Source organism: Gordonia sp. NPDC127522 (assembly GCF_042672305.1).
Classification (GTDB): Bacteria; Actinomycetota; Actinomycetes; order Mycobacteriales; family Mycobacteriaceae; genus Gordonia; species Gordonia hongkongensis.
On record NZ_JBHXVK010000005.1, the window covers coordinates 112,935 to 226,543 of the forward strand.

General features: G+C 68.9%; 107 protein-coding genes, 1 tRNA gene and 1 riboswitch (2 of these 109 cut by a window edge). Of the genes, 52 read left to right on the plus strand and 56 right to left on the minus strand.

Features of this window, described 5'->3' with window-relative positions; translation table 11 throughout:
- Both ACFVHY_RS12145 and ACFVHY_RS12150 read left to right on the plus strand, forming a co-directional pair.
- Positions 1-3,515, plus strand: the 3' portion of a protein-coding gene (locus tag ACFVHY_RS12145) for an ATP-dependent helicase (RefSeq protein ID WP_390272035.1). The gene continues 1,096 nt to the left of window position 1, outside the view; the window shows 3,515 of its 4,611 coding nt (coding positions 1,097-4,611); its start codon lies beyond the left edge, outside the window; its stop codon occupies positions 3,513-3,515.
- Between the two features lie 8 nt (positions 3,516-3,523).
- Positions 3,524-4,315, plus strand: coding sequence for a DNA-formamidopyrimidine glycosylase family protein (locus tag ACFVHY_RS12150; protein WP_390272037.1), 792 nt, complete (start codon positions 3,524-3,526; stop codon positions 4,313-4,315).
- A gap of 15 nt (positions 4,316-4,330) precedes the next feature.
- Here ACFVHY_RS12150 and ACFVHY_RS12155 read toward each other — a convergent pair whose 3' ends face one another.
- Complete coding sequence (locus ACFVHY_RS12155; protein WP_065630753.1) at positions 4,331-4,753, minus strand: pyridoxamine 5'-phosphate oxidase family protein; 423 nt, start codon at positions 4,751-4,753, stop codon at positions 4,331-4,333.
- 91 nt (positions 4,754-4,844) lie between these two features.
- Positions 4,845-6,587, minus strand: coding sequence for a glycerol-3-phosphate dehydrogenase (gene glpD / locus ACFVHY_RS12160; RefSeq protein WP_137809901.1), 1,743 nt, complete (start codon positions 6,585-6,587; stop codon positions 4,845-4,847).
- Between the two features lie 76 nt (positions 6,588-6,663).
- Here glpD and glpK point away from each other — a divergent pair, with 76 nt between their 5' ends.
- Positions 6,664-8,151 carry a glycerol kinase GlpK gene (gene glpK / locus ACFVHY_RS12165; RefSeq protein ID WP_390272238.1) on the plus strand — a complete coding sequence of 496 codons (1,488 nt, stop codon included), beginning with the start codon at positions 6,664-6,666 and terminating at the stop codon, positions 8,149-8,151.
- A gap of 22 nt (positions 8,152-8,173) precedes the next feature.
- Here glpK and ACFVHY_RS12170 read toward each other — a convergent pair whose 3' ends face one another.
- The 3 genes from ACFVHY_RS12170 to ACFVHY_RS12180 form a co-directional block, all read right to left on the minus strand.
- The gene (locus ACFVHY_RS12170) at positions 8,174-8,623 is read right to left on the minus strand and encodes a hypothetical protein (protein WP_223258846.1); all 450 of its coding nucleotides are present in this window, start codon (positions 8,621-8,623) and stop codon (positions 8,174-8,176) included.
- Positions 8,620-10,014 (minus strand): hypothetical protein, encoded by a 1,395-nt coding sequence (locus ACFVHY_RS12175; protein WP_390272040.1) that lies wholly within the window; start codon positions 10,012-10,014, stop codon positions 8,620-8,622. The genes ACFVHY_RS12170 and ACFVHY_RS12175 overlap by 4 nt, the downstream gene beginning before the upstream one ends.
- Before the next feature lie 109 nt (positions 10,015-10,123).
- The gene (locus ACFVHY_RS12180; protein WP_058250647.1) at positions 10,124-11,527 is read right to left on the minus strand and encodes an NAD(P)H-quinone dehydrogenase; all 1,404 of its coding nucleotides are present in this window, start codon (positions 11,525-11,527) and stop codon (positions 10,124-10,126) included.
- A gap of 243 nt (positions 11,528-11,770) precedes the next feature.
- On the opposite strand from ACFVHY_RS12180, the gene ACFVHY_RS12185 reads away from it, so the two are divergent.
- Positions 11,771-12,250: a gamma-glutamylcyclotransferase gene (locus tag ACFVHY_RS12185; RefSeq protein WP_390272042.1), complete on the plus strand. Its 480-nt coding sequence runs from the start codon at positions 11,771-11,773 to the stop codon at positions 12,248-12,250.
- Positions 12,251-12,261: 11 nt separating this feature from the next.
- On the opposite strand, the gene ACFVHY_RS12190 is transcribed toward ACFVHY_RS12185, so the two are convergent.
- The gene (locus ACFVHY_RS12190) at positions 12,262-13,461 is read right to left on the minus strand and encodes an amidohydrolase (RefSeq protein WP_068971766.1); all 1,200 of its coding nucleotides are present in this window, start codon (positions 13,459-13,461) and stop codon (positions 12,262-12,264) included.
- Positions 13,461-14,159 carry an enoyl-CoA hydratase/isomerase family protein gene (locus tag ACFVHY_RS12195; RefSeq protein ID WP_390272044.1) on the minus strand — a complete coding sequence of 233 codons (699 nt, stop codon included), beginning with the start codon at positions 14,157-14,159 and terminating at the stop codon, positions 13,461-13,463. The genes ACFVHY_RS12190 and ACFVHY_RS12195 overlap by 1 nt, the downstream gene beginning before the upstream one ends.
- 101 nt (positions 14,160-14,260) lie before the next feature.
- Here ACFVHY_RS12195 and ACFVHY_RS12200 point away from each other — a divergent pair, with 101 nt between their 5' ends.
- Positions 14,261-15,064 carry a purine-nucleoside phosphorylase gene (locus ACFVHY_RS12200; RefSeq protein WP_390272046.1) on the plus strand — a complete coding sequence of 268 codons (804 nt, stop codon included), beginning with the start codon at positions 14,261-14,263 and terminating at the stop codon, positions 15,062-15,064.
- A gap of 40 nt (positions 15,065-15,104) precedes the next feature.
- Positions 15,105-15,770: a hypothetical protein gene (locus tag ACFVHY_RS12205; RefSeq protein ID WP_390272048.1), complete on the plus strand. Its 666-nt coding sequence runs from the start codon at positions 15,105-15,107 to the stop codon at positions 15,768-15,770.
- Positions 15,771-16,123: 353 nt separating this feature from the next.
- On the opposite strand, the gene ACFVHY_RS12210 is transcribed toward ACFVHY_RS12205, so the two are convergent.
- Both ACFVHY_RS12210 and upp read right to left on the minus strand, forming a co-directional pair.
- The gene (locus ACFVHY_RS12210; RefSeq protein ID WP_390272050.1) at positions 16,124-17,383 is read right to left on the minus strand and encodes a DUF222 domain-containing protein; all 1,260 of its coding nucleotides are present in this window, start codon (positions 17,381-17,383) and stop codon (positions 16,124-16,126) included.
- 860 nt (positions 17,384-18,243) lie between these two features.
- Positions 18,244-18,873, minus strand: a complete 630-nt coding sequence (upp, locus tag ACFVHY_RS12215) for a uracil phosphoribosyltransferase (protein WP_058250653.1) — start codon at positions 18,871-18,873, stop codon at positions 18,244-18,246.
- 119 nt (positions 18,874-18,992) lie between these two features.
- Here upp and ACFVHY_RS12220 point away from each other — a divergent pair, with 119 nt between their 5' ends.
- The 3 genes from ACFVHY_RS12220 (at position 18,993) to ACFVHY_RS12230 (ending at position 21,737) form a co-directional block, all read left to right on the plus strand.
- Positions 18,993-19,367: a type VII secretion target gene (locus tag ACFVHY_RS12220; RefSeq protein ID WP_390272052.1), complete on the plus strand. Its 375-nt coding sequence runs from the start codon at positions 18,993-18,995 to the stop codon at positions 19,365-19,367.
- The gene (locus ACFVHY_RS12225; protein ID WP_390272054.1) at positions 19,364-20,323 is read left to right on the plus strand and encodes a C40 family peptidase; all 960 of its coding nucleotides are present in this window, start codon (positions 19,364-19,366) and stop codon (positions 20,321-20,323) included. Before ACFVHY_RS12220 ends, ACFVHY_RS12225 begins: the two co-directional genes overlap by 4 nt.
- Before the next feature lie 124 nt (positions 20,324-20,447).
- On the plus strand, positions 20,448-21,737 hold the full coding sequence (locus ACFVHY_RS12230) for a primosomal protein (protein WP_390272056.1): 1,290 nt from the start codon (positions 20,448-20,450) through the stop codon (positions 21,735-21,737).
- A gap of 44 nt (positions 21,738-21,781) precedes the next feature.
- Here the strand turns inward: ACFVHY_RS12230 and ACFVHY_RS12235 are convergent, their stop codons facing one another.
- The 3 genes from ACFVHY_RS12235 to ACFVHY_RS12245 are packed head-to-tail and all read right to left on the minus strand — an operon-like array spanning position 21,782 to position 24,647.
- Positions 21,782-22,912: an adenosine deaminase gene (locus ACFVHY_RS12235; RefSeq protein ID WP_068971758.1), complete on the minus strand. Its 1,131-nt coding sequence runs from the start codon at positions 22,910-22,912 to the stop codon at positions 21,782-21,784.
- The gene (locus ACFVHY_RS12240; RefSeq protein WP_390272058.1) at positions 22,909-24,246 is read right to left on the minus strand and encodes a thymidine phosphorylase; all 1,338 of its coding nucleotides are present in this window, start codon (positions 24,244-24,246) and stop codon (positions 22,909-22,911) included. Before ACFVHY_RS12240 ends, ACFVHY_RS12235 begins: the two co-directional genes overlap by 4 nt.
- Positions 24,243-24,647, minus strand: coding sequence for a cytidine deaminase (locus ACFVHY_RS12245; protein ID WP_390272060.1), 405 nt, complete (start codon positions 24,645-24,647; stop codon positions 24,243-24,245). Before ACFVHY_RS12245 ends, ACFVHY_RS12240 begins: the two co-directional genes overlap by 4 nt.
- A gap of 224 nt (positions 24,648-24,871) precedes the next feature.
- Here ACFVHY_RS12245 and sdhC point away from each other — a divergent pair, with 224 nt between their 5' ends.
- The 4 genes from sdhC to ACFVHY_RS12265 are packed head-to-tail and all read left to right on the plus strand — an operon-like array spanning position 24,872 to position 28,301.
- Positions 24,872-25,276 (plus strand): succinate dehydrogenase, cytochrome b556 subunit, encoded by a 405-nt coding sequence (gene sdhC / locus ACFVHY_RS12250; protein WP_058250873.1) that lies wholly within the window; start codon positions 24,872-24,874, stop codon positions 25,274-25,276.
- Positions 25,277-25,288: 12 nt separating this feature from the next.
- Complete coding sequence (locus tag ACFVHY_RS12255) at positions 25,289-25,744, plus strand: succinate dehydrogenase hydrophobic membrane anchor subunit (protein WP_058250659.1); 456 nt, start codon at positions 25,289-25,291, stop codon at positions 25,742-25,744.
- Positions 25,745-25,758: 14 nt separating this feature from the next.
- Complete coding sequence (sdhA, locus tag ACFVHY_RS12260; RefSeq protein ID WP_390272063.1) at positions 25,759-27,513, plus strand: succinate dehydrogenase flavoprotein subunit; 1,755 nt, start codon at positions 25,759-25,761, stop codon at positions 27,511-27,513.
- On the plus strand, positions 27,513-28,301 hold the full coding sequence (locus ACFVHY_RS12265) for a succinate dehydrogenase iron-sulfur subunit (protein WP_058250661.1): 789 nt from the start codon (positions 27,513-27,515) through the stop codon (positions 28,299-28,301). The genes sdhA and ACFVHY_RS12265 overlap by 1 nt, the downstream gene beginning before the upstream one ends.
- 42 nt (positions 28,302-28,343) lie before the next feature.
- Here the strand turns inward: ACFVHY_RS12265 and ACFVHY_RS12270 are convergent, their stop codons facing one another.
- Positions 28,344-28,922 (minus strand): TetR/AcrR family transcriptional regulator, encoded by a 579-nt coding sequence (locus tag ACFVHY_RS12270; protein WP_390272065.1) that lies wholly within the window; start codon positions 28,920-28,922, stop codon positions 28,344-28,346.
- Positions 28,923-29,086: 164 nt separating this feature from the next.
- On the opposite strand from ACFVHY_RS12270, the gene ACFVHY_RS12275 reads away from it, so the two are divergent.
- From ACFVHY_RS12275 to ACFVHY_RS12290, 4 genes are all read left to right on the plus strand, one after another.
- Positions 29,087-30,364 carry a cytochrome P450 gene (locus ACFVHY_RS12275; protein ID WP_390272067.1) on the plus strand — a complete coding sequence of 426 codons (1,278 nt, stop codon included), beginning with the start codon at positions 29,087-29,089 and terminating at the stop codon, positions 30,362-30,364.
- A gap of 47 nt (positions 30,365-30,411) precedes the next feature.
- The gene (locus ACFVHY_RS12280) at positions 30,412-30,891 is read left to right on the plus strand and encodes a hypothetical protein (protein ID WP_223258988.1); all 480 of its coding nucleotides are present in this window, start codon (positions 30,412-30,414) and stop codon (positions 30,889-30,891) included.
- Between the two features lie 73 nt (positions 30,892-30,964).
- Positions 30,965-31,744 (plus strand): type 1 glutamine amidotransferase, encoded by a 780-nt coding sequence (locus tag ACFVHY_RS12285; RefSeq protein ID WP_390272069.1) that lies wholly within the window; start codon positions 30,965-30,967, stop codon positions 31,742-31,744.
- A 10-nt stretch (positions 31,745-31,754) separates the two neighbouring features.
- Positions 31,755-33,044 (plus strand): D-alanyl-D-alanine carboxypeptidase family protein, encoded by a 1,290-nt coding sequence (locus ACFVHY_RS12290; protein ID WP_390272071.1) that lies wholly within the window; start codon positions 31,755-31,757, stop codon positions 33,042-33,044.
- A gap of 21 nt (positions 33,045-33,065) precedes the next feature.
- On the opposite strand, the gene ACFVHY_RS12295 is transcribed toward ACFVHY_RS12290, so the two are convergent.
- Genes ACFVHY_RS12295 through ACFVHY_RS12305 form a run of 3 tightly spaced genes read right to left on the minus strand, consistent with a single transcriptional unit; the run spans position 33,066 to position 36,131 of the window.
- The gene (locus tag ACFVHY_RS12295) at positions 33,066-34,166 is read right to left on the minus strand and encodes a YhjD/YihY/BrkB family envelope integrity protein (RefSeq protein ID WP_390272073.1); all 1,101 of its coding nucleotides are present in this window, start codon (positions 34,164-34,166) and stop codon (positions 33,066-33,068) included.
- A gap of 49 nt (positions 34,167-34,215) precedes the next feature.
- Positions 34,216-35,271, minus strand: coding sequence for a tryptophan--tRNA ligase (trpS, locus tag ACFVHY_RS12300; protein WP_390272075.1), 1,056 nt, complete (start codon positions 35,269-35,271; stop codon positions 34,216-34,218).
- Between the two features lie 23 nt (positions 35,272-35,294).
- Positions 35,295-36,131: an exodeoxyribonuclease III gene (locus tag ACFVHY_RS12305; protein ID WP_390272077.1), complete on the minus strand. Its 837-nt coding sequence runs from the start codon at positions 36,129-36,131 to the stop codon at positions 35,295-35,297.
- Between the two features lie 149 nt (positions 36,132-36,280).
- Here ACFVHY_RS12305 and ACFVHY_RS12310 point away from each other — a divergent pair, with 149 nt between their 5' ends.
- Together ACFVHY_RS12310 and bfr are read left to right on the plus strand one after the other, a co-directional pair.
- A complete protein-coding gene (locus ACFVHY_RS12310; protein ID WP_390272079.1) occupies positions 36,281-36,463 on the plus strand; it encodes a bacterioferritin-associated ferredoxin in 183 nt (60 codons plus the stop codon).
- Positions 36,464-36,563: 100 nt separating this feature from the next.
- Positions 36,564-37,049, plus strand: coding sequence for a bacterioferritin (bfr, locus tag ACFVHY_RS12315; protein WP_390272240.1), 486 nt, complete (start codon positions 36,564-36,566; stop codon positions 37,047-37,049).
- Between the two features lie 78 nt (positions 37,050-37,127).
- Here the strand turns inward: bfr and ACFVHY_RS12320 are convergent, their stop codons facing one another.
- Both ACFVHY_RS12320 and ACFVHY_RS12325 read right to left on the minus strand, forming a co-directional pair.
- Positions 37,128-38,417, minus strand: a complete 1,290-nt coding sequence (locus ACFVHY_RS12320) for an MFS transporter (RefSeq protein ID WP_390272081.1) — start codon at positions 38,415-38,417, stop codon at positions 37,128-37,130.
- Positions 38,418-38,506: 89 nt separating this feature from the next.
- Complete coding sequence (locus ACFVHY_RS12325; RefSeq protein WP_390272083.1) at positions 38,507-40,300, minus strand: PE-PPE domain-containing protein; 1,794 nt, start codon at positions 40,298-40,300, stop codon at positions 38,507-38,509.
- Positions 40,301-40,568: 268 nt separating this feature from the next.
- Positions 40,569-40,689: riboswitch (SAM riboswitch) on the plus strand.
- A gap of 62 nt (positions 40,690-40,751) precedes the next feature.
- Between ACFVHY_RS12325 and ACFVHY_RS12330 the strand changes: the two genes are divergently transcribed.
- Together ACFVHY_RS12330 and ACFVHY_RS12335 are read left to right on the plus strand one after the other, a co-directional pair.
- Positions 40,752-42,086, plus strand: a complete 1,335-nt coding sequence (locus ACFVHY_RS12330) for a bifunctional o-acetylhomoserine/o-acetylserine sulfhydrylase (RefSeq protein WP_390272085.1) — start codon at positions 40,752-40,754, stop codon at positions 42,084-42,086.
- Positions 42,087-42,102: 16 nt separating this feature from the next.
- Positions 42,103-43,257 (plus strand): homoserine O-acetyltransferase, encoded by a 1,155-nt coding sequence (locus tag ACFVHY_RS12335; RefSeq protein ID WP_058250670.1) that lies wholly within the window; start codon positions 42,103-42,105, stop codon positions 43,255-43,257.
- A gap of 33 nt (positions 43,258-43,290) precedes the next feature.
- Here the strand turns inward: ACFVHY_RS12335 and ACFVHY_RS12340 are convergent, their stop codons facing one another.
- From ACFVHY_RS12340 to ACFVHY_RS12350, 3 genes are all read right to left on the minus strand, one after another.
- Positions 43,291-44,856, minus strand: a complete 1,566-nt coding sequence (locus ACFVHY_RS12340) for an Hsp70 family protein (RefSeq protein ID WP_390272087.1) — start codon at positions 44,854-44,856, stop codon at positions 43,291-43,293.
- A gap of 168 nt (positions 44,857-45,024) precedes the next feature.
- Complete coding sequence (locus tag ACFVHY_RS12345) at positions 45,025-45,297, minus strand: DUF3017 domain-containing protein (protein ID WP_068971771.1); 273 nt, start codon at positions 45,295-45,297, stop codon at positions 45,025-45,027.
- A gap of 101 nt (positions 45,298-45,398) precedes the next feature.
- The gene (locus tag ACFVHY_RS12350) at positions 45,399-46,274 is read right to left on the minus strand and encodes a bifunctional methylenetetrahydrofolate dehydrogenase/methenyltetrahydrofolate cyclohydrolase (protein ID WP_390272089.1); all 876 of its coding nucleotides are present in this window, start codon (positions 46,272-46,274) and stop codon (positions 45,399-45,401) included.
- Positions 46,275-46,314: 40 nt separating this feature from the next.
- Between ACFVHY_RS12350 and ACFVHY_RS12355 the strand changes: the two genes are divergently transcribed.
- A complete protein-coding gene (locus tag ACFVHY_RS12355) occupies positions 46,315-47,247 on the plus strand; it encodes a serine/threonine dehydratase (protein ID WP_390272242.1) in 933 nt (310 codons plus the stop codon).
- A 195-nt stretch (positions 47,248-47,442) separates the two neighbouring features.
- The gene (locus tag ACFVHY_RS12360; protein WP_390272091.1) at positions 47,443-48,216 is read left to right on the plus strand and encodes a hypothetical protein; all 774 of its coding nucleotides are present in this window, start codon (positions 47,443-47,445) and stop codon (positions 48,214-48,216) included.
- 14 nt (positions 48,217-48,230) lie between these two features.
- On the opposite strand, the gene ACFVHY_RS12365 is transcribed toward ACFVHY_RS12360, so the two are convergent.
- The gene (locus ACFVHY_RS12365; RefSeq protein WP_390272093.1) at positions 48,231-48,842 is read right to left on the minus strand and encodes a hypothetical protein; all 612 of its coding nucleotides are present in this window, start codon (positions 48,840-48,842) and stop codon (positions 48,231-48,233) included.
- A 113-nt stretch (positions 48,843-48,955) separates the two neighbouring features.
- Here ACFVHY_RS12365 and ACFVHY_RS12370 point away from each other — a divergent pair.
- Both ACFVHY_RS12370 and ACFVHY_RS12375 read left to right on the plus strand, forming a co-directional pair.
- Positions 48,956-49,042, plus strand: a tRNA-Ile gene (locus ACFVHY_RS12370).
- Between the two features lie 379 nt (positions 49,043-49,421).
- A complete protein-coding gene (locus tag ACFVHY_RS12375) occupies positions 49,422-49,886 on the plus strand; it encodes a tRNA (cytidine(34)-2'-O)-methyltransferase (protein WP_058250672.1) in 465 nt (154 codons plus the stop codon).
- Here the strand turns inward: ACFVHY_RS12375 and ACFVHY_RS12380 are convergent, their stop codons facing one another.
- From ACFVHY_RS12380 to ACFVHY_RS12395, 4 genes are all read right to left on the minus strand, one after another.
- Positions 49,887-50,114: a DUF167 domain-containing protein gene (locus ACFVHY_RS12380; protein WP_390272095.1), complete on the minus strand. Its 228-nt coding sequence runs from the start codon at positions 50,112-50,114 to the stop codon at positions 49,887-49,889.
- Positions 50,115-50,178: 64 nt separating this feature from the next.
- The gene (locus ACFVHY_RS12385; RefSeq protein WP_390272097.1) at positions 50,179-53,466 is read right to left on the minus strand and encodes an error-prone DNA polymerase; all 3,288 of its coding nucleotides are present in this window, start codon (positions 53,464-53,466) and stop codon (positions 50,179-50,181) included.
- 46 nt (positions 53,467-53,512) lie between these two features.
- Positions 53,513-54,313 carry an enoyl-CoA hydratase gene (locus tag ACFVHY_RS12390; RefSeq protein ID WP_390272099.1) on the minus strand — a complete coding sequence of 267 codons (801 nt, stop codon included), beginning with the start codon at positions 54,311-54,313 and terminating at the stop codon, positions 53,513-53,515.
- 24 nt (positions 54,314-54,337) lie between these two features.
- Positions 54,338-54,700 carry a metalloregulator ArsR/SmtB family transcription factor gene (locus tag ACFVHY_RS12395; RefSeq protein WP_078112077.1) on the minus strand — a complete coding sequence of 121 codons (363 nt, stop codon included), beginning with the start codon at positions 54,698-54,700 and terminating at the stop codon, positions 54,338-54,340.
- A gap of 158 nt (positions 54,701-54,858) precedes the next feature.
- On the opposite strand from ACFVHY_RS12395, the gene ACFVHY_RS12400 reads away from it, so the two are divergent.
- The 3 genes from ACFVHY_RS12400 to ACFVHY_RS12410 all read left to right on the plus strand — a co-directional run bounded on the left by ACFVHY_RS12400 (position 54,859) and on the right by ACFVHY_RS12410 (position 59,990).
- Positions 54,859-56,811: a heavy metal translocating P-type ATPase gene (locus ACFVHY_RS12400; RefSeq protein ID WP_390272102.1), complete on the plus strand. Its 1,953-nt coding sequence runs from the start codon at positions 54,859-54,861 to the stop codon at positions 56,809-56,811.
- A 156-nt stretch (positions 56,812-56,967) separates the two neighbouring features.
- Positions 56,968-58,911, plus strand: a complete 1,944-nt coding sequence (locus tag ACFVHY_RS12405; protein WP_390272104.1) for an SDR family oxidoreductase — start codon at positions 56,968-56,970, stop codon at positions 58,909-58,911.
- On the plus strand, positions 58,908-59,990 hold the full coding sequence (locus ACFVHY_RS12410; RefSeq protein ID WP_390272105.1) for an alanine racemase: 1,083 nt from the start codon (positions 58,908-58,910) through the stop codon (positions 59,988-59,990). Before ACFVHY_RS12405 ends, ACFVHY_RS12410 begins: the two co-directional genes overlap by 4 nt.
- A gap of 1 nt (position 59,991) precedes the next feature.
- Here the strand turns inward: ACFVHY_RS12410 and ACFVHY_RS12415 are convergent, their stop codons facing one another.
- From ACFVHY_RS12415 to ACFVHY_RS12430, 4 genes are all read right to left on the minus strand, one after another.
- Positions 59,992-61,221 carry a UPF0158 family protein gene (locus ACFVHY_RS12415; protein WP_390272107.1) on the minus strand — a complete coding sequence of 410 codons (1,230 nt, stop codon included), beginning with the start codon at positions 61,219-61,221 and terminating at the stop codon, positions 59,992-59,994.
- 83 nt (positions 61,222-61,304) lie between these two features.
- On the minus strand, positions 61,305-62,978 hold the full coding sequence (locus ACFVHY_RS12420) for a DNA polymerase Y family protein (RefSeq protein ID WP_390272109.1): 1,674 nt from the start codon (positions 62,976-62,978) through the stop codon (positions 61,305-61,307).
- Positions 62,978-63,814: a hypothetical protein gene (locus ACFVHY_RS12425; RefSeq protein WP_390272111.1), complete on the minus strand. Its 837-nt coding sequence runs from the start codon at positions 63,812-63,814 to the stop codon at positions 62,978-62,980. Before ACFVHY_RS12425 ends, ACFVHY_RS12420 begins: the two co-directional genes overlap by 1 nt.
- Before the next feature lie 258 nt (positions 63,815-64,072).
- Positions 64,073-65,098 (minus strand): Rv2578c family radical SAM protein, encoded by a 1,026-nt coding sequence (locus ACFVHY_RS12430; protein ID WP_058250682.1) that lies wholly within the window; start codon positions 65,096-65,098, stop codon positions 64,073-64,075.
- A 78-nt stretch (positions 65,099-65,176) separates the two neighbouring features.
- Between ACFVHY_RS12430 and ACFVHY_RS12435 the strand changes: the two genes are divergently transcribed.
- A complete protein-coding gene (locus ACFVHY_RS12435) occupies positions 65,177-66,436 on the plus strand; it encodes a serine/threonine-protein kinase (protein ID WP_390272113.1) in 1,260 nt (419 codons plus the stop codon).
- Between the two features lie 16 nt (positions 66,437-66,452).
- On the opposite strand, the gene ACFVHY_RS12440 is transcribed toward ACFVHY_RS12435, so the two are convergent.
- Both ACFVHY_RS12440 and ACFVHY_RS12445 read right to left on the minus strand, forming a co-directional pair.
- A complete protein-coding gene (locus ACFVHY_RS12440; protein WP_390272115.1) occupies positions 66,453-67,193 on the minus strand; it encodes a LuxR C-terminal-related transcriptional regulator in 741 nt (246 codons plus the stop codon).
- Entirely contained in the window at positions 67,190-68,458 is a 1,269-nt protein-coding gene (locus ACFVHY_RS12445; protein ID WP_390272244.1) for a PspC domain-containing protein, read from the minus strand. Before ACFVHY_RS12445 ends, ACFVHY_RS12440 begins: the two co-directional genes overlap by 4 nt.
- Before the next feature lie 171 nt (positions 68,459-68,629).
- Between ACFVHY_RS12445 and ACFVHY_RS12450 the strand changes: the two genes are divergently transcribed.
- Together ACFVHY_RS12450 and ACFVHY_RS12455 are read left to right on the plus strand one after the other, a co-directional pair.
- Entirely contained in the window at positions 68,630-70,282 is a 1,653-nt protein-coding gene (locus tag ACFVHY_RS12450; RefSeq protein ID WP_390272117.1) for a PspC domain-containing protein, read from the plus strand.
- Positions 70,279-70,509, plus strand: coding sequence for a hypothetical protein (locus ACFVHY_RS12455; protein WP_390272119.1), 231 nt, complete (start codon positions 70,279-70,281; stop codon positions 70,507-70,509). The genes ACFVHY_RS12450 and ACFVHY_RS12455 overlap by 4 nt, the downstream gene beginning before the upstream one ends.
- A gap of 61 nt (positions 70,510-70,570) precedes the next feature.
- On the opposite strand, the gene guaA is transcribed toward ACFVHY_RS12455, so the two are convergent.
- The gene (guaA, locus tag ACFVHY_RS12460; protein WP_390272246.1) at positions 70,571-72,118 is read right to left on the minus strand and encodes a glutamine-hydrolyzing GMP synthase; all 1,548 of its coding nucleotides are present in this window, start codon (positions 72,116-72,118) and stop codon (positions 70,571-70,573) included.
- 160 nt (positions 72,119-72,278) lie between these two features.
- Between guaA and ACFVHY_RS12465 the strand changes: the two genes are divergently transcribed.
- Genes ACFVHY_RS12465 through ACFVHY_RS12475 form a run of 3 tightly spaced genes read left to right on the plus strand, consistent with a single transcriptional unit; the run spans position 72,279 to position 74,201 of the window.
- Positions 72,279-72,905 (plus strand): biotin transporter BioY, encoded by a 627-nt coding sequence (locus ACFVHY_RS12465; protein WP_390272121.1) that lies wholly within the window; start codon positions 72,279-72,281, stop codon positions 72,903-72,905.
- Positions 72,906-72,927: 22 nt separating this feature from the next.
- The gene (locus ACFVHY_RS12470) at positions 72,928-73,602 is read left to right on the plus strand and encodes an energy-coupling factor ABC transporter ATP-binding protein (RefSeq protein WP_390272123.1); all 675 of its coding nucleotides are present in this window, start codon (positions 72,928-72,930) and stop codon (positions 73,600-73,602) included.
- Positions 73,599-74,201 (plus strand): energy-coupling factor transporter transmembrane component T family protein, encoded by a 603-nt coding sequence (locus ACFVHY_RS12475; RefSeq protein WP_390272125.1) that lies wholly within the window; start codon positions 73,599-73,601, stop codon positions 74,199-74,201. Before ACFVHY_RS12470 ends, ACFVHY_RS12475 begins: the two co-directional genes overlap by 4 nt.
- Positions 74,202-74,247: 46 nt before the next feature.
- Here ACFVHY_RS12475 and ACFVHY_RS12480 read toward each other — a convergent pair whose 3' ends face one another.
- A complete protein-coding gene (locus tag ACFVHY_RS12480) occupies positions 74,248-74,850 on the minus strand; it encodes a TetR/AcrR family transcriptional regulator (RefSeq protein WP_390272126.1) in 603 nt (200 codons plus the stop codon).
- 73 nt (positions 74,851-74,923) lie between these two features.
- Here ACFVHY_RS12480 and ACFVHY_RS12485 point away from each other — a divergent pair, with 73 nt between their 5' ends.
- Together ACFVHY_RS12485 and ACFVHY_RS12490 are read left to right on the plus strand one after the other, a co-directional pair.
- A complete protein-coding gene (locus ACFVHY_RS12485; RefSeq protein WP_390272128.1) occupies positions 74,924-76,141 on the plus strand; it encodes a cytochrome P450 in 1,218 nt (405 codons plus the stop codon).
- On the plus strand, positions 76,138-77,592 hold the full coding sequence (locus ACFVHY_RS12490; RefSeq protein ID WP_390272130.1) for an ABC1 kinase family protein: 1,455 nt from the start codon (positions 76,138-76,140) through the stop codon (positions 77,590-77,592). The genes ACFVHY_RS12485 and ACFVHY_RS12490 overlap by 4 nt, the downstream gene beginning before the upstream one ends.
- On the opposite strand, the gene ACFVHY_RS12495 is transcribed toward ACFVHY_RS12490, so the two are convergent.
- From ACFVHY_RS12495 to guaB, 4 genes are all read right to left on the minus strand, one after another.
- Entirely contained in the window at positions 77,589-78,530 is a 942-nt protein-coding gene (locus ACFVHY_RS12495; RefSeq protein ID WP_390272133.1) for an epimerase, read from the minus strand. The two genes, ACFVHY_RS12490 and ACFVHY_RS12495, sit on opposite strands and share 4 nt — an antisense overlap.
- A gap of 100 nt (positions 78,531-78,630) precedes the next feature.
- Positions 78,631-80,418 (minus strand): FAD-dependent oxidoreductase, encoded by a 1,788-nt coding sequence (locus ACFVHY_RS12500; RefSeq protein ID WP_390272135.1) that lies wholly within the window; start codon positions 80,416-80,418, stop codon positions 78,631-78,633.
- Between the two features lie 189 nt (positions 80,419-80,607).
- Positions 80,608-81,765 carry a GuaB3 family IMP dehydrogenase-related protein gene (locus ACFVHY_RS12505; RefSeq protein ID WP_390272137.1) on the minus strand — a complete coding sequence of 386 codons (1,158 nt, stop codon included), beginning with the start codon at positions 81,763-81,765 and terminating at the stop codon, positions 80,608-80,610.
- Positions 81,766-81,852: 87 nt separating this feature from the next.
- Positions 81,853-83,364, minus strand: a complete 1,512-nt coding sequence (gene guaB, locus ACFVHY_RS12510; RefSeq protein ID WP_058250693.1) for an IMP dehydrogenase — start codon at positions 83,362-83,364, stop codon at positions 81,853-81,855.
- A 146-nt stretch (positions 83,365-83,510) separates the two neighbouring features.
- Between guaB and ACFVHY_RS12515 the strand changes: the two genes are divergently transcribed.
- On the plus strand, positions 83,511-83,900 hold the full coding sequence (locus tag ACFVHY_RS12515) for a DUF5319 domain-containing protein (protein WP_058250883.1): 390 nt from the start codon (positions 83,511-83,513) through the stop codon (positions 83,898-83,900).
- A 133-nt stretch (positions 83,901-84,033) separates the two neighbouring features.
- Here the strand turns inward: ACFVHY_RS12515 and ACFVHY_RS12520 are convergent, their stop codons facing one another.
- From ACFVHY_RS12520 to ACFVHY_RS12530, 3 genes are all read right to left on the minus strand, one after another.
- Complete coding sequence (locus ACFVHY_RS12520; protein ID WP_390272140.1) at positions 84,034-85,098, minus strand: anti-sigma-D factor RsdA; 1,065 nt, start codon at positions 85,096-85,098, stop codon at positions 84,034-84,036.
- Entirely contained in the window at positions 85,082-85,669 is a 588-nt protein-coding gene (locus ACFVHY_RS12525) for a sigma-70 family RNA polymerase sigma factor (protein ID WP_010841867.1), read from the minus strand. Before ACFVHY_RS12525 ends, ACFVHY_RS12520 begins: the two co-directional genes overlap by 17 nt.
- A 175-nt stretch (positions 85,670-85,844) precedes the next feature.
- Entirely contained in the window at positions 85,845-86,804 is a 960-nt protein-coding gene (locus tag ACFVHY_RS12530) for a hypothetical protein (protein WP_390272142.1), read from the minus strand.
- A 416-nt stretch (positions 86,805-87,220) separates the two neighbouring features.
- On the opposite strand from ACFVHY_RS12530, the gene ACFVHY_RS12535 reads away from it, so the two are divergent.
- Positions 87,221-87,517 (plus strand): WhiB family transcriptional regulator, encoded by a 297-nt coding sequence (locus tag ACFVHY_RS12535; protein ID WP_010841865.1) that lies wholly within the window; start codon positions 87,221-87,223, stop codon positions 87,515-87,517.
- Positions 87,518-87,614: 97 nt separating this feature from the next.
- On the opposite strand, the gene groL is transcribed toward ACFVHY_RS12535, so the two are convergent.
- The 8 genes from groL to alr all read right to left on the minus strand — a co-directional run bounded on the left by groL (position 87,615) and on the right by alr (position 94,898).
- Entirely contained in the window at positions 87,615-89,231 is a 1,617-nt protein-coding gene (groL, locus tag ACFVHY_RS12540; RefSeq protein ID WP_058250696.1) for a chaperonin GroEL, read from the minus strand.
- Positions 89,232-89,363: 132 nt separating this feature from the next.
- On the minus strand, positions 89,364-89,663 hold the full coding sequence (gene groES, locus ACFVHY_RS12545) for a co-chaperone GroES (protein ID WP_004019185.1): 300 nt from the start codon (positions 89,661-89,663) through the stop codon (positions 89,364-89,366).
- Positions 89,664-89,857: 194 nt separating this feature from the next.
- Entirely contained in the window at positions 89,858-90,904 is a 1,047-nt protein-coding gene (tsaD, locus tag ACFVHY_RS12550; RefSeq protein ID WP_390272145.1) for a tRNA (adenosine(37)-N6)-threonylcarbamoyltransferase complex transferase subunit TsaD, read from the minus strand.
- Positions 90,901-91,410: a ribosomal protein S18-alanine N-acetyltransferase gene (gene rimI, locus ACFVHY_RS12555; protein WP_390272147.1), complete on the minus strand. Its 510-nt coding sequence runs from the start codon at positions 91,408-91,410 to the stop codon at positions 90,901-90,903. The genes tsaD and rimI overlap by 4 nt, the downstream gene beginning before the upstream one ends.
- On the minus strand, positions 91,407-92,111 hold the full coding sequence (gene tsaB / locus ACFVHY_RS12560; protein ID WP_390272149.1) for a tRNA (adenosine(37)-N6)-threonylcarbamoyltransferase complex dimerization subunit type 1 TsaB: 705 nt from the start codon (positions 92,109-92,111) through the stop codon (positions 91,407-91,409). Before tsaB ends, rimI begins: the two co-directional genes overlap by 4 nt.
- Positions 92,108-92,584: a tRNA (adenosine(37)-N6)-threonylcarbamoyltransferase complex ATPase subunit type 1 TsaE gene (gene tsaE / locus ACFVHY_RS12565; protein WP_390272151.1), complete on the minus strand. Its 477-nt coding sequence runs from the start codon at positions 92,582-92,584 to the stop codon at positions 92,108-92,110. The genes tsaB and tsaE overlap by 4 nt, the downstream gene beginning before the upstream one ends.
- The gene (locus ACFVHY_RS12570; protein WP_390272153.1) at positions 92,581-93,717 is read right to left on the minus strand and encodes an alpha/beta fold hydrolase; all 1,137 of its coding nucleotides are present in this window, start codon (positions 93,715-93,717) and stop codon (positions 92,581-92,583) included. The genes tsaE and ACFVHY_RS12570 overlap by 4 nt, the downstream gene beginning before the upstream one ends.
- Positions 93,714-94,898, minus strand: a complete 1,185-nt coding sequence (gene alr, locus ACFVHY_RS12575) for an alanine racemase (protein WP_390272155.1) — start codon at positions 94,896-94,898, stop codon at positions 93,714-93,716. Before alr ends, ACFVHY_RS12570 begins: the two co-directional genes overlap by 4 nt.
- A 220-nt stretch (positions 94,899-95,118) precedes the next feature.
- Here alr and ACFVHY_RS12580 point away from each other — a divergent pair, with 220 nt between their 5' ends.
- The 14 genes from ACFVHY_RS12580 (at position 95,119) to ACFVHY_RS12645 (ending at position 106,992) form a co-directional block, all read left to right on the plus strand.
- Entirely contained in the window at positions 95,119-95,991 is an 873-nt protein-coding gene (locus ACFVHY_RS12580; protein WP_390272157.1) for a PaaX family transcriptional regulator C-terminal domain-containing protein, read from the plus strand.
- A complete protein-coding gene (locus ACFVHY_RS12585; protein WP_390272159.1) occupies positions 95,988-96,926 on the plus strand; it encodes an alpha/beta hydrolase in 939 nt (312 codons plus the stop codon). The genes ACFVHY_RS12580 and ACFVHY_RS12585 overlap by 4 nt, the downstream gene beginning before the upstream one ends.
- A 183-nt stretch (positions 96,927-97,109) precedes the next feature.
- Complete coding sequence (locus tag ACFVHY_RS12590) at positions 97,110-98,036, plus strand: transporter substrate-binding domain-containing protein (RefSeq protein WP_390272161.1); 927 nt, start codon at positions 97,110-97,112, stop codon at positions 98,034-98,036.
- A 53-nt stretch (positions 98,037-98,089) separates the two neighbouring features.
- Positions 98,090-98,938 (plus strand): amino acid ABC transporter permease, encoded by an 849-nt coding sequence (locus ACFVHY_RS12595; RefSeq protein WP_390272163.1) that lies wholly within the window; start codon positions 98,090-98,092, stop codon positions 98,936-98,938.
- A 53-nt stretch (positions 98,939-98,991) separates the two neighbouring features.
- Positions 98,992-99,750: an amino acid ABC transporter ATP-binding protein gene (locus ACFVHY_RS12600; RefSeq protein ID WP_390272249.1), complete on the plus strand. Its 759-nt coding sequence runs from the start codon at positions 98,992-98,994 to the stop codon at positions 99,748-99,750.
- Complete coding sequence (locus tag ACFVHY_RS12605; protein ID WP_390272165.1) at positions 99,747-100,463, plus strand: SDR family NAD(P)-dependent oxidoreductase; 717 nt, start codon at positions 99,747-99,749, stop codon at positions 100,461-100,463. Before ACFVHY_RS12600 ends, ACFVHY_RS12605 begins: the two co-directional genes overlap by 4 nt.
- A 35-nt stretch (positions 100,464-100,498) precedes the next feature.
- The gene (locus ACFVHY_RS12610; RefSeq protein ID WP_390272167.1) at positions 100,499-101,749 is read left to right on the plus strand and encodes a hypothetical protein; all 1,251 of its coding nucleotides are present in this window, start codon (positions 100,499-100,501) and stop codon (positions 101,747-101,749) included.
- Positions 101,746-102,066, plus strand: coding sequence for a hypothetical protein (locus ACFVHY_RS12615; RefSeq protein WP_390272169.1), 321 nt, complete (start codon positions 101,746-101,748; stop codon positions 102,064-102,066). The genes ACFVHY_RS12610 and ACFVHY_RS12615 overlap by 4 nt, the downstream gene beginning before the upstream one ends.
- The gene (locus ACFVHY_RS12620) at positions 102,063-102,365 is read left to right on the plus strand and encodes a TIGR04076 family protein (protein ID WP_390272171.1); all 303 of its coding nucleotides are present in this window, start codon (positions 102,063-102,065) and stop codon (positions 102,363-102,365) included. The genes ACFVHY_RS12615 and ACFVHY_RS12620 overlap by 4 nt, the downstream gene beginning before the upstream one ends.
- Entirely contained in the window at positions 102,362-103,375 is a 1,014-nt protein-coding gene (locus tag ACFVHY_RS12625; RefSeq protein ID WP_390272173.1) for an LLM class flavin-dependent oxidoreductase, read from the plus strand. Before ACFVHY_RS12620 ends, ACFVHY_RS12625 begins: the two co-directional genes overlap by 4 nt.
- A gap of 51 nt (positions 103,376-103,426) precedes the next feature.
- Positions 103,427-104,611 (plus strand): histidinol-phosphate transaminase, encoded by a 1,185-nt coding sequence (gene hisC / locus ACFVHY_RS12630; RefSeq protein WP_390272175.1) that lies wholly within the window; start codon positions 103,427-103,429, stop codon positions 104,609-104,611.
- Between the two features lie 2 nt (positions 104,612-104,613).
- A complete protein-coding gene (locus ACFVHY_RS12635; protein WP_390272177.1) occupies positions 104,614-105,432 on the plus strand; it encodes a class II aldolase/adducin family protein in 819 nt (272 codons plus the stop codon).
- Positions 105,432-106,391: an NAD(P)-dependent oxidoreductase gene (locus ACFVHY_RS12640; protein WP_390272179.1), complete on the plus strand. Its 960-nt coding sequence runs from the start codon at positions 105,432-105,434 to the stop codon at positions 106,389-106,391. The genes ACFVHY_RS12635 and ACFVHY_RS12640 overlap by 1 nt, the downstream gene beginning before the upstream one ends.
- Positions 106,392-106,449: 58 nt before the next feature.
- The gene (locus ACFVHY_RS12645) at positions 106,450-106,992 is read left to right on the plus strand and encodes a hypothetical protein (RefSeq protein WP_390272181.1); all 543 of its coding nucleotides are present in this window, start codon (positions 106,450-106,452) and stop codon (positions 106,990-106,992) included.
- Here the strand turns inward: ACFVHY_RS12645 and ACFVHY_RS12650 are convergent.
- The 7 genes from ACFVHY_RS12650 to ACFVHY_RS12680 all read right to left on the minus strand — a co-directional run.
- Positions 106,940-108,394: an NAD(P)H-hydrate dehydratase gene (locus ACFVHY_RS12650; RefSeq protein ID WP_390272183.1), complete on the minus strand. Its 1,455-nt coding sequence runs from the start codon at positions 108,392-108,394 to the stop codon at positions 106,940-106,942. The two genes, ACFVHY_RS12645 and ACFVHY_RS12650, sit on opposite strands and share 53 nt — an antisense overlap.
- A gap of 9 nt (positions 108,395-108,403) precedes the next feature.
- On the minus strand, positions 108,404-110,266 hold the full coding sequence (glmS, locus tag ACFVHY_RS12655; protein WP_390272185.1) for a glutamine--fructose-6-phosphate transaminase (isomerizing): 1,863 nt from the start codon (positions 110,264-110,266) through the stop codon (positions 108,404-108,406).
- 100 nt (positions 110,267-110,366) lie between these two features.
- Positions 110,367-111,356, minus strand: coding sequence for an alpha/beta hydrolase (locus ACFVHY_RS12660; RefSeq protein ID WP_390272187.1), 990 nt, complete (start codon positions 111,354-111,356; stop codon positions 110,367-110,369).
- A 10-nt stretch (positions 111,357-111,366) separates the two neighbouring features.
- On the minus strand, positions 111,367-111,627 hold the full coding sequence (locus tag ACFVHY_RS12665; RefSeq protein WP_137809238.1) for a hypothetical protein: 261 nt from the start codon (positions 111,625-111,627) through the stop codon (positions 111,367-111,369).
- Positions 111,624-112,781 (minus strand): hypothetical protein, encoded by a 1,158-nt coding sequence (locus ACFVHY_RS12670; protein ID WP_390272188.1) that lies wholly within the window; start codon positions 112,779-112,781, stop codon positions 111,624-111,626. The genes ACFVHY_RS12665 and ACFVHY_RS12670 overlap by 4 nt, the downstream gene beginning before the upstream one ends.
- Positions 112,778-113,158: a hypothetical protein gene (locus tag ACFVHY_RS12675; protein ID WP_390272189.1), complete on the minus strand. Its 381-nt coding sequence runs from the start codon at positions 113,156-113,158 to the stop codon at positions 112,778-112,780. Before ACFVHY_RS12675 ends, ACFVHY_RS12670 begins: the two co-directional genes overlap by 4 nt.
- 165 nt (positions 113,159-113,323) lie before the next feature.
- Positions 113,324-113,609, minus strand: the final stretch of a protein-coding gene (locus ACFVHY_RS12680) for an HAD family hydrolase (protein ID WP_390272191.1). The gene runs 419 nt beyond the window's last position; only the last 286 of its 705 coding nucleotides appear in the window; its start codon lies beyond the right edge, outside the window — the gene reads right to left on this strand; its stop codon occupies positions 113,324-113,326.

The window sequence follows — 113,609 nt, forward strand, 5'->3', positions numbered from 1 at the left end:
TGAAGGCAGGCCGGCTCTCGTGTGTGGTGGCCACCAGCTCACTCGAACTCGGCATCGACATGGGTGCGGTCGATCTCGTCATCCAGGTGGAGTCCCCGCCGTCGGTGGCGAGTGGACTGCAGCGGATCGGCCGCGCCGGGCACCAGGTCGGCGAGATCAGCCAGGGCATCCTCTACCCCAAGCACCGCACTGATCTGCTGCACTGCACGGTGACGGTGGGCCGGATGCTCGACGGCGCGATCGAAGAGATCAAGGTCCCGCAGAATCCGCTCGACATCCTCGCCCAGCAGACCATCGCGGCGGCCGCGGTCGACGACCTCGAGGTCGATCACTGGTACGAGGTCGTCCGGCGCGCGGCGCCCTACCGCGAACTGGGCCGGGGCGTCTTCGACGCGACCCTCGACCTGATCGCGGGCCGCTTCCCGTCCGACGAGTTCGCCGAACTGCGCCCCCGGGTGAACTGGGACCGCGACGCCGGAGTCATCACCGGCCGGCGCGGCGCCCAGCGGCTCGCCGTCACCTCGGGCGGTTCCATACCCGACCGCGGACTCTTCGGCGTGTTCATGGTCGGCGAGAAGGCCACCCGGGTAGGCGAACTCGACGAGGAGATGGTCTACGAGTCCCGAGTCGGCGACGTGTTCGCGCTGGGTGCCACCAGTTGGCGGATCGAGGACATCACCCACGACCGTGTACTCGTCTCCCCCGCGTTCGGTCAACCGGGCCGGTTGCCGTTCTGGATCGGTGACGCGATCGGACGCCCCGCCGAACTGGGCGCCGCGATCGGCGCCTTCACCCAGTCGATCGCCGATCCCGGGAAGCTCGACGACCAGGCAGACCGGCTCGGGCTCACCGACAACGCCCGCAGCAACCTCGCGACACTCATCGCCGAGCAGCGCGAGGCGACCGGACACCTGCCCACCGACCGCACGCTGGTCGTCGAGAGGTTCCGCGACGAACTCGGCGACTGGCGGGTGATCCTGCACTCCCCCTACGGCTTACGTGTACACGCCCCCTGGGCCAGTGCCATCTCGCAGCGCCTGCTGGAGACCCTCGGCATCGAGGGCGCCACCACCGCCTCCGACGACGGCATCATCCTGCGGATGCCCGACACCGACGACGCCCCTCCCGGAGCCGATGTGTTCCTCCTCGACCCCGACGAGGTCGAGCAACTCGTGACCGACGGTCTGGCCGACTCGTCGATGTTCGCGTCCCGTTTCCGCGAATGCGCCGCCCGCGCCCTGCTGTTGCCGCGCCGGGATCCGGGCCGGCGCGCCCCGCTGTGGCAACAGCGCCAGCGCAGCGCCCAACTGCTCTCCGTCGCATCCAAATTCCCCGACTTCCCGATTGTGCTCGAAGCCGTCCGCGAATGCCTGCAGGACGTCTACGACCTCCCCGCCCTGCTCGATCTGCTGAACCGCATCCGCACGCGCCGGATCCGGGTGGTGGAGACCGAGACCCAGAGCCCGTCTCCCTTCGCCGCGTCGCTGCTGTTCGGGTACGTGGGTGCGTTCATGTACGCCGACGACGCGCCGCTCGCCGAGCGCCGCGCGGCCGCCCTCTCCCTCGACACCAGCCTGCTGGCCCAGTTGCTCGGGCGCGTCGACCTGCGCGAGCTCCTCGATCCGGCGGTCATCGCCGACGTGATCGCCCGACTCCAACGCCTGTCCCCCGAGCGTCAGGCGCGCGACGCCGAGGACATCGTCGACCTCCTGCGATGGCTGGGCCCGCTCACCACCGAGGAGGTCGCGGCCCGGTATCGCGGCGACGAACCGGCCGCCGACCTGCTCACCGAGCTGCACCGGGTCGGGCAGATCATCTCGGTCAACCACAACGCACGTGCGCTGTGGGCGGCCATCGACGACACCGCCCGCCTCCGTGACGCTCTCGGGGTGCCCGCACCTCTCGGCATCCCGGCGGCCTATCTCGAGGAGGTGCCCGACCCCGTCGGAGACCTCATCGGCCGGTACGCCCGCACCCATGGCCCGTTCACCGTGCCCGAGGCCTCCGCTGCTCTGGGTATCGCGACCGGGGTCGTGCGCGACACCCTCAACCGTCTCGCATCGGAGCGACGCGTCGTCGAGGGTGACTTCCTGCCCGATGCCGGTACCGGCCCCCGGGACGGGCAATGGTGTCACGCCGACGTGCTGGGTCAGATCCGACGCGGTTCCCTGGCGGCGAGCCGCGCCGAGGTGGCTCCCGTCGGTACCGACGTCCTCACCCGGTTCCTCCTCGACTGGCAGCACGCGTCGTCGGGCACCCAGCTCCGGGGTGTCGACGGAGTGGCGACGGTCATCGACCAGCTGGCCGGGTTCCCGTTGCCGGCGTCCGCGTGGGAGTCTCTCGTACTGCCGGCCCGGGTGTCCGATTACGCAGCGCCGATGCTCGACGAACTGCTCAGCGCCGGTGAGGTCATCTGGTCCGGACACGGCCGCATCGGGAACTCCGACGGCTGGGTGGCGCTGCATCCCGCGGACGTCGCCGTCCTGACGCTGCCCGACGCCGACGAGATCGACACCACCCCGGTCCACGACGGGGTCACCGCCGCACTCGAACCCGGTGGTGCCCTGCGGTTTCCACAGATCGCCGCCGACATCAGCACCGGCACCACCACGCCGGCCGCCGACATCGAGACCGCCCTGTGGGACCTCGTGTGGGCGGGCCGGGTCAGCAACGACAGCTTCGCGCCCGTCCGGGCCCTGCTGCAACCGCGGCGCAGCCCGTCCGCGCCGCGGTCGGCGCCCGCGCATCGGGCACGCGGACGCGCACCCCGGCTTCGCGCCGGCCGCCTGTCGGCCCGGTACCTCACCGAACACTCCGTCGCTCCCCCGGTGTCGCCGACGGCGAGTGGCCGCTGGTTCGCCCTCGACCACCCGTCCACCGAGCCGACCATCGCCACGCAGGGCCTCTGCGATCAGTTGCTCACCCGATACGGCGTGATCACGCGCGGCAGCGTCGTCTCGGAGGAGGTGACCGGCGGCTTCGCGCGGGTCTACAAGGCGCTCACCGTCTTCGAGGACAACGGTCATGTTCGTCGCGGTTACTACGTCGACGGCCTCGGCGGGGCGCAGTTCGCCTCGCCGGCCACGGTCGACGAATTGCGCCGGCATGCGCTGCCCGATCGCAAAGCGCCCCGCGAGGCAACCGTGCTGGCCGCGACGGACCCGGCCAATCCCTACGGGGCGGCGCTCGAGTGGCCGGCGTCTCGCGACACCGAGGCCGGTCACCGCCCGGGCCGCAAACCGGGGGCGCTCGTGGTCATCGTCGACGGTGACGTGGTGTGTTTCGTCGAACGGGGCGGCAAGACGCTGCTGACGTTCAGCGACTCGATCCCGCGGCTGGAGTCGGCCGCGGGCGCGCTGGTCGCACTGGTCCGGCGGGGCCGGATCGCGCGTCTGACGATCGACCACATCGACTCGGAACCCGTGCGCGCCACCGACTTCGGCAAGGTGCTCGTCGAAGCGGGATTCTCGACGACCCCGCGCGGCATCCGGCTGCGTTTCGGTGATCATGCCTGAGGTGGACCATGCCTGAGGGCGACACCGTCTACGCGGCCGCCGCACGACTGCGGGCGGGGCTCGCGGGACGGGTGCTCGAGTCGTCGGACTTCCGCATCCCGTCGCTGGCCACCGCGGACCTCTCCGGACGCGAGATCCTCGCGGTGCGATCGGTGGGCAAGCACCTGCTGATCGACGTCGCTGAGAGCGGTCCGGGTGTCGGCGACACCCTGAGCATCCACTCGCATCTGAAGATGGAGGGCGCCTGGCACGTGCACCCGCGGGGGCAACGGTGGCGCCGCCCGGCCTACCAGGCCCGCGTCGTCTTGCGCACCGCCGACCATGAGGCGGTCGGTTTCGACCTCGGCGTACTGGAACTGCTCGCCGACCCCGACGCCGCGCTCGCCTACCTCGGCCCCGACCTGCTCGCCGACGACTTCGATCGCGAGGAGGCGATCCGACGCCTCGGATCCGACCCGGACGCGACGATCGGTGCGGCATTGCTCGACCAGCGGCTGATCGCGGGAATCGGCAACGTCTTCCGCAGCGAGATCTGTTTCCTGCGGCGGGTCCTGCCGACCCGGCCGGTCGGCGAGGTCGACCTAGGGCCGGTCGTGGACCTCAGCCGACGCCTGCTGTGGGCGAACCGGATGCGGTCGGCCCGCACCACCACGGGTAACACGTCGCCGAACGCGCGGATGTGGGTGTACGGACGCCACGGGCGGCTGTGCCGGCGGTGCGCCACCCCGGTGAGGCGGGGCGAACTCGAATCCCCCGGCGGCGAACGATCCGTCTACTGGTGTCCCCGGTGCCAGGTGTGATCCGGCCGAGGCCCCTCACACGGGGTAGCGCTCGGGCTCGGGCCCGAACTCGAAGCGGCGGGCGGTGATCGAGTCGACCGTGATCTCCACGTAGTTGTATTTCATCGTCGCGATCCACGGGCGCAGCGGCAGCTGGTCGGCCGCCTCGATCTCCCGGAGCGACACCAGTATGCGTGCCGTCCCCTTGGCGACCACACTCCACCCGTCGGCGTCGGTGTGTCCGTCGGCCTCGAACGCCACTCGCGAATTCACCGCCAGCTCCGACAGTTTCGTGCCCTCGCCGGACCGCAGCATGATGCGGCCGTCGGTCGCATGGAAGTTCACCGGAAAGATGTCGGGCTGGCCGTCGACGCTCAGTGCGATCCGACCGAGCTCGGCTACTCCCAACAGATCCCAGGCCTGGTCGGGGGTGAGCACCCGAACCGATTCGTCGACCATGATCTCGTCTCCTTCTTCCCCCACCCCGATCGTGCCGGGGCATCAGGGGGCAGAGACAGAGGCCAACGTCCCGACTCGACCGGAGCCACCGTCATTTCGGAACGGGCACCGGCTCCAGGATCTCGGCCCGGGCCTCGGGGGCCGCGGCGCGCAGGGCGTCGGCGGAGTCGTCGTCGGGTTGCTGCTGCGAGGCCACCTCGGCCTCCACGCGCGCGACGTAGGTCGCCACCTCGAAGTCGCGTTGCTCGGTGGTCCAGCCGAGCAGGGGCGCCAGCAGGTCGGCGACCTCGTCGGCGCAGTCGACGCCACGATGGGAGTATTCGATGGCGATGCGGGTCCGCCGGGCGAGGACGTCCTCCAGGTGCAGCGCCGCCTCGTCGACCGCGGCGTACACCACCTCCACGCGCAGATACTGCGGCGCCGCGGCCAGCGGTTGCAGCAGGCTCTTGTCGCCGTCGGCGTAGTACAGCACGTCGTCGATCAGCGAGCCGTAGCGGTTCAGCAACCGGCGAATCCGGTACGGGTGCAACCCGAATCGGCGTCCGAGGTGCTCGCACTGGTTGATGAGCGCGAAGTAACCGTCCGCCCCGAGCAGCGGGACGCGTTCGGTGATCGACGGCGCCACCCGGGTGGGGATGAAGTCGTCGCACGCGTCGACGGCGTCGGCGGCCATCACCCGGTAGGTGGTGTACTTGCCGCCGGCGATCGACACGAGCCCGGGCGCGACGGTCGCGACCGCGTGTTCCCGGGACAGCTTCGAGGTCTCGTCGTCCTCCCCGGCCAACAGCGGCCGGAGGCCGGCGTAGACGCCTTCGATGTCGTCGTGGTTGAGCTTGGTGACCAGGACCTCGTTGACGCGTTCGAGGATGTAGTCGATGTCGGCGCGGGTGGCGGCCGGATGCGCGAGGTCGAGGTTCCAGTCGGTGTCGGTGGTGCCGATGATCCAGTGCGTCTCCCACGGGATGACGAACAGCACCGAGTTGGCGGTGCGCAGGATGATCGCCGTCTCGCTGACGATGCGGTCGCGCGGCACCACGATGTGCACGCCCTTGGAGGCCCGGACCTTGAAGTGCCCGCGCTGCTTGGACAGTGCCTGCACCTCGTCGGTCCACACCCCCGCGGCGTTGATCACGCAATGGGCACGGATCTCGGTCACGTCGCCGTTCTCGGTGTCGCGCACCCGGACTCCGAGCACCCGGTCGGATTCGCGCAGGAATCCGGTGACCTGGGTCGAGGTCCGGATGACCGCACCGTAATTGGCCGCTGTGCGGGCGACCGTGAGACTGTGCCGCGCGTCGTCGACGACGGTGTCGTAGTACCGGATCCCGCCGATGAGCGAGCTGCGCTTGAGTGCCGGCGCCACGCGCAGGGCACCCGATCGGGTGACATGACGCTGTCCGGGAACGGACTTGGCGCCGCCCATCCGGTCGTAGAGGAAGATGCCGGCTCCGACATACGGCCGCTCCCACACCCGTTGCGTGAGTGGATACAAGAACGGCAACGGCTTGACCAGATGTGGCGCGAGGAACCGGAGCGACAACTCGCGTTCGCGCAGAGCCTCGCGCACGAGGCCGAATTCGAGCTGCTCGAGATAGCGGAGGCCGCCGTGGAACATCTTCGACGACCGGCTCGATGTGCCCGAGGCGATGTCGCGTGCCTCGACGAGCGCCACGCGCAGACCGCGTGTCGCGGCGTCGAGTGCGGCACCGACACCCACCACGCCGCCACCGATGACCACCACGTCGAACTGTTCCTCCCCGAACCTCCGCCACGCCTCGGCGCGGTAGAGGGGCCCCATGTCGGCGGGCCGGTCCGGGTTGAACTCGGTGTTCATGGTTGCCGAGCCTAATTGATCTCGGTGGGTCGGACAGCGTGCGACACTGTCCGGCGTGGGTAGGTCAGGCAAATACGTGGCGGCGATCGACCAGGGCACCACCTCGACCCGGGCGATGATCTTCGATCACGAGGGCCGCGTCGTCGGCGTCGAACAGCTCGAACACGAACAGATCTTTCCGCGCGCGGGCTGGGTGGAACACGACGCCGCCGAGATCTGGCGCAACACGCGCCGCGTCGGCGCCGCGGCCCTCGCCTCGGCCGAGCTGACCGCCAAGGACATCGTCGCGTGCGGACTCACCAACCAGCGCGAGACGACCGTGATCTGGGATCGCGTGACCGGCAAGCCGGTGCACAACGCCATCGTCTGGCAGGACACGCGCACCGGCGACCTGTGCACCGAGCTCGCCGGCGACGTGGGCATGGACCGCTACCGCGACCGCACCGGGTTGCCGCTGTCCACCTATTTCGCCGGCCCGAAGGCCCGCTGGCTCCTCGACTCGGTGGACGGCCTCCGCGAACGCGCCGAGAACGGTGAATTGTGCTTCGGCACCATGGATTCCTGGATGGCATGGAACATGACCGGCGGCGTCGACGGCGGTCAGCACGTCACCGACGTCACGAACGCCTCGCGGACGATGCTCATGGACCTCCGGACTCAGCAGTGGGATCCCGACATCTGCGCCGAGATGGGCATCCCGATGGCCATGCTGCCCGAGATCCGCAGCTCCTCGGGCGATTTCGGCGCCCTTCGCGGCAACGGCCCGCTACCGGGCGTGCCGCTGGCGGGCATCCTCGGGGACCAGCAAGCAGCGACGTTCGGCCAGGCCTGCCTGGACCCCGGCGAGGCCAAGAACACCTACGGCACCGGGAACTTCCTGCTTCTCAACACCGGTACCGAGCCGGTCTTCAGTGAGCACGGACTGCTCACCACAGTCTGCTACCGCATCGGCGACGAGCCGGCCCGCTATGCGCTCGAGGGTTCGATCGCGGTGACCGGTTCGCTCATCCAGTGGCTGCGTGACAATCTCGGCCTGATCCCGCAGGCATCTGACGTCGAGAAACTGGCGGCCGGGGCCGACGACAACGGCGGTGTCTACTTCGTGCCGGCGTTCTCCGGACTCTTCGCGCCGCGCTGGCGCCCCGATGCCCGCGGCGTCATCGTGGGTCTCACCCGGTTCGCCGACAGGTGCCACATCGCCCGAGCCGCACTGGAGGCCAGCGCCTTTCAGACGCGGGAGGTCATCGAGGCGATGCAGGCCGACTCCGGGGTCGAACTGTCGACGCTCAAGGTCGACGGCGGGATGGTCGTGAACGAACTGCTCATGCAGTTCCAGGCCGACATCCTCGACGTACCCGTCGTGCGGCCGGTCGTGAACGAGACGACCGCTCTGGGCGCGGCCTATGCGGCCGGCCTGGCCGTCGGTTTCTGGGAGAGCGAGGACGACATCCGCGCCAACTGGGCCGAAGACCGCCGGTGGGAGCCCGGGATGGCCGCCGACGACCGCGACCGCCTCTACGCGGGATGGAACCGAGCCGTCGAGCACAGCTTCGGCCTGACCTGACCGGCGCGACGGCGCCGCTGCCTCACATCACGTGGTCGGCGAGGATGGCGACCACACCGGCGGTGCCGCCGAGCGCCGCGGCGGCCTCGTAGGCCGATTCGCGGAGCGCATCGCGCAGCGACTCACCAGCGGCGGGCGTCGACATCGCGGCCACCAGGCAGTCGACGGCGCGGGCGCGGCGGAAGCTGTCGCGCTGGGCGTCCACGTCGCCACGACGCTGATGCGCGAAGGCGTCGAAGTCGTGCTGTGCCGCGACGAGCCGCAGACGTGCGATGCCGGCCGTCGACGCACCGCCCTGCCGCCGCCACTGGCTGATCGCCTCCCGGATCTCGGGCGTCGAGACCGCCGTGACGTCCAGGACGGTCGCGACGATCAGGTGCAGACACGCCGTGAGGTCCTCGTCGGGCACCGAGTCGACGAGGCGGGCGACGCCGCCCGGTAACCGGTCGACACGCTTCAGCCCGGCGTTCACACGGTCTCCGGTCTCGACGTGGCCGAACCGCCCGACGGTGCATCGGTGTCGTCCGAGACCTCCTGCGCCGCACCGTCGACGGGGGTCCGGGAGACGGCGTCGCCGGGTGCCGCGGGCCGCAGGGACAAGGCCTGATCCGGCCCGGCCGGCGCGGCGTCGTCGACCGCCGGGGATGCCTGCCGGATCCAGTCGCCGATGACGGGCGGACCGACGAGCGGCATGTCGCCGACGAGCTGCGCGCCGTGTTCCCGAGTGTGCAGGTACGGCGCTGCCCGGTGGCTGTCGTCGTCGGCGCCGGGCCGCCGTCCGCCGCCCGGGGCCCCGGCGAGCGGCATCCCCGTCGGGCGCTGGGCAACCGGCCCGGCGGTGGCGGGGGTCGCCGGCGTCGGTGAGCCGCCGGCGACCGGGGTCGGCGTCGGCGCCGACGCGGGTGGGAGCAAGCCGGGAGCGGGCATCGCGACCGGGACCCCGGCGCCTCCACTCGCCGGCGCACCGCCACCGGAACCGGATCCGCTGTTCTCGCCGATCCCGTCGGCGCCTCCCGACCGGTGCGTTTCGGGAGCCGCGGCGCCGCGGGTCGTCGACTCGGGCGTCGCCCGACCACCACGCACCAACCCGTCGGGGCCGTCTGTGTTGCCACGACCGGATGGTCCGCCGCCCGGACCCGCCGGCCCTGGCGGCGTCGACGACGCACCGGGTCCGCCGCCACCGGGTGGTGGACCGCCCGCAGCGACCGGCACCGGCCCGGCAGTCGGAGTGGCACGCCCGAAGTCGCCGGCGTCGACGGTGTTGGCGGCCTGACCGCGGGGAGCGTCCGGCCCGGAGCCCGCGGCGCCGGCGGTCGGCCCGAAGCCGAGTCCTGCGGTCACCCCGTTCGCCCCGGTCGGGTCGTTCGGCAGGGAGCGCTGCAGCCCGATCATCGGCGAGGAGTAGGCGCCCGTCATCGCCCGGTCGACCTCATGCCGGACAGCCGGCGCGTCCTCGGGATTGTCACGGATGTGCTGCTGCAGCTCACGCAACCGCCCCTCCTGACCGCGAGCCGATCCGAGGATGCCCGTCGCGCCGGCCAGCGCATCCCCGATCTGGCCGGCGGTCTCCGAGGTCGTCGCCAGATCGGCCGACAGCGACCGGCCCGCCTCCAGCGCTGCGTCGGAAGCCTGACCGAGCATGCCGTCGCCGAACATCGCGTGCATCCGTTCGGCCGCGCGGCGGACGGACTCGATCGCCTGCAGGATCGTGTTGACGTCACCGCCGGCACGACCGGGTTCCATCGTGCTCAGGACGTCGAGGATCTCGTCGATGCTCATGCCCGCCCACTGCGTGCGACCGCGAGCGAACGCGCGGTCGTTGCGACTGCCGTAGGTGTTGTAGGACTGCTGCGGCGAGCTCACGACACCCCCCTGGTCGCCGGCCGGGACGAACGAATTCGTCCGACCCTACCGTGACGACGCACCCGGCGGCGCACACCGGCACCGGCTGTGCACAGTGGGCGGGCGGCGCTCAGTCCAGGTCGTCGTGCCGAACCAGCTGCCGCGCCGCCTCGGTGATGGACCCGGTCAGCGACGGGTACACCGAGAACGTCTGGGCCAGGTCGCCGACGGTGAGCTTGTTCTGCACCGCGAGGGCGATGGGCAGGATCAGTTCGGAGGCGTTCGGTGCGACCACGACGCCGCCGATGACCACACCGGTGGCCGGCCGGCAGAAGATCTTCACGAAGCCCCGGCGCAGACCGCTCATCTTGGCGCGCGGGTTGGTGGCCAACGGCAGCATCACGGTGCGCGCCGGGTACTCACCGGTGTCGATGGCGTTCTGCGACACCCCCACCGTGGCGATCTCCGGACGCGTGAAGATGGCGGACGCAACGGTTTTCAGCTTGATCGGGCTCACGCCCTCGCCGAGTGCGTGGTACATCGCGATGCGGCCCTGCATGGCGGCCACCGATGCCAGCGGGAACAGCCCGGTGCAGTCGCCGGCCGCATAGATCCCCGCGACCGACGTGCGGGACACCCGGTCGACCTCGATGTAACCGCCCTTGCCGACCGCGACCCCGGCACGATCGAGTCCGAGATCGGTGGTGTTGGGGACCGAACCGACGGTCATCAGCACGTGGCTGCCGGTCACGGTCGAGCCGTCGGCCAGATGCGCGGTGACCGAATCGCCGTGCCGCTCGACCTTGTCGGCGCGGGCGTGCTTGACCAGTTCGACGCCGCGTTCGGCGAGTGCGTCCTCGAGCACCAGCGCGGCGTCCTCGTCCTCGTGCGGGAGGACCCGGTCGCGGCTCGACACGAGCGTCACCTTGACGCCCAGTTCGGTGTAGGCGTGGACGAACTCGGCGCCGGTGACGCCGGAACCGATGACGACGAGGTGTTCGGGCAGCTCCTCGAGGTCGTAGAGCTGACGCCAGGTGAGGATGCGCTCGCCGTCGGGTTGGGCGTCGGGCAGCACGCGGGGCGAGGCGCCGGTCGCCAGCAGGACCACATCGCCGTCGTAACGTTCGGTGGTTCCGTCGGCGAGGGTCGCGACGACGGTGTGCGTCGAGACGCCGACCTGCCGCTCGTCGAGAACCGCGGTACCGGAGACGAGTGTCACGCCTTCGCTGATGAGTCGTGAGCGGATGTCCGCGGACTGGGCGAACGCGAGGTCGCGGACCCGCTGGTGGATCTGCGGCAATGTGACGGAGGTGTCGTCGGTCTTGATGTTGATGCCCAGATCGACGGCGCGACGGACCTCGGTGCGGATGCCGGTGGACGCGATGAACGTCTTGGACGGGACGCAGTCCCACAACACGCAGGCACCGCCGATCCCGTCCGAATCGATCACCGTGATGTCGGCCCCGTAGGCGGCCGCCGCGAGCGCCGCCTCGTAACCCGCGGGTCCGCCGCCGATGATGACGATCCTGGTCACTGTGACTCCTGTTCTCCACGCCGGCTCGCCGCGTCCTTCGTGGGGAAGCTGCGCCCGGCTGTGTGTCGTGGCTCGACGGGAACGCGGGGTGACACGCTCCTCGGGTCGCGCGAGACGGTCGACCCCGTTCGCGCCGCCTACCAAACTAGTCGGGCGGGTCCGTCGTTGTGAACGTGGTCGCACACCGGGGCCGGGCCACGGTGTCGCCTTCCGGACTCGGCGGAGACCATCTAGGCTCCATCCGTGCCCATCTACGCCGCCTATGGATCCAACATGCATCCCGAGCAGATGGCCGAGCGCGCGCCGCACTCCCCGATGTCGGGCACCGGATGGCTCCGCGGCTGGCGTCTGACGTTCGGCGGCGGCGACATCGGGTGGGAGGGGTCCCTGGCCACGGTCACCGAGGACCGCGACGACCCCGACGCCCGGGTGTTCGTGGTTCTCTACGACGTCACCACCGAGGACGAGGATCTGCTCGACCGGTGGGAGGGCTCCGAGCTCGGCATCCACCGCAAGATCCGCGCCCGCGTCGACACCGACGACGGCCCGGTACTGGCCTGGTTGTACGTCCTCGACGCCTTCGAGGGCGGGTTGCCCTCGGCGCGCTACCTCGGCGTCATGGCCGAGGCCGCGGAGATCGCCGGCGCACCCGCGGAGTATGTGCAGGACCTCCGGTTGCGCGAGTCGCGCAATGTCGGACCCGGGCCGGGGCCCGCGGAATAGACCGAGGTGTCCTAGCCGGCGGCGCTGGTCGCGTTCAGCACGATCCCGGCGAGCGCGCGCACACCGATTGCGAGGGCACGTTCGTCGAGATCGAAGTTGGGCGCGTGCAGATCGACCTGCGGTCCGAATCCGTCCCACACGCCGAGGCGGGCCATCGCTCCCGGGACGTGTTCGAGATACCAGGAGAAGTCCTCGCCGCCGGGTGACTGCGGGGTGTCCGCGATCGCCTTGGACCCGATCGCGGCGACGGACCGTTCGAACATCCCGACCGCGACCTCGTCGTTGACGACCGGCGGCACCCCGCGGAAGTACGAGAGGTCGTACCGGACGCCGAGCGGTGCCAGCAGCTCGCCGACGACGCTGCGGACCAGCGGTTCGAGCTGGGCCCAGGTGGCGTGATCGCCGGTGCGGACCGTGCCGCGCATGCGACCTTCCTGCGGGATGGCGTTGGCGGCGCTGCCGGCGTTCGCCGCGCCCCACACCATCACCGTGCCCGAACGCGGGTCGATCCGTCGCGACAGCACCCCGGGCAGGCCGGTGATCACCGTGCCCATCGCGTAGATGAGATCCCCGGTGAGGTGCGGCCGCGACGTGTGCCCGCCGGCCGAGTGCAGCTGCAGATCGATGTGGTCGGCCGCGGACGTCAACGGGCCCGACCGCAGGCCGACCGTGCCGACCGGCAGGCGCGGGTCGCAGTGCAGGGCGAAGATGCGGCCGAGACCGGTGGTGACGCCCGCCTCGATGGCGTCGAGGGCTCCGCCGGGCATGACCTCCTCGGCGGCCTGGAAGATCAGACGCACGCCGACCGGAAGTGGTTCGGCAGCGGCGAGGAGCTTCGCGACGCCGATCAGGATGGCCGTGTGCGCGTCGTGACCGCACGAGTGCGACGCGCCCTCCACCGCCGAGGTGAACGGCAGGCCGGTGTGTTCGGTCACCGGCAGGGCATCCATGTCCGCGCGCAGCGCGATGCGGGGCTCACCGGCAGGACCGAGGTCGCACACCACTCCGGTGCCCAGCGGCAGCCGGCGCGGGGTGAGTCCGGCGGCGGTGAGCTCGCTCATCACCAGCTCGGTGGTGCGGACCTCCTGCCGGGACAGTTCCGGATGCGCATGGATCTGCCGGCGCCACGCGATGAGATCGCCGCCGTGCTCGGCGAGCCAGGCGTCGATGGGATCGTCCGCCGCGGCGAAATCCGCTCCCGCGGCCGACATCAGAAGACTCCGGGCGGGGTCTGACGTGCGAGGTCGTCGAGCAGGGGGCCACGGAGTCCGCGCTTGATCAGCGCCAGGTTGGGTCCGGCGGTCGCGGAACGGGCGGCCGCGATCTCGGTGGCCCGCTTCACGAGGAGCTCGGCGTCCACGGCCTCGTCGACGATTCCCGCACGCACCGCGTCGTCGGCGCCGTACCGCCGGCTGGTGTACATCGCCTCGGTGGCGGTGCGATCGGTCAGTCGGGTGCGCAGCAACGTCGCCATCCCACGGGTGAACGGCATGGTGAGAGCGGCCTCGGGCAGCGACCAGAAACCGCGTTCGGTGCGCATCAGGACGTGGTCGGTGCACAACGCGAGCATCGCTCCGGCGCCGAAGGCGTGTCCGTTGACGGCGCTGACCGTCGGAACGGGCAGGGTGAGCACCTTCGCGTACAGGGCGTGCACGCGGTCGAGGTAACCGGGCAGCTGGTCGGGAGCGGCGAAGATGTGGTCGGTGTCCAGGCCGTTGGAGAAGAACTTCCCGGTGGCCGTGATCACCAGCGGTCGTGTCGGGTCGGCGACCACCTGGTCCAGCAGTGCATCGACCTCGTCCAACCAGTCGACCCGGAAGCGGTTCTCCGGATTGGACTCGCTGATCTCCTCACCGCGCGCTCCGAGATGGAGCTCGACGACCTCCCCGTCACCGTTCAGAAATGGCATGTCCCGACCTTATCGCTCCCGGTCTCCTCGCCACCGACCCGATCGGTCGGCGCGCTGCGACGCGCGGCCGTGTGGGCCTGGGAACGGTTTAGGGTTGGCGCATGGAGCCCACCGCCGACCCCGACGCCGCGGCCATCGTCGCCGCGGCCACGATCGCTGCCGAGACCGACGCCGCTACACACGATGTGGCCGTCATCCTCGGCTCGGGATGGTCACCCGCCGCCGACGCCTTCGGGCGGCCCATCCGCTCGTTGCCGATGGCGTCGATCCCGGGATTCGTCCCGCCCAAGGCCGCCGGCCACGGCGGCGTGGTCCACTCCGTCCGGATCGGTGATCGACCAGTCCTGTTGATGCTGGGGCGTATTCACGCCTACGAGGGCCATGACCTCGCTCGCGTGGTCCACCCGGTCCGCACCGCAGCCGCGGCCGGTGTCCACACCGTCGTGCTCACCAACGCGGCGGGCGGTCTGCGCGAGGACATGTCGGTCGGGCAACCCGTGCTCATCTCGGATCATCTGAATCTCACGGCCCGCTCCCCGTTGGTCGGCGCCCAGTTCGTCGACCTGGTCGATGCCTATTCACCGCGGCTGCGACAGATCGCGCGCGGTATCGACCCGGGCCTCGCCGAGGGGGTCTACGCCGGGCTCCCCGGCCCGCACTACGAGACCCCCGCCGAGATCCGGATGTTGCGGACGATGGGTGCGGACCTGGTCGGGATGTCGACCGTGCACGAGACCATCGCGGCGCGCGCCGCCGGACTCGACGTGCTCGGCATCTCCCTGGTCACCAACCTCGCGGCCGGCATGACCGGCGAACACCTGAGCCACGCAGAGGTCCTGGAGGTCGGCCGCGCGTCGGCAACCCGGATGGGCGAGCTGTTGGCCCGGATCATCGGCGAACTGTAGGACCGAACGGAACCGCGGCCGGCCGAACCGAAGGAGCGAGATGACCTATCCACCGAGCGGTCCAGGTGGCTATCCCCAGGGTGGCTATCCGTCGGGCGGTTACCCGCAGGGCCCGGTGCCACCCGGCCCGCCGCGGTCCCCGTGGTCGTCGCCGGCGGTGCTGGTGGCGATCGGCGCGGGCGTGCTGCTGGTGGTGGTGGGCGTCCTCGCGGCGCTGCTCCTGATCCCCGCGGACGACGAGTCCGCGGACCGCGACAGCTCGGACGGCGGACAACCGTCGGCGTCGACCTTCACGAGTACCGTCACCCGCCCCGCGGAGACGACGACGACCCCCACCACCGCGACCACCACCACGACGCCGCCCCCGGTCGGGCCGACCCCCACCGTCGCCGGCGCGGACTGGCAGGGATTCACCAGCGGTCCCCGCTGCAACGCCGCCGACGACCCCGCCGTGGCCGTGGGACAGACCGCCCGGTCGCGCGTGGTGATCTGTCAGGTCGGTACCCAGACGGGCCGCTTGTACTACAAGGGCGCCGCACCCGAGGGCGGGATCGAGCTCCAGTTCCCGACCCGCATCGGTGACACCTTCGAGGCGCGCAACGGCTCGGTCCGTTATCTCGTCTCGCCGACGAGTCTCACCATCGTCGACGGCGGCGCCGTGCTCACCGAGGAGCCGATGCTCGCGTACTGGTCGCTGCCCGGCTGAGACCCGCCGAAACTCGCTGACCGCGGTTCGGCGTACCCGGTCACCGTAATTCGAAGCGTGCGTGACGGGATGACCGTTGCGCCCGACGTCAGCACCCTGCCGCTCGGTTCTTCGCCAATTCGCTTGCGACACAGACGACACCGGTATCGAGACCACCGGTGGGAGGCGCTGACACAGAGCCGGACGCTCGCTCGGCGCTCAACAGTTCCCATCCACCGCGTTGAGACGATCCGGTCCCGTACGGGGGCGGTTGCCTCTGGGGTGTCACTGTGGAGTTGTCAAGGAACGGATGCGGTCCCGGGTATGGCCCGGGTGCGGAAAGTGCTACGTGAAAGTGGTTGTCGGACGGCCGGTCAGGCGGCCTCGTCGAGGCGCATAGTGCGCCGGTTGTAGGCGGGTAGCGGTCGGCGTTGCGGGTCGATACTGGCGGGTGGGACGAGCCAGGGATGACGGTCGAAACCCATCACGATGTCCCAGCCGTGGTGGTGGACCTGGGTGTGGCAGCGTTGGCAGAGCAGGCAGCCGTTGTCGAGGTCGGTGGGTCCGCCGTCGGCCCAATGGGTGACGTGGTGAACCTGGGTATGTGACGGTGGTGCACCGCATTTGATGCAGCAGGCGTCACGCACGATGATCGCCTTGCGGAGGTGTGCCGGATACAACCGATGAGTGTGACCCATCTGCAGCGGTACGCCCTCACCGTTGAGAATGATCTCCGTCAGCGAGCCGTCGCACGACACCTGTTTCGCCGTCGCTTGGCTGACCGGCCCGGTCCACGGCAGCGACGCCGGGTCCCCGGTGGCGGGGATGGTCAGCATGAGTTGCGTGCGGGGCGAACCGACGGTGTCGAGGGTTGCGCCTAGTGCGGCTTGGTCGAGGATCAACTCGAAAGCGTCGGCTCGGCGTTGCTCGGCGGTGCGTCGATCCTCGGCGCCGTCGGGTTCGGGCCGTGGACAGGACCGTTCGTCGATCATGGCCAGGAACTTCTCGCCGACCAACTGGGTGAGATCGGCACGGACCTCGACGCGGCCGTCGTCGGTGGTGTGTGCGTTGACCGAGTTCAGCGATGGGTCGTCGGCCGCCGGTACACCGGTGTCAGAGTCGTCGCAGAGTGTGTTGCCGATGGCTCGAGCGTGCTTGAGTACTTCAGTCGGTGTCGCGCCCGACAGCGCCTGGGCGACGAGCTCGCTCTCATACCGGGAGCGATCGTCGTCGGAAAGCGCCTCACCGCAACGCTTGTCGATCTGGTGCATGCCTCGGACGATGGCGTCGACGATCTCGCCAGCCAGTCTCCCGTCGGCCGCGTGACGCGCCACCACGGGCAGCGTCGGTAGGGCGTTGACACTTCGCACGGTGCGAAGAGCAGCGGCAGGTGCGTGGCCGCTTTCGATCAGCAACTTCTTGGTGGTACTGCCGGCTTTTTGCGCGACGCCGAGTTCGTCGAGTTGCGCTGCGTGGGTGACGATCTGATGATCAGCAAGGTTGCGGATCAGGCGCCATGTGTCGAGGGCGTCGAATGTTGCTCTGCCCCTTGGGTCGTCGGCGGGTGGGGTGGTTCCGATGAGTTGATCGAGGAGAGTGGCTAGCTCTGACATGACTCCAAGGTACAGGAACACCCATTCGATTACGAGAAAACTCCACAAGCCCAGAAATTACGAAACCATCGACTGTGCAGCGTTTTTCGTCGACTGTGCATTGCAGTGCGTGGATCGATGACAGTGGTGAACTTCAGTCACACCCGTTTCGGAATTCGTTCTTCCAACGGTGTTCTTGCCGCGGACTGCGGGTCTCTGGTGCGCGATCTCGGGGCCGAGGGCACGCGCGGAAAGCCCTGGGCGGCAACTGCCGCCGTAGTCGGTCAACAAACTCTTGTCCGTGATGCCGTGCGCGTGGAAGAAGGGCGTGCCCGGCCCCAGAATTGCGTATCGGTCTCTGTGCGTTCGTCGGTGAGGATCTCGGAGTACGCAACCGAGTGTGGTCGCCGACGATATGGAGGCCTCCGGGAGCGCCGTGATCTAAGCGGCGCGGCGGGGTTCGGCGTACCGGCAGCGCGGTGGCCTGGGCGAGGTGTCGCAACAGTGGCATCCCATATCGGCGCAGCACCGCCTCGACGGTCGATCTCGCAGCAGTAGATGCGTGGCAATAGGAGCTACGTCCCGGCGGGGAGATAGGCGTAGCTTGATGATTCGACGTTCACGTCGCACCGGGGTTCGTTGTGTGACAGGTGGGGCGGCTGGAGTGATCTGTCATGCCGGCTTCGCCGTGAACGCGGTAGCCGTCGGCCCGTTCTCGGCCGTCGCTCGAGCATTCAAACCGTCCGGCGGCCCACCGCAGCGGCCATCCATGATCGGTGATCGACGAAGCATCCTGCCAGTACCAGACGGCAGCGTTCGGCGAAAAGAACATAAGGGCGGGTCATGAGGCCCTTGAATGACGACGTGTGGCTTGTCTCAGCGACGTGCCGCGCGAGGCATCCTCATGAATACCTCGGACCGAACTGCCGGTCGCCCGCGTCACCGAGACCGGGCACGATGTAGTTGACCTCATTGAGCCCGTCGTCCACGGCAGCCACGACGAGCCGGCACGGGTGTCCCGAATTCTCGAGCGCTGCAACCCCTTCAGGCGCGGCGACGACACACACGGCGGTGATGTCGGTGGCATTGCGGGCGACCAGCAACTCGATGGTGTGGAGCATGGAGCCGCCGGTGGCGAGCATGGGGTCGAGAACGAACACCGGCCGCCCCGACAGGTCCTCCGGCAACGACTCCAGGTACGGCACGGGTTGTGCGGTCTCCTCGTCGCGGGCGAGGCCCACGAAACCGACATGCGCCTCGGGCACCATCGCGTGCGCCTGCTCGACCATGCCGAGGCCGGCCCGCAGGACCGGGACCAGGAGCGGCGGGGACGCCAGCCTCGATCCCGTATGCGCGGTCATCGGCGTGTTGATCGCGACGTCGGCGCGCGGCGCACCGGCGAGCGCCTCGTAGATCAGCATCTGGGTGAGGTCGGACAGCGCAGCCCGGAATCCGGCGTTGTCGGTGGTCTCGTCGCGCATCGTGGTCAGACGCGCGGCTGCGAGGGGATGGTCGACGATCAGGGACTCCATGCCGACACCCTATTTCCTCCCCGGCGCTCGCGTGCCGCTTGGGCGAGCTCCACCACGCCGGTCTGGGTCGCCGCGAGAATCCGATGGAACCCAACGGGGCCGCGCCGCGTCGAAAACCCATGAGCCCGTCCTCCCCCCATCCCTATCCCGCACCCACCCGGCCAGGCCCGGACACCGGTGGCCGACTGGTCGCCGATTCGTCTGCGCTGCACGAGTTCTCCGGCGCACACCGCACGAACGCCCAGATGCTCGAGGGCGGGACCGGCAGCGACGACGCCGCCGTGGTCGAACTCGCCATCACCTTCGGTCTCATCGGCATCGAGTTCCTCACCGCCGTCGTCGAGTTCCTCGACCTGCACCGTCGCACCATCGAGGCCGCGACGGCGCGCGAGGAACGCGTCGGACTCACGACGAGCTCGGCCGCAACGTCCTACGCCGACTGCGACTGCGCCGCCGCCGACCGGATCGCGACGGCCGGTGAGCTGACGCTGTGATCCCCGTCGAACTCCTCATCGAGCCACTGCGGCAACTGATCGCCGCGCTGGGGACCGGCATCCTGGCACCGGGCAACCCCGCCGAACGGGTCCGGACCGTAGCGGGCACCGTCGAGTCGGTGCGCCAGCGGTCGACGTCGGCCGCCGAGTCCGTCCTCACGCGGTGGGACGGAGCCGGGGCCGCCGGAGCCGCAGCCGCGACCGCGGCGAACCAGCGCCGACTCACCGAACTCACCGAATGCGCCGCCGAGTTCGGCCGGCTCGTCGAGAGCGCCGGCCGTACCGTCCACATGGCGTCGACCGCGCTGAACGGCCTCGTGGACTCCCTGGAACGGCATGTCCGCGGCCTCAACGGCGGATTGGCCACTCCGGCAGTCCTTCTCGCGGTCCTGCCGATCGCCGTCGAGCATCTGAGCCGCGGCGTGGAGATCATCGGTCGTGCTCGCGCCGAGCTCGGCTCCGACACCGAGGCGATGGCCGCCCTGGCCCGCCGCACGGCGCCGGCCGAGATGGTCGGAGTCGCAGGCGGCGACGTCGCCAGACTGTCGCCCGTCCCCACGCCCGGCGGCGTCCCCATCACGCTGCCCGACGGCTCGGTCGCCCACGCTCCGAACGAACGCGCGGCGACCGCGGTGCGGGCCGCGCTGAGTCAACGCGGGGTGCCCTATGTCTGGGGCGGGACGACGCCCGACGGATTCGACTGCAGTGGCTTCACACAGTGGGCCTACCGGCAGGCCGGGCTCGAACTCCCCCGCCTCGCCCAGGAGCAGGACACCGCCGGGTATCGGGTGTCCCAGGCGCAGCTGCAGCCCGGAGACCTCGCGGTGTGGTCCGGCCACGTGGCGATGTACATCGGCAACAATCAGATGATCGAAGCCGGTGACCCCGTGGGCGTCTCGCCGGTGCGCACCTCGAACCTCGACCAGGCATTCGAAGGATTCTTCCGTCCACGATGAGAGCCGCGCCGATGGTCGCACCCGCGGGCGAGTCAGGAGTTCATCGAAATGTCGTCGGCACACCACCGACCGTCTGTGGGGGCACTACTGGATCCGCCGCCGACAATCGCTAGGCTGTGTCCCCATGGCCGGAGACATCGTCCCGATTGAGCTCGGACTCACCGACGGAAACAGCTTCACCCTGTGGGCACCCCGCTGGCGTGAGGGCGATGACGAATGGGAGGCCTTCCTCGGACTGGACGAGGACCTGTATGTCCTTCCCTCTGTCGCCGAGCTCGCCGCGTTCATCCGCACCAACGAGGACAACGATCTCGTCGAGCACCCGGCGTGGTCGACCGTGGTCGGCCTGCAGGCCGATGAACTGGTCCCCGACGAGCGCCACAGCTACGACCTCGTCGGCGTACCCGAGCTCGCCGCGGAGGACCCCACCGCCGAGGTCATCGCCGAACTCGAGGACGCACTCGAGATCGTGCGCATCCTCGGTGAGGTCTGCGAACTGACACCGGTCACCAAGTTCTTCAACGGCAACCCGATCCTGGGCGCCGTCACCACCGGCACACGCAACTTCGACGGCCGCGAGGGCACCGACCTCTGGGTGCGCATCGGTCGGCTCATCGCCAAGCACTGGGATGACGTGCTCGATGCCATCGACGGTGTCATCAGCACACCGAAGGTGGACGCCAAGGCCGTCGAGACCGCCGAGGCCGAACTCGAGGCCGCCGCGTCCGCCGAGGACGAGGACGAGCCGACCGACGATGACATCGAGATCGTCGGTGCCCCCGACTCCGAGTCCTCGGGCGCCGCGGACGACGATGACCTCGAAGAGGACACGGACGACGAGGACGAGGACGACTACGACGACGACGATTTCTGGGCGTCGGTCGGCATCGACCCGATCAAGATCGTCACCAGCGCGAACGAGTACCTGACACTGCGGTGCTATCTCGGAGACGACCCGGTGTTCCTCGGCACGAAGGGCAAGATCTTCGTGTTCACCTCGGCGCGTTCGCTCTCGCGGTTCCTCGCCGACGACAACACGCATGACCTCGCCGACCTGTCCACGTTCGACGAGGTCCGCACCGAGGCGACCAACGGATCCCTCGAGTTCGACGTCATCGACGACAACGTCTACGTCCTGCCGGGTCTCGCCGACGACATCGCCGACGGCCCCCGCCGAATGGATCGCGACCAGCTCGACCTCGCCGTCGAACTCTTCACCGACGCAGCCGACTACGCCGGTGACAGCACGGTCACCGAGGCCCTCGGCACCACCACCCCGCTGGGATGGTTCGTCGACTACACCGTCAACCCCGACCCCAAGCGCATGGCGCCCAGCGGTCCGTTCGACAACGAGGCCGAGGCGTGGCGCGCGCTCGAGCACGACTTCGAGGCCCGGCTCACCAAGAAGGGCTGACGGGCGCAGTCCTCTCCGCCCATAACCGGCCGCGACGGTGCTGCTCAGCCGAGCAGCACCGCGTAGCCGGGCTTTATCACGTCGTCGATGAACGCCAGCCGCTCGTCGAAGTGGATGAACGCCGACTTCATCGCGTTCACCGTGAACCGTTCGAAATCCGCCCAGCCGTAGCCGAACCGATCGGCGAGCAGGCCGAATTCCTTGCTCATGGTGGTGTCGGACATCAATCGGTTGTCGGTGTTCACCGTCACCCGGAACCGTAGGCGCGCCAACACGTTGAACGGATGCTCGGCGAGTGAACCGACCGCCCCGGTCTGCACATTCGAACTCGGGCACAGCTCCAGCGGAATCCGCTTGTCCCGCACGATGTTCGCCACCTGACCCAGCCGCGCACCCGCGAACGAGTGCGCCGCGAGATCGACCCCCTCCGGGAGTTCGATGTCGTCGAAGACGCGGACGCCGTGACCCAGCCGGTCCGTCCCGCAGAAGCCGATGGCCTCGTGGATCGACGGCAGCCCGAATGCCTCGCCGGCGTGGATGGTGAAGGGCGCACAGTTGGCCCGCATGTACTCGAAGGCGTCGAGGTGGCGGGTCGGCGGATGCCCAGCCTCGGCGCCGGCGATGTCGAAACCGACGACACCCCGGTCCCGGTAGCGGACCGCGAGTTCGGCGATCTCGCGTGACCGGGCGGCGTGGCGCATCGCGGTGACCAGGCACCGCACGGTGATCGTCCGGCCCCGCTCGGCCGCGACCGCCTCGCCCTCGGCGAAGCCCCGCAGCACCGCCTCGACGACCTCGTCGAGGGTCAGCCCACCTTCGAGATGCTGTTCGGGCGCATAACGCACCTCGGCGTACACGACCCCGTCGGCGGCGAGGTCCTCCACGCACTCGCGCGCGACGCGTTCCAACCCGCCGACGGTCTGCATCACCGCGACCGTATGCGAGAAGGTCTCGAGGTAGCGCTCGAGCGAGCCGCTGTCGGCCGCACGTCGGAACCACTGCCCCAGAGTCTCGGCGTCATCGATCTGCCTGCCGTTCTCATCCGCCGGGAGGCCGTCGTATCCCACCTCGTGGGCCAACTCGAGGACCGTCGCGGGCCGGAGTCCGCCGTCGAGGTGGTCGTGGAGGAGCACCTTCGGGGCGAGGGAGATGTTCGCCGGGGTCAGCGTCGTCATGATGGAAACCTAACGCGGTCGATGATCAGTGGACTGGTGCGCGCGCCGCCCGCGTGTTCGGCGGAGTCGGGCCCCACGGTCGTCGCCCCGGCCAGGCAGGAGCGGGCGCCGGGGATCCGGTCCTCATCCTGCGTGTGGAGGGTGAACAACGGTTGACCGGCTCGGACACGATCACCGGGCTTCGCATGGATGGTCACTCCCGCCTCTGCCGCGACCGCCTCCCCCGGTTTCGATCGGCCGCCGCCGAGTCGCCACGCGGCGTCGCCGACCGCGCGGGCGTCCATCTCGGTGACGATGCCGTCGCCCGACGCGGTCACGGTGTCGTGGTGGCGCGCCGTCGGCAGGGGCGCATCGGGGTCACCACCTTGCGCCGCGATCATCGCCCGCCACGTGTCCATCGCCCGGCCGTCGGCGAGATGGGTTGCGGGGTCGGCGTCGACGAGCCCGGCGGCGTCGAGCATCTCCCGGGCGAGGGCCAGGGTCAGTTCGACGATGTCGGCGGGTCCGCCGCCGGCGAGTACCTCCACCGACTCGGCCACCTCCACGGCGTTGCCGATCGCGAGTCCGAGCGGTGTGCCCATGTCGGTGATGACCGCACGGGTGTCGACACCGGCGTCGTGACCGAGTTCGACCATGGTCGACGCCAGTTCGCGCGCATCGTCCTCGTCGGGCAGGAAGGCACCCGAACCGGTCTTGACGTCGAGGACCAGCGCACCGGTGCCCTCGGCGATCTTCTTGCTCATGATCGACGACGCCAGCAGCGGAATGGACTCGACCGTGCCCGTGACATCGCGCAGGGCGTAGAGCTTGCGATCGGCCGGTGCCAGGTCGGCGCCCGCGGCACAGATGACCGCGCCGACCCGCTCGAGCTGGTCGAGCATGTCGGACGTGCTCACCTCCGCCCGCCACCCCGGGATGGACTCCAGCTTGTCGAGCGTCCCACCGGTGTGACCGAGCCCCCGACCGGACAGCTGCGGCACCGCGACACCGAACGACGCGACGAGCGGCGTGAGCGGGAGGGTGATCTTGTCCCCGACGCCGCCGGTGGAGTGCTTGTCCACGGTGGCCAGCGGCCGCCCGTCCCGCTGCAGACCGGACAGGTCCATCCGGCGCCCGCTGTCGATCATCGCGTGCGTCCAGGACGCGATCTCCCGGCGGCTCATCCCGCGCAGATATATGGCCATCAGCAATGCGGACATCTGTTCCGGCGCCACCTCGCCGCGGGTGTAGCCGTCGACCATCCACGCGATCTGCGCGTCAGCGAGTTCGTGCCCGCCGCGCTTGGTGGCGATCACCGACACCGCGTGGATGATCTCCCGGGCGTCGACCGTCATGAACGGACCGCCTCGAGATCGTCGGGTCCGAAGGCATCGGGAAGCAGCTCCGCCAGCATCCGGGGACCACCGGGATGGTCGACGAGGAGCTCGCGCCCGCCGTGTTCGAGAAGGACCTGTCGGCACCGTCCGCACGGCATCAGAACCGCCCCGCGGGCGTCGCAGACGCTGACCGCCCGCAGCGCCCGCCCGCCCCCGTTCACCAGGGCCGCGACCAGCGCGACCTCGGCGCAGATACCCAGGCCATATGAGACATTTTCCACATTGCAACCGGCGACGACACCGCCCTCGGCTGTGATCCCGGCGGCGCCCACCGGATACCGGGAGTAGGGTGCGTAGGCACGACCGATCATCGATCTGGCCTTGTCCCGCAACACATCCCAATCGATTTCTGTTACCACGTGGATCTCCTGTCGCCCGGCGTCATCGGCCGTTCATCCGGATTTCATCACCGCAAAGCTTGGGTAAGGCAAACCTAAGTCGTAATGTCTTGTCGCCCAGATCGGTTCGGGCAATTTACCACCGGAATGTGCATGGGTTTAGAGTCTCTTCGTATGGGTCCATGGTCGAGTCGGAGCATGCCGATTCGACGCGTCCATCGACGATGTTGGAGGCCACTTTCCCGATGAGCACCTCGACCGAAGTCGCACCCGACCCGGTGCGCAGACGATCTCTTTATCGCGGCGATCCCGGCATGTGGTCGTGGGTCCTGCACCGCATCACCGGCGTCACGATCTTCTTCTTCCTCTTCGTACACGTGCTCGACACCGCGGTCATCCGAGTCGACCCCAATCAGTACGACGAGATCATCGAGACCTACAAGACGCCGATCATCGGTCTCATGGAGATCGCCCTGGTCGCGTGCGTCCTGTTCCACGCCTTCAACGGTGTGCGCCTGATCCTCGTGGACTTCTGGTCCAAGGGACCCAAGTACCAGCGACAGATGCTGTGGGTGGCCATGACCCTGTTCGTCATCGTCTTCGGTGCCGGCACGGTCCGCCTGCTGCAGATCATGTTCAGCCACCTGTAGGAGACACCAGAGATGACCACCTCGGAAGCCACCGGTGTCGCCAAGACCCTCGGTACTCAGCACGACCGTCCCGCGAGCCTGGACAACCCGCGCTCGCCCCGCAAGCCCAAGGGCGGCAACTTCGAGAAGAACGCATGGCTGTTCATGCGGTTCTCCGGGCTGCTGCTCGTCGTCCTGACGATCGGACACATGTTCATCATGCTGGCCTGGGACGGCGGCGTGCACCGCATCGACTCCTCGTTCGTCGCCGCGCGCTGGAGCTCACCCTTCTGGCAGATCTGGGACCTCACCATGCTGTGGCTGGCCCAGCTGCACGGCGGCAACGGTGTGCGCACCGTCATCGCCGACTACTCCCGCAAGGACTCGACCCGTTTCTGGCTGAACGTGCTGCTCGCCGTGTCGATGATCCTCGTCCTCACGATGGGCACCTACGCCCTCCTGACCTTCGACGTCAACAGCGTCGGCTAGAGGAGACCCACAACATGCAGGAACATCGCTACGACGTCGTCATCGTGGGCGCCGGCGGCGCAGGCATGCGCGCGGCGATCGAAGCCGCCCCTCGTGCCCGCACCGCGGTGCTGACCAAGCTGTACCCGACCCGCAGCCACACCGGCGCGGCCCAGGGCGGCATGTGTGCGGCACTCGCCAACGTCGAGGAAGACAACTGGGAGTGGCACACCTTCGACACCGTCAAGGGTGGTGACTACCTCGCCGATCAGGACGCCGTCGAGATCATGGCAAAGGAGGCCATCGACGCGGTGCTCGATCTCGAGAAGATGGGCCTGCCCTTCAACCGGACGCCCGAGGGCAAGATCGATCAGCGACGCTTCGGCGGCCACACCCGCGATCACGGCAAGTCCCCGGTCCGGCGGGCCTGCTACGCCGCCGACCGCACCGGCCACATGATCCTGCAGACGCTCTACCAGAACTGCGTCAAGCACGACGTCGAGTTCTTCAACGAGTTCTACGCCCTCGACATCTGCCTCACGGAGAACGAGAAGGGCGAGCAGGTCGCGACCGGTGTCGTCGCCTACGAGCTCGCGACCGGCGAGATCCACGTCTTCCACGCCAAGTCGATCGTGTTCGCCACCGGCGGCTCGGGCCGTATGTACAAGACGACCTCGAACGCGCACACGCTGACCGGCGACGGCATGGGCATCATCTTCCGCAAGGGCCTGCCGCTCGAGGACATGGAGTTCCACCAGTTCCATCCGACGGGTCTCGCGGGGCTCGGCATCCTCATCTCGGAGGCGGTCCGCGGTGAGGGCGGCATCCTGCGCAACGCCGACGGCGAGCGTTTCATGGAGCGCTACGCCCCCACCATCAAGGACCTCGCGCCGCGCGACATCGTGGCCCGGTCGATGGTGCTCGAGGTGCTCGAAGGTCGCGGTGCCGGCCCGAACAAGGACTACGTCTACATCGACGTGACCCATCTCGGCGAGGACGTCCTCAACGAGAAGCTCCCCGACATCACCGAGTTCGCCCGTACCTACCTCGGCGTCGACCCGGTCACCGAGTACGTGCCGGTGTTCCCCACCTGTCACTACGTCATGGGCGGCATCCCGACCAACATCAACGGTCAGGTGCTGCGCAACAACGACGAGGTCGTCCACGGCCTGTACGCCGCCGGCGAGTGTGCGTGCGTGTCCGTCCACGGAGCCAACCGGCTGGGCACCAACTCGCTGCTCGACATCAACGTCTTCGGACGACGCGCGGGGATCGCGGCCGCGGAATACGCGAACTCGGCCGAGTTCGCCGAGCTCCCCGAGACGCCCACCGCGATGGTCGACTCGTGGCTCGAACTGCTGCTCAGCGACCACGGACACGAGCGCGTCGCCGACATCCGTACCGAGCTGCAGGCCTCGATGGACGCGAACGCCTCGGTGTTCCGCACCGAGGAGACCCTCAAGCAGGCCCTGACCGACATCCACCGGTTCAAGGAGCGCTACGCCCACATCCGAGTCCATGACAAGGGCAAGCGCTTCAACAGCGATCTCCTCGAGGCCATCGAACTCGGCTTCCTGCTGGAGATGGCGGAGGTGACGGTGGCCGGAGCCCTGAACCGCAAGGAGTCGCGCGGCGGTCACGCACGCGAGGACTACCCGGATCGTGACGACGTCAACTACAAGCGGCACACCATGGCCTACAAAAAGGGCACGGACCTCCTTTCAGACATCGAGTTGGAGTACAAGCCGGTCGTGGAAACCCGCTACGAGCCGATGGAGCGTAAGTACTGATGACATCTGTTCTGGACAAGCCCGCACCGTCTTCCGACGATCCGCCGTTGCCTCCGGTGCCCGACGAGGCCACCATGGTGACGCTCAAGATCTTCCGCTTCAACCCGGAGAATCCCGACGCCCAGGGCTTCGAGAGCTTCCGCGTCCCGGCGCTGCCGACCGACCGCCTGCTCAACCTGCTCCTGTACGTGAAGGGCTACCTGGACGGGACGCTCACGTTCCGTCGTAGTTGCGCCCACGGCGTGTGCGGGTCGGACGCGATGCGGATCAACGGCGTCAACCGTCTCGCCTGCAAGCTGCTGATGAAGGACATGCTCCCGAAGGACAAGTCCAAGGAGATCACGATCACCATCGAGCCGATCCGCGGTTTGCCGGTGGAGAAGGATCTCGTGGTCGACATGGAACCGTTCTTCGACGCGTTCCGCGCGATCAAGCCGTTCCTGATCACCTCGGGCAACGAGCCGACCCGCGAACGCATCCAGAGCCAGGCCGACCGCGCCCGGTTCGACGACACCACCAAGTGCATCCTGTGCGCCTGCTGTACGACGAGCTGCCCGGTCTTCTGGACCGAGGGTTCGTACTTCGGTCCCGCCGCGATCGTCAACGCGCACCGGTTCATCTTCGACAGCCGCGACGAGGGGGCCGTCGAGCGACTCGACATCCTCAACGACGTCGACGGTGTGTGGCGTTGCCGCACCACGTTCAACTGCACCGACGCGTGCCCGCGTGGCATTCAGGTCACCCAGGCGATCTCGGAGGTCAAGCGCGCACTCATGTTCTCGCGCTAGCCGATTCGAACTTTCTCTGCAGCCCGGCAACGGCCCGCACCCTCAGGGGTGCGGGCCGTCGTCGTCGGTCCCGGGGTCCCGACGGAAGATGCCGGCGACGATCGATTCCGCGCTCCGCGCCTCCTCGTCGGGTTCGGCGGGCCAGAGCAGCAGGGCGAGAACGGAACGGATGAGGAACCGTGCATCCGCGGGATCATCGGGATCGACGCCGACCAGATCGGCGGCCACCGCGTGCACCGCGGGAGACGACAGGACGGTGGGCGTCGCGTCGATGAGGTTGTCGGGCCGGAGGAACTGCCGGATGACCCGGTCGCCACGTAGTGCGCGCAGGGTCTCGATGATCGCCGTCCGGGCTCGATCGGGCCCGGTGAGATCCGCGACGGTCGCACGGATGGCGGCGAGCACCGGTGCCGACGTGGTGGCCAGCACGGACTCGATCAGCGCGGCCCGACCGCCGGCATGGCGGTAGATCGTCGCCCTCGAACAGTGCGCCCGACGACCGAGCTCGTCGAGGTCGAACCCGTCGAGGCCACGGCGTGCGATGAGGGCCGCCGCGTGCGCGATCAGACGCTCGCGTGCAGCATCGTGCCGATCTGCGTCGACCAGCCAGTCCCGGGCCATCGCTCCCCCGTTCTCATGGTGAGACGAACCATCCTGACGATGAAGGACGTTCCAGCTGTTCACGAGGCTAGCCTGAGACACCGGATGGTGCCGTGACTTCTCACCGATCTCGACTTCGGGGATATGCGTGCGTCGACGGCCCGGGGTCGCCCACGCTGGACTCCATGGACACCACCGCCGATCCCACGACCTTCTACTCGCGTCTGCACACCGGTTCGCCCGTGCAGCGAATCGGGGATTCATCGTTCTTCGCCGTCGGCTCCTGGGACCTGATCGCCGACGCGGTCCGACGCCCGGAGGACTTCTCGTCGAACCTGACCGCCACGATGGTGTGGCACGGCGACGGCACGGTCTCGGAGTTCCCGGTCGCCGGCCTGGGCGACGCTATGCACGTCCTCGCCACCGCCGACGGGGCCAGGCACCGCGATCATCGGAAGCTCGCCATGCGGTCGGTGTCTCCGGCACGTATCCGCGAGCTCGAACCGACCATTCGTCGATACATCACGGAGGCATGGGCCGACGATCTCCGTGGTGGCCGGATCGATTGGGTGAGCGCTGTCGCGCAACGGATTCCGATGGAGGTCGCCACGGCGGTGATCGGATTGCCGGTCGCCGACCGTGCCACGCTGACCCGGTGGGCGATCGCGACGAACGTCCTGATCGACGGCGTCATCACGCCGGACCAGCTGACGACGGCAACCGCGGCGGTCGGTGAGCTGTCGGCTTATCTGTCGGCGGCGATGAGCAACGCAGACACCGGCACCGGCGCCGGGAGCGGAGCGAGCGGGCCGACCGGCACCGGCGCCGGGAGCGGAGCGAGCGGGCCGAATGACACCGGCGCCGGGAGCGGAGCGAGCGGGCCGACCGCGCTGGTCGAGGTGGCACGCCGCGTCGCCGAGGGCGGTCTCGACCACGAGACCGCGGTGATGATCCTGTTCCAACTGGTCGCCGCCGGGGCCGAGTCGACCACGAGCCTGCTCAACAGTGCCGTCTGGCTGTTGGACCGCCATCCCGACGTCGTCGAACGGCTTCGCAGCGACCCCGGGCTCATCCCGGTGTTCGTGGAGGAGGCCCTTCGGCTCGAGACCCCGTTTCGTGGGCATTTCCGGCACGTGGTCGCCGACACGACGCTGGGCGACACCGCATTGCCGGCGGGGTCACATGTGTTCCTGATGTGGGGTGCCGCCAATCGGGATCCCGCGCATTTCGACGATCCCGGCGCGATCGATCTCGATCCGGCGGCGCGGCGGTCGCACCTGGCGTTCGGCAAGGGCCTGCACCTGTGTGTCGGGGCGACATCGGCACGCTTGCAGGCGCGCCTCGCGGTCGAGCATCTGCTGCGCTCCACGACCGCTTTCCGGGTCGATCTGACGCAGACGGCTTGGGAGCCCGGGGTTCTCGTCCGTCGTTTCACCACGCTGCCGCTGACGATCACCCGCTGACAGCAGAATCCTGACTTCCGCTCGCTCAGCAGCCCGATGGAACCGATATGCCGTCCGATGCGTCGAAGGAAGACCGAGGAACCCGGCCCGTCGCCGGACCGGTGATCGCCCATCGAACGGAGTACTTCATGGCCCGCGCCCTTCTGTTCCGGCTGCTGCTGACACTCGCGGTGAGTGCGCTCGCGTGCCTCCTGGTGTTCGCACCGGCCGCGGCAGCACCCACCACCGACACGCAACGCATCACGATCACGCTGATCTCCGACCACGAGCACAACGGCGCCGCAGCGTGGACGGACGCGGACGGAAGACTCCGCACACAGTCCGAAGTGCCGCTGTCGCAACGAGATCCAGACGGCAAGTTCAAGGCGTCGTTGGTGTACACGCGGGCCGCGGCCGAGGCGCCGGTCGACGCGCTGTTCCAGTCCGGCGGGCGGTTCGCCCGGTGTGAGATCACGGTCGACGGTGAACGGGTCGCCGACCACACCGCGCACGGGTCCCGTCCGACGAGTTCATGTCATTCCGGTTGACGCAACCCGGCGTGGGTTCCGCCCCCGCGTCGGTGAGAGGAATCGCCACCGAGACCGTACTCTTGCACTCGTCATGAGCACCAGAACACAGCCTGTCGAGCGCCCGCGGGAGCGGTTGCGGGTCTTGGAGATCCGGCACGCGGAGTCCGAACCACCCGGCGCCTACGGACCCGCCCTGCACGCGATCACCGAGACGACCACCCTGCGGATCTGGCGCGAACCCGCGACCGTCGATCCCGCGGATTTCGACGCCATCCTCGTTCTCGGCGGAGCGATGGGAGTCGGTGACGCGGACCGCATCCCGTGGATCGCCGACGAGATCGACCTGCTCCGCCGAGCCCGTGAACGGGATGTGCCCATCTGGGGCGTCTGTCTGGGCGCGCAGATGCTGGCAGCGGCTCTCGGTGGCGAGGTGCACACGAGCGACACACCAGAACTCGGTGTACACCGGGTGAGTCTCAACGACGCAGGGATGGCCGACCCGGTGTGGGGCGGGGCGGTCACCGCAGCCGCACCACGCGACATCGACACCGTCCACTGGCATTTCGACACGTTCACCCTGCCACCCGGGGCCACCCTGCTCGCGTCCTCCGACGCCTGCGTCAATCAGTTGTTCCGCGTGGACAACTGCTACGGAGTGCAGTTCCACCTCGAAGCCGGCGGCGATCTGGTCAGGGGGTGGCTGTCACACCCGGAATCACGGTCCGCGGTGGCCGAGGTCCTGGGCGAGTCGGCCACCCGCCGTTTCCCGATCGACGCCGCGGCCGCCGAGAGTGTGACCGTGCCGACGGCGGAAGCGGTGATGCGGCGCTGGTTGCACGATGTCGTCGGCAGCGCACGGCCCCGCTGGTAACGTGCGGCCGATGACCCCGACGTGGACTCGTCGTACCGCGTGCGCGCTCGTCGCCGTACTGACCGTCGGAGTGCTCGGCCTCGTCCTCCGCGTCGGCCCGGCCGTGGCCGTCCCGCTGCCGACCGTGCCGCCGCCGGCGATCACCACGCCGGTCACCGATCACTGCCCGCACAAGATCTCCACGCCTCCGGCCGTCGACGAATCCGAGGTCGTCGCACCGGGTTCGACGACACCCACTCCCCTTCCGGTTCCCATTCCGGCCGTCGGCGGCGACCAACTCGCCGGTTGCGGGGTCATCGCCGATCCGTCGGCCGGTCCCGTTCCGCCGCGACTGACCTCCGCGGGTTGGTTGATCGCCGATCTCGAGTCCGGGCAGGTCATCTCCGCCAAGGATCCCCACGGCCGTTACCGGCCCGCGTCGACGATCAAGGTGCTGCTCGCACTGGTCGTCCTCGACGAACTCGACCTCGGCGCGCCGGTCGTGCCCACTGTCGAGGACTGGAGCACCGAAGGCGATTCCTGCGGCATGGGGCCCGGTGGTGTCTACACCGTTCGCGACGTGCTCACCGGCCTGTTGTTGGTGTCCGGCAACGACTGCGCGAATGCGCTCGCGCGGGAACTCGGCGGCGTCGATGCGACGCTCGAGAAGATGAACGACCGGGCCGCGCAGTTGGGCGCGACGGACACGCGTGCTGCCAGCCCGTCCGGACTCGACGCTGCCGGGATGTCTTCCTCGCCCTACGATCTGGCGCTGGTGTTCCGGGCCGCGATGACCGAGCCGACCTTTCGTGAGATCATCGCGATGCCCACTTTCCGGTTCCCGGGATACCCGCGCCGTCCAGATGTGCCGGGCGACAAGGATCATCCGCCCTACGACATGTACAGCACCAACCGCCTCCTCGTCGATGGATACCCCGGAATGCTCGGCGGCAAGACCGGTTACACCGACGACGCACGCAAGACGTTCGTGGGTGCCGCCGAACGCGACGGCCGGACGGTGATCATCGTGCAGATGTTCGGCCTGTCCGTCGACGGGGACCTGTACTGGGACCAGGCAAAGGCGATGTTCGACTACGGATTCCGAGCCGACCCCGCCATCTCGGTGGGCCGCCTCGTCGAGCGGACGGCCGCGTCCGTACCGTCTTCGACACCAGCGCCGACGCAGACCGAGAACCGCGCCGTGGCAACAGGTTCCGACCAGGCGTCGTCGACCTCCGTCCAGATCCTCATCGGGCTCGTGGCCGCACTCGCGGCGGTCATCCTCCTGCTCATCGGGTTGAAGCTCGCCGGACGCCGCTGATCAGACGACCCGCGCCGCAGGTCAACGCCGCCGAAGGGCTCCGATCAGCGCGGCCGCGACCGCGCCCAGTCCGACGGCGGCCGCGAGGGCGCCGGGCCGGGGCGCCGGGCTCACCTCGACGGTCGGCGAGATCTGGACCGGCCGGCGCAGTTCCGCGTCCGGTTCTTCCACCACCTGGTACTTGCTGTTGATGGGGTCGGTCGCGCACCACGCGGTGGCATACAGCACGATCCGCGACGCGAGGTATGCGAAGACGAACACACCGAAGATCGGACCGAACGCCACCCCGGCCGGCGAGCCCAGGACCGATTGGAGATACAGCCCGCCAAGGGATTTCATCAGCTCGAATGCGATCGCGATGACCAGTCCGGCCTTCATCGCGTGCGTCATGGGCAGCGGCACCAGTGGTAGCCGCGCCAGCACGAAGGTGAAGAGCAGCCAGCTGGCGAACACCGACACGACGATGGCGACGGCCCGCACCACGACCGGGGCCCATGACGCGTCGTCGAGGCCCACCCAGGAGAGCATCGTGGTGGTGAGTCCACTGTTGCCCAGCGTCGTCAGCGCCATCGTCACGGCGAAGGCCATGCCCAGCAATGCGAACGTGAGGAGATCCCACACCTTCGACAGCACGGGGTTGCGGTCGACGCGGCCCCCGTACATCTCGGTGAAGGCAACTCGGACGCCGGAGATCCACCCGATCCCGGTGAAGGCGGCACCGATCAGACCGACGATCCCGACCGCGGCGCGGGAGGAGATCGCCGAATCGATGACCTCACTGAGCTGCTCGCCCATCTTGCCGGGCGCGGCGTCGACAACCGCCTGTTGCAGGTCCTCGAGCAGCTGTGGCTGATTCGCCAAAACGAACGCGGCGACCGAGAACACCACCATGATGATCGGGACGAGCGCAAGGATGCCGTTGAAGCTGATGGCCGCCGCATACACGTTTCCGCGCCGGTCGTTGTAGCGTTCGACGGTCTGCACCAGGTGCTCGACGGCGGGCCACTTCTCCCGCGCCGCAGCGAAGGCCGACTTGCCCTTGTCGACGGTCGACATCCCTTTGTCCACAGCCGATTTCGCCGTGTCCACCGGTGATCTCGTCGAGTCGCGCGCGGAGGTCATCGAAGGCCTTCCTGGTCGGGTCGCGGGACGGCGTCCTGCGGGTTCGGTCTCACCGGCCAGGCGCCAGCAAGCCCACCTTGTCATAGACCGACGCCAGCGTCTCGGAGGCGACGGCCCGCGCGCGAGCCGCACCCCTGGCCAGGATGGCGTCGAGTTCGGCAGGGTCGGACAGGTACTCCTCGACCCGCCCGCGCAGCGGGGTGACGAACTCGGCGAGCACTTCTGCGGTGTCGACCTTCAGGTCGCCGTATCCCTTTCCCTCGTACTTGGCGACCAGATCGTCGATGCCGACACCGGACAGGGCCGACTGGATGGTCAGCAGGTTCGAGACGCCGGGCTTCTCGACGACATCGAACCGGATCTCCGATCCGGTGTCGGTGACAGCCGAACGAAGCTTCTTCGCCGAACGCTTGGGGTCGTCGAGCAGATTGATCAGACCCTTGTCGGTCTCGGCGGACTTGCTCATCTTGGCGGTTGGGTTCTGGAGGTCGTAGATCTTGGCGAACTCGGTGACGATGTGCGCCTGGGGCACCTTCAGCACCTTGCCGAACCGGGAGTTGAATCGCTGGGCGAGGTCGCGGGTGAGCTCGAGGTGTTGACGCTGGTCCTCTCCGACCGGTACCCGGTCGACCTGAAAGGCGAGGATGTCCGCGGCCATCAGGATGGGGTAGGTGAACAGGCCGACGCCCGCCGCGTCGACGCCCTGCTTCGCCGACTTGTCCTTGAACTGGGTCATCCGGCTGGCCTCGCCGAAGCCGGTGATACACGACAGGACCCACGTCAGCTGGGCGATCTCGGGGATGTGGGACTGCACATAGATCGTCGACCGCTCGGGGTCCACACCGACGGCGAGCAATTGCGCGACGCTCAGGCGGGTGCGATCGGCGAGGACCTTCGGGTCGAACGGCACTGTGAGTGCGTGCATGTCCGGGATGAAGTAGAAGGCCTCGAAGTCGTCCTGCAACGCCACCCACTGCCGGACCGCACCGAGGTAGTTCCCGAGGTGGAAGGAGTCACTCGTCGGCTGGATACCGGACAGCACACGCGGACGGGTCGGCATCGACTCGGCCGCAGGGTCTCCGTTGCGCTCTACGTCGCTGGTCATGACGCCCAGTTTGTCAGACCCGGTCACTCGTACCGCACGGTGACCGGGGCGTGGTCGGACCAGCGGAGGTCGTAGGCCGCAGCACGCTCCACCTCGGCCTTGGCCGCCCGGCCGGCCAGCATCTTGTTGGTGAGCTGATAGTCGATCCGCCATCCCGAATCGTTGTCGAAGGCCTTACCGCGCCACGACCACCACGAGTAGGGCCCGGCGTCGTCGGGGAAGAGTTCGCGCATGATGTCGCGCCACCCGGCGGCCAGCAGGTCGGCCACCCAGGCCCGTTCGTGCGGCAGGAAGCCGGGGCTCCTGAGATTGCCCTTCCAGTTCTTGATGTCGGCTTCGGCGGGCGCGATGTTCCAGTCGCCACCCACGACGACGTGGCGGCGTCGACGGACCAACCGGTCCAGGTACGCGCCGAACTCGCGCATGAAACGGACTTTCTCGTCGTGCTTGGCGATGTCCTTCTCGGCGTCGGAGAGCGCGGCGCCCTTCGGCAGGTACAGGCTTCCCGCGGTCAGCGGCCCCAGGTCCGTGTCGACGTCGACTTCGAGATAACGGCCGAGGTCGTCGAACTCCGCGCTCCCGAATCCGACGCGCACCGCCGATGGCGCGCTGCGCGTCAGTACACCGACGCCCGCGTGGCCCTTCACCGCGGACTCGCTCATCGTCAGATGCCATCCGGTGTCGAGCACCGGGGCCAGCGCCTCGCGGGCGAGTTCCTCGCTCGCGCGGACCTCCTGCAGCAGGACCACGTCCGGTCCCGAAGCATCGAGCCAGGGCAACAGGCCGCGGTTGGCCTCCGACCGATGTTTGACCGCTGCGCGGATTCCGTTGACGTTCACCGTGGAGATCGTGAGTGGCACGGAGCCACATCCTACGGGTGTCGTCCGACAGCCCATCGGCAGTGATCGCGCCACCCGATCGGCGGCTACAAAAGGTAAGGCAACCCTTGTGCGGACACCCTAAGATATGTAAGCATTGCCTAATCCAGGCACGAAGGTGAGTTTCCGAGATGTTCGTTTGCATATGCCGCGCCGTCACCGAGGACGAGGTCCATGCGCACTGCGATGCGGGCGCGTACACGGTCGACGCGATCAGCGACCGCTGCGGCGCGGGCGAAGGCTGCGGGACCTGCCTGGACAAACTGCACACCATCCTGAGCGAAAGGGCGTCAACCGCGACGACCGCTGCATGACCTGACCTCCGACCCGACGAACCTCGCGCGAGACGACGCGCGGGGGGTTTTGTCGTGTTACGGTTCGACCGGACACACACGGGACATGGGAGGCGGACAGATGCGTGGCGACCCCGAGGTCATCGACCTGCTCAACGAACAGCTCACGAGTGAGCTCACGGCGATCAACCAGTACTTCCTGCACGCGAAGATGCAGCAGAGCTGGGGTCTGACCGAGATCGCGGCGAAGACACGGGCCGAGTCGATCGAGGAGATGACGCACGCCGAGGTCCTGACCGATCGCATCCTGTTCCTCGACGCCCTGCCCAACTATCAGCGCCTGCTGCCGCTCCGCATCGGGCAGTCGATTCGGGAGCAGTTCGAGTCGGACATGGCGATCGAGGTCGAGGTGGTGGAACGACTCCGCCCCGGAATCGCGATGTGCCGGTCCAAGGGCGATATCACCAGCGCCAACCTCTTGGAGCAGATCCTCGCCGACGAGGAGGAGCACATCGACTATCTCGAGACGCAACTCGAGCTGATCAACAAGCTCGGCGAGCAGCTCTACCTGTCGAAGACGATCGCCACACCGCCCACGAACGGCTGATTGCACCGACCCGACGACACGAGGGCCGACCGGACTCATCCGGTCGGCCCTCGTCGTAGGTAGGACGGCCGCCTCGGCTCAGGACCCGATGGGCTGATGCCGCGCCTGGCGCCGCGCGGTCGCGAGGGCCACGACGGTGACTGCGATACCCGCCACCGCGAGCAACACCCCGACCACCGACGGCGCCAGGTATCCGTAGCCGGCACTGACCACCACGCCACCGAGCAGCGCTCCGGCCGCGTTGGCGACGTTGAGCGCGGAATGGTTCAGGGCCGCGGCCAGGGTCTGCGCATCGGCCGCCACATCCATCAGCCTGGTCTGCAGCGCGGGTAGCATCATCGATCCCGTGAGCGCCACGAGGTAGGTGAGGATCAACGCTGCCCAAGCATTCTCGGCCAGCATCGCAAAAGCGCCGAGGGAGAGCGCGGTTGCGGTGAGTCCGCCGATGATCGCCACCGCCACGCTGCGGTCGGCGACATAACCGCCGACGAAGTTGCCGGTCACCATTCCCAGTCCGTACAACATCAGGGCGAACGGCACGACCGATACCGACAGCCCGGTGTCGGTGGTCAGCGCGGAGTTGAGATACGTGTAGAACGCGAACATCCCGCCGAACCCGACGGTTCCGATGACCAGCGTGAACCAGACCTGGGACCGCTTGAGTGCACCGAGCTCGGTGAGCGGGTCGGTGGTCTTCATCCCGGTGAGCGCGGGAAGCACCCGGATCAGCGCGACGACGGTGGCGATTCCGATCACGACCACGATCGCGAACGCGGACCGCCAGCCGAACGTCTCGCCGAGCCAGGCGGCCGCCGGCACGCCGAGGACGTTCGCGACGGACAGACCGAGCATCACCTGTCCCACGGCCTTGCCACGGTTGCGCGGGCCGGCCAGATGCGCGGCGACCAGAGCCGCGACACCGAAGTAGGCGCCGTGCGGGAGGCCGGCGACGAATCTCGCCACCAGCAGCAAACCGTAATCCGGCGCGAGGACGGTCGCGAGGTTGCCGACCGTGAACGCCACCATCAAGCCGATCAGAAGCGTCCGACGGGACATCCGCGCGGTGAGCGCCGCGATCAGCGGCGCACCCACCACCACACCCATCGCGTAGGCCGAGATGACATGTCCGGCAGTCGGTTCCGAGACACCCAGAGATCCGGCGATGTTGGGCAGGAGGCCCATGGCGACGAACTCGGTCGTCCCGATCCCGAATCCACCCAGCGCAAGGGCGAGGATCGTCCACCGACGCACCCGGCGGGACACCTCGGCCGATTCGGCCCACCCGGGGCTGCGGAGTTCCCCGGCGGTGGACGGACCCGTCAGTGAGGGGTCGGCCGGGGCTTCGGTCGTCGAGAGAGCATCAGGCACGGTTGATGCCAACCTGCGCCCGTCAGCGCTGATTCCTCAGCCGGTGGTGAGTTCATTCACACGCGCAGCGTCCACAGCGTCGCGCGGCGTCAGTCGCCGGCTGCAGAGCCCCCATCGTTGTCGGGGTCGGACGGGTCCGGGGAAGGCCCGTCCGGGTCCGAAGCCGTGTCGGGCGAACCGGCCCCCTCGCCGTCCCCTCCCCCGTGACCGTCGATTCCAGACGTCTCGACATCACCTCCCGAGGGATCGGTGACGGTCGGCAAGTCGTCGTCCCGAGGCGGAGCAGGCGCGGGGTCCGCGTCCGGCGTATCGGTCTCGGCATCGGTGCCCGTGTCGGCACCCGACGACGTGTCGGTCGTGTCGCCCACCGGGGCCTGCTCGGCCGGTGACGGATCGGTGACATCCGGTTCGACAGCCCGGGCTGCCGACGGCTCGGGCGAGGCGCCGGCCCCGCCCTCCTCTTCGGCGCGGACCGGCCCCACGGACTCGTCGGTCACGGTCGCCAGTCGCGCGAACGTGGACGATCGCAGATTCGACGTATCCGCCGCGAGAATCGTGACGGTGCCGCCCTCCGACGCCACCGGACCGATGATCGCGCCCGCCCAGTACCGGACGAAGTTGACCGGCAGCAGGACGATGCTGCGGAGACTCGCGGCCAAGGCTCGCGCGCCGCCGACGAACTGCGCCGGCGACAGCGTCAGGATGCCCTCCAGGATGTCCTCGAAGACGAACAGGTCCGGCAGATACGCGCCGTATCCGAGTTTCGGCAACGGTGGCAACAGATCCTGCACGAGCCGGACCACCGGCTGCAGGTTCGCGAGTTCGATTCCGTACGGCAGGTCGATCGTCGGACGCCCCGACAGAAAGTCGCCGATCGTACCCCGGTATCCGAGGTCGCGAGCCCAGCCCTGGATCAGTTCAGCGAAGGCGGAGTCCGCGGCGACAGTGCAGACCGTCCCCGCCTCGCCCGTGCAGGACACCGGGCGGGTACTCCATTGTTCCGAGGGATCGCGCCACATCGCGTATGGGTACAGGTTGTGCTTGGTGAAGTACCCGAGAAGTCCATCGATCGCGCCTATCGGGTCGTGGATGGGGTCCGGGAGGTCGCAGATCGGGTCGCCGTCGATGCAGACGGACACCACATCGCCCTCCAGATCTCCAAAGCCTCGGTCTGTCCCCGACGACCCGCGGGGCCCCGACATGGTCAGTCCGGGAATGATCCCGATCAACGACAGTTCGATACCGCGACCGGACTCGTCCCCGGCCTGTCGAGGGTCCGAGTACAACTCGCCGGACAACTTCTCGGTGTTGACGAGGATGTCGTCGCGCGTATCACCGGGGGTGTTGTTGACGTCGATCAAGCGGTACGTTCCGTCGGAACTCGGCTTGCCGTCGGCATTCATACGAGGCGAGGTCCCGATCTCGGCCAGGACATCGCCCGCTACGCGCGCCCCCTGCGAGTACCCCGCGACGACCACGGGTTTGTCACACTCCGCTTGATAGTCCGCGATTGCGCGGACCGTCGACGCCGTGCCCTGTCGTGTGCTGTCGTCATAGCCCGCGGCACCGAGCGGCCAGAGCGTCGTCGGGTAATCGGCGTGGATGATCCGGTACCGACCGTCGCCGGTGTAACGAGGATCGTCGTCCAGGGTGCCCGCCTTGTTGTCGGGGCCGATCCCGGTGTAGCGCTGTTCGACTCCGATCAGATGCTCGGCGTCGGGGTCGTTGGTGCCCCCGACGATGACCACCGCACCCGCACCGCAGTCGACCGCGGCGGCATGCGGAGTGCCGATCACCGTGAATGCGGTCGCCACCGCGAATGCGGTGAGGCCGGCGACCGTGAACGAGGCCCGTCGGGTCCGGAGATGAGCCATCACGGCCATGAGCGCTCCTGTGCGAACCCGGACCACCTGAGCGGAGCATTCCGGTGCAGCCGGGGCTGTCCCGAACGCTAGATCCGCGATCGTGGAACCGACAGCACACTGAGCGTCGCTAACTACCGTGACCAGAGGTTTTGTATCTGCTAACACCCGATTTCACTCGGTCGGAGGACAGCCACCGGCACCCTTCTGGTGCACTCCTCAAGGGTTGGGCGCGGCCTGACCGGGACGGTTCTCGGACCCTCACATCCGTGTTATATCCTTGTCGCCAGGTCATGAGTATCAGCGCGAAGCCCCGGCTGGCTGATCGGCAACCCTCCTTCCGCGGTGGGGTGCTCCGGGTGATGACCGGGTTGCGGGATCGCAGTGGCGATCCCCGGCAAGCGCGGGTCCGAAGGTCGGACCCCAACAGGGTCGAGTTGGCCCTGCCGACCGTAGAAAGTGATGAATCGCCATGTCTGATGTCCCTGACGGCACCCTCGACAGCAACGATCCCAGCGAGAACTGGAGCTTCGAGACGAAGCAGATCCACGTCGGGCAGTCCGCGGACGCGGTGACCAACGCCCGTGCGCTGCCGATCTACCAGACGACGTCGTATGTCTTCAACGACACCCAGCACGCGGCCAATCTCTTCGGTCTCGCCGAACCGGGCAACATCTACACGCGCATCATGAATCCCACGCAGGATGCCGTCGAGCAGCGGATCGCCGCGCTCGAGGGCGGCGTCGCCGCGCTGCTCGTCGCATCGGGACAGGCCGCCGAGACCTACGCAATCCTCAACGCCGTCGAGACCGGCGGCCACGTCGTGTCGAGCCCCCGCCTGTACGGCGGCACGTTCAACCTCTTCCACTACACACTGCCCAAGCTCGGGGTCGAGGTGAGCTTCGTCGAGGACCCCGAGGACCCGGCGTCGTGGCAGGCCGCCGTCAAGGACAACACGCGGGCGTTCTTCGGTGAGTCGATCTCCAACCCCAACAACGAGATCCTCGACATCCCGGGGATCGCGGAGGTCGCGCACCGCAACGGCGTACCCCTCATCATCGACAACACCGTCGCCACCCCCTACCTGATCAGCCCGCTGGCCCACGGCGCCGACATCGTCGTGCACTCGGCGACGAAGTACATCGGCGGTCACGGCACCGCGATCGGCGGCGTCATCGTCGACGGCGGCACCTTCGACTGGCGGGTCCAGCGCGACGGGAAGGACCTGTTCCCCGGTTTCACCACGCCGGACCCGAGCTACCACGGTGCCGTCTTCGCCGATCTGGGCGCGCCCGCCTTCGCACTCAAGGCACGCGTGCAGTGGTTGCGTGACACCGGCGCGGCGATCTCCCCGTTCAACGCGTTCCTGTTGGCGCAGGGCCTGGAGACGCTGAGTCTGCGCATCGAGCGGCACGTCGCCAACGCACGGAAGGTCGCCGCTTTCCTCGACTCACACCCGCAGGTCGAGTCCGTGGCGTACGCGGGCCTGGAATCCTCGCCCTGGCACAAGCGCGGTCAGGAACTGGCCCCGAAGGGTCAGGGTGCGATCGTCGCCTTCGAGATCCAGGGCGGAGTGGACGCCGGCAAGAAGTTCGTGGACGCGCTCAGCCTGCACAGTCACGTCGCCAACATCGGCGATGTGCGGTCGCTGGTCATCCACCCCGCCTCGACCACCCACAGCCAGCTCACCCCCGAGGAGCAGCTGGCCGCGGGCGTGGCCCCGGGACTGGTCCGGCTCGCCGTGGGCATCGAGGGAATCGACGACATCGTGGCCGACCTCGAACAGGGATTCGCGGCGGCCAAGTGAGACAGGTGAGGCAGCTTTGTCGGTGAGTATCGACCTGAATGCGACAGCATCTGATCAGCCCGACTGGGAGACCCTCCCGGACGGGGAACTCGTCGGCATCCCCATCGGTTCGTTGCCTCTCGACAGCGGAGCACGGATCGACGACGTCACCCTGGCGTTCCAGCGCTGGGGGACGTTGTCGCCGTCCCGCGACAACGTCATCCTCACGCTCCACGCACTGACCGGCGACTCGCACGTCACCGGACCCGCCGACGCCGACCACGACTCGGCCGGATGGTGGGACGGGCTGATCGGCCCGGGACAGGCCATCGACACCGACGAATGGTGCGTCATCTCCGCCAACGTCCTGGGCGGATGCAAGGGCTCGACGGGCCCGGGCTCCATCGCCCCCGACGGTCGGCCCTGGGGCTCACGCTTCCCGCAGATCACCGTGCTCGACCAGGTCCGTGCCGAGGTTGCACTGCTGGACCGCCTCGGAATTCGCAGCGTCGGTGCGGTTCTCGGCGGCTCGATGGGCGGCGCCCGCGCGCTCGAATGGGCGATCGAGTACCCCGACCGCGTCCGCAGCGCCCTCGTGCTCGCCGTCGGCGCCCGCGCGACCGCGGATCAGATCGGTATCCAGTCCGCACAGATCGCCGCGATCAAGGCCGACCCGGACTGGTGCGGCGGCGACTACCACGGCACCGGTCGGATTCCCCTGCAGGGCATGGGGATCGCGCGTCGGATCGCCCATCTCATGTACCGCAGCGAACCGGAGCTCGACTCCCGCTTCGGCAACGACGCCCAGGGCGACGAGAATCCCCTGACCGGCGGGCGCTACGCGGTGCAGAGCTATCTCGACCACCAGGCGTCGAAGCTGATGTCCCGCTTCGACCCGGCCAGCTACGTCGTCCTCACCGAAGTCCTCAACCACCACGACGTCGGCCGTGGTCGCGGCGGAGTCGCGAAGGCGCTCAACAATTGCCGCGTTCCGGTGATCGTCGGGGGGATCGACTCCGATCGTCTCTACCCGATCCGGCTGCAGGTCGAACTCGCCGACGAACTGGGCAACTGCGTCGGCGGGCTCCAGGTCGTCAACTCCGAGACCGGCCACGACGGATTCCTGACCGAATTCGATGCCATCAGCGATCTACTCAAGCGCACGGTCGAACTCGCGCGTCGAGACGCCTGACGGAGGCGTACCCGACCTGTCGGCGACGTCTCGTCAGCGGGGCGCCGGGACCGACGGGACCGGGCTGCCGGACCGAGGTACCGGGGTCATCGGTGAGCCCGACTCCCCGTCAACGGATTTCCCCGGTTCGGCTACATCTGGAATCTCAGTCGACCCGGTGGCGCGGGTGCTGCTCGGGCGCGGCGGGCCGCTGGGCGAGGAGCGCAACGTCGACGTCGAGTACGTGGGCGGCGGCGGAGTGGGCGCCACACTCGGCGGACGCAGACCCGGGGGCAGCAGGTCCGGCGGGATCGTCGGTGTCGAACCGGGCGGGAAGGTCAGGTCCGGCCACGGGAACGGCGAGAGGGTGCGGGTGCTGGTACTGGTGGACGGCCGCGTCGGCGGCAATTCCGTGGTCGCCCATGCCGGCGGGTCGTTCCAGCCGGTCCCGGGCACGGGCCGTTGCGTCGGAACGGGAGTGACGACGGTGGGCTCGACGGGTTCGGCCGGGATTCGGGTGATCGGCTGGGAGGTGGGCCGCGGGGTGGACGGCGGCTCCTCCTCGCTGGTCGCCGCCGCGGGGGGCACACTGCTGACCGACGGCTGCGGCTCGACGGCCGGGCGGTCGGCGAACGACGAGCTCACCGCGTAGATCGTCATCAGCGTGGCCGCGATGACCGCCCCGGCGACCGCAATCGGGGTCGCGGAAAGCCACTCGCGCTGCGGCTTGCCACCGATGAACGCCAGACGCGCTGCGCCCGAATAACTCTGGAGGGCCAGCAAGGCTGCGCCGGTAGCCACGACCAGCTCCGGCGCCGTCGGGTTCACGACCTCGAGCTCATGCTCTGACGCGATCGCGCGCACGGCGGGGAGGTTGGCGAGTCCGCCGATGAACACCACCGCGTCCGGTCGTACGCCGCGTGACCTGGCGGCCGCGACATAGCGGGCGAACACCTCTTTCGCATCACCGATCATCGGCGCGATCGCCTGCTCGACCTGGGTCGCGCACAGCGCCACACGACCGGTGTTCGCCGAGACCGCGACGACCGACTCGGCGGCCGCGACGCCGCCGTAGGCGATCTCTTCTTTCGCGGTCCGGCACGCGCTGAGCAACTCGCTGCGCTCCGCCCGCGTCCGGGTGGCGTCGCCCAGGACGGGGTTGTCGGCGGTCAGCTGGTCGACGATGGACCGGTCGAGACGACGACCGCTCAGCACGGTCGAGTGCTCGGCGTCGCCGATGCGACCCTCGCGGGGATCGACGGTGTAGAGCGACATGCCGGTGTCGCCGCAGTCGACGACGACGGCCGCGGAGAAACGGTCGATCTCCCCGGTGTCGGTCAGGTAGGCCAGCACGGCCTCGTCCTCGCCGGCGAGACGGACCTGACGCCGGGGTCCGCTGCCCCGTGAACGCAACTGCCGACGCTGGCTCCCCGTGCGTGCGGCGACCCCGATCGGGCCCACTCGCGTCCCGGTCTCGCGGGCGGCGGTGAGCATCACGTCGATCCCGGCGTTGACCCGGCCGGCGGAGTCGAGGCCGTCGGTGGGATCCACGTCGATGACGCGGGAATCGACCACACTGCGACCGAGATCGTCACGCGTCAAGAGGACGTAGTGGATCATGCCAGCCCCTGCTGACACGCCCATGGACGTCACTTCATTCACGGTGCCGTCGGTTGGTGATGCGGTGATACAAACTCCAGCGGTCGGTGTGTCTGCGCAGAGCAGCGGAAAATTGCCTGGTTGAGCGCATGACTGGTCCGCCAGGTCACGCTCAGGTCTCTATTGTAATCAATCCGTGCCCAAAGAGTCGATCGACGCCGCCAGCCACAGCATCACACCGCCGACCGTGGCCATCGCCGTCACGTCGAACGATTTGCCCCTGACCTGCAACAGACCTGCCTGCGACGACGGGATGAAGGCGCGGAGTACGGCTCCGACGAGCAGCGCCGCCCCGAAGACGAAGGATCCACGTCGCCAGCGGTCGAACATCACGAGCAGCGCGGCGGCCAGCACACCCAGCATCACCAGCAGGTACGGGAGCTGGACGAGCACCGCCCGCAACCGGGAGGAGTCGGCGGCCCGACGCCCCCGGTGTCCGGGACGGGCGTCCGCGGCGCCGGGCGACTCGGAGTGAGCGGACTCACTCTGGTGCTCCTCTCGGGTCACGCGTCGCTGCCACTCCCCGAGGCGAGCATCTGCTCAGCGCGTTCGACCACATTGACCAGCAGGAACGCGCGCGTCAGCGGACCCACACCACCGGGGTTCGGCGAGACGTGGCCCGCGACCTCCCAGACATCGGGATGAACGTCGCCGACGAGACGACCCTCGTCAGTACGGCTGACACCCACGTCGACCACCGCGGCGCCGGGCTTCACCATGTCCGCGGTGATGAGGTGCGGCACGCCGGCCGCGGCGATCACGATGTCGGCCCGGGCGATCTCCGACGCCAGATCCGTGGTGCCGGTGTGGCACAGCGTGACCGTGGCGTTCTCACTCCGGCGGGTCAGGAGCAGCCCGATGGGCCGGCCGATGGTGACCCCGCGCCCGACCACCGTGACCCGGGCGCCGGCCAGCGGGACGTCGTAGCGACGCAGGAGGTGGATGACCCCGCGCGGGGTGCAGGGCAGCGTCGACTCCTTGCCCAGCACCAACCGCCCGAGGTTGATCGGGTGGAGTCCGTCGGCGTCTTTCAGCGGGTCGATCCGCTCGAGGGCGGCGTTCTCGTCGAGATGCTCGGGCAGCGGCAGCTGCACGATGTAGCCCGTGCAGGCCGGATCGGCGTTGAGCTCGTCGATCGCCGCGTTGAGCTGCTCGGTGGTGGCATCGGCCGGCAGGTCCTTGCGGATGGAGGCCACGCCGATGCGGGCGCAATCGGCGTGCTTTCCCTTGACATAGGAGTGCGAACCCGGGTCGTCGCCGACCAGAACGGTACCCAGACCAGGCGTGATGCCCGCCAGCCTGAGCTTCTCCACCCGCTCGGCCAGATCTGCGAAGATCTCGTCGCGCGTGGTCTTGCCATCGAGTCGTATCGCGGTCACGCCGACATTCTTCCACGGCGCTACTGTCGGAACGGTGACCGTGGTGCGCAACGACGTCGACCTCGCCCGCGCGGCGATCGCACCCCATCTCCGTCGGACCCCGGCGCTGCGCACGACCATCGACACCGTCGACGGGCCGGTCGAGGTGGTTCTCAAACTCGAGTACACCCAGCTCGGCGGGTGCTTCAAACCGCGCGGCAGTCTGTGGGCCACGCTGCACGCCCGTGACCAGGGGTTGCTGACCGACGCCGGCGTGCTCGTCGCCTCCGGCGGCAACGCCGCGATCGGCGCGACCATCGCCGCGCGGATCGTCGGCGTGCCGGCCACCGTGGTGATCCCCGAGACCGCGCCGCCGGTCAAGATCGACGCGCTGCGCGCCGCGGGAGCGCGCGTCCACCTCATCGGACGGCGCTATTCCGAGGCCGCCGACGCCGCCGTCGCGCTGGCGGAGCAGACCGGCGCGCTCGCGCTGCACGCCTACGATCTCCCCGATGTCGTCGCGGGCGCCGGCACCATCGGTCTCGAGATGATCGACGACGTACCCGGACCGCTCACGACCGTCGTCTGTGTGGGCGGGGGCGGGCTACTGGCGGGCCTCACGGCGACGCTGCGCCCGGGCGACCACATCGTCGGCGTCGAACCACTCGGTGCGTCGTGTCTGCATCAGGCCCTCGCCGCGAGAGCTCCCGTACCCGTCGAACTCGAGAGCATCGCCGCGGACTCGCTCGGCGCGAGCGTGATCGGTCGGATCTGCTGGGACGCCGTCGCCGAGAACCCGGCGGTCGAGAGCGTCCTGGTGACCGACGAGCAGATCATCGCGGCGCGACGGATGCTCTGGGACACCTACCGCATCCTCGTCGAACACGGAACCGCCACCGCGGTCGCCGGTGTGGTCTCGGGAGCTGTTCGGCCGCAACCCGATTCGACGCTGTGCATCGTGCTCTGCGGGGCCAACACCGCGCTCGCCGTGTGACCGGCGCGATCGCGCGACATCTGCGACGGTCGTCACCGACTACGCTGACACCATCATGTTCCGAATCATGTTCTACCAGCCGTGCATGTTGTTCCACGGATAGCAGCAAGGGAGCTTCCGCCGCGATACGCGCGCAATCGCGGTAGCACCGAGTGTCGGCCCGCGATCACCGCCCTGGCGTCTTACGATCCCACCGTGGCGCAGAAACGCGAGAAGAAGTCGGTGGGAGAGCTCCCGACGTGGATGCAAAGCCACTGGCCGTGGGTTGTGGGACTTCTACCGTTTGCTTTCGCATCGATTCGTCTCTTGATCGTCTCCCGCGGAGATAGTCAGATCATCAACGAACTCTTGCAGAACCTGGATGTGGTGGGGTTACTCCTATCGTCGGTCCTGCCTTTCGTTTCTCCCGTCTTTCTATGGACCATGATCTTCTGGTCAGCAGCTCGTCACCTGCTGAAGAAGCAAGCCCGCAAGGAAGGAAAGACTGCGGACTTTCGAATTCCCAGCCTCTATCTACTCCCTCTGTGGGTCCTGGCGCTTGTAGTTCTCTACGTCGCTACGCCGAGTTGGCTGGTGCTGGTGAATGTGGCTCTCATCGCCGGTCTTGGAGTACTGTTGCCCTCCGCAAAGAAGTCGAGTAAAGCGACCAATCAGAACAAAGGCTTGGTTATAGGCGCGGCTTCAGGCGCCTTGATACTCGGCCTGGCAATCGTCGTCGCGGTCGTATCACTCCTGCTGGCCCCTGTGCTGTTCTCTTCGATGTGGCTCCCCAAGGAGCGCATAAGCCTCCAGACTCCGGGGAGTTCTCCCGTAGTCGGGTACGTCCTGAGCTCCGATATTCAATGGACGCGGCTACTCACCGAAGGCAACACCGTACTGATACTGCGAACGAAAGACATCGGCGAGCGAGCGGTAATATCAAGTAACCAGACTGGATTTAGACAGACCCCTGCCGAGCTGTTCGGCTAGCCTGACGCACCATCTCAATCGCCAGCAGCAACGGGCTCGTCGGCCGTCGGGCCGTCGCCGAGAGCCGCGATTGCTAGCTCCTTCCGGACCGCCTGATGGACCGTTTCCAGCGCTCGATGCAAAGCCATCGGCCTAACGTTCTTGTCTCCCAGCCAAACGTCGAGCGCGAGGTCGATCACCCTGTCTAAGGCCTCGGCAACGTCGTTCAGCTCGACCAAACGAAGCTCGCTGACATGAGCCGCAGCGGTGTTCGCCGTCTCGACAAGCTCAGTTTCATTCCGTTCACGAGCGATCTCGGATGTGCCGCTAAGAACAAAGTTGTCAGTGGCGGATCGGTCTAGGCGTGCACCCAAGCGATAGGCATCGAAGAGCAGTTCTCGCCGCTCGGTACGAGCCAGCCTCAGCCATTCATCTGCCCGATCGTCGCTCCGGTGACGTTCCATCGCTTCGAGCTGCTCCCGTAAGTTCTGTGCACCCGCGTCAATCTGCTTCCGGACATTCGCCGTGTTCGCTTTGATCTGGCGAGACACTCCCCAGTACGCGATTCCTGCTGCTGCAAGAGCTATCAGAGCCGCGCCGACAGTCGCGACCGGCTGTGCCCACCAGTAGGGATTCGTGACGTCCACACGAGGACCATAGAACGACAGTCGTACCCGTGCTACTGTCTAGCTTCCCTCGTCTTCGGACGAGAGTTCCGGGCCGTCGAGTCACAGATCTCACCGGCGACGGTGCCAACTACGGAGGCGTGGCAGAGCGGCCGAATGCGAGCACCTGATAAGTGCTTGGTGGTGAGAGTCACCCGAGGGTTCGAATCCCTTCGCCTGCCCAAAATCGGGCAGTCACATATGAAATCGGCAGTCGCGTCGGATCTCTTTAGCTTTCTCAGTCAGCCGGCCTCTGATCCTTCTAGGGATGCTCTTGAGCAGCCGCCGTTCAGGGCTGCGTGCGATCTTGAGATGGGACGTGATCGTGTACGGCAACTTGCATACAGCACAGATAGCCGCTTCTTCACCGACGACTTCTGACAAGAACCTAGCGAAAGTAGGCTCTGGCGAGGCCTGTGAGATACGCATCGGTCAGGCCTGATTCTGGTAAGCGACGCGGCACGCGACGACCTCGCGCCCTTCTCGGCTGGCGCACAGGTCGATGACCTCGTTCGGTGGCGGACATCCGCATCGTACGGCACCGACTACGCTGACACCATCATGTTCCGAATCATGTTCTACCAGCCGTGCATCCCGCCGAACACGGGCAACGCGATCCGGCTGGCCGCCAACACGGGGTGCGAACTGCACCTCATCGAACCGCTGGGGTTCTCGATGTCCGACGCGCAGGTGAAGCGCGCGGGACTCGACTATCACGAGATGGCCAATGTCACGGTGCATCCGAATCTGGTGACCGCTTGGACAACGCTGAAGCCGGAACGAGTCTTCGCGTTCACCGCCCATGCCGAGCGCTATCACACCGACGTCGACTACCAGCCGGGCGACGTGTTGCTGTTCGGCCCCGAGCCGACGGGGCTACCGGCGGAGGTCCTCGACGAACCCGAGGTGACCGACCGGGTCCGCATCCCCATGCTCGCCGGACGTCGTTCCCACAACCTCGCCAACGCCGCGAGCATCGTCGTCTACGAGGCTTGGCGGCAGCACGGATTCGCCGGTGCCGTCTGATCAGCCGACGCGGTAGCGCTTGGTGCGTGCCGTGGCACCGCCGATGAGCGCGATCTTGCTCTTCGGGACCCCGAGGTGGGCGGCGAGCAATTCGGAGACGGCCCTGTTCGCCCGGCCCTCGGTGGCCGGCTCGCGGACGTAGACGGTGATCGCGCCGTCGGGCCCCGTCTCGACCAACGGGCCCTTGCTGCTCTTCGGTTTGACGGTCACCACGACCTGTTGCGGCATGACTCTTCCTGTTTCTTCGTGAACACCGATCCGTCTCGGACATCCCGGCGCGTCCGCCGGAGGACTACTGCCAATCCCGGGACCTGCTCCCCACCCGAAGATCCATGCGCTGCAGTCGATCTGCGACGACGGTCACAGCGCCTTCGGCGTTCTGCACCCGGCCGCGGATCAGCAGAGCGGGTGCTGTCTGAGCGAGTACACGGTACCGCGCCCACAAACCGACCGAACACACCACGTTGACCATCCCGGTCTCGTCCTCGAGGTTGATGAAGGTCACCCCGGACGCGGTGGCGGGACGCTGCCGATGGGTCACCGCGCCACCGACCAACACGCGCGAACCGTCGGGCACCGACAGCAGGCGATCAGCGGCCAGCACCCCCATCGCGTCGAGGCGGGGACGCAGGAACTGCGTCGGATACGACGTGGGGGTGATCCCGGTGGCCCAGGCGTCGGTGGCCGCCAGCTCGACGTCGGAGAGACCCGGCAGGGTCGGGGTCGCCTGCGCCGACTCCAGGGCCAGCTGGTCGTCGCGCACCGTCGCGGCGGCCCCCGCCTCCCACAGGGCCTGACGCCGGCTGAGGCCGAACCCGTCGAAGGCGCCGGCACCGGCGAGCCCCTCGAGTTCCTTGGTCGTCAACCGGGCGCGCCGGGAGAGATCGGTGATGTCGAGGTAGGGGCCGTCGGTCCGGCGGTCGACGATGCGCTGTGCCGTCTCCTCCCCGACCCCGCGTACCCCGTCGAGACCCAACCGGACATCGAGACCCTCGTTCTCCAGGGTGGCGTGCGCGAGTGAGGCATTGATGTCGGGGCGATGGACCGCGACACCGTGCCGTCGGGCGTCGGCCACCAAGGTCTGCGGTGAGTAGAAACCCATCGGTTGCGCCCGTAGCAGCGCGGCGCAGAACGCTGCGGGATGATGCAGCTTGAACCACGACGAATAGAACACCAGTGACGCGAAGCTCTGCGAATGACTCTCCGGAAAGCCGAAATTGGCGAACGCGGCCATCTTCTCGAAGATGCGGTCGGCGACGTCCCCGGTGATGCCGTGCAAGGTCTCCATGCCCTCGTAGAAGCGCTGCCGCAGGCGTTCCATCTTCTCCGGCGACCGTTTGGAACCCATCGCCCGGCGCAACTGGTCGGCCTCGGAGGCGTCGAATCCCGCCACATCGACGGCCAATTGCATCAGCTGCTCCTGGAACAGCGGCACCCCCAGGGTGCGTTCGAGCGCCTTGCTCATCGACGGATGCTCGACCGTCACCGGCTCTTCCCCGTTGCGCCGCTTGATGAACGGATGCACCGAGCCGCCCTGGATGGGGCCGGGCCGGATCAGGGCCACCTCGACGACGAGATCGTAGAAGCAGCGCGGTTTCAGCCGCGGGAGGGTGGCCATCTGCGCACGGGACTCCACCTGGAACACGCCGACCGAGTCGGCGCGACAGAGCATCTCGTACACAGCGGGTTCAGCGAGGTCGAGGGTGGCGAGGTCGACGTCGATCCCCTTGTGTTCGGCGACCAGATCGATCGCATAGTGCAAAGCGGAGAGCATGCCGAGACCCAGCATGTCGAACTTGACCAGCCCGATGGCGGCGCAGTCGTCCTTGTCCCACTGCAGCACGCTGCGGTTCTCCATCCGCGCCCACTCCGTGGGGCAGACATCGGCGATCGGCCGGTCGCAGATCACTATGCCGCCGGAGTGGATACCCAGATGCCTTGGCATCCCGAGGATCTCACCGGCGAGTTCGGCGACGTCGGCGGGAGCGGTGTCGGGCATCTTGGCCCAGGCGTCCTGCTGGCCGGGCGCGTACCCGAGCGCCCGGGCCATGTCCCGGATCGCCGACTTCCCCCGGTAGGTGATGACGTTGGCGACCTGCGCGCTGCGCTCCCGGGTGTAGCGGCGATAGACGTACTGGATGGCCTCCTCGCGTCGGTCGGATTCGATGTCGATGTCGATGTCGGGCGGCCCGTCGCGCTCGGGGGCCAGGAACCGTTCGAAGAGAAGCGTGTTGGCGACCGGGTCGACGTTGGTGATGCCGAGGGCGTAGCAGACGGCCGAGTTGGCCGCACTCCCCCGTCCCTGACACAGGATGTCGTTGGCCTTGCAGTAGTCGACGATGTCGGCGACCACCAGGAAGTAGCCGGGGAACGTGAGCGCCTCGATGATGGCGAGCTCGTGCTCGATCTGCCGGTAGGCCTGTGGATGTTCGGCCGGGGTGCCGTACCGGCGGCGCGCCCGGGTCATGGTGAGTTCGCGCAACCAACTCGCCTCGGTGTACCCGTCGGGGACGTCGAAGGGCGGCAACTGCGGTGCGATGAGGCCCAGGTGGAATGCACAGTCCGCGGCGATGGCCACCGCGTTGTCGATGGCATCGGGATGTGCGGGCAGCAGCCGAGCCATCTCGTCACCGCTGCGCAGATGCGATCCGGCGACCCCGGGCATCCACCCGGAGATGGTGTCGATGTCGGTGCGGGCCCGGACGGCGGCCATCGCCATCGCCAGCCGTCGGCGCCGAGGCGCGGCGAAGTGGGCGCCGGTGGTGGCCACGGTCGGCACGCCCGCGCCGGCGGCGAGGCCGGCGAGCACCGCGTTGCGTTCGTCGTCGTCGGCCATGCCCTGCGCGGTCAGCTCGACGACGATGTTGTCGTGGCCGTAGGTCTCGATCAGCTCTCGCAGCGCCTGCTCGGCGGCCGGGACGCCACCGCGATCGAGGGCGCGACGGAGAGCACCCTTCCGGCATCCGGTGAGGATGAGCCAGTGCCCGCCGCCGGCCGCGGCGAGGGCTTCGCGATCGTAGCGGAGCAGGCCCTTCTCCCCCGCGACCATGTGCGCGTCGGCGATGGTCCGCGACAGACGGCGGTAGCCCTCACCGTCCCGGGCGAGGACCAGCAGATGCTCGCCCGGCGGATCGTTCTGGCCCGTCCGCGCGATGTCGGGCTCCAGTGACAGCTCGGCACCGAAGACGGTCGGCATGCCGAACTCACGGGCCGCCTCGGCGAAGCGCACGATGCCGTAGAACCCGTCGTGATCGGTGACGGCCAGTGCGCGGAGTCCGAGCCGTTGCGCCTCCTCCACCAACTCCTCCGGCATCGACGCACCATCGAGGAAGCTGTACGAACTGTGCGCGTGCAGTTCGGCGTAGGGCACCGCCGACGAGCCGCGCGCGATGTCCTCGGCCTGGTAGGCACCGCGTTTGCGCGACCAGGCCGGACTGTCGCCGCCATCCCCGGGGAACGGCGCCCATTCGCTGAGGTCGGGACCGAACTCGGTACCGGGCCGGTCGGCACTGCCGGGCGCTCGGCCGGCGAGCACCCGTTCCATCTCCGACCACGTCGGTGGTCCTTGATCCCAGCCCACCCGCCGAGCTTATCGAACACAAGTTCGATGCGACAGCGGGGAGGGCTCAACTGTTGGCCCGGCCCCGCCCGACGATGCCGGACCGACGATCGGCCACCCGAGCGGGGTCGAAACCTGCCATCCACTCGACCGACGTGTCGTTTTCCACGTCGAGCGCCGGGCCGACGAGATGCTGCTCGGCACGCCGATACGAGTCCAGCATGGTCCGCACCGCGAGCTGGTCACTCCCGGCCATGGACACCGCGAGTTCCATCGCCGCGGCCATCAGCTGATCGTGGGCCACCACCTCGGTCACCAAACCGACCCGCAGCGCCGTCTGGGCATCGACGAACTCCCCGGACAAGCTCATGCGGCGCGCGAAACCCCGGCCGACCGCTTCCGGCAATCGGGACGTCAGACCCCAGCCCGGCAACACCCCGACCCGCGAATGGGTGTCGACGAAACGAGCCCGTTCGGACGCGATCAGGACATCGCACGCGAGGGCGAACTCCAGACCACCGGTGGCGGCGACACCGTTGACGGCGCCGATGATCGGCTTCGAGATGGGGCGCCACGGATGCCCGACAGGTACGTCCGCATGATCGAGCAGTCGAGCGCTCTCGGTCGACGAGCCCAACTCGGCCAGGTCCAGGCCGGCGCAGAATGCCGAGCCCGCGCCGGTGAGGATGACGACGTCGACGTCATCGTCGTGATCCGCGTTCACCAATTCGGAACGGAGAGCGTCGATCAGGTCGGAGCTGAGCGCATTCCGGACCTCCGGACGGTTGAGGACCAACGTCCGCACCCGCCCGGATTGCTCGACCAGCAGAAGCGGTTCTCCCGACGTGGCCGTGTGGTCCCTGGTCATGCGATGCCTTTCGGTGCCGTCGGATCAACCCGCCGATTGCGGACGCTCGGCGAGCCCGAGACGCAGGTGTTCGCTGTGATAGACCGCCTCGTCGAGCAGCTGGGCGACATGGCTGTCATAGAGGCTGTAACTGATCGACCGACCCGACCGGGTGCCGGTGACCAGCCCGAGGTTGCGGAGCAACCGGAGCTGATGGGAGACCGCGGACTGCTCCATGCCGACGGCGTCAGCGAGATCGGTCACCGAGCGCGGTCCGGACCGCAATTCCGTGAGGATGAGCAACCGGCTCGGAGTCGCCAGCGCCTGCAGGGTGGTGGCGACGTGCACGGCCGATTCCGGATCGAGCCGCGCAGCCGGCCGCATCCCTTCGTCGATGCCGTGTCCCATTCAGCGGATGCTACCGGTTGGACATCACATGAAAACCTCTTCATATGAACTGTTACTGTCTAACAGGTGGTTGTCGGCGAGTGGCTTCGACTCGGCGCCTCGCTCGCCCTCGGTGCCGGCTCAACCAGCAGGAGGGTCGACGACAGACGGGAGACACGATGGGTACGACGGAGACGACGGAACGAACGGCCGGTGACATGACGCGCGCGGGAGCCGACCGCGGGAGCACCCCGCCGTCGATCTTCCGGACAGGACTTCGGCTACCCGAGGTGCGCTGGGCGGGCCTCGCGCTGGCACTGTTCCTCGCGGGCTGGCTGCTCCAGATCTGCGAGGCGCCCGAATGGTCCTGGTGGACCGCATATCTCGCGTGCTATCTGGCCGGCGGATGGGAACCGACCCGATCGGGCCTGCAGGAACTGCGGGAACGACGACTCGACGTCGATCTGCTGATGATCGTCGCCGCCGTCGCCGCCGCGTCGATCGGGCAGGTCTTCGACGGCGCGCTGCTGATCGTGATCTTCGCGACCTCGGGAGCTCTAGAGGTCGTCGTCACCCAGCGCACCGCCGATTCGGTGACCGCCCTGCTCGGACTGGCCCCCGAACGGGCCACCCTGTACGCCCCCGACGGCACGACACGCGAGATCGACTGCCGCGAACTCGAAGTCGGCCAGCGCATCCTCGTCCGTCCGGGTGAACGGGTGGGCGCGGACGGCGTCGTCGTCGACGGCCGCAGCGAGGTCGACCAGCAGGCCGTGACCGGCGAGTCGATCCCGGTCGTGCGAGCGTCGGGCGACGACGTGCTGTCCGGCACCGTCAACGGCACCGGCGCACTGATCGTCGAGGTCGCCCGTCCGGCGTCGGAGTCGGTCATCGCCCGCATCGCGACGCTCGTCGCGGAGGCATCCGAGACGAAGGCGCCGACCCAACTCTTCATCGAGAAGGTCGAGCAGACGTACTCCGTGATCGTCGTCGTCGCCACCCTGCTGGTGCTGGGCATCCCGATGATGTTGTTCGGCAACACCTTCGACGAGGCGCTGCTTCGTGCCATCGTGTTCATGATCGTCGCCTCACCCTGCGCCGTCGTCCTGTCGACGATGCCTCCGCTGCTCGCGTCGATCGCCAATGCCGGTCGTCACGGCGTCCTCGTCAAGTCCGCCGCGGTGATGGAGTCGGTGGGACGGACCTCGGTCGTCGCCTTCGACAAGACCGGCACCCTCACCGAGGGACGCCCGCAGGTCGTCGACGTGACGGCGTTCGACGGTCACGACCCGTCACAGGTGTTGGCGCTGGCCGCGGCGGTCGAGTACCCCAGCGAGCATCCCCTCGGTCGCGCGATTGTCGCAGCCGCCGACGACCGCGGACTGCGCGTCGGGGCAGTGGAGGGTTTCCGGGCGCTTCCCGGACGGGGGGTGACGGGCGCGGTCGGCGGGCACCGCGTCACCGTCGAGCGCACCGTCGCCGATTCGGCCGGGACGATGGTCGGCGTATTCGTCGACGGGCGGGAGATCGGCCGGATCGAACTCGTCGACCGCCTGCGGGACGACGCCGCCGAGGCGGTGCGGCTGATCGGCGACATCACGTCGGGTTCGGTCCTGCTGCTGACCGGCGACCGGCCGTCGGTCGCCGCCGATGTCGCCGACCGGACCGGAATCCGCGAGGTACACGCCGACCTGCTGCCCGAGGACAAGGTCCGGATCGTCGGCGAGATCGAGGGACATGTACTCGTGGTCGGCGACGGCATCAACGACGCACCGGCGCTCATGGCGGCCGGGACCGGCATCGCGATGGGTCGCCGCGGTGCGGACCTCGCGGTGCAGACCGCCGACGCGATCATCGTGCGTGACGATCTCACCGCGGTCCCCGCGCTGATACGGCTGTCCCGCTTCGCCCGCCGCTACGTCATCGCCAATCTGTGCATCGCAGCCACCGTGATCCTCACCCTCGTGACCTGGGATCTCATCGGCACCCTCCCGCTCCCCTTGGCGGTGGCCGGGCACGAGGGTTCGACCGTGCTCGTCGCGCTCAACGGCGCGCGCCTGCTCCGGAGGTCGGCCTGGTCGGGCGATCGCGGTGCACAATCGACGGGATCGAACGCACAGTCGACGGAATGAGACGCACGATCGACGCATACGGGCGCGCGACGCCGCGCGCGTGATCGTTGCCATCGCCGCAAGTTAGTGTCACTCTGAGTACCAGACAGATCCTCGGCCCGCGGGCCGAGGACAGCCAGCGGGCCGTCGGCCCGCCCATCTGATGGGATCTCTTCCATGACGAGCTACTTCATCACCGGGGGCAGCGGATTCATCGGGCGACGCGTACTCGAGCGTCTCCTGACCGTCGCTCCCGACGCCACCATCCACGCACTGGTACGCGAGACCTCGCGCGCGGCGTTCCTCACCATGCTCGACGACCTCGACGCGGGCGACCGCGTGACACCCGTGGTCGGCGACCTGACCGCCCCGGGACTCGGTATCGCACCGGACACCGTCCCCGCGATCGATCACGTCATCCACCTCGCGGCGATCTACGACATGGCCGCCGACGCGGAGTCACAGCGCGCCGCCAACGTCGTCGGGACCTCGCGCGCCGCCGACTTCGCGATCGCGCACGACGCGCTGTTCCACCACGTCTCCTCGATCGCCGTGGCCGGTGACCACCGCGGGCGTTTCACCGAGATGGACTTCGAAGTCGGACAAGGCTTTCCGACTCCCTACCATCGCACCAAGTTCGAGGCCGAACGCGTCGTGCGCGAACGTGAGGGACTCCGCTGGCGCGTCTACCGGCCGTCGATCGTGGTCGGCGACTCGCGCACCGGCGAGATGGACAAGATCGACGGTCCCTACTACTTCTTCGGCCACCTCGCGGCGCTCGGCCGACTGCCCTCGATCCTGCGACTGCCGATGCCCGATCTCGGGACGCTCAACATCGTGCCGGTCGACTACGTCGCCGCCGCGATGGTCGCTCTCCTCGGCGTGAACCCCACGCGCAGCGGACTGGTGTTCCATCTCAGCGACCCGAAGTCGCTCACCACCACCGAGATGTACAACGCGCTGGCACCGGCGTTCAAGGCGCCGAAGGGGTTCGACGCCATCCCACGGGCTGCGGTGGAACCCGTGATGACGTTGTCCGGCATGGGGATCGCGCGCGTCGGACGCAACCTCGTCGCCGCTCAGCAGGGCATCCCCGGGGCAGTACTCGACGCGGTGACGCTGCCGGTCGACTTCCGCGCCGACACCACCGTGGCGGTCCTGGGTGACCTCGGCATCACCGTGCCCGACTTCGCCGACTACGCCCCGCGCCTGTGGACCTACTGGTCACGACACCTCGACCGGTCGCGCAACCGGCGCACCGATCCGCGCGGGCCACTCGTCGGCAAGAACGTCCTCATCACCGGCGGGTCGAGCGGAATCGGCAAGGCCACCGCACGGATGTGCGTCGCACGCGGGGCCAACGTCCTCATCGTCGCCCGCAACGCCGATGAACTCGAATCGGCGACCGAGGAATTGAGCTCGACGACGAGCAAGAAGAGCATCCCGCCCGGTCAGGTGACCGCATACCAGTGCGACATCACCGACGAGGAATCGGTCAATGCGCTCGTCAAGACCGTGCTGGCCGCGCACGGTCACGTGGACGTCCTGGTCAACAATGCCGGCCGGTCGATCCGTCGTGCCACGGTCAACTCGGTGGACCGGTCTCACGACTACCACCGGGTGATGGCGGTCAACTACTTCGGTGCGGTGAACCTCGTCCTCGGACTGCTGCCGCACATGATCGCCCGGCAGGCGGGTCATGTGGTGAACGTGACCTCGATCGCGGTGCAGTCGCGCGGCCCGCGGTTCGGTGCCTACGCGGCGTCGAAGGCCGCCTTGGAGGCCTTCAGCGACGTCACCGGCACCGAGACGGTGTCCGATCATGTGACCTTCTCCAATGTCCGCCTCCCCCTGGTGAAGACGCGGATGATCGCGCCCACCGAGGTCTACGACAACCAGCCCGGGGCCTGGAACGTGGACCGGGCCGCGGCGCGCGTGCTGCACGCGATCATCGATCGACCCAAGCGCGTCGACTCGCTGGTCGGGCTCGTCGCCGAGATCGGGCACCGCGTCACCCCCGGACTGACCACCCGCATCCTGCACCAGGAATACCTGGTCTTCGGCGAATCGGCAGCGGCGCTGGGCCGTTCGGGTCGTGACGCCGGCGGGCGGGAAGCGTGATCGACACCCCGTATCTCGAGGTCGACGTCGACCGCATGACGCGCAACCTCGCGGTGCTCGCCGACCGCGCGCGATCGGCGGGCGTCGGGTTCCGGCCGCATGCGAAGACCCACAAGTGCGCCGAGATCGCGCGGATGCAGATCGATTCCGGTGCCACGGGGCTGGCGGTTGCCACCATCGGCGAGGCCGAGGCCTTCGCCGACGCCGCCGACATCACCTCGTGCACGGACATCTTCATCGCCTATCCCATCTGGCCGACCCCGGCGAAAGCCGCCCGGTTGCGCGCCCTCGCGGACCGGGTGTCGCTACGGGTGGGTGTCGACTCGGCGGAGGGCGCACGGCATCTCGGGGCGCTGCTCGGCGGGCAGCGGATCGAGGCACTCGTCGAGGTCGACTCCGGACAACACCGCACCGGGACCGCACCGGGGGACGCCGGAGACGTCGCGACGGCGGGCGTGTCAGCGGGGCTCGACGTCGTCGGCGTCTTCACCTTCCCCGGCCACGGCTACGGCGTCGGCGACACCCGCCGGCGCGCCGCAGAACAGGAGGTGGCGGCACTCCGTACGGCGGCGGAGAGTCTCCGAGCGCAGGGCATCGATCCGCGGGTGCGCAGCGGCGGGTCCACACCGACCGTCGAATTCGTCGGCGACCCCGCGTATGCGGGCGTGCTCACCGAGATCCGTCCGGGCGTGTATCCCCTCAACGACGCCCAGCAGGTCGAGATCGGCACCTGCGGATTCGACGACGTCGCACTGACTGCGGTGGCGACCGTGGTGCGGAGCGAACCCGGACGGATCGTCCTCGACGCGGGCAGCAAGATCCTCGGCGCCGACCGAGCCGCCTGGGCGACCGGCCACGGACGCCTCCTCGATCACCCCGACGCCCGCCTCGTGCAGTTGTCCGAACATCATGCGGTGGTGGAGTTCCCGGCGGAATCGACGTCGGCCCTCCGGTTGGGCGACGTGATCCGGGTGGTGCCGAACCACGTCTGCACTGCGGTCAATCTCGTCGACGAACTGGTGGCGATCGACGGCTCGGACAGCCGATGGCCGGTCATCGCGCGGGGGCGCAACAGCTGACTCAGACGGGTCGGATTCCTTGCCGGACCAGGAATTTGCGTGCCCGTCCGAACTTGCGGTCGGTGGAGAACGCGTACCACTGCTGACTCACACCCGCTTCGTGGACGACGTCCCGGAACCTGCGGAACGCACCTCGTCCCTCGATCGCGCGCTCCAGCCGGTTTCGCAGGTCGGGATCGGTGGTGCGCGTGGCGAAATCGGCCATGTCCCGCCAGCTGTCGCGCGAACCGATGCAGTCGAAGCGCAGCCAGCGGTCCGGGTCCTCCTCGACGTCGATCTCCTCATCGAGCACGCCCGGGTCGAGCATCTCGTCGTTGTACACGAAGCCGGTGCTCAGGTCGATGAGTCCGCCGGTGGACCGGTTCGGATCACCCTCCATCTCGTCGCTGAGCATCTCGAGATCCACCGCGATCGGCCGCCCCGGCGCGGGTTCCCCGCGCAGGCTCGCGAGTAGTTCCTCGGCGAGTTCGGCGTCGCCGGCCTCTCCCCGTCGGTTGAGTTGTTCGACGATCGACACGGCCACCGGTTCGGCTCGCTCGCGGCGCTTCTGCAGTGCCATCGGTACCCCGGGGCCGACCTGCTGGAGTGCGTCGTGCAGATCGCATCCGATGACGGCATCCAGGAATCGATCGGCATCCGACGACGCGATCGACCCGCGTACCTCGCCCAGATCGAGTTCGCGTATCTCCTTCTGCGCGGGCCACTGGCCGACGAGCATCGGATGAGGAACGGTGGGGCGTGGTGGCGTCTCGTCGTCCCCATCGGCCGTCCGTCGACCGTACTGATCCGGGATGTCGCCCCAGCCGAAGTACGCCAGCGGCGCTTTCGGCTTGATGCCCAACACGTCCACCGGGTCGACCTTCAGATCTCCCACGACGCACCGATGGGTCCACTCGTCGCCGACATCGAAGGTGTACTGGAACTCGGAGCCTGTCGCTGCGAACGCGGCGACCTTGGCCGTGGCGATGTCCACGGGCTCGGAGATCGGGCCGCCGATACCACCGGCCAGGTCGGCACCGAGCGCGGCGTCGGCGACCACCCTGCCGTCGTCCAGGGTGAAAAGCGACAGATGGGAACGATCCCATCGAGCGAACGCGTCATCGATGGCGGTCGCCAGATCCTTGAACGTGTGCGCCGGTCCGACCGCGAAAACCCTTCCGGGCCAGGGCCACAAATCAATTCCACGACCACCGAGCAATTCCACGGTGACCGACAACCAGGTACGTGCCATGCGTCGAGAGTGGCATCTTCGGGGCGAACTCGCACGCTTTCGGTCGCGGCGTTTCTTCTCGAAGGCCACTCCGCGGGACGCAGTCACTCGTAGACACCTTCGACGATCCACTCCCCGGCGCGGTAGCACAGCAGCAGGGCGCGCGAATCGTCGAGCAGCACCTGCGCCCGCGCGGTCAGTCCGGTCTCGGCGGCTCCGGTCGGTACCGAGGCCCCGGCGGGCCGGTCGGCGCCTCCGGCCGGCCAGGGCCCGGCCCACCAGCACAGACCCCAACTCGACCGGCGCGCCCGGGACGAGGCCAGCGCGACGGTCACCGGTTCGGCGGTGAAGGCCCCGCGATCGGTCACCTTCACCGGTTGCCCCACGGCGTCGAGCACGTGGATCGCGGTCTCCACCAGCACCGTCGGGCTGGGTTGTGGCAGGCGTCCGGGCCATGGCGCCGACGGATCCCGGCGCGGCACCGGCTCGTCGCCCAGTGAGACCATGGTGATCCGTTCGGCGGGTCCACGACCACCGCTCAGCACGGGAATACGGACCGCATCCCCGCCCAGCAGCCCCTGTATCCGCACCAGCGAACGCCGGGCGCGCTCCTCCACATCCGGTTCACCGGCCAGCCCGCCACGGGAGAGATCGTCGGTGAGCTGATAGTGCAGGGCCCCGGCCTCGACGACCTCGACCGGTTCGAGCCGCAGCCGGACGATCGGCGAGTCGGGTCGGGCACTGCTCCTCGCTGCGCGCGGCTCGACCCGCGGGGAGGTGGGCCGCGCCGCGCCGGTCAGCCACCCCTCGAGTTGCCATCGGATACGATCCGCGGTTGTCTCCGGCGTCAGCGGTTGGGCACATCGCCAGGTCCGCGAATGCTGTTGTCCGCGTTCGGTGGTCGCGATGATGGTGAGTCGCGTGCAGGCCACCGCGGCATCACGCAGGCGTCGGTGCAGCACGTCGGCGAGGGTGCGACCGATGAACGCCGCGACGTCGATGCGGTCGACCGGCGGGTCGCAGGTGTGGTCGACGTCGAGTTCGGCCGGCACACCACATGACGACGGGACACGCCCCGGCAGCGCATTGGCCAGCCGGTGCGCGACGACCGCATCCCGGGCGAACCGGGTGGCGACGTCGGTGACGGACATGTCGGCGAACGCGCCGATCGTGCCGATCCCCAGCCGGCGCAGCAACTCCACGAGATCGGCACGGGACGGATCGCTCATGCTGGGTTCGACGGCGAGGTCGGCGACGGGGCGCCCGGCGAGATACTCCCGGTCACCCCCGGGCTCCACCTGATGCCCGTGCCGGGCGGCGAGGACGGCGGTGAAGATCTCGTCGGCGATGCCGACCTGCGACTCGATGCCGCACGCCGACACCACGTCGACGAGCTCCTCCGCGAGGGCCTCCATCCCGCCGAAGTAGCGGGCGGCACGGTCGCCGGCGATCACCAGGAGACCCGGCCGGAGCACTTCGAGGGCGGGGATCACCTCGGCGACCGCGGCGACCACCGGTTCGAACAGCCGTCCGTCCCGGTTCTCGTCGGCGGCGACCACGGTCATCTCCGTGCACGCCGCCTGCGCCTGTCGCTTCCGCATCCCCCGCCGCACACCGGCGGCCCGTGCCGAGGCCGAACAGGCCACCACCCGATTCGCCGACAGCACCGCGACCGGATGCAGCGGGGGCAGATCCGCCTCGGCCGCAGCGGCCATCGCCGGCCAGTCCGGGCACCAGAGCGCGAGGATACGCCGGGACCCCGGCTCTCCGGAGGGCATCAGTTCGCCACCGCGAGCACCGGGGAGACAGTCGTCGCCGCGACCATCTCGACCGTGCGATCGGCACCGTGGCCCGTCGCCCGGAGTTCGACCTCGGTGCTCTCGGATTGCCGGCCGCGGCCCGACACCGTGACCTGCAGCCGCATCCCGCCGATACGGCCGTAGCCGCTGCGTGCGGAGTCGAGACCGGCTGCGCGGGAGGCGGGAGCAGACCGGCCGGGCAGGACCGGACTGTGCCGGTAGGTGAGGACACGGGCCTCGATGGCCAGTTGCGCACCCGGCCATGCGCCACCGGTCACCAGCAGCACCGACGACTGCTTGCGCACACGGCCCATGACCACCCGGGCACGCGAGGGGGTCACCATCTCGTTCCGCGGGCGAGCCCCCTCGCCGCCGCTCCCCAGGTCCAGGATCACCAGGTCCATACCGTCGAGCAGCACCGCTGCCACCTCGACCGGGTCGGGACCGGGATCGGGGATGGTGGCGATACGGGACAGGTCGGCGCCCATCTCCGCCGCGGGCAGCAGACTCAACCGGCGCAACCCGACGATCCCCACCTGTCCACCCGCACGGGTCACCGAAGCGATCATCGCGATCAGCACCGAACGGGCGCCGTCGAGCCGGGCCACCGACCCTCGAGGAATGCCGTTGTGCGGCAAGATGTCCGACAACGATTCCGGCACGGGGAGGACACCCACCGACCGGTCTCGGACCTCGACCACCCGCTGGTCGGGCCGACCGGACATGGCCGCCATCCGCCGACGCAGACCCGCCAGCTCGTCGGCCCGGCCACCGGCCGCCGTATCGGTCACGGCCACACCAGCAGAGACATCCATTCCGGCACCCTCCAGTCGACATGAGTAGTTCTCGAGCGAGCCGGGAAGGTGCGCGCCATCAGGGTTCTCGACACAGTTCCCGAACGATCCCGAGGGAGGCCCCTCGTCCGCCGATCATTCGAACACCGTTTCGATTATTCGAGAGTAGAACCAACCACCGACAAGCGTCAACTGAAGCCGAAAGCCGTTGCGCAGCAAGGGATGTTCGCATACACGCCGAATCCGCCCAGCTCAGGGGCGCGGTCAGGACGGCACGGGTCAGAACAGGGTGAGGGCGTGCTGCAGCTCGGGCGCGGCCACCGTCGCCGGCGAGTCGGGACCCGATTGGCGGAGACCGCCGGAACCGGCCAGGCCATGCCGGTGCACGAGCGGCTTCATCCGGTCACGCAGCCACGAGGAGTACTCCGGGGTGACATAGGCGCCACGCCCGTAGAGCCCTCGGTACCGGCGGATGAGCGCCGGATGCTCCTCCGCCAGCCACTCGAGGAACCACGGCTTGGTGGAGGACCGCAGATGCATCGGGAACGCGGTCACACCCGACGCGCCCGCCTCGGCAAGGGCCTCGAGCAACGAGTCGAGATGTGCGGTCGAATCCGTGAGGTACGGGATGACGGGGGCCACCATCACATGCGGCGCGATGCCGGCATCGGCGAGATCGCGGATCACCGACAGTCGCGCCTGGGGCGACGGCGTCCCCGGTTCGATCTTCTTCTGCAGGTCCTGATCGAGGATCGCCAGCGAGATCCCGACGCTGACCGAGACCTCCCCCGCAGCCTGACGCAACAGCGGAAGATCCCGACGGATCAAGGTGCCCTTGGTCAGGATGGAGAACGGCGTACGGGACTCGGCGAGCGCGGAGATCACGCCGGGCATGAGTCGGTACCGCCCCTCGGCACGCTGATACGGGTCCGTGTTGGTGCCCAGCGCCACCGTCTCCCGGGTCCACGACCGGCGCTTGAGCTCCTTGCGCAACACCGCCGCGACGTTGAGCTTCACCACGACCTGGGTGTCGAAATCGGTGCCCGCGTCGAGGTCGAGATACTCGTGCGTCGGACGGGCGAAACAGTAGCGGCAGGCATGCGTGCACCCGCGAAAGGTGTTGACCGTGAACTGGAACGGGAGCTGCGAGGCCTCCGGCACGCGGTTGAGCGCACTCTTGGCCAGCACCTCGTGGAATGTGACACCCTCGAAATCGGGCGTACGCACCGACCGCACCAGGCCCGAGCGGCTCAGCCCCGGGAGCGACCCGTCGTCGACCTCGACCGCCTGATCCGACCATCGCATGATGGGAGTCGAACATACGTACGAGACGGCTGTCAAGTGCGGTGCCCGCGGCGTCGACCTCGCCGCTATCATCTCCGTATGTCGACGACCGCCGGAACCCACCATGCGCCGGGTCCCCAGTACCTGGTGGCCGGCCGGTACCGTCTGAGGTCGCGCATCGGCGGCGGCGGCATGGGAACCGTGTGGCTCGCCCGCGACCAACTCCTCGACCGTGACGTCGCCGTCAAGCAGGTCGTCTCCACCGAGGGCCTCACCGAGGACTCCGCCGACAACGTGCGCAAGCGGGCCATGCGGGAGGGGCGGATCGCCGCAAAGCTCTCCCACCGCAATGCGATCGCCATGCACGATGTCGCCCTCGACCGGGGCGAACCCTGGCTGGTCATGGAATACCTACCCTCCCGCAGCGTGGCCCAGATCTTGCACGCCACAAAGACTCTCGCGCCCGCCGAGGCCGCCCAGATCGGCGCCCAGGTGGCCGATGCGATGGTCGAGGCCCACGCCGCGGGGATCGTGCACCGCGACATCAAGCCCGGCAACATCCTCATCGCCGAGGGCGGACGGCAGACCGGTCTGGTCAAGATCACCGACTTCGGGATCTCGCGGGCGAAGGACGATGTCACTCTCACCCAGACCGGCGTGATCACCGGAACGCCTGCGTATTTCGCCCCCGAGGTCGCGCGCGGCGCCGATCCGCAGGAAGCCTCGGACGTCTACTCGCTGGGCGCGACCGTCTACACGATGGTGGAGGGTCAGCCGCCGTTCGGTGTCGACGACAACTCGATCGCCTTGCTGCACAAGGTCGCACGCGCACGTATCAATCCCATGCGGAATGCCGCCGAGCTCGAGCCGATCCTGCTGCGCCTCCTGGAACCGAGCCCGACCAAACGCCCGACGATGAGTCAGGCACGAGACATGCTCACCGCGTTCGCGGCCGGTTCCCGAGGCACCCGCGACCAGGTCCTGACCGGCCTCATCACCCGGCCCGGAGCGGGCACGCCGGCCTGGTCACAGCGCGCCGGCCGGTCGTCGACGACCGGTTCGCATCGTCCGGCCGGTGTCACCCTGCCCCCATACGCCCCGACGATGTCCGCCGATCGCGGCTCCCGCGACCTTCCGGACACACGTCGCGGCATGTCCCCGACCCTGATGTCGACGCCGCAACCACTGTCGTCGACGCCGAGACCGCCCGCCTCCCAGAAGTACTCATCCGAACACCGGCAACCGAACCCCGGTCCGCCGGCGCCGGGCACGTCGAGCACGGCACTGGCGGTGTCGATCTTCGTGTTCTTCGCCGTGCTCGCGGTCGTCGTCGTACTCGCGATCGCGCTGTTGCGCTGAGCCGGCGCCGCTGCGGTCAGCCGATGTGACGGGTGGCCGCCCATCGGGTGAGGGCGTTGCGGTTGGACTGCTGGGTCTTCCGCAGGACGTTCGACGCATGTGTCTCGACCGTCTTGATCGAGATGAACAGCTCCTCGGCGATCTCCCGATAGGTGTACCCGCGCGCGAGCAGACGCAACACCTCCAGTTCGCGCCTGGTCAGCGAGTCGAGTTCGGGGTCGAGCGGCGGTTCGGGTGCCGAGGACTTCCCGGTGAACGAGTCGAGGACGAAACCCGCGAGACGTGGGCTGAACACCGCGTCGCCGTCGGCGACCCGGCGGACCGCGTCGGCGAGTTCCGGGCCCGCGATGGTCTTGGTCACGTAACCGCGGGCACCGGCCCGGATGGTCGCGATGACATCCTCGGCCGCGTCCGACACGCTCAGGGCCAGGAAGACCGGCGGTGTCGAACCCGTTGCAGTCGAACCCGTTGCATTCGAACCTGTTCCGTTCGATCCGAGTCGATCGAGCACCCCGCGCAGGACCGCCACCCCGCCGCCGGCCGGCATGTGCACGTCGAGCAGGACCACATGCGGAGCCGTCGCGACGATCCCGTCGATCGCCTCGGGTACGGTGCCCGCCTCGCCGACGACGCGCAGGCCCGGCTCGTCGGCCAGTTCGGCACGGACCCCGGAGCGGAAGACCGCATGGTCGTCGACGAGATAGACGGTGACCGGACCTGTACCGGCCGGGTCGGAACTCGGGGAACTCGGCGTCATCGTGCCTTCCTGTTGTCGGTCGGGGCGACCGCGTCGACGGTCTCCTCGGCAGAGCGTCGGGTGTCGTCCGCTCTCTCGTCGATCGATCCCGATCCCCCGTCACCACGCGGCATCATCAGACCCACGTTCGTCCCCCGCCCGGGGGTCGACGTGATCCGCACGCGCCCGCCCATCCTCTCCACGCGGGCGCGGATCGACCGGGAGATGCCCTGACGGTCGTCGTCGACGGTGTCAGGGTCGAACCCGGTACCCCGGTCACGGACATACACCTCGACCTCGTCGTCGGTGATCTCGCCGTACACGTCCACGGTGCGTTCACCGGAGTGCTTGGCGGCGTTGACCAGCGCCTCGCGGGTGGCCCCGACGAGAGCCGACCAGCGTTTGGCGTCCCGGGTGTTGTCCGGACGCAGATCGCCGACGGTGATGATCTCCACCTCGATACCGTAGGCGTCCTCGACCTCGGCGCCGACACTCCGCAGTGCCGCCGCGAGCGAGCCGCGTTCGGTGGCCGGGTCGCCGAACAGCCAGGCCCGCAGCTCGCGTTCCTGACTCCGCGCCAGGCGTGCCACCTCCTCGGGGCGGCCCGCCTTCTTCTGGATCAGGGCCAGGGTCTGCAGGACCGAGTCATGCAGATGCGAGGCGATCTCCTCGCGCTCGGCGTTGCGAATCCGGGCCGAGCGCTCCTCGTTGATGGTGCGCAGCATCCGCATCCACAGGGGCACGGTCAACAGGACGACGCCGATCAGGGTCGCCCCGACCGCGAGGATCGTGGAATTGAGACCGCCGAAGCTGCGATCCCCGGCCACCACCACGACCACGAGGCCACCGACGACGAGCGCGACCCCGCCGATCAACCGCGTCCAGGTCCGCAGCGGGGTGCGGGGTGCCCGGGGGGATGTGTCGAACTCGCGCCACACCAGGGCGGCGCCCAACGCGATGAAGACGAACGGGATGAGGTATTCCGCCGGGGTCCCCGACGCCGCGAATCCGACCACGCCCATGGCCACCAGTCCGACCATCGCCAGACCGAGGGATTGACGACGCTCACCCGGTGCCGGTGACGCGGTGTCGTCGCCCTGCGGGCAGAAGAACCACAGCAGCCCGTAGGCGGCGACCCCGGCGCCGGCCAGCGCGGCCAGGACCACGAAGACGATCCGCACGCGGAAGACCTCGACCCCGAGATGATCGGCCAGTCCGCCGGCGACACCGGCGACGACGCGGCCGCCGTCGCGGCGCACCAGTTTCGGGACCGGCTCGACCTCCATTCGACTCACTCCTCGATCGTCCCATGTGATCGGCTTCGCGACATCGGGGTCAACCCCGGTTCATGCGCCGCGATCTCAGGGTGTGTGCGCTCCGCCGCCCCGGGCCTGGGGATTCTCCGGGGGACAATTCAGGGGATCACCCGATGTGTCCGGGGCCGGACGGGCGGCACGATGATCGTCATGGACACCAAGGAGTTCCAGCAGCAGATCCAGGGCCTGTGGGCGACCCGTCCGTATCGGCCCGACGATCGGACGATCGCCGGCGTGTGCACCGGCATCGCCGCCCGGTACCGCGTCGACCCGACTCTGGTGAAGGTCGCGTTCGTGGTGGCCGCCTTCTTCGGCGGCAGCGGACTCATCCTCTACCTCGCGGCCTGGGTCGCGTTCCCGGGCGCCGGACGCGCCCGCGCCGATGCGCTCCGTCTCGATTCCTCCCGGGCCGGTCACACCGCGTCGCACAACTCGATGCACGGCCTGGGGAATCCGCAGGTGATCCTGCTGGTCGTGCTCGCGATCGTCATCGTCACCTCATTCGGCCCCAATCGCACCTGGGGCTCGGGCGGGCTCGTCGGCGCGATCCTGATGCTCGGCGGTTGGTACCTGCTGTACCTGCGGACCCCGACTCCACCGGCCGGTACCAGCATCGACACCGCGGCGGTCACCGACATCGTCGTCCCGCCGCCGGCGGCCGGGCAGTTCGAACGGTGGGTGCCGCGGGCGATGAGCCACCCGGCCCCCGGCGCGGTCACCCCCACGGACGACCCCCAGACCCCAGGAGTATCCATGACCAAAACATCGGACACGTCCGCGATCCGCGATCCGGCCACCGAACACCCGGCCACCCCGGCGCCGGGAGTCGAACTGTCGGAGGACCCTTCGAGGCTCGTCGCTAACGCTCCTCACACCTCAGGGAGCGGAGAGAGGGGCGCTGACGCTCCTCACACCTCAGGGAGCGGAGAGAGGGGCGCTGACGCTCCTCACACCTCAGGGAACGGAGAGAGGGGCGCTGACGCTCCTCACACCTCAGGGAGCGGAGAGAGGGGCGCTGACGCTCCTCACACCTCAGGGAGCGGAGGGTCGAGCGACGTGCAGACCCACAGCAGTCGAGAACTCGACGCCGACTTCGAGGCGAGTCCACCCGCGTGGGATCCGCTGGGAGCGGCGCGGTTCGCCTGGGATCTGCCCGAGCCGACCCGCCCGGCCGAACCGGCCGTCCGTCGGCACCGACGCTCACCACTGACCCTGATCGTGGTCGGTCTGGCGACCATCGTGGGTGCGATCGGTGCGGGCCTGCACCAGATGGGTGTCGAGTGGTTCACCGTCCCCCACATCCTGTCGCTCTCCCTCGCCGTGATCGGAGCCGGACTCCTCGTCGCGGCCGTCGTCAAGCGCCGCACCGGCGAGCACAGCACGGGCCTGGCGCCCATCGCGGTGTCTCTCGGTGCCGCGGTCATCGTCACCACCGCGATCTCCGGGGTCAACGGCCTGTCCGGCCCGCTGCCACCCGGCGGGGTCGGTGACCGCGAGTGGAAGCCGTTGACCGAGAACGAGATCCAGGCCGAGTACTCACTCGGCATCGGTGAGATGGCGTTGGACCTACGCGCGGTCGACCTCACCGCCGACCGGACCGTACGACTCGAGAGCGGGGTCGGCAAGATCACGGTCCACGTGCCGGAGACGATGAACGTGCGTGCCGACTGCCAGACCGGTGTCGGCGACTACAACTGCCCCACCGGGCTCGACGGCGGACGTGACGGCACCGATGGCCCGGTCCTGCAGATCGAGGCCCGCACCGGATTGGGAGAGGTCGAGGTCCTGCGATGAGCACCGAGATGAACGCCTCCGGCACCGATGACGACCGAGGTTGTGGCGCCACCCATCGCGCTCCCGGTCTGGGGCTGCTCGGAATAGCCGCCCTTGCGGTGGCCGGGTGGGGGCTCGCCGACGGGCCGGCACTTCCCGACGCCGCCGACCTCGGATGGGTCGTCGTCGGCTTCGGACTGGTGGTCGGGCTCGTGTTGATCGTGTCCGGCACGCGCTCCCGGCGCTGAGACCGGCGTCGGCCCGAACGAGAGCGGCCGGTGGCTGATGCCACCGGCCGCTCTCGTCAGCTCATTCCCACTCGATGGTGCCCGGCGGTTTGCTCGTCACGTCGAGCACCACGCGGTTGACCTCGGCGACCTCGTTGGTGATGCGGGTCGAGATGACCTCGAGCACCTCGTAGGGGACGCGCGTCCAGTCGGCGGTCATCGCGTCCTCGCTCGACACCGGGCGCAGGACGATCGGGTGACCGTAGGTCCGGCCGTCTCCTTGCACGCCCACGCTGCGCACATCCGCCAGCAGAACCACCGGACACTGCCAGATCTGCGAGTCGAGACCGGCGGCGGTCAGTTCCTCACGGGCGATCAGATCGGCCTTGCGCAGCGTCTCCAGTCGGTCGCCGGTGACCTCGCCGACAATCCGGATGGCCAGGCCGGGCCCGGGGAACGGCTGGCGGGCGACGATGTCCTCGGGCAGTCCCAGCTCGCGGCCGACCGCGCGCACCTCGTCCTTGAACAGCAGCCGCAGCGGTTCGACCAAGGTGAACTCGAGATCGTCGGGCAGACCGCCGACGTTGTGATGGCTCTTGATGTTCGCGGTCCCGCTGCCGCCGCCCGACTCCACGACATCGGGGTAGAGCGTGCCCTGGACGAGGAAGTCGACCTTCTCCCCCGCCTCGGCCTCCTCACCGAGGACCTCGCTGACCGCGTCCTCGAAAGACCGGATGAATTCGCGGCCGATGATCTTGCGCTTGGTCTCGGGGTCGCTGACGCCCGACAGCTCGCGCAGGAAGGTGTCGGCGGCGTCGACGGTCACGAGTTTGGCGCCCGTCGCGCCCACGAAGTCGTGCTGTACCTGTTCACGTTCCCCGGCGCGCAGGAGGCCGTGGTCGACGAAGACACAGGTCAGCCGGTCGCCGATGGCGCGCTGCACCAGCGCGGCGGCCACCGCGGAGTCCACGCCCCCGGAGAGTCCGCAGATGGCCCGGCCGTCACCGATCTGATCGGCGACCGCGTCGATCAGCGCGTCGGCGATGTTGGCCGCGGTCCAGGTTGCCTCGAGACCGGCGATCTCGTAGAGGAAGCGGGTGAGGATCTGCTGGCCGTGCGGCGTGTGCAGCACCTCGGGGTGGTACTGCACGCCGGCCATGCGGCGCTTGAGGTTCTCGAAGGATGCGACCGGCGCGCCGGGCGTCGACCCGGTGACGGTGAACCCCTCCGGCGGGGACTGGACGGCGTCGTTGTGGCTCATCCACACCGGCTGGGTGTCCGAGAGACCCTGGTGGAGAACGCCTTCGCCGTTGGTCGTGAACGTCGTCCGGCCGAACTCGCGCCCGCCCGTGTTGGCCACCTCACCGCCCAGCTTGTCCGCCATCGCCTGGAAGCCGTAGCAGATGCCGAAGACCGGGACGTCGAGGTCGAAGAGGGCGGGATCGAGGTCCGGCGCGTCCTCCGCGTACACCGACGACGGTCCGCCCGACAGGATGATCGCGACCGGATCCTTCTCCTGGATCTCCGCGATCGGCGCCTCGTGCGAGATCACCTCCGAGTAGATCCGCGCTTCCCGCACCCGACGCGCGATCAGCTGCGCGTACTGCGCGCCGAAGTCGACGACGAGCACCGGCCGCGGGCCCTCGAGGAAATCCTCGGGAGAGGACGAGTTCGCAGAAGAAGTGTCTGTCACCGGGCCGAGTCTAGTGGGCGGACCGGCGTCGATACCTGGTCACCCCGCCCGGCGGGTGCGGCTGCGCCGCCGCCGCGTGAAATACTCCGGAATCGACATGACTGCATCGCCGAAATCCCCCAACCGCTGGTCGCTGAGCATCGGCGACCTCACCCAGGCCGCCGTGTTCGCCGCGCTGATCGCCGCGCTCGGCCTGCCCGGGACCATCACCATCGGCACCAGCGGTGTGCCGATCACGTTCCAGTCGCTCGGGGTCATCCTCGCCGGGGCGGTCCTCGGCCCGAGGAAGGGCACGCTGGCCGTGGTCATCTTCATGGTGCTGGCGATCGCCGGACTCCCGATCCTCTCGGGCGGACGCAACGGCCTCACCGCGCTGTCCTCCCCGACGGCCGGGTACTTCATCGGGTTCCTCCCGGCGGTCATCGTCATCGGGGTGCTGACCGCGATGATGGTTTCGACGGGCTCCGGGAAATATCGCGTGCTGTGGGGCATCGGCATCAACGCGCTCGGCGGCATCGTCGTCCTCTACGCGTGCGGGGTGCTCGGTCTGCTGGTGCGGACCGACCTGACACCGTGGGCGGCCATCGCCACCAACGGCTCGTTCATCCCCGGCGACATCGCCAAGTGCGTCATCGCGGCCCTGGTCGCGGCCCAGGTCCACCGCGGCCGGCCCGGCCTCATCGAGCCGTTCCGCGCGCGCCGATCCGGCACCGTGGCCGGCTGAGAAGTCGCCCACCCCACCGGCGATGATCGAGTTCACCGACGTCTCCCACGCCTACGGCGACCGCGTCGTCCTGCGCGAGGTCTCACTGACGTTGTCGGAGAACCGGATCGGGATCGTCGGCGCCAACGGGAGCGGCAAGTCGACGCTGGCGCGCATGATCAACGCACTCGTCGTGCCCGACACCGGGATCGTCACCGTCGACGGGCTCTCGGTCGCGAAGAACAAACGCGAGGTCCGACGCCGGGTGGGCTTCATCTTCTCCGACCCCGACCGTCAGATCATCATGCCGACGGTCCGCGAGGACATCGAACTGTCGCTTCGCCGAACCGATCTCGACAAGTCGGCGCGCGCCGAGCGCGCCGGCGAGGTACTCGCCCGATTCGGCCTCGCCGACCACGCGGACCATCCGGCCCAGCGGCTCTCCGGCGGGCAGAAGCAGCTCCTCGCCCTGGCGTCGGTGTTCGTGACCGACCCGGCGATCATCGTCGCGGACGAACCCACCACCCTGCTCGACCTGCGCAACACCCGCATGCTCACCGACGTGTTCGCGACCCTCGACGAGCAACTCGTCGTCGTCAGCCACGATCTCGACATCCTGGCGGACTTCGACCGTGTCATCGTCATCGACGAGGGGCGGGTCGTCGTCGACGACGAACCTCGGTCCGCGCTGGCCGCCTACCGCGGGATGATGTCGTGAACGTCCTCGGCGTCTACCGTCCCGGCAACACGCTGCTGCACCGACTGCCCGCGGGCGTCAAGTTCGTCGCGATGGGCGTGGTGATCCTGGTGCTGTCGCTGACGGTCCGGTCGCTCACCGCGCTCGGCATCGCCACGGCCGGGGTCGCGGTCGTCTACGCCCTGGCGGGGATCGGGCCGCGCGAGGCGTGGCGGCAGCTTCGGCCATTGATGTGGTTGCTGCTGTTCATCTTCGCGTTCCAGGTCGTCTTCACCGACTGGCGGCGGGCGGTGGTCGTCTGCGGCGTCCTCGCACTGTCGGTCGCGCTCGCCGCGGTCGTCTCGCTGACCACCCGCACAACGGACATGCTCGACACGATCGTCCGTGCGCTCGGCCCCCTGAGACGGCTCGGGGTGCGCGTGGACCTCATCGCCCTCGCGCTGGCATTGACCATCCGGGCGATCCCGCTGATGGTCGAGGTGGTGCGGGAGGTCGACGAGGCACGCAAGGCGCGCGGACTCCGGCCCGGTCCACGCATCCTCGTCGCGCCGGTCGTCCTCGCGGCGCTGCGCACCGCCGACGGCTTCGCCGACACCCTCACCGCGCGCGGACTGGACTGAGGGGACCGGTCGGACGGTCTAGCCTTGACGGGACCGACCGGACGGTCTAGCCCGAACCGAGTGTCTCGATCCGGGCGGCCACCATCGTGACCCACTCGCCGATCACCCGGTCGTCATCGAGGGCGAGTGGTTGCACACCGAAGAGGTGACGCATCGTCCGATGCGCGAACAGCGAGTTCAGCGCAACGGCCGCAACGGCTTCGGCATCGTGCTCCGACGCCGACGGCACCCGCCGCCGGATCCACTCGGCCATCCCCGAATACGTGTCCTCCACCAGCGCGGCGAACGTCTCGGCCAGTTTCCGCGGCCGATCACGGAGCTCGGAGGACACGATGCGCAACAACTGGGCCTCCTCGTCGATGACCCCGAGGGTGTAGCGGCCGAACACGGTGAGCTCCGACCGCAGGTCCGTCAGACCCTCGAAGATCTGCCTGATGTCGCGGAGGGCACTCATGCGATCGAGTTGCCGATCGATCCCGGCTTCGAGGAGCTGTTCCTTCGACCGGAAGTGGTGGTAGAGGCCACCTGCCCCCGGCGCGAGACCGGCTGCCGCCTCGATTTGCACGATGCTCGTGGCGCGATAGCCCTGTTCGGAGAACAAGCGCATGGCCTCGTCGATCAGCCGATCCCGGGTCGAAGCGGTGGTCATCTCGTTGACACCTCCTAAGTGGTCACTTAGTTTAGCCAAGTACGAGACCTAAGTGAACACTTAGGAGGTTCCCATGTCCGGTTCGACGCTTCCCCGCACACCGTGGTCATCGCGTCACGCCCACGCCGACTTCGTCCGCTTACGAGATCTGCACGGCGCGGTGGGATTCGACGGGGACACCGCGATGTGGCTGGTCCTCGGCTACGACGAGGCTCGGACCGTTCTGACCGAGCCCGGTTGGAGCAGCGATCCGCTGTCCTCCGTATCCGCACGCGCAGCGCTGGCCTCGATCGGACTGACCGACTCACCACTGGCACGAATGATGCTCCAACGAGACGGCGCCGACCATCGGCGAATTCGGTCCTCCTTGCGAGATGTGTTCTCCCTCAGCTTCATCAAGGGTCTCGAGCGCGGGATCGCGACGATCGCAGCGGAGTTGCTCGACCCGATCGCCAACGCCGATCCGGTCGATCTGATGACCGCTTTCGCGCTTCCGTTTCCGGTGGCCGTGATCGCCGAACTGCTCGGCCTCGACGGCGCCGGCGCCCGGCGACTGCGAGAAGAGTCCGCGGCGGTTGCACCCGCACTCGACGGACTCCTCGATCCCGGATCGGCCGTGGCTGCCGCGTCGTCGATGACCGCCCTTGTCGCCGATTTCCTGCCGCTCGCGGCCAGGCGACGCGCCGACCCGGCCGACGACCTCATCAGCCTGCTGGCCACCGACCCCACCCTCGACCTCGACGAGGTGGTGGTCAACGCCATTCTTCTCGCGGTCGCCGGACACGAGACCACCGCCAACGCGATCGGCGGAGCGGTGGTGCGCCTACTAAAGGAGAGACCCGAGGGGAGACTAGTCGACCGGCTCGGCGCGCTCGACGATCCGGCGGTCTTGGACGACGCCGCCGTCATCGGCGAGTTCCTGCGCCTCGACGGTCCCGCTCAATCGGTGGTTCGCTCGGCCACGAGCCGGCACGTCCTCGGCGGACGGACGATAGAACCCGGCGACACCGCGCTCGTCATCATCGGAGCGGCGAACCGCGACCCCTCGGTTTTCGAGGAACCCGACGACTTCCGCCTTGACCGCGACCACGCGCCGCCTCATCTCGCGTTCGGCCACGGACCCCACCACTGCCTCGGGGCAGCCCTGGCGCGTGCCGAGATGCGCGCCGGTCTACGGGCGGTCGCCGACCGACACCCCTCCCTCGCCGGCCACCCGGTCCTGCGCAGCAGTGCGGTGCTGAGGGGTTGGGACAGCCTGCCCGTCCGTTTCGAGAGAGGAGGACGGAGATGACCGGACGTGTTCCCTCTCGCGACGATCCGGGACGGCCCGGACACGTCGATAGGTTCGCGGAGGTTCGCGCGGGCCGCGTGCGCCGGACGATCCCGGTCGTCGGATTCGCCGCTCGGTCCGCGGGCGGGCGCGTCGTCGCCGAACTACGCGCGCGCAACGGTGACACCGCGGCCGTTTCCGACTTCCATCGGCGGACGGCGGAACGGTACGCCGACCTGCTCGGTCACTCGAAGGGGGTGCTGATGAAGGCCGGACAGCTGATGTCGACGTACGACGCCGACCGGGCCGGGCCGCTGTCGGTGTATCAGCAAGCGCTGCAACGCCTTCAGGCTGACGCGCCGCCGATGGACGAGCGGACCGCACGCGAGGTGGTCGAGACCGAGCTGGGCATGTCTGTCGACGAGGCCTTCGCCGAGTTCGCTGCCACCCCGATGGCCGCCGCGTCGATCGGGCAGGTTCACCGGGGACGACTCGTGGACGGACGCGAGGTTGCGGTCAAGGTTCAGTATCCCGGTGTGGCGCAGGCCATCCGCGACGACCTGGCCAACACCGAACTGCTCGCGACCTTCCTTCGGCTCGGCATGTCCCTGACGCCGCGGCAGATGCGAACCGACCAGCGCGCCGCCGCCGCCGAGATCGCCGAGCGCATCGCGGAGGAGGTCGACTACCGGCACGAGGCCCACAACGTCACGCGGTTCGCGACTCTCTACCGGGACCATCCGTTCATCCGGGTTCCCGATGTCATCGCGGACAGGTCCACCGCGAAGGTGCTGACCATGACCTATCTCGACGGAATCGACTGGACGAGCGCCCGATCGGCCGACGCCGACCTTCGCAACCGATGGGCGACGTCGATCGGCTACTTCTCCTTCGGAGCCTATCGGCACAGCAACCTGTTCAACGCCGATCCCCATCCGGGCAATTATCGATTCGGCGCCGACGGTTCGGTCGGTTTCGTCGACTTCGGTTGCGTCAAACAGTTCCCCGAGTGGGTCCGGCGCGGCATCATCACGCTGTTCCGGGCAGCCGTCGACGACGAGCGCGACAAGGTCTACCACCTGGCCCGCGACCATGGGTTCATCGGACGGGACAGCGATCTCACCGTCGACGACGTCTTCGGCTGGTGGTCGATGATGTCGGCGACTGTCCGTGCAGACCAGCCGCACACCTTCGAGTCCGCAGACGTCTCCGAGGTGGTGCGGTCGTTTTTCGACGCCGATGGGACCGGGGCGACCACCCGCAAGATGACGATCCCGAGCGACTACGTCATGCTCGCGCGGATCAACCTGGGTATCAACGCGATCTTCAGCGAGCTCGGTGCGACTATCGACACCCGAGAGATGACCGACGTGCTCGACGGTGTCCCACGCGCTCCGACGACCGAGGCCGGGAGACAACACTCCGCCTGGATCGAAAGGCGCGGACTGCCCCGAGGACTTGACGCTCGCTAGGGCTTCAGGAGGTCCGCGAGGGCCGCGTCGAGCCGTGGGAAGCGGAAGTCGAAACCGGCGTCGGCCAGCACATCCGACCGCGCACGGCGCCCCGTGAGTCCGAGGGCCGGGTCCGTGCGCAGCACCACCGCACCGAGTTTCAGCAACCACGCGGGCGTCGGCGGCGCGGGCGGCCGTCCGATCTCCGCGCGCAGCATCGCCATGAGTTCGGCATTGCGCACGGGGTTCGGACTGGCCGCCACGACGACACCATCGGGCAGCGTCACCGCGTCGTCGACCCGCAGTGCCGCGCGGGCGATCGCGAGCCAGTCGTCGATGTGAATCCAGCTGAACCACTGCCGGCCGTCGCCGACCCGCCCGCCGAGTCCGAACCTGGTGAGGCCCACGAGGCGTCGGATGGCCGGCGAATCCGCATCGAGCACGATCGAGGTGCGCAGCACGGTCAGATGGTCGGTGTTCGCGCCGTCCACCGCCTCTTCCCACGGCCGTGCGACCCCGGTCATCTGCGGCAGGCCGACCGGGACCGGCGTCGATTCGGTGCACCACAGATCACCCGCGTCGCTCCAGATCGCGGTCGTGCTGGACTGCAGCCAGTACGAGATCGGCGTCGTGCGTTCGCGCGATGCGGTGACGAGTGCTCGCGTCGCGTCGACCCGACTGTCCCGCAGCGCCGCGATGTTGGCGTCCGTGGGGCGACAATCCACGAGCTTGCCCGCGAGATTGACCACCGCGGTCGGACCGTCCCCGGTCAGCACTCCGACCCAGTCGCCCTGGGTCCTGCCGTCCCAGACCACCTGCTCGAACGGCGACGACGGATCGACCCGCCGCGTCACGATGATCGGATGGTGTCCACGTTCGGCGAGATCGGTCGCCAGGTGCGTTCCCAGCGAACCACTTCCGCCCGCCAACACCACGGTCAGCGGTTCTGTACCCGGCATGCGACTCCCCCGTTCGGCACTGCACGACGACATTACCCACCGACGCCGCCGACCGGGGTTACGTGGTCACAGTGTGCGTGACGTGATGGGCGCACCGACGCTACGAGATGCGTTGGGCCGTGAGCGGAGCGACGGGGACGACCGGGGTGATCGGCAGCCGCAGGGCACCGGGTGCGTCGGCCGGCACCACCGGGGACGTCGGCGTCGTCGGCTCGATGCGGCGGTACGGGTCGCCCTGGGCAGGACGCCGGTCCTGTTCGCCCTTGTTCGGCCACAGTGCCGCCGCGCGTTCCGCCTGCGCGCAGATCGTCAGCGACGGATTGACGCCGAGGTTCGCCGACACCGACGCACCGTCGGCGATGTGCAACGTCGGGTAGTTCCACACGCGCTGGTAGGGATCGATGACGCCGTTGTCCGGGTCGTCGGAGATCGCGCAGCCGCCGAGATAGTGCGCGGTCAGCGGCATGTTGACGATGTCGCCCCAGGTCCCGCCGGCGACGCCGCCGTCGAGTTTCGCCGCGATCCGGCGAGTTGCCTCGTTGCCCTTGGGAATCCACGTCGGGTTCGGCTCGCCGTGGCCCTGCTTGCTGGTGACGTACCGCAGCGGTCCGCGCTTCCGGACGAAGGTGGTCAGCGAGTTGTTGTTGTTCTGCATCACCAGGGCGATCACGGTCCGCTCGCTCCACTGTCGCACCACGAGCAACCGCACCAGCAGGAACGGGTTGCGGGCGACCTGACGCAGGAACTGCCCGAACCGGTTGCGCCGGGACCCGCCGTCGGTGAGCAGGGTCTGCAGGTACGCGATCGCGTTGGAGCCCTTGCCGTATCGCACCGGTTCGATGTGCGTGTTCGGCTCGGGGTAGAACGACGAAGTGATCGCGACGCCGCGTGAGTAGTCGTTCTCCGGGTCGATCCGCGACCCCATCGCACCCAGGATCGACTCCGAGTTGGTGCGCGTGAGCCGGCCCATCGCGTCCGAGATCTGCGGCAGCGTACCGAGTTTCGCGTGGTGCAGCAGTCGTTGGGTGTTGAACGTACCGGCCGCCAGGATCACCTGGCCCGCGGTGATCGTCCGCCGGCGACGCCCGAGCGGCCCCCACGACGACGAGTGATGCGTGCCCACCTCCCAGACACCGTCGGCACGCTGCCGTAGCGAGTCCACCGTGGTCCGGTCGATGATGGTGGCGCCGTGGCGTTCCGCGAGGCCGAGATAGTTCTTCAGCAGGGTGTTCTTGGCACCCACCCGGCATCCGGTCATGCACCCGCCGCATTCGGTGCAGGCGGTCCGGTCCGGCCCTGCACCGCCGAAGTACGGGTCGGCGACGGTCTCGCCGGGCGCCCCGGACAGACCGGTCTTCGCACCGAAGAACACACCGACCGGTGTCGGGGTCACCGTGTCCCCGACGCCCATCTCGGCGGCGACTTCGGCGACCACGCGGTCGGACGCGGTGACCGTCGGGTTGGTGACCACGCCGAGCATCCGCCGGGCCTGGTCGTAGTACGGGCTGAGCTCGTCCTCCCAGTCGGTGATGTGATTCCACTGGGGATCGGTGAAGAACGGCGTCGGGGGCTTGTAGAGCGTGTTGGCGTAGTTGAGCGAGCCGCCGCCGACGCCCGCCCCGGCGAGGATCATCACGTCTTTCAGGGCGTGGATACGCTGGATGCCGTACAGGCCCAGCTTCGGTGCCCACAACCATCGGTTCAGGCGCCAGCTGGTCTTGGCGAAGTCCTCGTCCTCGAACCGACGCCCCGCCTCGACCACGCCTACGCGGTACCCCTTCTCCACGAGCCGCAACGCACTCACGCTGCCGCCGAACCCGGAGCCGACGATCAGAACGTCGAAGTCGGTGGCGTGTTCGGTCGACTTGTCGAATCCCATGCCGAACATACTAACGCGCATTGTCACATAAAGAGACCCAGGTCACCCTAACCCTTCGTGACGCTCGCAAGCTCGCTCCTCGGGGAGCGGAGGAGGCCGCCGCAAACCGCCCTCAGGGGCGACTCCGACGGCGATATGTCGATGGCGCGTAGGGCGAGGGCTGTTCTCAGTCGGAGTCGGGCGGGCCGGGCCCAACACTCAGCCGCGGACGGACAACCCCACGCGCTGGAATTCCTTGAGGTCGCAGTAACCGGCCTTCGCCATGGCCCGACGCAGCGCGCCGACGACGTTCAGCTCGCCGTACGGGTCGTCGGAGGGGCCGTAGAGAACCCGCTCGAGACTCGGTCGGTCCTCGCCCGCGGCGACCTGCAGGAGGGCGCCACGCGGAGTGTCGGGGTGAGCAGCGGCCGACGGCCAGTACCACCCGTTGCCAGGCGCGGAACTCGTTGCGGCGAGCGAGGTTCCGAGGACCGCGGCGTCGGCTCCACAGGCGATCGCCTTGACGATGTCGCCCGAGCTGTGAATGTCGCCGTCGGCGATGACGTGGACGTAGCGACCGCCGGTCTCGTCCAGGTAGTCGCGACGCGCGGCGGCAGCATCGGCGATGGCGGTGGCCATCGGCACACCGATGCCGAGCACCTCGCCCGTCGTGGTGGCTCCCGCGGCGGAGCCGTAACCGACGATCACGCCCGCGGCACCCGTCCGCATCAGATGCAGTGCGGTGCGGTGGTCGTGCACGCCGCCCGCGATGACCGGTACGTCGAGATCGGCGATGAAGGTCTTCAGGTTCAGCGGTTCCCGCTGCGTGCCGTCGGCATCGACCTGCGCCACATGCTCCGCCGAGATGATCGTCCCGTGCACCACCAGGATCTCCACCCCGGCGGCCAGCAGGGCCGGGGTCAGCTCGGGTGCGTGCTGCGGGCTGACGCGGACGGCCGTGGTGACCCCTGCGTCGCGGACCTGGGCCACGGCCTCGCCGAGCAACCCGCTGTCGAGTGGGGCGGAGTGGAGTTGCTGCAGGTGCCGAACCGCCGCATAGGGATCCGGGTCCTCCGCCGCCATGGCGACGAGTTCGGCGATCTTGGCCTCGACGTCGCGATGACGGGCCCACAGCCCCTCACCGTTCAGGACACCGAGCGCGCCGAGCTTGCCCAGTTCGATCGCGACCGACGGCGACACCAGGGCGTCGGTCGGGTGGCTCAGGATCGGCGAGGAGAACCGGTAGGCATCGATCTGCCATGCGGTGGAGACGTCCTTGGACGAACGGGTCCGACGGGACGGGACGATGCTGATGTCCCCCAGCTCGTAGGTCCGTCGGGCTGTCCGGCCCATGCCGATTTCGACGAGGTCACGCACCACTGCGCCTTTCTGCGGAGTTCAGCTGCACAACGACCCTACGGCCTGGCCCGCCGAACGAATCCTGCGGGAACGACCTCGGGGAGTTCAGCGAGAATAGTAGTTGGGTGCCTCTGCGGTCAGGGTGATGTCGTGCGGGTGGGATTCCTTCAGGCCGGCCGCGGTGATCTGGACGAACCGTGCGGTCTGCAGATCCGGGATCGTCGACGCGCCGGTGTAGCCCATGGCGGCACGCAGGCCGCCGACGAGCTGATGGATCACCTGCGACAGCGGACCGCGGAAGGGCACCCGTCCCTCGATGCCCTCGGGAACCAGCTTCTCCTCTTTCAGGACATCGTCCTGGAAGTAGCGGTCCTTGGAGTACGACTTCGCCTGTCCGCGACCCTGCATCGCACCCAGCGAACCCATGCCGCGGTAGCTCTTGAACTGCTTGCCGTTGACCAGGACCAGTTCGCCGGGGGCCTCGGCGGTGCCGGCGAGGAGCGAACCGAGCATGGCGGTCGACGCCCCCGCCGCGAGTGCCTTCGCGATGTCGCCCGAGTACTGCAGACCACCGTCGGCGATCACGGGCACCCCGGCCTTCTGACAGACCGCCACGGCTTCGAGGATGGCGGTGATCTGCGGGGCGCCGACACCCGCGACGACGCGGGTGGTGCAGATCGAGCCCGGTCCGACGCCGACTTTCACCGCATCGGCGCCGGCGTCGACGAGGGCCTGCGCGGCCTCGCGGGTCGCGACGTTGCCGCCGACCACATCCACCCGGTCGCCGACCTCGGCCTTCAGCTTGGCCACCATGTCGAGCACGAGCCGGTTGTGCGCGTGGGCGGTGTCGACGATGATCACGTCGGCCCCGGCGTCGGCCAGCGCCATCGCCCGGTCCCACTGCGGGTCACCGGTGCCGACGGCCGCTCCGACGAGCAACCGTCCGTCGGAGTCCTTGGTCGCCAGCGGATGCTGTTCGGTCTTGACGAAGTCCTTGACGGTGATCAGTCCGGTCAGGCGACCGTTGCCGTCGACGATCGGCAGCTTCTCGATCTTGTGCCGGCGGAGCAGTCCCAGTGCGGCTTCTGCGGAGACACCCTCCTGGGCGGTGATGAGCGGAGCCTTTGTCATCACCTCGGCGACCGGACGGCTCTGGTCGACCTCGAACCGCATGTCGCGGTTGGTGATGATGCCGACGAGCTCACCCTTGTCGTCGACGACGGGCAGGCCGGAGATGCGGTAGCGCGCACACATGGCGTCCACCTCGGCGAGCGTGTGCGTGGGGGTGCACGTCACCGGATCGGTGACCATGCCCGCCTCGGACCGCTTGACGGTCTCGACCTGGCCGGCCTGCTCCTCGATCGACAGATTGCGGTGGAGGACACCCATACCCCCGGCGCGCGCCATCGCGATCGCCATCCGGGACTCGGTCACGGTGTCCATCGCCGAACTCACCAGCGGGACCCGCAGCGTCACGTTCTTGGTCACCCGCGACGAGGTGTCGACCTCGCTGGGTATCACGTCCGACGCCGAGGGCAGCAACAGGACGTCGTCGAAGGTCAGGCCGAGCATCGCGACCTTGCCGGGATCGTCTCCACCGGTACGAACAGCAGTCATCGGACCATGGTATCGAGTCCCTTGTTGCGGCGATCGTCACACAGGAGTCTTCGCGCCGACGAGGTCGCCCGACCCACTCTCAACAGGTGCGCTCGACCGGTGAACGCCTGCGGCGCGCGCACCCGCGGATCGGCTACGGTGGTGTGGTGCGTGACCACCTGCCACCCGGCCTCCCGCCGGACCCGTTCGCCGACGATCCCAGCGATCCCGCATCCGCATTGGACAGCGTGGAGCCGGGTATCCCGTTGGACGAGAACGAGCGGCTCGCGGTCGAAGAAGACCTCGCCGATCTCGCACTCTACGAGGCCCTACTGGCCAATCGCGGTGTACGCGGCCTGGTCGTCGTGTGCGAGGACTGCCGCGAGGACCACTACCACGACTGGGACATGCTGCGCGCCAACCTGATCCAGCTTCTCATCGACGGCACCGTCCGGCCGCACGAGCCCGCGGTGGATCCCCGTCCGGACGCCTACGTCACGTGGGACTACTGCCGCGGTTACGCCGACGCCCGTAGTCATCTCGACGACGAACGCTGACGCCCCACGGGCGCGGCGGTAATCGTCGCCGACTCTCCGGCACGGCCACATGAGCGAGGCCCCGCACCGATCCGGTGCGGGGCCTCGCTCATGATCTCCACCGACCGTTGGGGCCGGCGATGGTGCGGTCGCGTCAGCCGATCGGCCGACCGGCGTCCACGCCGGGCGGCGGTGTCCACGGGATCTCGGGGAACTCGGCCGGGAAACGGGTGACCTTCGTGCTCGACGACGTCGACGGTTCTGTCGGCTCGCTCGAGGGCGGGACCGACGACGGCTCCTGCGGTTCGCTCGTCTGCTCGGACGGCGTGGTCGGTTCATCCGTCCCGCCGCCCGGAGGAGTCGACGCGTCGGGCTGTTCCTCGGAGCTCCGGAGATCGGGTCGGGTCGGGTCGATCGTGCCCGGTTGTTCCGCGCCGGGTGACGGCGCGGGATCGGTGGTCTCGGTCGGCAGACCCGCACCCGCGCGGATGCGGTTCATCCAGTCGGTCATCTCGTCGCGCATCTCGTTGTCCATCGGACCCATGCGCTCCTGCGCCTCGGCCAGCAGGCTGGCCGCCGCACCCGGATCACCGGCGGCGATCGCGGCCTCGGCACGCTCGAGGTTGTTCCGGACGTCGTGCGCCGCCTGCGTCTGCGACGCGGCCTCGGCGAACACGACCTGCTTGATGCCCCACAGCGGGTCACCGGGTTGCGAGCCCTCGGAGAGCACGGTCAGGCCGGCCGCCGCCACGATGACGATCGCGGCGGCACCGGAGACGACGCGCAGGTGACGCACCATCCGGCGGCCGCGACTCGCGCGCTCGCTGGTCCCGATGGCCCGCTCGACGTCGTCGACGGACAGCAACTCGGGCTCCGGGGTGGACACGATCTCCGACCGCCAACCGGACAGCATCTCGGCCAGCTGATACTCGGCCGCGTCGCGGGTCGGCACCGGTACATCCCGGGTCAGCGCGTCGAGGAAGTTCTCGTCGAAGTTCAGTTCGGAGAGGTCGAGCGCGTCGTCGGAAGCGGACAGATCGAACGCGTCGAGTCCGGATTCCGCGTCCGAGGAGAACGGGTCAACCGGGCGGGGTCCGGGCCCGGCGGGCGCCGGGCCGCTCGAACCGGGAGCGCGACGGTGCGCCGGCGGCTGACCGGGTCGATTCGGCTGGTCACCACCGGCGACACGGCGTCTACGCCAATCAGACTGTCCGCTCATCGTGACCTCCTGTCCGTCTCAACTCGTCTTTCAGTTTCGCCAGCGCTCGATGCTGGGCGACTCGTACTGCTCCCGCGGTGCTGCCGATCGCCTGCGCGGTCTCCTCCGCCGACATCCCGACGATCAACCGCAGGACCAGTACCTCGCGTTGTTTCTCGGGGAGGATGCCCAGCAGGGCTCTCATCCGCCTGCTGCCGTCGGCATCGATCGCGAACTGCTCGGGGCCACCGGTGACGTGTGAGACCTCGGGGATCTCCTCGACCGGGTCCGACTTCACCCGTGCCGCCACCCGCATGGCGTCGGCGACCTTGTGCGAGGCGATGCCGTAGACGAAGGCCATGAACGGTTTGCCCTGGTCACGGTACCGTGGCAACGCGGTCATCACCGCCATCAATGCCTCCTGCGCGATGTCGTCGGCGGAGAACAGATGCCGTTCCCCTACCCCGATGCGTCCTCGGCAGTAGCGCAGGATCGGTTCCTGCACGCTTTCGAGAACTGACGTGAGAGCTGCCCGATCGCCTTGGCCCGCGGCCCGGACGGCGTCGTTCAACTCACCACCTGTCAACTTCATCGCGCGTAGGAATCCCCGTGTTACAAGTCGGCCAACCGGTCTGATCGCCGGTCCTGGTCCGGGCCCCGGCACGGTGACGCCGCCGGTGGCGATCGTCGTGGCACGCGGCTGGAGAGCGCGTTCCGGCGACGTCTCCGGCGGCGACGACGTGGCAGACCCCAACACACCTTAGCGATCAACCGTCCGGCATCAGCGCCATGCCCTTGCCGATCAGCGTGGCGCGGAGCCGGCGGTGGCGAACGGCCTCGTCGCCGGAAGCGGCTCCGGTGCCCAACAGCAGGCTCATCGCCGCCCACTCCAGCGGCAGGAGGCCCTCGTCGCGAGCGTCGGCGACGACGTTCCGCGCCGCGTTCGCGGTGCCACCCCGATCCCCCGCGCCCGCGGCGGCAGCCGCGGCGATCAACGCGGTCTTCACCCGATGGCGAGCCGGGACCGGAGTCGCCGCGTCGTGCATCTCCCGCACCAGCACGGCACCCGCTCGGGCGTGTTCGAGCCCGGCCGCCACGTCACCGCGGTACAGACCGAGTTCGGCGCTCACCCATTCCCAGCGCAGGCGGCAGCGCGTGGCCGTCATCCAGTCCGCGTCCGCCGGCCGCCAGGACCACTGCTCGGGGTTCGTCCCGACCGGCCGCCCGTCCGTCGGATCGAGGACCGTTCGCGCCCGGTCGAGCAGCCGACGGGACGCATCGAACCGCAGCAGACCCAGATTGTCGGCCGCGAGCCCGACGAGTCCGTCCGCGACCGCCGCTCGAATGAGCGAGACCTCGCGTGGCCCGGAACCCGGTGCACCCGGCACGGCCCGGGCGCCGGAGATGCCGACGGTGAGGATTGCTCGGCCGTCGATTCCATGCGAGACGTGGTGTCGCCCGGCCTGGCGGACCAGGGAGGCCCGCGTGCTCTGACACAGCGACAGCACGGCGAGGTGGGGGTCGGTGGGCGCAGATCCCCGCGCTCGCACACCGGCGACCCGTTCGAGGGACGCGAGCTCGGTGAGCGCGCGGGCGTAGTTCCCGTCGCCGCCCGCGGAGACCGCGGCGGCCCACGCATGGAGTAGCGGGACCACCGACGGCCGCAAGGAGGGGCGTCGACGCAGCTCAACGGCTTTGTCGAGCGTCGAGGAGGTGTTCTTGGTCACGCGATCTTTTTCGGTTTGCATGAATTTAACGAACGATTCCCAACGTTAATTCTCTGGACAGATCACGGGTGCATCATCGGAAGATTTCCGCCGTGTAAATCGGTTCGATCGACGTCACCACACCCCTACGCTCGAAAGATCGGGAAGAGACAACGCTGCAACGTCCGTCATCCCAGGTCAAATGCGGTTGCACCCCCCGGTTCAGGGGGCACCGCAACGGCGCATCCGCGCTGTGCTATCCAACCGCGATCACCTAACCCGCCGTTAACATTTCTGAGACTTTCGCAGCAATCCTGTCCCATTTCAGGGCTATTGACGCAATTTCTCAGGCCCGCTTAATGTGAGTTCAGCGTTGCAGGAAATCGACGTTTCCCACCGAAGCACCCCGGTGCGGCCCACGACAAGGAGTAGCTGTCATGCCTCAGCCCAATCATCTCCCCGGCCCCAACGCTGACATCTGGGACTGGCAGATGTCAGGACTCTGCCGCGGCGTCGACTCGTCGATGTTCTTCCATCCGGACGGCGAACGCGGCCGCGCCCGAGCGCAGCGTGAGCGGCGGGCCAAAGAGATGTGCCACCAGTGCCCGGTCATCGCGCAGTGCCGGGAGCACGCACTCGCGGTGGCGGAGCCGTACGGCATCTGGGGCGGACTGTCCGAATCCGAGCGCAGCATCTTGATGAAACGGGGCGTCGGGCGCCGGATGGCCAGCTGAGGCCAGGGGGTCGAACCCGATCAGACCACAACCGCGAGAGCCGGGCATCCTGCGAGGATGCCCGGCTCTCGTGTTCGTCGAACTGCGCGGAGCTACGTCAGTGCGCGTGCCCGTGTCCGGCGTGGCCGGCCGGCTCGTCGGCCGGCTGGTCGGTGATCGCCGTCTCGGTGGTCAGCACCATGCGGGCCACCGACGCGGCGTTGACGACCGCCGACCGGGTGACCTTCACCGGGTCGATGATGCCTTCGGCGACCAGGTCGCCGTAGGACAGGCTCGCGGCGTTGAACCCCGAGCCCTCGGCCCCACCGGCGACCTTGTCGACCACGACCGCACCGTCGAGTCCCGCGTTCGCGGCGATCCAGTAGAGCGGCGCCCGCGCGGAGTCGCGGACGACCCGCACGCCCAGGGCCTCGTCACCGGTCAGGGACTCGGCGAGTGCGTCGAGCTTCTTCGACGCCTGCACGATGGCCGAGCCACCACCGGGGATGATCCCCTCCTCGACGGCGGCCTTGGCCGCCGCGACGGCGTCCTCGACGCGGTGCTTGCGCTCCTTGAGCGCGGTCTCGGTGGCCGCACCCACGCGGATCACCGCGACACCACCGGAGAGCTTTGCCAGACGTTCGGCGAGCTTCTCCTTGTCCCAGTCGGAGTCGGATTGCTCGATCTCCCGACGCAGCTGCGCCGAACGGTCCGCGATCGCGTCCTTGGTGCCGGCACCCTCGACGAGGGTGGTGGCGTCCTTGGTGACGACGACGCGACGGACCGAGCCGAGCACGTCGAGACCGACCGTCGGCAGGCTCAGGCCGATGTCGGAGGAGACGACGGTTCCGCCGGTGACGATCGCGAGGTCTTCGAGGAAGGCCTTGCGGCGGTCGCCGAAGAACGGCGCCTTGACGGCGACGGCGCGGATCGTCTTGCGAATCGAGTTCACGACGAGGGTCGACAGCGGCTCGCCCTCGACGTCCTCGGCGATGATCAGCAGCGACTTGCCGGCTTCGACGACCTTCTCCAGCAGCGGCAGGAAGTCCGGCAGGGAGCTGATCTTGTCGCGGTAGAGCAGGACCAGCGCGTCCTCGAGAACCGCTTCCTGGCTGTCGAGATCGGTGACGAAGTAGGGCGAGAGGAAGCCCTTGTCGAACTGGACGCCTTCGGTGATCTCGAGGTCGGTGCTCAGACCCGAGCTCTCCTCGACGGTGACGACACCGTCGGCGCCGACCGCGGTCATCGCCTTGCCGACCATCTCGCCGATCTCCTCGTCGCGGGAGGACACGGTGGCGATCTGGGCGATGGCCTGTTCACCGGCGACGGGGGTCGCAGCGGCGAGCAGGGCCTCGCTCAGCGCATCGGCGGCCTTGCTGATGCCCTGCCCGAGAGCGATCGGGTTGGACCCGGCGGCGACGTTGCGCAGGCCGGCCTTGACCATCGCCTGTGCCAGCACGGTCGCGGTGGTGGTGCCGTCGCCCGCCACGTCGTTGGTCTTGGTGGCGACGGACTTCACCAGTTGCGCGCCGAGGTTCTCGAACGGATCGTCGAGCTCGATGTCGCGCGCGATGGTGACGCCGTCGTTGGTGACACTCGGTCCGCCGAACGCCTTGGCGAGGACCACATGCCGTCCACGCGGGCCGAGGGTGACCTTCACGGTGTCGGCGAGCTGGTCGATGCCTCGCTCGAGCGCCCGGCGCGCGGTTTCGTTGAATTCGATCTGCTTGGCCATGAATCACTTTCTGCAACGGGAGCCTGTCGGCGTAACGCACATCGCCCCGGTACCCCTGCACGGGGCGCCGGGGCGATGTGAGACGCGATGAAGGCTCGCGGGGTCTAACTCGGCCGGAGTTCGGTGCCGGTCCTACTTGCCGATGACGGCGAGGACGTCGCGCGCCGAGAGGATCAGGTACTCCTCGCCGGCGTACTTGATCTCGGTGCCGCCGTACTTGCTGTAGATGACGGTGTCACCTTCCTTGACGTCCACGGGGACGCGGTTGCCCTGCTCGGTGACCCGACCCTCGCCGACGGCGATGACGGTGCCTTCCTGCGGCTTCTCCTTGGCGGAGTCCGGGATGACCAGGCCCGACGCGGTGGTCGTCTCGGCCTCGACGGCCTGCACCAGGATCTTGTCCTCAAGCGGCTTGATGTTCACGCTCGCCACGATGTGAGTCCTCAACTTTCGTACTGAGAAAGAATCTGCACGTTCACGGCCCTGCGAAACCCCGTCGTCGCGGGTGTCCGAGGCTTCGGTCAGCGCCATCTAGCACTCTATACATGCGAGTGCCAGCACTCAAGGGTGGAGGCTGCAAAAACCCGGCCGTGTTCGCTCCCCGCGAAGACCGCCGGGCCCGTCCGCTACAGCTGACTGACGCGCACCGACATCGCCGGGTCCGACGCCACGGTCAGCGGCGAGGGCGCCGCTCCCCCGCCGATCACATGAGCGCCGAGCGTCGCGATCATCACGCCGTTGTCGGTGCACAGGCGCGGCTTCGGAACCCGCAGGTCGATCCCGGCCGCCGCGCAGCGTTCCTCCGCCAGCGATCGGATGCGCGAATTGGCGGTGGCACCTCCGCCCAGGACCAGGGTGTCCACCCCGAGGTCACCGCAGGCCCGGACCGCCTTCATCGTCAGCACGTCGGCCACCGCCTCCTGGAACGAGGCCGCGACGTCCGCCACGGGTACCTCCACACCGTCGCGCACGCATTTCTCGACATACCGTGCGACCGCGGTCTTGAGTCCGCTGAAAGAGAAGTCGTGCCGCGAGTCGCGAGGACCGGTCATACCGCGCGGGAAGGCGATCGCACCCGGGTCGCCCTCACGGGCGACGCGGTCCAGCGCCGGCCCCCCGGGGAACCCGAGATCGAGCAGGCGGGCGACCTTGTCGAAGGCCTCCCCGGCCGCGTCGTCGACCGTGGTGCCCAGTTCGACGATGGGCTCGGCGAGATCGGTGACGTGGAGCAAGTGCGTATGTCCACCGGAGACCAGCAGTGCGACGCACTCCGGCATCGGTCCGTGCTCGAGGGTGTCCACCGCGACGTGCCCGCCGAGGTGGTTCATCGCGTACAGCGGTACGTCCCAGGCGAGTGCATAGGCCTTCGCCGCGGCCACCCCGACGAGCAACGCGCCGGCGAGTCCCGGCCCGATGGTGACCGCGACGGCGTCGGGACGGTCGATACCGGCCGCTTCCCGCGCCCGACGCATCGTGGGGACGATCGCCTCCAGGTGCGCTCGGGAGGCGATCTCGGGGACCACGCCGCCGAACCGGGCGTGTTCGTCGACGCTCGACGCGACCTCGTCGGCCAGCATCGTCGCGAATCCGGGTGTGTCGCCGTCGCCCGGCGTCCACCGAACGATGCCGACACCCGTTTCGTCGCAGGAACTCTCGATGCCGAGAACGATCACGCCGGGCCCTCCTCCGGTTCGAGCGGCCGGCCCGACACCGGGAGCCGCAACATCGTGTAGGCATCCGCGCCGGACGGCTGATAGTAGTTGCGGCGAAGACCCGCGGTGCTGAACCCGTGATGCGAGTACAGCCCGATCGCCACCTCGTTGTCGGTGCGTACCTCGAGGAACACCGCGGCGTCGTTCTCGTCCGCCACGGCGAGCATGGCCTCGAGCAGCGCCCGGCCCACTCCCCGTCCTCGATGGTCCGGGTCGACGGCGATGGTGTGGATCTCGCACTCCCAGGCGTCGGGTTGGCCGAGCGTGGAGATCCCGGCGTAACCGATGACGTCGGCGCCGAGTCGCTCCCGGGCCGCGAAATAGGTGTTGTACGGGGCGTTGAGTTCGGCGCGGAAAGCCGCGGCGGGCCAGGGCGAGTCGTCGGCGAACATCCGCCGTTCCAGCGCGGCGCAGCGCGGGATGTCACCGAAGGTGAGCGTGTCGATGACCAGCTCCGGTGTGGTCATCGCGCCGCACCCGCCCGACGGGCCTTCTGCTCGACCGCGTCGGGGCGTCGTAGATACAGCGGCACAAGGGGTTCGGGTTCGGCGCCCGCGACGATGTCGGCGGCAGCCGCCATGACCACCCCGCGTACGGTCGGCACGCCGGCCGCGGGTGGATCACCGGTCCAGCCGGCGAGTACGAGGTGGGCCGCAGAACCCGCCACCGCACCGATCCGCCCCCCGGCGACATCGGGGGCGAGCTCCTCGGCGACCACCGCGGGCGCGGTCACCTCGGGCCCGCGCACGCGGCGGCCACCCTCGTAGAGCGCCCAGTAGACCTCGCGCCGGCGCGCGTCGGTCACCACCAGAGCCCTCGATCCTGCGTCGTCCGGACCGGCGTCGACGGCAAGTGCATCGAGGGAGCACACGCCGTACGCCGGGATCCCCAGCGCGTCGGCGAAGGCGGCGCCGGTCGCCATCCCCACCCGGAGCCCGGTGAACGGCCCGGGCCCGCAGCCGACGACCACCGCGGTCAGTTCGGTTCGCGCGGTGCCGGATTCGGCAAGGCACTCGGCGACCAGGGTGGTGAGCAGTTCGGCGTGCCGCCGGTGGTCGGCGACCACCCGTTCGGCCAGCACGCGCACCTCACCGTCGCGCAGTTCGGCCACTCCGGCCACCACCGAATCGGTGGCGGTGTCGACCGCCAGCACCAGACCCTGACTCATTCCGCGCTCACCCACTCCCACTCGACGTGTCGCACATCGGTTTCGGTGTCCCGTCGCAGCCGCACGACCAGATGCCGGTCGGCGAGCCGCTCGGCCACACCTTCGCCCCACTCGACGACGACGACCGCCTCGTCCAGGTCGGAGTCCAGGTCCAGGGCATCGAGTTCGTCGAGCATCCCGGAACCGCTTCCCGTACCGCCGAGCCGATAGGCGTCGACGTGAACCATCCCCGGGCGGTCGGGCCGGCCCGGCCGGTGCTCGCGGGCGATGATGAACGTCGGCGAGGTCACCCGCCCCTCGACGCCGAGACCGGCACCGATCCCGCGGGCCAGCGCCGTCTTTCCCGCGCCCAGCGGACCGTCGAGGATGACCACGTCACCTGCGGCGAGGGTCGACGCCAGCTCGGCGCCGAAGGCCTCGGTGTCGTCGACCTCGGGGAGGTCGCGCGTACCCCGGGGACCCACGCCGCTCATCGGCGGCCTCGCTTCCACCAGCGCCGACGGGGGGCCGGCAGAGCGATCCGCGCGCGATCCACCAGTTCGGCGATCGCGTCGCTGACGAGCCTGGGCTCCTCCATCTGGACCATGTGGCCGGCACCCTTGGCGACGACCAGGCGGGAATCAGCGCCCAGCTGGGAGTACATCCGGACCGAGTTGCGCAACGGCGTGAGCCGGTCCCGGTCCCCACACACGACCGTGGTCGGCACCTGGGCGAGGACCGGCAGGGCGGTCGACTCGTCGTGGATCTCCAAGGCGTGCAGGAAGTTCACGATGGTCTCGATGGGCGTGCTCTGGATCATCGTGTCCACCGCGGCGCCGAGGGCCGGACTGTAGAACGTCGGCCCGAAACTCGCCGCGACCAGCACCGGCTCGAGGGCGGCGCGGGTCAGTCCGCGTCCGGCCTGGACGAGGCGCGGCGCGCGGCGCACGCTCATCCGGAAGGCATCCACCACCGGATTGCGCAGTCCCTCACCGAGTCCGGCGTCGGTGACACCGCGCGACGCCGTCGCCACCAGAGCGACTCCGGCGACCGGACCGTGCGACGAGAACAGTGCCGGATGACGGCGCGCGAGCCCCATCAGCGTCATCCCGCCCATCGAATGACCCACGAGGACAACGGGTCCCACGGGGACGTTGGCACGGATCACCGCTGCCGCGTCGTCGGCCAGCTGCGCGATCGTGCAGGTCTCGGTCGGGGCCGGGCCGCTCTCCCCGTGCCCCCGGTGATCGAAGAACACCAGCCGATAGTTGCGATCGTGCCACTCGGCGGCGAGTTGCTCGCGCTGGAAATGCCAGCTCGACAGCCGGAGGCTGAAGCCGTGCACGAACACGATCGTGAGGTCGGGCACGGAGTCCTCCGACACCGTCCCGAGGTCGACGATCCGCACCGCCAGATCCAGGCCGTCGTCCGCGGTGACCGTGGTCGCCCGCTCGCGGTAGAGCGCGGTGAGATCGACGTCGGCGTGCGGGTCCGGCCGGCCCACCACGCTCTTGCGGGCGATGTTGCGCGCTGCCCCGACGGCTGCCATGCCGCCCAGGGCGGCGACCCCCGCCACCCCGGCCAGCAGCCCGACCCGGTCGGAATCCACCACTGCTGCCTCGCTCACTGTCCGGTCCCCATGGACTTCGTGGTTGCCGTGGTCTCGGGGTCGAGCCCGACCCGCCTCTCGCCGAGGTAACGACGGACCACCCGCGTCCCGACCTGGGAGACGATCTCGTAGTCGATGGTGCCGATCGCGTCTGCCCAGTCCTTCGCGGTGGGGCCGCCCGAAGCGCCGGTGCCGAACAGTTCGGCCTCGTCGCCCTCGCGGACTCCCGCCCCGCCGGGTCCGAGGTCGACGACCAGTTGATCCATGCAGATCCGACCCACTCCGTCGAACATCCGCTCGCCGATCCGGACCCGGATCCGGCCCGAGAGCAGTCGCGGCACGCCGTCGGCGTAGCCCGCGGCGACCACGGCGACCACCGTGTCGCGCGGCGCGATCCACGTCTCGCCGTAGGACACGCCCTGTCCAGCGGCGACCTTCTTCACGAGCGCGATGGTCGCGGTCAAGGTCATCGCCGGGATCAGCCCGAAGTCGCCGCGTGCCGGTACGGGGGTTCGGCCGTAGACGGCGATCCCCGGTCGCACGAGGTCGCGGGCCAGATCCGGACGGGTGAGTGCGGCAGGCGAATTGGCGATGTGGACCACCTGCGGTGCGGCGCCGAGGCGGGCCAGATCGGCGACCGCGAGGTCGAGCCGCTGCGCCTGCGCGTCGTTGAGCGGGTGGTCGGGTTCGTCGCCGCGGGCGAGGTGGCACATCGCCGCACGCAGGGTCACCGATCCGTCGACGTGCGCCTTCGACACCCGCTCGGCGAAATCCGCCCACTGGTCCACCGCGACGCCGCTGCGATTGAGGCCGGTGTCGACCTTCGCGGTGACGACCGCGGACCGGCCGGTGCGGTGTGCTGCCGCGATCACCGCGTCGAGCTGTGAGATCGACGAGAGCGCGATGTCGATGCCGTCGGCGATCGCTCCGGCGAAGTCGGCTCCCGGCGTGTGCAGCCACGCGGTGATCGGGGCGTCGATGCCGGCGGCGCGGAGTGCGGCGGCCTCGGTGAGGTGCGCGACCCCGAGTTCGGCGGCGCCGGCGGCGAGCACGGCATGGGCCACCGGCAGGGCGCCATGGCCGTAGGCGTCGGCCTTGACGACCGCCATGAGGTCAGCGCCCGACGCGGCTCGCAGCACGCCGACGTTGTGGGCGATCGCGTCGAGGTCGACGGTCGCGGTCAGAGCAGGGGAAGTCATCGTCGTTCATTGTCCCAGATCGTCGGGTGCGGCTCGCCCCGGCTGCCTGCGGCGTGAGGTGCGCGTGGTGCCGCGGACCCTCACGCGCCTCCTCGCGCCGGCGACCCGGGAGGTGACCTCACCTCGGCGGAGATCACGAAACCCAGCCGTTACACTTCGCAAACAAAACGACCGTTACATCGGTGATATGTTCTCGACATCAGCTCGAGGGGAGACACCGGTGGAAAAGATCGTCGATGAATTCGACTCCCGACCCGGGAGTGCGACGTCCCTGCTCAGGACCATCCTGGGGGTCACCGTCGGCAGCGAGCCGACCTCATTGTCGACGTCGAACATCGTCGCCCTGATGGATGCGGTCGGAGTCGCCGACAAGCCGGCGCGCACCGCCCTCGCACGCCTCAAGGCCAAGGGCCATCTGGTCGCGCGATTCGATCCCACTCCCGGGTACGTGGCATCCGAACGCGCCGCCCGGGTGTTCGCCCGCGACATCCTCCGTTACGTCCGGCCGCGTCTGATGAGCGACTCCGACCCCTGGTGCCTCATCTCCTTCTCGGTTCCCGAGCAGGATCGTGGCCTGCGTCATCAGCTACGCCGACGCCTCACCTGGATGGGATGCGGGAGCGTCGCCAGTGGACTCTGGATCTGCCCGGCGTACATGGACGACGAGGTACACGAGATGGTCGCCGAGCTCGGCCTGACCGGACACGTGACCACCTTCATCGTCAGTGAGATCCACGGCGCCACCGAACCGGAGGTGGCGGTGGCGAAGTGGTGGGACTTCGAGCTCGCCCGGCACCTCCACGATCACTTCCTGCGCGCGCACGCCGAGGCCATGACGGCCTACGCACGGTCATCAGATCCGCGGACCGCCTTCCACGGCTGGACCAAGGCACTCGACCTCTGGCGACCCATCACCTACGTCGATCCCGCGCTGCCGTCGTCGCTGATGTCGGCGGACTGGCCGGGTACGGTCAGCATTCCGAGGTTCCTCGAACTCGGGGACACCCTCGAGCGGCCCGCGGTCCGGTTCATCGAAGAGATCACCGGCCGGCCGGCGGCGATGTCGGCCCATCGCGAAGGACTGCCACGATGATCGGGCCGGTCGTGATGCTCGACGGCGCCCAGTTCCGGCGCACCGCCGGGCATTGGCAGATCCTCCTCGCCCAGCTCCTGTGCGACGACGGGATCGAGGTGTCCTATCCCCTGCTGCCCGACCTGGACAATCCCGATCCGGACAAGTGGTGCAGGGTCTTTCGCCGACACCTCGGCCCCGATGCCGTCGTGATCGCACATGGCCTCTCGGCGGCCTGTTGGACGCGGCTGGCGACCGACGGCGGTCCCGTCCCGGCCGCGCGCCGCGTCCTTCTGGTCGCCCCACCCGGTCCGAGCCGACGCCCCTGGCCCGATCTCACCCCGGAACCCGAGCCGGCAGTCCTGCGGTCCCTGTCCGTCGAACCACCCGTCCTCGTCGTCGCGCGGGATGACCCGTGGCGCAACGGACATCTCCTCGACCACCCGGCGGATTCGGGAGTCCGCGTGGTCACCCTTCCGACCGGGGGGCACCTCAACGAGGCGTCTCGACTCGGCGCATGGGCACCGGCCCGTCACTGGATCCTCACCGGCGCGTGGCCCGCCCCGGCAGCGGACGCCTCGTCCTGTACGCGAACACCTCTCACGGATGCGAGCGATCCGCAGCAACTCTCGGAAGCACTCACCCGGTTGCACCGGCCTCGCGGGCGCCGCCTCGGGATCGCGGTCACGCCAGGAGTTCCCGACGCGGCGGTCGCACAGGTGGCGACGACACTGACCGGCGCCGGGGTCACGCCTGCGCGCAGACTCGCCCTGATCACACCGTCTCCGACCCGAATATCGGTGGACGCCAACGAGATCCGCTACTTTCTCGAACGCTACGGACACGAATACACCACGGTGGTGTCCACCGAGGCCGAGGTCCCCGACACCGCATCCCTACACGATCCGCTGCTCGCCGCAGGCTGCCACCTCCTTCGCGTCCCGGCTCGGCGCTGAGAGCACCCCCACCGACATCCCACGACGACATCCCACGACGACATCTCACGTTTGTGACGACAAGTACAAACATGAAATGTACTTGTAACGACAACCCAATCCCCCGGTCATCACCGACCGACAGAATCATCTGAAATCGACTCTCCCATTCGGGAAATCACGCCACAGGAACGGAATCCCCTCATGCCCTCCCGATCGTTTGCGAAGCTCACGACCTCACTGTCCGGCGCCTGCGTCGCCGCCGCGCTCGCCGTTGCCCTCGGCGCCTGCTCCACCGAAACAATCTCGGAGCCAACCGGAGCCGGCACACCCGCCAGCGGGCTGCCCGCACAGATCGCGGCCAGCGGCGCCCTCGAACTCGGCGCCGAATGGTCGACTCCGCCGATCGTCGGTGTCGACCCGTCCGACACCTCTCAACCCCTGGGAATCGCACCCGACCTGGCCGCGGCGATCGGCAACGATCTCGGGCTGACACCGCGGTGGCGCAACATGCAGTGGCCCGCCCAGCTTCCGGGGCTGCAATCTGGTGCCGTCGACGCACTGTTCGGGCAGATCTCCGACACCCGTGAGCGCGAGGCCGGCGAATTCGACCTCGTGCCGTTCATCAAGACCACCGAGTCCCTGCTCATGTCGGGCGACAAGGCCGCCGGCATCACCTCACTCGCCGACATGTGCGGCAAGACCGTCGGCGCCCCCGTCGGCGGCGTGCAGGTGGCCAGCGTGCGGGCGGTCAGCGACGAACGGTGCGGTTCGAACCCCATCGAGATCTCCGAGTTCCAGGGTGGTGCCGCCGCCGTCAACGCCGTGCGTTCCGGCGCCATCGATGCGTGGCTGGACACCACTCCCAGCCAGAAGAGCGCCGTCGCCGCCGACTCCGCGCTCACCGCGGTCGTGGTCCCCGACGAGGAGATCGAACCGATCTACACCGCGATCGCGGTGTCCAAGAAGAACGGTTCGCTGGCCACCGCCCTGGCCGAGTCGCTGCGTCGCCTCAGCGAGAACGGCACTTACGCACGAATCCTCGCCGACCACGACGCCACCGACTCCTCGGTGGACATCGACGAGATCACGGTCAATCCACTGACCGGTACCCCCGCCGGCACCAAATGATCCCGAAGAGCGAGTAGCCGATGTCGAACTCAGTTGCAGTACATTCCCCCGACGTGACCCGGGTCGCAGGTCACGTCGATGTCAACAGCCTGCGGGTGGTCCCGGTCAGGCACTGGGGTCGCATGATCAGCGCGACGGTGCTGATCGCGATCGTGGCCTACTGCGCCTATGGCTTCGTGGTCAACCCCAACATCGAGTGGTCGGTCGTCGGCGACTTCCTCCTCGACGGCGGTGTCCTCCAAGGACTGCTGATGACCCTCGAGATGACGGTCCTCGGCGTCGGCATCGCCGTGGTCCTGGCAGTGGTGATCGGCGTCATGCGGATCTCCGACAGCACGATCCTCTCCGGCTTCGCCTCGATCTGGATCTTCTTCTTCCGCGGTATCCCACTGGTGGTGCTGTTGATCTTCGTCGGCAACCTCGGGCTGTTCATCAACACGATCAGCATCGCCAGTCCGTTCGGTTCCGGGCCTCTGGTCTCCTTCCAGGTGCAACAGGTGGTCACCCCGTTCGTCGCCTCGGTGATCGCGCTGGCGCTGACCGGTTCGGGCTACATGGCCGAGATCGTCCGAGCGGGGCTGCTGTCGGTCGGCGTGGGTCAACACGAGGCGGCCAAGGCCCTCGGCGTCGACGGCCGCCTGACGTTGCGATACATCGTCCTACCCCAGGCGTTGCGGATCATCATCCCGCCGCTGGGCAACGAACTCATCGGAGGCCTCAAGGCGTCCGCGATCGTGTCGGTCATCGCCGGCGGTGACCTCATGACGGCAGTCCTCGGCATCTCCGGCGTCAACTTCCGCACCATCGAGATGCTGATCGTCGCAACCATCTGGTACCTGCTGGTGATCATCCTCCTCTCGATCGGTCAGCACTTTCTCGAGCGAAGGGCGGCCACCAAATGACCACCGAATCCGACACCCGCACCAGCTCAACGAGTCTCGTCCCCGACGAGGCGATGATCCACATCGCCGGAGTCCGCAAGTCCTATGGCACCGCCGAGGTCCTCAAGGGAATCGATCTCGACATCGTGAGCGGCGAAACGGTCTGCATCATCGGACCGTCGGGATCCGGAAAGAGCACGTTGCTGCGCACGATGAACCATCTCGAGGACATCTCGGCCGGTTCGATCACCGTCGACGGTGACCTGGTGGGTTACCGGCTCAAGCGGGGAAAGCTGTACGAACTGCGCGAATCCGAGGCATGTCGTCGTCGCCTGGAGATCGGGATGGTGTTCCAGCACTTCAACCTCTTCCCGCACATGACCGCACTGGAGAACGTGACCTTCGCGCCGATCAGGGTCAAGCGGGAATCCCCCGCGGCCGCGCGAGAGCATGCAGGCCGGTTACTGGCGCGCGTCGGACTCGCCGACAAGGCGGACTCGTACCCGTCGAAGCTGTCCGGTGGCCAGCAGCAACGGGTCGCGATCGCCCGGGCACTCGCCATGCGCCCCAAGGTGATGCTGTTCGACGAACCCACCAGCGCACTCGACCCCGAGCTCGTCGGCGAGGTGCTCTCGGTAATCAAGGACCTGGCCCGTACCGGCGGGATCACCATGGTGGTGGTGACCCACGAGATGGGCTTCGCTCGCGAGGTCAGCGACCGAGTGGTGTTCATGGACGCCGGCAGCATCGTGGAAGTCGGTCCGCCCGCACAGGTCTTCGACTCCCCCACCCACGACCGCACCCGCACGTTCCTGTCCGCGGTGCTGCGGTGACCACCACCGTCGCGCTCGTCGCCGGGGCCACCGGTCCACTGGGGCGGGCGATCGTCGGGCTCCTGTCGGACAACGGCATACATGTCGGCGCCCTCAGTCGTTCCGGCGATCTCCCCCGCGGTGCCCGGTGGGGGGCGGCCTGCGACATCACCGACGCCGCGGCCGTCGACGCCGCGATCAGCGACCTCGAGGCCCGCCTGGGGCCGGTAGAGGTGCTGATCAACGCCGCCCATCCACCCGCACCCGGGGAAACCCGGATCGCGCAGCTCGGAAGCAACGAACTCGCGTCCCAACTCGCCGGCGTGACCGGCCACGCCGCCTTGTGTGCGCGAGTGATCCCCGGGATGCGATCCGCCGGTCGGGGACGGATCGTCTACCTGGCCGGAGCACTGATGGCGCGGCCGATACCCGGACACGGTGCCTACGGCGCGGCAAAGGCCGCCGCAACCACGCTGACGCGCTTCATCGCGGTCGAGGAGGGGCGCGCCGGGATCACGGCGAACATCGTCGCCCCGGGTCGCGTCGTCGACCCCGGCGATCCGGTCGACACGGACCCCGGATGGGTCGCTGCGGCCGACGCCCTCACCACACGGATGTCGTTGTCCGACTTCCCCACTTCACATGACGTGGCGACCACGGTCCTGTCCCTGGTGACAAATGCCGCCGTCACCGCACAGACGATCTGGGTGACCGGTGGCGAGCCGATCACCTGATTGATCAAGCATTCCAACATGATTCGAGGTAGACCATGACAATCACAGCCAACGCCACCGGACCGGCGGTGACGGATACACTCATCCCGGACCTACTCCCCGTCGATTCGGCCGAGGCCGTGGCCACCAACGCCCGGCGGCTGCTCGACCTCGTCGCCGACGAAGCCGACGAGATGGAGCAGATCGCCCGCCTGACCCCCGTGCTCGAGACCGCCTTCCGTCGCGGCGGCCTGTTCCAGATGGCTTTCCCCGCCTTCCGCGGCGGCCTCGAGATGGGTCTGCGCCAACAGCTCGATGTAGTCGCCGCGGTGGCAACCGTCGACGCGTCGGCCGCCTGGAACGTCGCCGTACTCAACGCGACCGGCTTCTACGCGGCCCGGCTCGGCGACGAGGCCTATGCCGAGCTGTACCCCACTCGCGACATGCCGACCAGCGGTTCCTTCCACCCGCGCGGCCGCGCACAGCTGGTCCCGGGCGGATACCTCGTGAGTGGCCGCTGGGATTGGGGCAGCGGCAGTTACACCGCCGAGTACGTGATCGGCAGCGCGAACGTCTTCGACGGCGATCAGCCTGTGATCGGCCCCAACGGCGCACAGCTCCACCTCGGGATCTGGCTCCCCCGTGAGGCGATCACCACGTCGGACAACTGGCAGGTGCTCGGGGTCCGAGGCTCGGGGAGCACCTCGTATGTGATCACCGAACCAGCCTTCGTCCCCGCCTCGCACTCCTTCGACCGCGACGCCGAGTACGACCACACCAAGGACCCGCTCAACCGCAGCGTCCACCTGAGCCACTTCGCACTCACCGGCGTGGCTCTCGGCGTGGCCCGCCACCTGGTCGAGCTCACCGCCGACATCATCTCGGCCCGCGGTGTGGCACACCTCGACGTCGCGATGCTCCAGCGTTTCGGCGAGGCCGTCGCCGAAGTCGACTTCGCCTACGCCGGAAGCCGCGCCATCGCCGACATCACCGACGACATCATCTTCTCCGACAAGGTCCTCACACCCGCCGCCCAGGCCAGGATGACCGGCGTCAACGCCGTAGCCGGACTGGCCCTACGCCGGGTCGTCGACATCACCACAGATCTGGCGCGAGCAGGCTTCATCCGCGACATCGACCCGATGCAACGCGTGCTCCGGGACGCCTACGGCGCTCTGTCACACGCGGGTACGCGTCGCGACCACCTGGGCGCACTCGCCCGTGCCGGACTGTCCAGCGGAGGTGTGGACACCTCCGGGTCGGCTCCGGTCGAGCGCGCCCGCGAGCTCTTCGCCGAACGCGCATGAGCACCGACTCCGGCTCGCCCATGATGGTCGGCCCCACACCTCGAGTGCGCGTGGTGATCGACCGGGCCGACGCGCCGCGATGCGGCATCCGGGTCGGCGACCACGTCGTCGTCGACGAGTCCGGGATGTCCACCAACGGGAAACCGTTCTGTCCCAAGGCATTGTCGGCAGTCCTGCCGTGTCTGGGTACCCGCCAGATGCCTCTTCCCGCCGACGACTGGCTCCTGCGCAAACCCTACTTCTTGTGCCCCCACGTCGAGGAGAACGTGGTGATCACGCTGGTGGCCGAGACGGACCCGCCCGGTACGACGTCATGAGCGTCACCGTGCGCTGCACGGTCGAGTCGATGAACTACTCGGCCTGTGGACTCGCGATCGGCGACCACTTCGACCTGTCCGCCACCGGCGTCATCGTTCCCGAAGGAAAGAAGTTCTGCTACTTCGCGATCGCCAACGTTCTACCCGTGGTGCTCGGCCGCCTCGACGCGACCGACGCCGACGACTACCTCACCGCGTCCCCATTGCTCGCCTGCCCGGATGCACCCGAAGCCGTGCGGATGCGGGTGCGCGTGCTCGACGACGCCGCCAACCCATCAACCGAAAGGAATGCCGGATGACCGGCCTCGTGTTCAGTGCCCGAATCGGATCCCACATCGGCGTGGCCGACGTGGTGACCAAGGCCGAGCTCGCCGAGGAGGCCGGGTTCGACCAGGTCTGGACCGGCAACGACTTCCTCGGTGAACCGGGCCTGGTGAGTCTGGCCGCGATCGCACTCCGCACCAGGCGGATTCGATTCGGATGCGGGGTGGTCGACCCTGTCACCGTGCACCCCGGACAGATCGCGATGTACGCGTCCGGCCTCCAGGAACTGTCGGGTGGCCGGTTCATCGTGGGCGTGGGGGCCGGTTCGGACGTGTTCTACGCCAAGGCGGGCATCACACCACCGACCGGGCCGGTGGCCCGCACCCGCGATGCGGTGGTGGCGATCAAGGAGCTCTCGGCCGGACGTAGCCCGGCCGGGGTGGCCGGCGCCGCAGCCGGTTGGACCGGTCTCGCGGTCCCGCGGTACGCCAACGAGGTCGAGGTCTATGTCGGCGCCATGGGTCCGCAGATGCTGCGCGTCGCCGGTCGTCATGCCGACGGCGCCCTCCCGCTCTGCCTGCCACCACGCCATGTGTTCTCGGCGATGGCCGAGATCGCGACCGGCGCCGCCGACAAGGGTCGTGACCTCGCCGACCTCGACATCGCCGCCTGTGTGTGGGCGTCGATCGCCGATGACCCTGCCGAGGCCAGACACGCGATGGCACACCAGATCGCGCTCTACTCCGGTTCCCTACCGGCATCGGTCCTCGCCCAGCACGGCTTCGATCCGGACGAGTTCGCCGCCACCCAACGACTACTCGACACCGAAGGCATCGACGCCGCGATCGCGTCGGTGACCGAGGCGATGCTCGGACTCGGCATCGTCGGAGGTGTGGGCGACGTGATCGACCAGTGCGCACAGCTGATCGACGCCGGCGCGCGGCACATCTCCTTCGGGCCGCCGATCGGGGCCGACCCGTATGAGGCCCTGAAGCTCATCGGTACTCAGGTGCTTCCCGAGCTTCGCCGGCTCGCCGACGCGTGAACCCTCACCCCCCCCCAATTAACAAAGACAACAGTGAAATACGGAGATCGAATGACCACCCTGCACGTCAGGTCGAGCATCAGCGCCATGCCGCCCTATGTGGCCGGCAAGGCGCCGGCCGCCATACCCGGTGTCGCACGATACAAATTGTCGTCCAATGAGAACCCCTACCCTCCCCTGCCCGGTGTGGTGGAGGCGGTCGACCGCGCGACCCGCGACTCCAACCGGTACCCCGACATGGGCAACGCGGAGCTGTATGCGGCCTTGGCCGACAGCCTGGGAGTCCCGGCCGCGAATCTCGCGGTGGCGACCGGCTCCACCGCGATCATCTATGACCTGATCTCGAGCGTCTGCGACCCCGGGGACAGCGTCGTCTACCCGTGGCCGAGTTTCGAGGCGTATCCCATCGCCGTGCTCGCCGGCAACGCACGGTCCGAACAGGTGCCCCTGACCACCGGCGGCCGCCACGACCTGGCGGCCATGGCGTCTCGCATCGACGACCGCACCCGCGCCGTGATCCTCTGCACACCGAACAATCCGACCGGGGCGTCCCTGACCCACACCGAGGTCATGGACTTTCTCGAAGCGGTACCCGAGCACGTTCTGGTGATCCTGGACGAGGCCTACGCCGAGTTCGTACGGATGGACGATCCGCTCGACGGCATCGCGATCGCCATGAGTCACCCCAACGTCGCCGTGGCCCGGACCTTTTCGAAAGCCTATGGGCTCGCCGGCCTGCGGGTGGGTTACGCCTGTGCACCGCCCGAGATCGCCGCGGCCCTGCGTGCGGTGGCCATCCCGTTCGGGGTCAGTCTGCCGGCCCAGGCGGCGGCGGTGGCCTCACTGCAGTTGCGCACCGAACTGCTCGAGCGAGTGGCGGACCTGGTCGTCGAGCGAACCCGGGTCGTGCACGGTCTCGCCGAGATCGGTTGGGATGTGGGAGACCCGCAGGGCAACTTCGTCTGGTTCACCTTCCCCGATGCCGAGAACGCGACCCGATTCGTCGCCGAGGCGGGCGAGCTGGGCCTGTCGGTCCGGCCGTTGGCCGGCACCGGGGTCCGGGTCTCGATCGGCGAGACCGAAGCCAACACGCGTCTGCTCGAACTCGCCGCCGGCACCCGGCGCTTCCAGACCACGCCCACCCAGACCACGCCCACCCAGACCACGCCCACCCGGACCACGCCCACCCAGACCACGGCCGGCACCTCACCCGCCCGGACCACACCCAAGGAGTGATCATGCCCCTCGTCACGGACACCACCACAACCGTTCCCATCAGTCAGCCCCACGGTATCCCCTTGCGACAACCCTCGACGTCGATCGACGAGGAGCGCCACCGTCGTAAGATCGCGCTCGTCGGTGGCTACCGGCTGCTGTCCCGGTTCGGGATGGACGAAGGGGTCGCCGGCCACATCACCGCGCGCGATCCCGAACTCCCCGACCACTTCTGGACCGCGCGCTGGGGCGCATACTTCGGTGCGATCCGTCCGGACGACCTGGTGCTCGTCGACAGTGACGGCACGATCGTCGAGGGCTCCGGACCGCTCAACGGTGCGACCTTCGCCATCCACGCCGCAATCCACGACAGCCGTCCCGACGTCGTCGGCGCGGTCCACGCACACGGCCTGTACGGCAAGGCCTTCTCCGCGACGGGCCGCGAGCTGGGCCCGATGACCCAGGATGCGTGCGCGTTCTATCAGGACCACATCCTCTATCCCAACTACGACGGTGTGGTCTTCGCGGCCGAGGAGGGACGCCGCATCGCGGCGGCACTCGGCGAGCGCAAGGCGGCGATCCTCGCCAACCACGGGCATCTCACGGTCGGCACAACCGTCGAGTCGGCGGTGTGGTGGTTCATCACGATGGAACGGTCGATGCAAGCCGAACTGATCGCGCTGGCCGCCGGAACGCCTACCATGCTCGACCACGACACCGCAGTCGCCACTGGAGCCACCGTCGGCGGCGAGGCGGTCGGCTGGTTCCAGTTCCAGGCGATCATTCCGCGAATCTGCCGAGAGCAGCCCGACTTCGCCGAGATGTGGGGAACGGGCGTCTGATGGGTCTCCGGATTCTGTTGTTACCGCCCAATCCGTCCGCGGCGCTCCTCGACGCGGTGGCACCGCGAGGAGTAGACGTCGAGGTGACGCGACTGTCCGAACAAACCTCGGACGCGCTCCGCGAGGCATTGCCGTACTGCGACGTCATCGTGGGCGATTGGTCGGGACAGTTGCGGCTGGGCGAAACCGAGGCCGCACTCGCCCGGGACGTCGCACTCGTTCAGCAACCGACAGCCGGTGTGGAGACCATCGATGTGGACGCATGGACACGGCGGGGTGTCCCGGTGGCCAACATCGGCCCGGCCAATTCCTGGGCCGTCACCGAGTGGTGTCTGGGTGCCACGATGAATCTGCTGCGGTCCTACCGATGGGCAGACGCCGAGGTCCGCGACGGTCGGTGGCCCCAGCTGGACATCCTCGAGCAGGCCCGTCCGCGAGAACTACGCGGCAGTCGGGTCGGAGTAGTCGGTGCCGGTCAGATCGGTTCACGCCTATGTGGGATGTACTCGGCCCTCGGGTGCGATGTGTCGTACTGGTCTCCACGCTCTCGGATCGCCGGTGCCATATGGCGAACCCTGCCGGAGGTGCTCTCCACGAGCGACGTGGTGATCATCGCCATCGCCCGGACACCGGACACCTTGGGCCTGGTCGACCGCACTGCGGTGGCCGCGCTGCCCGCCGACGCCGTTTTGATCGATGTCAGCCGAGGCGGCATCGTCGACCAGGAGGCTGTCCTGGAACGGGTCCGCGACCGATCGTTGGCAGGTGCAGCCCTCGACGTGTTCGGGACCGAACCCCCGCAGCTCGATCCGCAGCTGATCGCCGAACAGAACGTCCTGTTCAGTCCGCATGTCGCAGGGGTGACCGGCAACTCCGTCGCCGCCCAGGTGGGTGCCGTCCGGGACAACATCGTCGCCGTGGCCGGTGGGGAGCCGCTGGTCCACGTGCTCAACCGGTGACGCAGGGAGGGTGGTCTGAGTAGTCACACCGATGCGCGGCGTCGGGCGGGACGGTTGAGTGGACCCCGACGCTGATCCCGAACCGCCGCATCCACCGGAAGTCACCATGTACACGCACTCGAATTCGCAGGACCCCGCCGTTCTCACCCCTACCCGTCTCGCACCCCCGACCCACGACTCAACCGAGTTCGTGCCCACCGGCTTCACGCCCGCCGGTTTCGTGCCCGTCGACCCGATCGTCCCGCCCGCGCGCCCCGGTCGGCCGGGCCTGCGCGCATCGCTGACGTCGTGGGCCGCCAACACGATCGCGTGGGTGGCGTTCGCCACGGCCGCGGTGCTCTTCCTTCTCGCCCTCGGGCACGCCATGGCGGGCGAACCCGCCGACGGGTACGGGGTCGCGGCACTCGTCGCCTTCGGCGTGGGAGTATTCATGACGATCGCTGCCTGCGCGGGTCTCGTCGTGTCGTTCGTCCAGCGGGTCAGGCACGGCGCCTTTCGGCGCCCGGGCGCCATCGCCGACGCGATCGTGCTGTCGTCGGTCACCGCGTTCAGCGTGCTGACGGCGCTGTACCCGCTCGCGTTCGTGCTGGCGGCGTGGTGAACTCGCGGATCGCCGGCCGCAGCGCCCCCAGCAGCGCCGACGCCCCGATCGGCGCGCCGCCACTCGCGAGCTGCGCCGCCCGGGCGTGGACGCGCGCCGCCGACGCACCGGCGACCAGCGGCGACCTCCCGGCGGCGAGCAGGGCCCCGGCGATCCCCGACAGGACGTCGCCGGCCCCGGCGGTCGCGGCCCACGACGACCCGGCGTCGTTGCCCAGTACGTGACCCGTCGGGTCGGCGATCAGCGTGATTCGCCCCTTGAGCAGCACCGTGACGCCCCACCGTGCAGCGAGACCGGTGACGGCGGTCAGCCGGTCGGCGCCCAGTTCGGTACCGGTCAAGCGGGCGAATTCGCCGGCGTGCGGGGTCAGCAGCGTCGGTGCCGTCCGCCCGTCGACGAGCCCGGGGTCGCGGGCGATCAGGGTGAGCGCGTCGGCGTCGGCCAGGACCGGCAGATCCGTGTCCAGGACGGTGCGCAGGGTCGTCGCGGCCGCATCGTCGGTACCGATGCCGGGGCCGAGGACCCACGCCTGCACGCGTCCGGCATCGGCGAGGTCGGGCGTGGCGACGACCTCCGGCCACTGCGCCACCACCGCGGCGTGGGCGGAGCCGACGAACCGGGTCATCCCCGAGGTGGCGGTCACCGCCGCGCCGGTGGCGAGGACGGCCGCACCGGGGTACCGATGCGAACCGGCGATCACCCCGACCACCCCCTGCGTGTACTTGTCGTCCCCGGGACCCGGTGTCGGCCAGTCGATCTCGTCGTCGGTCACGGTGGCGAGCACCGAATCGGCGGGGTCACCGAGGCCGATGTCGACGAGGACGACCCGCCCGCACTGCGGGGCGGCGAGCAGGTGCGCGCGGCGACGGACCCCGAAGGTGACGGTGATGTCGGCACGGACCGCCGGGTCGTGGACCTCACCGGTGTCGGCGTCGACGCCCGACGGCAGGTCGACCGCGACGACGGTGGTCTCCGGACCGACCGCCGCGAAGACCTCGGCGGCATTCGCCCGCAGCGGCCCCCGGCCACCGAGTCCGACCACGCCGTCGACGATCACGTCGAGGCCGTCGGGGAGCCGCTCGCCGATCCGTCCGCCGGCGGCGCGGAATGCCCGCAGCCCCGCGGCGTGGGCGCGGTCCGGGGCGAGCAGGACCGCGTCGAACCGCACGCCGCGGCGGCACAGCTCGGCACCGGCGAACAGCGCATCGCCGCCGTTGTCCCCCGCACCGACGACCAGCCCGACCGACCGTCCATAACATCCGCCGGTCCGGCTCAGCTCTGCCGCGATCACCTGGGCGACCCCGTGCGACGCCCGGCGCATCAGGACGCCGTCGGTGAGCAGGTTCCCCGTCGCCCGCTCGGCGGCGCGGATCTCATCGGCCGTCAGGTACCGGATCGGCATGCGGAATCGCTATTCGACGGTCACCGACTTGGCCAGGTTCCGCGGTTTGTCGACGTCGTAACCACGGGCCTGCGCGACGCTCGCCGCGAACACCTGCAGCGGCACGGTCGAGACCAGCGGTTGCAGGAGCGTCGGCGTCTTCGGGATGGGGATGAACTCGTCGGCGACGGCACGGGCGGCCGCGTCGTCGGGCTCGGCGATGACGATCGTGCGGGCTCCGCGGGCCTGGATCTCGCGGATGTTGCTGACCATCTTCGAGTGCAGCACGGCGCGGCCGTCCGGCGAGGGCATGACCGTGATCACCGGGAGCCCGTCCTCGATCAGCGCGATCGGCCCGTGCTTGAGCTCGCCGGCCGCGAATCCCTCGGCGTGCATGTACGCGAGTTCCTTGAGTTTGAGAGCGCCCTCGAGCGCCACCGGATACCCGACGTGCCGGCCGATGAACAGCACGGTGTTGTGGTGCGCCAGCGAACGCGCCAGCTCCCGGACCGGCTCCATCGTGTCCAGCACCTGCGCGACCGAGTCGGTCATCGCCTCGATGGCCGCGAACTCGCGGGCGACCTCGTCCGCGTACTTCGTGCCGCGTGCCTGCGCCAGCGCGAGCCCCACGAGATAGGCGGCGACGATCTGCGCGAGGAAGCACTTCGTCGATGCGACGCCGATCTCGGGGCCCGCGTGGGTGTAGAGAACCGCGTCGGACTCCCGGGGGATCTGGGCCCCGTTGGTGTTGCAGATCGCGAGGACGCGCGCCTTCTGGTCCTTCGCGTGCCGGACCGCTTCGAGCGTGTCGGCGGTCTCACCCGACTGCGAGATGGCCACCACCAGCGTCGACCGGTCGAGAACCGGGTCGCGGTAGCGGAACTCGCTGGCGAGTTCGATCTCGACCGGGAGCCGCGTCCAGTGCTCGATCGCGTACTTGGCCAGCAGCCCGGCGTGGTAGGCGGTACCGCAGGCCACCACGAACACCTTGTCGACGTCGCGCAGGTCGTCGTCGGTCAGGCGCTGCTCGTCGAGCACGATGCGACCGTTCTGCAGATGCCCGAGGAGGGTGTCGGCGATCGCGCGCGGTTGTTCGGCGATCTCCTTGAGCATGAAGAAGTCGTAGCCGCCCTTCTCCGCGGCCGCGAGATCCCAGTCGATGTGGAACGGCTTGCCGTCCCGGGCGTTCTCGTCGAAGTCGGTGACCGTGTACGAGTCGGCGGTGATCACCACGACCTCGTCCTGGCCGAGCTCGACCGCGTCCCGGGTGTGTTCGATGAAGGCCGTCACATCCGACGCGAGGAACATCTCGCCCTGCCCGACACCCACCACGAGCGGGGTCGACCGCCGCGCGGCGACGATGGTGTCCGCGTGGTCGGCATGGGTGAACACGAGCGTGAACGCACCTTCGAGACGACGCAGCGCCGCATACGCGCTCGCCACGAAGTCGCCGGCGGTCGGCCCGAACGCGTAGTACTTCGACACGAGGTGCACGGCGGTCTCGGTGTCGGTCTCGGACGCGAACTCGATGCCGTCGTCCTCGAGTTCGGCGCGAAGCTCGGCGTAGTTCTCGATGATGCCGTTGTGGACGACGGCGAGCTTGCGGTCGTCACTGGCGTGCGGATGCGCGTTGCGATCGGTCGGCTTGCCGTGCGTGGCCCACCGCGTGTGTCCGATCCCGGTCGTGCCCGACAGCGACTCGCGCCCGACCGTGGCGATCTGCTTCTCGAGGTTCTCCAGCCGGAGTGCCTTCTTCTGGATCGCGGTGCTTCCCTCGCCGTCGAGGATCGCGACGCCCGCCGAGTCGTACCCGCGGTATTCCATCCGCCGCAACGCGTCGACGACGATGTCCAGGGCATCGCGCCGCCCCACGTATCCCACGATTCCACACATAGCTAGTCAGGGTACCTGCGGACGCGCGAGCGGCGGCGCGGCGCGTCGGGTGCCGAGCGGGGGTCACAGCAGGCCGCCACCGGGTGACGCGGCACGGACGTCACTCGATGGTGTCGGGCACCACCGCGTTCGGCGCCCGGGACGGCACCGGGCTCGCCGCGCGGCGGCGTTTGCGCTCTTTCGCGCCGAGTAACCTGGCGATCTTGTCCTGGATCTCCGGCGGATCGTCGAGATCCACCGCGGGCACCTTGCCGAGCTCAGTGTCGGCGTCGGCGAAGGCCTCGTACCGGCTGTCGTCGTCGAGAGTGCGCAGCAGGAATCCCGTGGTCAGGGCGCGTGCGGCGGTGTGCGTCTTCTTGTCGGCGCCGTTGCCGCCGAGGAGTGATTTGATCGACCGGTGCTCGATCAGCCCGCGGGAGGTCGCGGCCGGCGGGGTACGCAGCACCACACCGGGACGGGGATCGGCGGCCGACGCCGACCCGTACGCCTGTGCCAGCGGAAGGGCGTTGCCGTCGATGGTGTCGAGTTCGCCGATCGCCGACACGATGAGTCCCGGAGCACTCACCCGGCGGGCCGCGGGCAGGAGTTGCGCAGTCGTCGGCGCCGGGAACAGTGCGACCACCCCCCGGGCCGGCGGATGCGGCTGACCGTGCAGCACGCCCTCCGACGCGGCCAATACCGCTGCGGCGGCACCGAAGCCGTGGCCGGCGAACCCGATCTTGCGCGGGTCGACGGTGATCTCGCCGAAGCCGAGCGGAACCCGGGTCACGATCGACAGCGCTGACCGGAGCTGGGCGGCCATCGTGTCGTCGGACGCGAGCAGGCCTCGCTGACCCGCCGGGACGGCGACGACGATGCCCCAGGACGCGAGGTGGTGGCACAGGTCGCGGTAGCGCTCGACCGACGTCATCCACCCGTGCCCGAACGCGATGGCGGGGAGCCGTTCGCCCTCGGCGGGAGTGAACACGACACCCGGGGTCCCGACGATCCCGAGGTCGCCGCGCAACACGCGATGGGGACCGCGTCGGGCGAGCGCCTTCATCAGCTTCGCGGGCGACTGCGTCGGCTTCTGCTGCTTCTTGCCTGGCACAGCAGACAGCCTATGTGTTGCGCGGCGGCAGATGGGGACTGGCGTCGGCCACGTCGGCCGGCAGCATGATGCCCGGGGTGGCGTCCGCGGCGTCGGCGGCGTTCTCGAGGTCGTCCCGGAGCTGCTGCGTCTCCGACCGCACCGCGTTGCGGCGATGCTCGTCCATCGCGAGTTCGAGGTCCCGCTGCCGAGCGGAGAACACGTGTGACGCCTCGGCGACGCCGGCGGTCGCGGTGCGGGCGAGGGCCTCGATCTGGTCGGCGAGGTTCACTGGTCACCCGCCAACGCCAGATCACCCGACGACCGGTCCGGCGATGCCTCCGGTTCCGGCCCCGACCGATTCTGTTCCGACCGATTCTGTTCCGACCGATTCTGTTCCGACCGATTCTGTTCCGCGGCTTCGGTTTCGGCGACCGCTCCGGTTGCCGCCTCGACGGTGGCCGAGGCCGTCGGCCCCGACGCGACGGGCGCGTCGTGTCCCTCGGGGCCGCCCAGCCGGAAGGGGATGTCGACGCCGTCGTCGCGGGGGGCGCGCGCCGACTCGCCGGGTTCCGACGGCCACACGGACGCCGCGGGCTCGGACGCGGCGACCCCTGACATCGACGCCGGGGGCTCTGATCGTGCCGCGGCGGTCGCCGCCCCGATTTCCGCCGGCCGGGCATCGGTTGTCGATTCGGCCATCCAGGTCTGGGGTCCCGGTGCGGGCGCGGCGACGGTCTGAGCCGGTGCCGCTGCGGACGGTGACCCCGGCGACACGACCGGGACGGCGTCCGGGGGCCCGGCGTCGACCGGGTAGGCCTCGTCGTCGATGCCGTCGACGGACCGGTTGAGGAGGTCGAGGATTCCGGCGATCCCGCGGGTCGTCGTCTCGAGCGAGGTGCTGAACAGGCCCAGCCGGGACGAGATGTCCTCGACCGCCACCCCGATCGGCACGCGACCGGTGAGCACCGCCTGCGGCAGTTCCGCCGGCGGCACCCCGGCCGCGGTCGGTGCCGACAACCGGGCGACGGTCAGATAGAAGGTGCGCAGCAGGCGGTCGATGCCCGACGCCGCGGCCGAGGTGGCGTCGGTGAGCGTGCGCAGGATGTGCAGGTCCGATTCGGCGCGACGCTGATGGTCGATGACCGTCGTGAGGGCGACGGTCGCGGACTCGCTGTTCCAGCCGTCGTCGAGGCGGACCTGCTGTTCGGGGAGATGGTGGAGTTGTTCGGACACGGCCCGGTGCGCCGACACCAGGGCGCGGCTGTCCGCGGACAGGGCCGCGATGTCGAATCCGTCGACCACGCGGAGTCCGTTGCGGAGGGTGGCATCGTCGGGGGCGGCGACCCCCATGAGACGCCCGGCCGCCACGAGTTCGATCAACGTCTCGACGCCACCCCGGGCGTCGGACCTGAGCACCGACAACGAGTCCACGCCTCGTCTCACCGGCCGCCCACCCCCGAATGCGGCAGCGCTCGCGAGATCTCGCCCGCCACACGCCGATCCCCGTCCGCCATGGTCAGCGCACTGTTGCGGAGCGTGTCCGCGAGCGCCGCAGCGGCCGTGGCCTGCACCCGTAACCGGCGCGACAGCGTCGAGCTCATCTCGGCGTACGCCGCGGCCGACGGCCCGAAGGCGACCGGGTTCTCGTCTCCTGCGATCGACTCCCGAGCCCAGGTCCCGAAGTCGTGTGCGGACAGATCGTCGGCGACCGCCGACAACACCAGCGCGGACCTGCGGTAGTACGACGACACCGCGGACACCTGGGCGGTGTCCATCGAGATCGGGCGCGACCCGACACCGTCCGCACCGTCGCCGTTCATGTCACCCCTCCCCGACGCGCGTCCGCCAGTTCACCGCGATCCCGTCCGAGCGGCCTGCAATCTTGGACGCACGGCAGCGGCCGCCGGTTCCCGGGACTTCTCCGGACACGCAGGACATTGTCGCGTACGGAGGGGCGAGGCGCCAGTGCGCCATCAGGCGAGCGATCAGTCGGGAAGTTCGATGCCGTGCGAGGTCACGGCGTCGAGCAGAGCGGTGGGCCGGTCGGCGGCCGGGACGTCGTGGACCAGCGCGAACGCGCAGCCGAGGGCGCGTGCCCCGCCGTCGGCGGTCTCGCTGTCCCCGACCATCAGCACCTCACCGGCCGGCACACCCAGCGGGTCGAGCGCGGCGTGGAAGATCCGGGGGTCGGGTTTGATCGCCCCGACCTCGTACGACAGCGCGAACGCCGAGACGAGGTCTTCGACGCCGTGCAGGGCCAGGACCTTGCGC

What these genes read in the sequence shown, in the direction of transcription:
- ACFVHY_RS12470 (WP_390272123.1), top strand. Translation starts at nt 72,928, where the DNA reads ATGATCGAGTTCACCGACGTCTCCCACGCCTACGGCGACCGCGTCGTC.
- ACFVHY_RS12280 (WP_223258988.1), top strand. Translation starts at nt 30,412, where the DNA reads ATGCCGTCCGATGCGTCGAAGGAAGACCGAGGAACCCGGCCCGTCGCC.
- ACFVHY_RS12675 (WP_390272189.1), bottom strand. Translation starts at nt 113,158, where the DNA reads ATGAACGGCGACGGTGCGGACGGTGTCGGGTCGCGCCCGATCTCGATG.
- glmS (WP_390272185.1), bottom strand. Translation starts at nt 110,266, where the DNA reads ATGTGTGGAATCGTGGGATACGTGGGGCGGCGCGATGCCCTGGACATC.
- trpS (WP_390272075.1), bottom strand. Translation starts at nt 35,271, where the DNA reads ATGACCAGCGACGTAGAGCGCAACGGAGACCCTGCGGCCGAGTCGATG.
- hisC (WP_390272175.1), top strand. Translation starts at nt 103,427, where the DNA reads ATGACCACCCTGCACGTCAGGTCGAGCATCAGCGCCATGCCGCCCTAT.
- ACFVHY_RS12425 (WP_390272111.1), bottom strand. Translation starts at nt 63,814, where the DNA reads ATGGATGTCTCTGCTGGTGTGGCCGTGACCGATACGGCGGCCGGTGGC.
- ACFVHY_RS12620 (WP_390272171.1), top strand. Translation starts at nt 102,063, where the DNA reads ATGAGCGTCACCGTGCGCTGCACGGTCGAGTCGATGAACTACTCGGCC.
- ACFVHY_RS12155 (WP_065630753.1), bottom strand. Translation starts at nt 4,753, where the DNA reads ATGGTCGACGAATCGGTTCGGGTGCTCACCCCCGACCAGGCCTGGGAT.
- ACFVHY_RS12255 (WP_058250659.1), top strand. Translation starts at nt 25,289, where the DNA reads ATGACCACCTCGGAAGCCACCGGTGTCGCCAAGACCCTCGGTACTCAG.
- ACFVHY_RS12200 (WP_390272046.1), top strand. Translation starts at nt 14,261, where the DNA reads ATGGAGCCCACCGCCGACCCCGACGCCGCGGCCATCGTCGCCGCGGCC.
- sdhA (WP_390272063.1), top strand. Translation starts at nt 25,759, where the DNA reads ATGCAGGAACATCGCTACGACGTCGTCATCGTGGGCGCCGGCGGCGCA.
- ACFVHY_RS12340 (WP_390272087.1), bottom strand. Translation starts at nt 44,856, where the DNA reads ATGATCCACTACGTCCTCTTGACGCGTGACGATCTCGGTCGCAGTGTG.
- ACFVHY_RS12415 (WP_390272107.1), bottom strand. Translation starts at nt 61,221, where the DNA reads ATGGCACGTACCTGGTTGTCGGTCACCGTGGAATTGCTCGGTGGTCGT.
- ACFVHY_RS12220 (WP_390272052.1), top strand. Translation starts at nt 18,993, where the DNA reads ATGAGCCCGTCCTCCCCCCATCCCTATCCCGCACCCACCCGGCCAGGC.
- alr (WP_390272155.1), bottom strand. Translation starts at nt 94,898, where the DNA reads ATGACTTCCCCTGCTCTGACCGCGACCGTCGACCTCGACGCGATCGCC.
- ACFVHY_RS12500 (WP_390272135.1), bottom strand. Translation starts at nt 80,418, where the DNA reads ATGTTCGGCATGGGATTCGACAAGTCGACCGAACACGCCACCGACTTC.
- ACFVHY_RS12625 (WP_390272173.1), top strand. Translation starts at nt 102,362, where the DNA reads ATGACCGGCCTCGTGTTCAGTGCCCGAATCGGATCCCACATCGGCGTG.
- ACFVHY_RS12240 (WP_390272058.1), bottom strand. Translation starts at nt 24,246, where the DNA reads ATGACGGTCGACGCCCGGGAGATCATCCACGCGGTGTCGGTGATCGCC.
- ACFVHY_RS12195 (WP_390272044.1), bottom strand. Translation starts at nt 14,159, where the DNA reads ATGCCATTTCTGAACGGTGACGGGGAGGTCGTCGAGCTCCATCTCGGA.
- ACFVHY_RS12640 (WP_390272179.1), top strand. Translation starts at nt 105,432, where the DNA reads ATGGGTCTCCGGATTCTGTTGTTACCGCCCAATCCGTCCGCGGCGCTC.
- ACFVHY_RS12445 (WP_390272244.1), bottom strand. Translation starts at nt 68,458, where the DNA reads ATGGAGGTCGAGCCGGTCCCGAAACTGGTGCGCCGCGACGGCGGCCGC.
- ACFVHY_RS12585 (WP_390272159.1), top strand. Translation starts at nt 95,988, where the DNA reads ATGATCGGGCCGGTCGTGATGCTCGACGGCGCCCAGTTCCGGCGCACC.
- ACFVHY_RS12190 (WP_068971766.1), bottom strand. Translation starts at nt 13,461, where the DNA reads ATGTCGGCCGCGGGAGCGGATTTCGCCGCGGCGGACGATCCCATCGAC.
- ACFVHY_RS12535 (WP_010841865.1), top strand. Translation starts at nt 87,221, where the DNA reads ATGCCTCAGCCCAATCATCTCCCCGGCCCCAACGCTGACATCTGGGAC.
- ACFVHY_RS12635 (WP_390272177.1), top strand. Translation starts at nt 104,614, where the DNA reads ATGCCCCTCGTCACGGACACCACCACAACCGTTCCCATCAGTCAGCCC.
- ACFVHY_RS12455 (WP_390272119.1), top strand. Translation starts at nt 70,279, where the DNA reads ATGAGCACCGAGATGAACGCCTCCGGCACCGATGACGACCGAGGTTGT.
- upp (WP_058250653.1), bottom strand. Translation starts at nt 18,873, where the DNA reads ATGGAGTCCCTGATCGTCGACCATCCCCTCGCAGCCGCGCGTCTGACC.
- ACFVHY_RS12525 (WP_010841867.1), bottom strand. Translation starts at nt 85,669, where the DNA reads ATGAAGTTGACAGGTGGTGAGTTGAACGACGCCGTCCGGGCCGCGGGC.
- ACFVHY_RS12480 (WP_390272126.1), bottom strand. Translation starts at nt 74,850, where the DNA reads ATGACCACCGCTTCGACCCGGGATCGGCTGATCGACGAGGCCATGCGC.
- ACFVHY_RS12405 (WP_390272104.1), top strand. Translation starts at nt 56,968, where the DNA reads ATGACGAGCTACTTCATCACCGGGGGCAGCGGATTCATCGGGCGACGC.
- ACFVHY_RS12230 (WP_390272056.1), top strand. Translation starts at nt 20,448, where the DNA reads ATGGCCGGAGACATCGTCCCGATTGAGCTCGGACTCACCGACGGAAAC.
- ACFVHY_RS12290 (WP_390272071.1), top strand. Translation starts at nt 31,755, where the DNA reads ATGACCCCGACGTGGACTCGTCGTACCGCGTGCGCGCTCGTCGCCGTA.
- tsaE (WP_390272151.1), bottom strand. Translation starts at nt 92,584, where the DNA reads ATGAGCGGCGTGGGTCCCCGGGGTACGCGCGACCTCCCCGAGGTCGAC.
- ACFVHY_RS12590 (WP_390272161.1), top strand. Translation starts at nt 97,110, where the DNA reads ATGCCCTCCCGATCGTTTGCGAAGCTCACGACCTCACTGTCCGGCGCC.
- bfr (WP_390272240.1), top strand. Translation starts at nt 36,564, where the DNA reads ATGCGTGGCGACCCCGAGGTCATCGACCTGCTCAACGAACAGCTCACG.
- ACFVHY_RS12650 (WP_390272183.1), bottom strand. Translation starts at nt 108,394, where the DNA reads ATGCCGATCCGGTACCTGACGGCCGATGAGATCCGCGCCGCCGAGCGG.
- tsaB (WP_390272149.1), bottom strand. Translation starts at nt 92,111, where the DNA reads ATGAGTCAGGGTCTGGTGCTGGCGGTCGACACCGCCACCGATTCGGTG.
- ACFVHY_RS12420 (WP_390272109.1), bottom strand. Translation starts at nt 62,978, where the DNA reads ATGCCCTCCGGAGAGCCGGGGTCCCGGCGTATCCTCGCGCTCTGGTGC.
- ACFVHY_RS12465 (WP_390272121.1), top strand. Translation starts at nt 72,279, where the DNA reads ATGACTGCATCGCCGAAATCCCCCAACCGCTGGTCGCTGAGCATCGGC.
- ACFVHY_RS12435 (WP_390272113.1), top strand. Translation starts at nt 65,177, where the DNA reads ATGTCGACGACCGCCGGAACCCACCATGCGCCGGGTCCCCAGTACCTG.
- ACFVHY_RS12150 (WP_390272037.1), top strand. Translation starts at nt 3,524, where the DNA reads ATGCCTGAGGGCGACACCGTCTACGCGGCCGCCGCACGACTGCGGGCG.
- ACFVHY_RS12485 (WP_390272128.1), top strand. Translation starts at nt 74,924, where the DNA reads ATGTCCGGTTCGACGCTTCCCCGCACACCGTGGTCATCGCGTCACGCC.
- sdhC (WP_058250873.1), top strand. Translation starts at nt 24,872, where the DNA reads ATGAGCACCTCGACCGAAGTCGCACCCGACCCGGTGCGCAGACGATCT.
- ACFVHY_RS12325 (WP_390272083.1), bottom strand. Translation starts at nt 40,300, where the DNA reads ATGGCCGTGATGGCTCATCTCCGGACCCGACGGGCCTCGTTCACGGTC.
- ACFVHY_RS12265 (WP_058250661.1), top strand. Translation starts at nt 27,513, where the DNA reads ATGACATCTGTTCTGGACAAGCCCGCACCGTCTTCCGACGATCCGCCG.
- ACFVHY_RS12380 (WP_390272095.1), bottom strand. Translation starts at nt 50,114, where the DNA reads ATGCCGCAACAGGTCGTGGTGACCGTCAAACCGAAGAGCAGCAAGGGC.
- ACFVHY_RS12610 (WP_390272167.1), top strand. Translation starts at nt 100,499, where the DNA reads ATGACAATCACAGCCAACGCCACCGGACCGGCGGTGACGGATACACTC.
- ACFVHY_RS12330 (WP_390272085.1), top strand. Translation starts at nt 40,752, where the DNA reads ATGTCTGATGTCCCTGACGGCACCCTCGACAGCAACGATCCCAGCGAG.
- ACFVHY_RS12285 (WP_390272069.1), top strand. Translation starts at nt 30,965, where the DNA reads ATGAGCACCAGAACACAGCCTGTCGAGCGCCCGCGGGAGCGGTTGCGG.
- ACFVHY_RS12450 (WP_390272117.1), top strand. Translation starts at nt 68,630, where the DNA reads ATGATCGTCATGGACACCAAGGAGTTCCAGCAGCAGATCCAGGGCCTG.
- ACFVHY_RS12205 (WP_390272048.1), top strand. Translation starts at nt 15,105, where the DNA reads ATGACCTATCCACCGAGCGGTCCAGGTGGCTATCCCCAGGGTGGCTAT.
- ACFVHY_RS12295 (WP_390272073.1), bottom strand. Translation starts at nt 34,166, where the DNA reads ATGACCTCCGCGCGCGACTCGACGAGATCACCGGTGGACACGGCGAAA.
- ACFVHY_RS12390 (WP_390272099.1), bottom strand. Translation starts at nt 54,313, where the DNA reads ATGACCAGGGACCACACGGCCACGTCGGGAGAACCGCTTCTGCTGGTC.
- ACFVHY_RS12430 (WP_058250682.1), bottom strand. Translation starts at nt 65,098, where the DNA reads ATGCGATGGTCGGATCAGGCGGTCGAGGTCGACGACGGGTCGCTCCCG.
- ACFVHY_RS12495 (WP_390272133.1), bottom strand. Translation starts at nt 78,530, where the DNA reads ATGCCGGGTACAGAACCGCTGACCGTGGTGTTGGCGGGCGGAAGTGGT.
- ACFVHY_RS12275 (WP_390272067.1), top strand. Translation starts at nt 29,087, where the DNA reads ATGGACACCACCGCCGATCCCACGACCTTCTACTCGCGTCTGCACACC.
- ACFVHY_RS12490 (WP_390272130.1), top strand. Translation starts at nt 76,138, where the DNA reads ATGACCGGACGTGTTCCCTCTCGCGACGATCCGGGACGGCCCGGACAC.
- ACFVHY_RS12395 (WP_078112077.1), bottom strand. Translation starts at nt 54,700, where the DNA reads ATGGGACACGGCATCGACGAAGGGATGCGGCCGGCTGCGCGGCTCGAT.
- ACFVHY_RS12375 (WP_058250672.1), top strand. Translation starts at nt 49,422, where the DNA reads ATGTTCCGAATCATGTTCTACCAGCCGTGCATCCCGCCGAACACGGGC.
- ACFVHY_RS12615 (WP_390272169.1), top strand. Translation starts at nt 101,746, where the DNA reads ATGAGCACCGACTCCGGCTCGCCCATGATGGTCGGCCCCACACCTCGA.
- glpD (WP_137809901.1), bottom strand. Translation starts at nt 6,587, where the DNA reads ATGAACACCGAGTTCAACCCGGACCGGCCCGCCGACATGGGGCCCCTC.
- ACFVHY_RS12440 (WP_390272115.1), bottom strand. Translation starts at nt 67,193, where the DNA reads ATGACGCCGAGTTCCCCGAGTTCCGACCCGGCCGGTACAGGTCCGGTC.
- groL (WP_058250696.1), bottom strand. Translation starts at nt 89,231, where the DNA reads ATGGCCAAGCAGATCGAATTCAACGAAACCGCGCGCCGGGCGCTCGAG.
- ACFVHY_RS12235 (WP_068971758.1), bottom strand. Translation starts at nt 22,912, where the DNA reads ATGACGACGCTGACCCCGGCGAACATCTCCCTCGCCCCGAAGGTGCTC.
- ACFVHY_RS12520 (WP_390272140.1), bottom strand. Translation starts at nt 85,098, where the DNA reads ATGAGCGGACAGTCTGATTGGCGTAGACGCCGTGTCGCCGGTGGTGAC.
- ACFVHY_RS12600 (WP_390272249.1), top strand. Translation starts at nt 98,992, where the DNA reads ATGATCCACATCGCCGGAGTCCGCAAGTCCTATGGCACCGCCGAGGTC.
- rimI (WP_390272147.1), bottom strand. Translation starts at nt 91,410, where the DNA reads ATGACCACACCGGAGCTGGTCATCGACACGCTCACCTTCGGTGACATC.
- ACFVHY_RS12400 (WP_390272102.1), top strand. Translation starts at nt 54,859, where the DNA reads ATGGGTACGACGGAGACGACGGAACGAACGGCCGGTGACATGACGCGC.
- guaB (WP_058250693.1), bottom strand. Translation starts at nt 83,364, where the DNA reads ATGACTGCTGTTCGTACCGGTGGAGACGATCCCGGCAAGGTCGCGATG.
- ACFVHY_RS12310 (WP_390272079.1), top strand. Translation starts at nt 36,281, where the DNA reads ATGTTCGTTTGCATATGCCGCGCCGTCACCGAGGACGAGGTCCATGCG.
- ACFVHY_RS12270 (WP_390272065.1), bottom strand. Translation starts at nt 28,922, where the DNA reads ATGGCCCGGGACTGGCTGGTCGACGCAGATCGGCACGATGCTGCACGC.